General features: G+C 63.9%; 108 protein-coding genes (2 of these 108 only partly in view). 19 read left to right on the forward strand and 89 right to left on the reverse strand.

Features of this window, described 5'->3' with window-relative positions; translation table 11 throughout:
• Positions 1-1,700, reverse strand: the 5' portion of a protein-coding gene (locus tag AC07VH_RS25505) for an alpha/beta hydrolase family protein (protein ID WP_494788827.1). The gene continues 796 nt to the left of window position 1, outside the view; the window shows 1,700 of its 2,496 coding nt (coding positions 1-1,700); the start codon lies at positions 1,698-1,700; its stop codon lies off the left edge, out of view.
• Between the two features lie 189 nt (positions 1,701-1,889).
• On the opposite strand from AC07VH_RS25505, the gene AC07VH_RS25510 reads away from it, so the two are divergent.
• The gene (locus tag AC07VH_RS25510) at positions 1,890-2,408 is read left to right on the forward strand and encodes a CcdC protein domain-containing protein (protein WP_475417177.1); all 519 of its coding nucleotides are present in this window, start codon (positions 1,890-1,892) and stop codon (positions 2,406-2,408) included.
• A 6-nt stretch (positions 2,409-2,414) separates the two neighbouring features.
• Here AC07VH_RS25510 and AC07VH_RS25515 read toward each other — a convergent pair whose 3' ends face one another.
• From AC07VH_RS25515 to AC07VH_RS25550, 8 genes are all read right to left on the reverse strand, one after another.
• Entirely contained in the window at positions 2,415-3,224 is an 810-nt protein-coding gene (locus AC07VH_RS25515; RefSeq protein WP_494788826.1) for a hypothetical protein, read from the reverse strand.
• A 65-nt stretch (positions 3,225-3,289) separates the two neighbouring features.
• On the reverse strand, positions 3,290-3,868 hold the full coding sequence (locus AC07VH_RS25520) for a nucleotidyltransferase family protein (protein WP_494788825.1): 579 nt from the start codon (positions 3,866-3,868) through the stop codon (positions 3,290-3,292).
• Positions 3,865-4,863, reverse strand: a complete 999-nt coding sequence (locus AC07VH_RS25525; protein WP_494788824.1) for a DUF4424 family protein — start codon at positions 4,861-4,863, stop codon at positions 3,865-3,867. Before AC07VH_RS25525 ends, AC07VH_RS25520 begins: the two co-directional genes overlap by 4 nt.
• 5 nt (positions 4,864-4,868) lie before the next feature.
• On the reverse strand, positions 4,869-7,700 hold the full coding sequence (locus AC07VH_RS25530; RefSeq protein WP_494788823.1) for an ATP-binding protein: 2,832 nt from the start codon (positions 7,698-7,700) through the stop codon (positions 4,869-4,871).
• 8 nt (positions 7,701-7,708) lie between these two features.
• Complete coding sequence (locus AC07VH_RS25535; RefSeq protein WP_494788822.1) at positions 7,709-8,455, reverse strand: hypothetical protein; 747 nt, start codon at positions 8,453-8,455, stop codon at positions 7,709-7,711.
• Entirely contained in the window at positions 8,448-9,818 is a 1,371-nt protein-coding gene (locus tag AC07VH_RS25540) for a hypothetical protein (protein WP_139143209.1), read from the reverse strand. The genes AC07VH_RS25535 and AC07VH_RS25540 overlap by 8 nt, the downstream gene beginning before the upstream one ends.
• A 205-nt stretch (positions 9,819-10,023) precedes the next feature.
• Entirely contained in the window at positions 10,024-10,779 is a 756-nt protein-coding gene (locus AC07VH_RS25545; RefSeq protein ID WP_494788821.1) for a DUF3108 domain-containing protein, read from the reverse strand.
• Positions 10,780-11,898, reverse strand: coding sequence for a DUF3108 domain-containing protein (locus tag AC07VH_RS25550; RefSeq protein ID WP_494788820.1), 1,119 nt, complete (start codon positions 11,896-11,898; stop codon positions 10,780-10,782).
• A gap of 149 nt (positions 11,899-12,047) precedes the next feature.
• On the opposite strand from AC07VH_RS25550, the gene AC07VH_RS25555 reads away from it, so the two are divergent.
• Positions 12,048-12,761, forward strand: a complete 714-nt coding sequence (locus AC07VH_RS25555; protein ID WP_494788819.1) for a PhaM family polyhydroxyalkanoate granule multifunctional regulatory protein — start codon at positions 12,048-12,050, stop codon at positions 12,759-12,761.
• 21 nt (positions 12,762-12,782) lie between these two features.
• Here the strand turns inward: AC07VH_RS25555 and AC07VH_RS25560 are convergent, their stop codons facing one another.
• The 11 genes from AC07VH_RS25560 to pdxR all read right to left on the reverse strand — a co-directional run bounded on the left by AC07VH_RS25560 (position 12,783) and on the right by pdxR (position 24,182).
• On the reverse strand, positions 12,783-12,998 hold the full coding sequence (locus tag AC07VH_RS25560; RefSeq protein WP_034753454.1) for a hypothetical protein: 216 nt from the start codon (positions 12,996-12,998) through the stop codon (positions 12,783-12,785).
• Positions 12,999-13,062: 64 nt separating this feature from the next.
• Complete coding sequence (locus AC07VH_RS25565; protein WP_494788818.1) at positions 13,063-14,793, reverse strand: response regulator; 1,731 nt, start codon at positions 14,791-14,793, stop codon at positions 13,063-13,065.
• Between the two features lie 11 nt (positions 14,794-14,804).
• Positions 14,805-15,524, reverse strand: a complete 720-nt coding sequence (locus tag AC07VH_RS25570) for a sensor histidine kinase (RefSeq protein ID WP_494788817.1) — start codon at positions 15,522-15,524, stop codon at positions 14,805-14,807.
• A gap of 157 nt (positions 15,525-15,681) precedes the next feature.
• On the reverse strand, positions 15,682-17,472 hold the full coding sequence (locus AC07VH_RS25575; RefSeq protein WP_494788816.1) for a family 2A encapsulin nanocompartment cargo protein cysteine desulfurase: 1,791 nt from the start codon (positions 17,470-17,472) through the stop codon (positions 15,682-15,684).
• Positions 17,447-18,376 carry a family 2A encapsulin nanocompartment shell protein gene (locus AC07VH_RS25580; protein ID WP_070221598.1) on the reverse strand — a complete coding sequence of 310 codons (930 nt, stop codon included), beginning with the start codon at positions 18,374-18,376 and terminating at the stop codon, positions 17,447-17,449. Before AC07VH_RS25580 ends, AC07VH_RS25575 begins: the two co-directional genes overlap by 26 nt.
• Positions 18,377-18,506: 130 nt before the next feature.
• On the reverse strand, positions 18,507-18,731 hold the full coding sequence (locus tag AC07VH_RS25585; protein ID WP_086147172.1) for a helix-turn-helix domain-containing protein: 225 nt from the start codon (positions 18,729-18,731) through the stop codon (positions 18,507-18,509).
• Between the two features lie 7 nt (positions 18,732-18,738).
• Complete coding sequence (gene epsC, locus AC07VH_RS25590; protein ID WP_494788815.1) at positions 18,739-19,725, reverse strand: serine O-acetyltransferase EpsC; 987 nt, start codon at positions 19,723-19,725, stop codon at positions 18,739-18,741.
• A 19-nt stretch (positions 19,726-19,744) separates the two neighbouring features.
• Entirely contained in the window at positions 19,745-20,242 is a 498-nt protein-coding gene (locus tag AC07VH_RS25595; RefSeq protein ID WP_494788814.1) for a rhodanese-like domain-containing protein, read from the reverse strand.
• 228 nt (positions 20,243-20,470) lie between these two features.
• Positions 20,471-22,102, reverse strand: a complete 1,632-nt coding sequence (mnmC1, locus tag AC07VH_RS25600) for an FAD-dependent 5-carboxymethylaminomethyl-2-thiouridine(34) oxidoreductase MnmC1 (protein WP_494788813.1) — start codon at positions 22,100-22,102, stop codon at positions 20,471-20,473.
• Positions 22,102-22,665 carry a DNA-3-methyladenine glycosylase I gene (locus tag AC07VH_RS25605; protein ID WP_475417162.1) on the reverse strand — a complete coding sequence of 188 codons (564 nt, stop codon included), beginning with the start codon at positions 22,663-22,665 and terminating at the stop codon, positions 22,102-22,104. Before AC07VH_RS25605 ends, mnmC1 begins: the two co-directional genes overlap by 1 nt.
• 38 nt (positions 22,666-22,703) lie before the next feature.
• The gene (gene pdxR / locus AC07VH_RS25610) at positions 22,704-24,182 is read right to left on the reverse strand and encodes a MocR-like pyridoxine biosynthesis transcription factor PdxR (RefSeq protein ID WP_494788812.1); all 1,479 of its coding nucleotides are present in this window, start codon (positions 24,180-24,182) and stop codon (positions 22,704-22,706) included.
• A gap of 111 nt (positions 24,183-24,293) precedes the next feature.
• Between pdxR and AC07VH_RS25615 the strand changes: the two genes are divergently transcribed.
• Both AC07VH_RS25615 and AC07VH_RS25620 read left to right on the forward strand, forming a co-directional pair.
• Positions 24,294-24,755 (forward strand): OsmC family protein, encoded by a 462-nt coding sequence (locus tag AC07VH_RS25615; protein ID WP_494788811.1) that lies wholly within the window; start codon positions 24,294-24,296, stop codon positions 24,753-24,755.
• Positions 24,756-25,409: an FMN-binding negative transcriptional regulator gene (locus AC07VH_RS25620; RefSeq protein WP_494788809.1), complete on the forward strand. Its 654-nt coding sequence runs from the start codon at positions 24,756-24,758 to the stop codon at positions 25,407-25,409.
• On the opposite strand, the gene AC07VH_RS25625 is transcribed toward AC07VH_RS25620, so the two are convergent.
• The 3 genes from AC07VH_RS25625 to AC07VH_RS25635 all read right to left on the reverse strand — a co-directional run bounded on the left by AC07VH_RS25625 (position 25,393) and on the right by AC07VH_RS25635 (position 27,613).
• Entirely contained in the window at positions 25,393-26,346 is a 954-nt protein-coding gene (locus AC07VH_RS25625; protein ID WP_494788808.1) for an AEC family transporter, read from the reverse strand. The genes AC07VH_RS25620 and AC07VH_RS25625 overlap by 17 nt on opposite strands.
• Before the next feature lie 99 nt (positions 26,347-26,445).
• Entirely contained in the window at positions 26,446-26,883 is a 438-nt protein-coding gene (locus AC07VH_RS25630) for a CHRD domain-containing protein (protein WP_475417157.1), read from the reverse strand.
• A gap of 172 nt (positions 26,884-27,055) precedes the next feature.
• Positions 27,056-27,613 carry a winged helix-turn-helix transcriptional regulator gene (locus tag AC07VH_RS25635; protein WP_326457457.1) on the reverse strand — a complete coding sequence of 186 codons (558 nt, stop codon included), beginning with the start codon at positions 27,611-27,613 and terminating at the stop codon, positions 27,056-27,058.
• Positions 27,614-27,875: 262 nt separating this feature from the next.
• Here AC07VH_RS25635 and AC07VH_RS25640 point away from each other — a divergent pair, with 262 nt between their 5' ends.
• Positions 27,876-28,103, forward strand: a complete 228-nt coding sequence (locus AC07VH_RS25640) for a hypothetical protein (RefSeq protein ID WP_494788807.1) — start codon at positions 27,876-27,878, stop codon at positions 28,101-28,103.
• On the opposite strand, the gene AC07VH_RS25645 is transcribed toward AC07VH_RS25640, so the two are convergent.
• From AC07VH_RS25645 to AC07VH_RS25660, 4 genes are all read right to left on the reverse strand, one after another.
• Entirely contained in the window at positions 28,100-29,107 is a 1,008-nt protein-coding gene (locus tag AC07VH_RS25645; RefSeq protein WP_475417155.1) for a Csu type fimbrial protein, read from the reverse strand. The genes AC07VH_RS25640 and AC07VH_RS25645 overlap by 4 nt on opposite strands.
• Positions 29,107-31,464 (reverse strand): fimbria/pilus outer membrane usher protein, encoded by a 2,358-nt coding sequence (locus tag AC07VH_RS25650; protein ID WP_494788806.1) that lies wholly within the window; start codon positions 31,462-31,464, stop codon positions 29,107-29,109. The genes AC07VH_RS25645 and AC07VH_RS25650 overlap by 1 nt, the downstream gene beginning before the upstream one ends.
• Positions 31,465-31,528: 64 nt before the next feature.
• Positions 31,529-32,257 carry a fimbrial biogenesis chaperone gene (locus AC07VH_RS25655; RefSeq protein ID WP_475417153.1) on the reverse strand — a complete coding sequence of 243 codons (729 nt, stop codon included), beginning with the start codon at positions 32,255-32,257 and terminating at the stop codon, positions 31,529-31,531.
• A 12-nt stretch (positions 32,258-32,269) separates the two neighbouring features.
• Positions 32,270-32,800 carry a Csu type fimbrial protein gene (locus AC07VH_RS25660; protein ID WP_475417152.1) on the reverse strand — a complete coding sequence of 177 codons (531 nt, stop codon included), beginning with the start codon at positions 32,798-32,800 and terminating at the stop codon, positions 32,270-32,272.
• Between the two features lie 349 nt (positions 32,801-33,149).
• On the opposite strand from AC07VH_RS25660, the gene AC07VH_RS25665 reads away from it, so the two are divergent.
• Positions 33,150-33,953, forward strand: a complete 804-nt coding sequence (locus AC07VH_RS25665) for a response regulator transcription factor (RefSeq protein WP_494788804.1) — start codon at positions 33,150-33,152, stop codon at positions 33,951-33,953.
• On the opposite strand, the gene AC07VH_RS25670 is transcribed toward AC07VH_RS25665, so the two are convergent.
• Positions 33,950-36,508, reverse strand: coding sequence for a TonB-dependent receptor (locus AC07VH_RS25670; protein ID WP_475417150.1), 2,559 nt, complete (start codon positions 36,506-36,508; stop codon positions 33,950-33,952). The genes AC07VH_RS25665 and AC07VH_RS25670 overlap by 4 nt on opposite strands.
• 330 nt (positions 36,509-36,838) lie before the next feature.
• Positions 36,839-37,429, reverse strand: coding sequence for a nicotinamide riboside transporter PnuC (gene pnuC, locus AC07VH_RS25675; RefSeq protein ID WP_475417149.1), 591 nt, complete (start codon positions 37,427-37,429; stop codon positions 36,839-36,841).
• A 137-nt stretch (positions 37,430-37,566) separates the two neighbouring features.
• Between pnuC and AC07VH_RS25680 the strand changes: the two genes are divergently transcribed.
• Positions 37,567-38,328 (forward strand): substrate-binding periplasmic protein, encoded by a 762-nt coding sequence (locus AC07VH_RS25680; protein WP_475417148.1) that lies wholly within the window; start codon positions 37,567-37,569, stop codon positions 38,326-38,328.
• A gap of 5 nt (positions 38,329-38,333) precedes the next feature.
• Here the strand turns inward: AC07VH_RS25680 and AC07VH_RS25685 are convergent, their stop codons facing one another.
• Entirely contained in the window at positions 38,334-39,035 is a 702-nt protein-coding gene (locus tag AC07VH_RS25685; protein WP_494788802.1) for an isochorismatase family protein, read from the reverse strand.
• A gap of 65 nt (positions 39,036-39,100) precedes the next feature.
• A complete protein-coding gene (locus tag AC07VH_RS25690; RefSeq protein ID WP_494788801.1) occupies positions 39,101-39,967 on the reverse strand; it encodes a pirin family protein in 867 nt (288 codons plus the stop codon).
• A gap of 119 nt (positions 39,968-40,086) precedes the next feature.
• Between AC07VH_RS25690 and AC07VH_RS25695 the strand changes: the two genes are divergently transcribed.
• Positions 40,087-40,992, forward strand: coding sequence for a LysR family transcriptional regulator (locus tag AC07VH_RS25695; RefSeq protein ID WP_494788800.1), 906 nt, complete (start codon positions 40,087-40,089; stop codon positions 40,990-40,992).
• Positions 40,993-41,038: 46 nt separating this feature from the next.
• A complete protein-coding gene (locus AC07VH_RS25700) occupies positions 41,039-41,842 on the forward strand; it encodes a metallophosphoesterase (RefSeq protein WP_494788799.1) in 804 nt (267 codons plus the stop codon).
• Here AC07VH_RS25700 and AC07VH_RS25705 read toward each other — a convergent pair.
• The 3 genes from AC07VH_RS25705 to bla all read right to left on the reverse strand — a co-directional run bounded on the left by AC07VH_RS25705 (position 41,839) and on the right by bla (position 44,453).
• A complete protein-coding gene (locus AC07VH_RS25705) occupies positions 41,839-42,012 on the reverse strand; it encodes a hypothetical protein (protein ID WP_475417143.1) in 174 nt (57 codons plus the stop codon). The genes AC07VH_RS25700 and AC07VH_RS25705 overlap by 4 nt on opposite strands.
• 11 nt (positions 42,013-42,023) lie before the next feature.
• Positions 42,024-43,232, reverse strand: coding sequence for an RtcB family protein (locus AC07VH_RS25710; RefSeq protein WP_494788798.1), 1,209 nt, complete (start codon positions 43,230-43,232; stop codon positions 42,024-42,026).
• A gap of 276 nt (positions 43,233-43,508) precedes the next feature.
• Positions 43,509-44,453 carry a subclass B3 metallo-beta-lactamase gene (gene bla / locus AC07VH_RS25715; RefSeq protein ID WP_494788797.1) on the reverse strand — a complete coding sequence of 315 codons (945 nt, stop codon included), beginning with the start codon at positions 44,451-44,453 and terminating at the stop codon, positions 43,509-43,511.
• A gap of 138 nt (positions 44,454-44,591) precedes the next feature.
• Between bla and AC07VH_RS25720 the strand changes: the two genes are divergently transcribed.
• Positions 44,592-45,395 carry a metallophosphoesterase family protein gene (locus tag AC07VH_RS25720; RefSeq protein WP_494788796.1) on the forward strand — a complete coding sequence of 268 codons (804 nt, stop codon included), beginning with the start codon at positions 44,592-44,594 and terminating at the stop codon, positions 45,393-45,395.
• Here the strand turns inward: AC07VH_RS25720 and AC07VH_RS25725 are convergent.
• The gene (locus tag AC07VH_RS25725) at positions 45,392-45,919 is read right to left on the reverse strand and encodes a dihydrofolate reductase family protein (protein ID WP_494788794.1); all 528 of its coding nucleotides are present in this window, start codon (positions 45,917-45,919) and stop codon (positions 45,392-45,394) included. The two genes, AC07VH_RS25720 and AC07VH_RS25725, sit on opposite strands and share 4 nt — an antisense overlap.
• A gap of 41 nt (positions 45,920-45,960) precedes the next feature.
• Between AC07VH_RS25725 and AC07VH_RS25730 the strand changes: the two genes are divergently transcribed.
• A complete protein-coding gene (locus AC07VH_RS25730) occupies positions 45,961-46,548 on the forward strand; it encodes a TetR/AcrR family transcriptional regulator (protein WP_494788793.1) in 588 nt (195 codons plus the stop codon).
• Positions 46,549-46,555: 7 nt separating this feature from the next.
• Here the strand turns inward: AC07VH_RS25730 and AC07VH_RS25735 are convergent, their stop codons facing one another.
• The 27 genes from AC07VH_RS25735 to AC07VH_RS25865 form a co-directional block, all read right to left on the reverse strand.
• Positions 46,556-48,034: a serine hydrolase domain-containing protein gene (locus tag AC07VH_RS25735; protein ID WP_494788792.1), complete on the reverse strand. Its 1,479-nt coding sequence runs from the start codon at positions 48,032-48,034 to the stop codon at positions 46,556-46,558.
• Positions 48,035-48,201: 167 nt separating this feature from the next.
• The gene (locus tag AC07VH_RS25740; protein WP_494788791.1) at positions 48,202-48,981 is read right to left on the reverse strand and encodes an enoyl-CoA hydratase; all 780 of its coding nucleotides are present in this window, start codon (positions 48,979-48,981) and stop codon (positions 48,202-48,204) included.
• Positions 48,982-49,183: 202 nt separating this feature from the next.
• Complete coding sequence (locus AC07VH_RS25745) at positions 49,184-50,380, reverse strand: acetyl-CoA C-acyltransferase (protein ID WP_099378511.1); 1,197 nt, start codon at positions 50,378-50,380, stop codon at positions 49,184-49,186.
• 60 nt (positions 50,381-50,440) lie between these two features.
• Positions 50,441-50,887: a PaaI family thioesterase gene (locus tag AC07VH_RS25750; RefSeq protein ID WP_092802187.1), complete on the reverse strand. Its 447-nt coding sequence runs from the start codon at positions 50,885-50,887 to the stop codon at positions 50,441-50,443.
• A gap of 62 nt (positions 50,888-50,949) precedes the next feature.
• Positions 50,950-53,349 (reverse strand): 3-hydroxyacyl-CoA dehydrogenase/enoyl-CoA hydratase family protein, encoded by a 2,400-nt coding sequence (locus tag AC07VH_RS25755; protein ID WP_494788790.1) that lies wholly within the window; start codon positions 53,347-53,349, stop codon positions 50,950-50,952.
• 14 nt (positions 53,350-53,363) lie between these two features.
• A complete protein-coding gene (locus AC07VH_RS25760) occupies positions 53,364-55,154 on the reverse strand; it encodes an acyl-CoA dehydrogenase C-terminal domain-containing protein (RefSeq protein ID WP_489629066.1) in 1,791 nt (596 codons plus the stop codon).
• 77 nt (positions 55,155-55,231) lie between these two features.
• A complete protein-coding gene (locus tag AC07VH_RS25765) occupies positions 55,232-55,834 on the reverse strand; it encodes a TetR/AcrR family transcriptional regulator (protein ID WP_086140281.1) in 603 nt (200 codons plus the stop codon).
• 258 nt (positions 55,835-56,092) lie between these two features.
• Complete coding sequence (locus AC07VH_RS25770; RefSeq protein ID WP_494788789.1) at positions 56,093-56,482, reverse strand: RNA-binding S4 domain-containing protein; 390 nt, start codon at positions 56,480-56,482, stop codon at positions 56,093-56,095.
• Complete coding sequence (gene clsB, locus AC07VH_RS25775; protein WP_475417131.1) at positions 56,479-57,642, reverse strand: cardiolipin synthase ClsB; 1,164 nt, start codon at positions 57,640-57,642, stop codon at positions 56,479-56,481. Before clsB ends, AC07VH_RS25770 begins: the two co-directional genes overlap by 4 nt.
• Positions 57,643-57,651: 9 nt before the next feature.
• On the reverse strand, positions 57,652-58,473 hold the full coding sequence (locus AC07VH_RS25780) for an endonuclease/exonuclease/phosphatase family protein (protein ID WP_475417130.1): 822 nt from the start codon (positions 58,471-58,473) through the stop codon (positions 57,652-57,654).
• Positions 58,474-58,544: 71 nt separating this feature from the next.
• On the reverse strand, positions 58,545-58,847 hold the full coding sequence (locus tag AC07VH_RS25785; protein ID WP_494788788.1) for a hypothetical protein: 303 nt from the start codon (positions 58,845-58,847) through the stop codon (positions 58,545-58,547).
• A gap of 73 nt (positions 58,848-58,920) precedes the next feature.
• On the reverse strand, positions 58,921-59,214 hold the full coding sequence (locus AC07VH_RS25790) for a hypothetical protein (RefSeq protein WP_494788787.1): 294 nt from the start codon (positions 59,212-59,214) through the stop codon (positions 58,921-58,923).
• A 19-nt stretch (positions 59,215-59,233) separates the two neighbouring features.
• Entirely contained in the window at positions 59,234-59,698 is a 465-nt protein-coding gene (gene nudB / locus AC07VH_RS25795; RefSeq protein WP_494788786.1) for a dihydroneopterin triphosphate diphosphatase, read from the reverse strand.
• A gap of 84 nt (positions 59,699-59,782) precedes the next feature.
• Positions 59,783-61,579 carry an aspartate--tRNA ligase gene (aspS, locus tag AC07VH_RS25800; RefSeq protein WP_070221635.1) on the reverse strand — a complete coding sequence of 599 codons (1,797 nt, stop codon included), beginning with the start codon at positions 61,577-61,579 and terminating at the stop codon, positions 59,783-59,785.
• Between the two features lie 69 nt (positions 61,580-61,648).
• The gene (locus AC07VH_RS25805; protein ID WP_077398981.1) at positions 61,649-62,290 is read right to left on the reverse strand and encodes a DUF502 domain-containing protein; all 642 of its coding nucleotides are present in this window, start codon (positions 62,288-62,290) and stop codon (positions 61,649-61,651) included.
• 40 nt (positions 62,291-62,330) lie between these two features.
• Entirely contained in the window at positions 62,331-62,639 is a 309-nt protein-coding gene (locus AC07VH_RS25810) for an FmdB family zinc ribbon protein (protein ID WP_077398979.1), read from the reverse strand.
• A gap of 91 nt (positions 62,640-62,730) precedes the next feature.
• The gene (locus tag AC07VH_RS25815; RefSeq protein ID WP_494788785.1) at positions 62,731-63,333 is read right to left on the reverse strand and encodes a methyltransferase; all 603 of its coding nucleotides are present in this window, start codon (positions 63,331-63,333) and stop codon (positions 62,731-62,733) included.
• 19 nt (positions 63,334-63,352) lie between these two features.
• Positions 63,353-64,924 carry a ubiquinone biosynthesis regulatory protein kinase UbiB gene (gene ubiB, locus AC07VH_RS25820; RefSeq protein ID WP_475417126.1) on the reverse strand — a complete coding sequence of 524 codons (1,572 nt, stop codon included), beginning with the start codon at positions 64,922-64,924 and terminating at the stop codon, positions 63,353-63,355.
• On the reverse strand, positions 64,921-65,559 hold the full coding sequence (locus AC07VH_RS25825) for a ubiquinone biosynthesis accessory factor UbiJ (protein ID WP_475417125.1): 639 nt from the start codon (positions 65,557-65,559) through the stop codon (positions 64,921-64,923). Before AC07VH_RS25825 ends, ubiB begins: the two co-directional genes overlap by 4 nt.
• Before the next feature lie 152 nt (positions 65,560-65,711).
• The gene (locus tag AC07VH_RS25830) at positions 65,712-66,650 is read right to left on the reverse strand and encodes a Tim44 domain-containing protein (protein ID WP_494788784.1); all 939 of its coding nucleotides are present in this window, start codon (positions 66,648-66,650) and stop codon (positions 65,712-65,714) included.
• Positions 66,651-66,681: 31 nt separating this feature from the next.
• Positions 66,682-67,416 carry a bifunctional demethylmenaquinone methyltransferase/2-methoxy-6-polyprenyl-1,4-benzoquinol methylase UbiE gene (gene ubiE / locus AC07VH_RS25835; RefSeq protein WP_034753359.1) on the reverse strand — a complete coding sequence of 245 codons (735 nt, stop codon included), beginning with the start codon at positions 67,414-67,416 and terminating at the stop codon, positions 66,682-66,684.
• Positions 67,417-67,445: 29 nt separating this feature from the next.
• Positions 67,446-68,687 carry an RNA polymerase sigma factor gene (locus AC07VH_RS25840; RefSeq protein ID WP_494788783.1) on the reverse strand — a complete coding sequence of 414 codons (1,242 nt, stop codon included), beginning with the start codon at positions 68,685-68,687 and terminating at the stop codon, positions 67,446-67,448.
• A gap of 2 nt (positions 68,688-68,689) precedes the next feature.
• Positions 68,690-69,034, reverse strand: a complete 345-nt coding sequence (locus tag AC07VH_RS25845) for a YciI family protein (protein WP_494788782.1) — start codon at positions 69,032-69,034, stop codon at positions 68,690-68,692.
• Between the two features lie 98 nt (positions 69,035-69,132).
• On the reverse strand, positions 69,133-69,582 hold the full coding sequence (locus AC07VH_RS25850; RefSeq protein WP_494788781.1) for a gamma-butyrobetaine hydroxylase family protein: 450 nt from the start codon (positions 69,580-69,582) through the stop codon (positions 69,133-69,135).
• A gap of 9 nt (positions 69,583-69,591) precedes the next feature.
• Positions 69,592-70,044, reverse strand: a complete 453-nt coding sequence (locus AC07VH_RS25855) for an HIT family protein (protein ID WP_494788780.1) — start codon at positions 70,042-70,044, stop codon at positions 69,592-69,594.
• On the reverse strand, positions 70,041-74,081 hold the full coding sequence (locus tag AC07VH_RS25860) for a DUF3683 domain-containing protein (protein ID WP_475417119.1): 4,041 nt from the start codon (positions 74,079-74,081) through the stop codon (positions 70,041-70,043). The genes AC07VH_RS25855 and AC07VH_RS25860 overlap by 4 nt, the downstream gene beginning before the upstream one ends.
• Before the next feature lie 258 nt (positions 74,082-74,339).
• Positions 74,340-74,831, reverse strand: a complete 492-nt coding sequence (locus tag AC07VH_RS25865; RefSeq protein WP_046682119.1) for a YqaA family protein — start codon at positions 74,829-74,831, stop codon at positions 74,340-74,342.
• Positions 74,832-75,032: 201 nt separating this feature from the next.
• Here AC07VH_RS25865 and ilvA point away from each other — a divergent pair, with 201 nt between their 5' ends.
• The 5 genes from ilvA (at position 75,033) to rapZ (ending at position 80,358) form a co-directional block, all read left to right on the forward strand.
• Positions 75,033-76,568, forward strand: a complete 1,536-nt coding sequence (gene ilvA / locus AC07VH_RS25870) for a threonine ammonia-lyase, biosynthetic (RefSeq protein WP_034753344.1) — start codon at positions 75,033-75,035, stop codon at positions 76,566-76,568.
• A gap of 120 nt (positions 76,569-76,688) precedes the next feature.
• Positions 76,689-77,531, forward strand: a complete 843-nt coding sequence (gene queF / locus AC07VH_RS25875; protein WP_494788779.1) for an NADPH-dependent 7-cyano-7-deazaguanine reductase QueF — start codon at positions 76,689-76,691, stop codon at positions 77,529-77,531.
• A 342-nt stretch (positions 77,532-77,873) separates the two neighbouring features.
• A complete protein-coding gene (locus AC07VH_RS25880; protein WP_034753339.1) occupies positions 77,874-78,356 on the forward strand; it encodes a PTS sugar transporter subunit IIA in 483 nt (160 codons plus the stop codon).
• A 36-nt stretch (positions 78,357-78,392) separates the two neighbouring features.
• On the forward strand, positions 78,393-79,328 hold the full coding sequence (gene hprK, locus AC07VH_RS25885) for an HPr(Ser) kinase/phosphatase (RefSeq protein ID WP_034753337.1): 936 nt from the start codon (positions 78,393-78,395) through the stop codon (positions 79,326-79,328).
• A gap of 166 nt (positions 79,329-79,494) precedes the next feature.
• Positions 79,495-80,358, forward strand: coding sequence for an RNase adapter RapZ (gene rapZ / locus AC07VH_RS25890; protein WP_139092210.1), 864 nt, complete (start codon positions 79,495-79,497; stop codon positions 80,356-80,358).
• Here the strand turns inward: rapZ and AC07VH_RS25895 are convergent, their stop codons facing one another.
• The 8 genes from AC07VH_RS25895 to AC07VH_RS25930 form a co-directional block, all read right to left on the reverse strand.
• Positions 80,359-81,444 carry an enoyl-CoA hydratase/isomerase family protein gene (locus AC07VH_RS25895; RefSeq protein ID WP_494788778.1) on the reverse strand — a complete coding sequence of 362 codons (1,086 nt, stop codon included), beginning with the start codon at positions 81,442-81,444 and terminating at the stop codon, positions 80,359-80,361.
• Positions 81,445-81,580: 136 nt separating this feature from the next.
• Positions 81,581-81,940, reverse strand: coding sequence for a ribosome hibernation-promoting factor, HPF/YfiA family (gene hpf / locus AC07VH_RS25900; RefSeq protein ID WP_436497672.1), 360 nt, complete (start codon positions 81,938-81,940; stop codon positions 81,581-81,583).
• 69 nt (positions 81,941-82,009) lie between these two features.
• Positions 82,010-83,488 carry an RNA polymerase factor sigma-54 gene (locus tag AC07VH_RS25905; RefSeq protein ID WP_475417116.1) on the reverse strand — a complete coding sequence of 493 codons (1,479 nt, stop codon included), beginning with the start codon at positions 83,486-83,488 and terminating at the stop codon, positions 82,010-82,012.
• A 4-nt stretch (positions 83,489-83,492) separates the two neighbouring features.
• The gene (lptB, locus tag AC07VH_RS25910; RefSeq protein ID WP_034753325.1) at positions 83,493-84,248 is read right to left on the reverse strand and encodes an LPS export ABC transporter ATP-binding protein; all 756 of its coding nucleotides are present in this window, start codon (positions 84,246-84,248) and stop codon (positions 83,493-83,495) included.
• Entirely contained in the window at positions 84,248-84,829 is a 582-nt protein-coding gene (gene lptA / locus AC07VH_RS25915) for a lipopolysaccharide transport periplasmic protein LptA (RefSeq protein ID WP_475417115.1), read from the reverse strand. Before lptA ends, lptB begins: the two co-directional genes overlap by 1 nt.
• A 25-nt stretch (positions 84,830-84,854) precedes the next feature.
• A complete protein-coding gene (gene lptC / locus AC07VH_RS25920; protein WP_475417114.1) occupies positions 84,855-85,466 on the reverse strand; it encodes an LPS export ABC transporter periplasmic protein LptC in 612 nt (203 codons plus the stop codon).
• A 42-nt stretch (positions 85,467-85,508) separates the two neighbouring features.
• Positions 85,509-86,042: a KdsC family phosphatase gene (locus tag AC07VH_RS25925; RefSeq protein ID WP_475417113.1), complete on the reverse strand. Its 534-nt coding sequence runs from the start codon at positions 86,040-86,042 to the stop codon at positions 85,509-85,511.
• Entirely contained in the window at positions 86,042-87,052 is a 1,011-nt protein-coding gene (locus AC07VH_RS25930) for a KpsF/GutQ family sugar-phosphate isomerase (protein WP_494788776.1), read from the reverse strand. The genes AC07VH_RS25925 and AC07VH_RS25930 overlap by 1 nt, the downstream gene beginning before the upstream one ends.
• Before the next feature lie 108 nt (positions 87,053-87,160).
• Here AC07VH_RS25930 and AC07VH_RS25935 point away from each other — a divergent pair, with 108 nt between their 5' ends.
• Positions 87,161-89,140 (forward strand): cation:proton antiporter domain-containing protein, encoded by a 1,980-nt coding sequence (locus tag AC07VH_RS25935; protein WP_475417111.1) that lies wholly within the window; start codon positions 87,161-87,163, stop codon positions 89,138-89,140.
• Here AC07VH_RS25935 and AC07VH_RS25940 read toward each other — a convergent pair whose 3' ends face one another.
• The 3 genes from AC07VH_RS25940 to AC07VH_RS25950 form a co-directional block, all read right to left on the reverse strand.
• A complete protein-coding gene (locus AC07VH_RS25940) occupies positions 89,141-90,301 on the reverse strand; it encodes a GGDEF domain-containing protein (protein WP_475417110.1) in 1,161 nt (386 codons plus the stop codon). It abuts the gene before it with no gap.
• Between the two features lie 34 nt (positions 90,302-90,335).
• Positions 90,336-91,187, reverse strand: a complete 852-nt coding sequence (locus AC07VH_RS25945; protein ID WP_494788774.1) for an MOSC domain-containing protein — start codon at positions 91,185-91,187, stop codon at positions 90,336-90,338.
• A 128-nt stretch (positions 91,188-91,315) separates the two neighbouring features.
• Positions 91,316-92,410, reverse strand: coding sequence for a type II asparaginase (locus AC07VH_RS25950; protein WP_475417108.1), 1,095 nt, complete (start codon positions 92,408-92,410; stop codon positions 91,316-91,318).
• A gap of 133 nt (positions 92,411-92,543) precedes the next feature.
• Between AC07VH_RS25950 and AC07VH_RS25955 the strand changes: the two genes are divergently transcribed.
• Positions 92,544-92,936 (forward strand): hypothetical protein, encoded by a 393-nt coding sequence (locus tag AC07VH_RS25955; RefSeq protein WP_475417107.1) that lies wholly within the window; start codon positions 92,544-92,546, stop codon positions 92,934-92,936.
• Entirely contained in the window at positions 92,933-93,769 is an 837-nt protein-coding gene (locus AC07VH_RS25960) for a MipA/OmpV family protein (protein ID WP_475417106.1), read from the forward strand. The genes AC07VH_RS25955 and AC07VH_RS25960 overlap by 4 nt, the downstream gene beginning before the upstream one ends.
• Before the next feature lie 12 nt (positions 93,770-93,781).
• On the opposite strand, the gene AC07VH_RS25965 is transcribed toward AC07VH_RS25960, so the two are convergent.
• The 16 genes from AC07VH_RS25965 to AC07VH_RS26040 form a co-directional block, all read right to left on the reverse strand.
• Positions 93,782-96,223 (reverse strand): TonB-dependent siderophore receptor, encoded by a 2,442-nt coding sequence (locus AC07VH_RS25965; protein ID WP_494788773.1) that lies wholly within the window; start codon positions 96,221-96,223, stop codon positions 93,782-93,784.
• A gap of 117 nt (positions 96,224-96,340) precedes the next feature.
• Positions 96,341-97,318 (reverse strand): siderophore ABC transporter substrate-binding protein, encoded by a 978-nt coding sequence (locus AC07VH_RS25970; protein ID WP_494788772.1) that lies wholly within the window; start codon positions 97,316-97,318, stop codon positions 96,341-96,343.
• Between the two features lies 1 nt (position 97,319).
• Positions 97,320-98,090, reverse strand: coding sequence for an iron ABC transporter ATP-binding protein (locus AC07VH_RS25975; protein WP_494788771.1), 771 nt, complete (start codon positions 98,088-98,090; stop codon positions 97,320-97,322).
• Positions 98,087-99,037, reverse strand: a complete 951-nt coding sequence (locus AC07VH_RS25980) for an iron chelate uptake ABC transporter family permease subunit (protein WP_494788770.1) — start codon at positions 99,035-99,037, stop codon at positions 98,087-98,089. Before AC07VH_RS25980 ends, AC07VH_RS25975 begins: the two co-directional genes overlap by 4 nt.
• On the reverse strand, positions 99,034-100,005 hold the full coding sequence (locus tag AC07VH_RS25985) for an ABC transporter permease (protein WP_494788881.1): 972 nt from the start codon (positions 100,003-100,005) through the stop codon (positions 99,034-99,036). Before AC07VH_RS25985 ends, AC07VH_RS25980 begins: the two co-directional genes overlap by 4 nt.
• A 16-nt stretch (positions 100,006-100,021) precedes the next feature.
• Positions 100,022-101,788: an ABC transporter ATP-binding protein gene (locus tag AC07VH_RS25990; RefSeq protein WP_494788769.1), complete on the reverse strand. Its 1,767-nt coding sequence runs from the start codon at positions 101,786-101,788 to the stop codon at positions 100,022-100,024.
• On the reverse strand, positions 101,782-103,548 hold the full coding sequence (locus tag AC07VH_RS25995) for an ABC transporter ATP-binding protein (protein ID WP_494788767.1): 1,767 nt from the start codon (positions 103,546-103,548) through the stop codon (positions 101,782-101,784). Before AC07VH_RS25995 ends, AC07VH_RS25990 begins: the two co-directional genes overlap by 7 nt.
• 94 nt (positions 103,549-103,642) lie before the next feature.
• A complete protein-coding gene (locus AC07VH_RS26000) occupies positions 103,643-104,617 on the reverse strand; it encodes a FecR domain-containing protein (protein WP_494788766.1) in 975 nt (324 codons plus the stop codon).
• Between the two features lie 3 nt (positions 104,618-104,620).
• The gene (locus AC07VH_RS26005; protein ID WP_494788765.1) at positions 104,621-105,139 is read right to left on the reverse strand and encodes a sigma-70 family RNA polymerase sigma factor; all 519 of its coding nucleotides are present in this window, start codon (positions 105,137-105,139) and stop codon (positions 104,621-104,623) included.
• Positions 105,140-105,260: 121 nt separating this feature from the next.
• Entirely contained in the window at positions 105,261-106,673 is a 1,413-nt protein-coding gene (locus AC07VH_RS26010; RefSeq protein ID WP_494788764.1) for a lipopolysaccharide biosynthesis protein, read from the reverse strand.
• Between the two features lie 21 nt (positions 106,674-106,694).
• Positions 106,695-107,243: a dTDP-4-dehydrorhamnose 3,5-epimerase family protein gene (locus AC07VH_RS26015; protein ID WP_475417096.1), complete on the reverse strand. Its 549-nt coding sequence runs from the start codon at positions 107,241-107,243 to the stop codon at positions 106,695-106,697.
• Between the two features lie 57 nt (positions 107,244-107,300).
• Positions 107,301-108,188: a glycosyltransferase family 2 protein gene (locus tag AC07VH_RS26020; RefSeq protein WP_489629090.1), complete on the reverse strand. Its 888-nt coding sequence runs from the start codon at positions 108,186-108,188 to the stop codon at positions 107,301-107,303.
• 444 nt (positions 108,189-108,632) lie between these two features.
• The gene (locus tag AC07VH_RS26025) at positions 108,633-109,385 is read right to left on the reverse strand and encodes a 4'-phosphopantetheinyl transferase family protein (protein WP_494788762.1); all 753 of its coding nucleotides are present in this window, start codon (positions 109,383-109,385) and stop codon (positions 108,633-108,635) included.
• Entirely contained in the window at positions 109,366-110,670 is a 1,305-nt protein-coding gene (gene ccrA / locus AC07VH_RS26030; protein ID WP_494788761.1) for a crotonyl-CoA carboxylase/reductase, read from the reverse strand. Before ccrA ends, AC07VH_RS26025 begins: the two co-directional genes overlap by 20 nt.
• A 35-nt stretch (positions 110,671-110,705) precedes the next feature.
• Positions 110,706-113,063, reverse strand: a complete 2,358-nt coding sequence (locus tag AC07VH_RS26035) for a M28 family peptidase (RefSeq protein WP_494788760.1) — start codon at positions 113,061-113,063, stop codon at positions 110,706-110,708.
• 18 nt (positions 113,064-113,081) lie between these two features.
• A protein-coding gene (locus AC07VH_RS26040) for an ABC transporter permease subunit (RefSeq protein ID WP_494788759.1) crosses the window boundary here: on the reverse strand, positions 113,082-113,365 show its end. The gene runs 1,279 nt beyond the window's last position; 284 of the gene's 1,563 nt are visible here — the last part of the coding sequence; the start codon falls outside the window, past its right edge; it ends in the stop codon at positions 113,082-113,084.

Below are 113,365 nucleotides of genomic sequence, written 5' to 3' on the forward strand. Positions count from 1 at the left end.
TCGGCGCGCTTGTAGCGGATCAGCTCTTTCTGCACGTCCTTCAGTTGCGGCAGCGGATGGGGGAAATGCGTGAGGGCCGTCAATTGCGCCGCGCCCTGCTGTTTCAGGTTGCGCACATAGTAATTCGGCTGCTCGGTCGGCGATTCGCGCGTCGACAGCAGACGGCTGCCATCCTCGTCCAGCACGGCCACCACGTTTTCATAGTAGGGCGCGGCGCTCTGGAACAGGCGTTCCTTCTGTTTCGTCGCCAGGTTCAGGCGGTCGATGAACGGGCGGTCGCCCTCCTTCGATGCGCCTTGGCCGTCGAGCAGGATGGAACCGTCAGCGGCGATGAGCAGGCGCGGCAAGCCGGCAGCGTCCGCGCGCATGACGGGCTGGCCCGGATCGTTGTAGCGATCCTCGAACGATCCAGCGTACACGAGGTCGGCCGGGGCGGCGGGTTGATCTGGCGCAATGCGCCATTGCTTGACGGCGCGCGTCTTGTACCACGCTTCGCTGAGCAGGGCCAGGTCGCCGCGGCCCCAGGCCACGCCCGCGTAGCGCGAAGCCAGCTTGGCCAGCACGGCCGGCTTGGCAGTGAACGGTGCCGCCTGCGTGTAGACGATGTCGCGGATCTCGGCCGCCTTGGCCGGATCGCCGCCGTCCTGCGCTTCGGCCCACACCAAGGTGGCGGGCGCATCGACGCGCCAGCTGACGGAGCGCACGCCGGCGGACACGGCATCATTACCTGGCGGCAGCCCTTCCTCCAGCGGCAGGGCCGCCACCGCGTGTTCCACCTTGCCATTCAGGTCGCGCACGTCGATCTTGTGAGCGAAATCATGCGCCGGCACGATGTAGGAATACGGACGCACGATGCTGGTCGTCAGCAGGTGCTTGCCATCGGGCGAAGCCGACACGCGCGAGAACTGGCCCGGCTGGCCGACCAGGCGCTGCTTGCCAGCCACGTCCAGCAAGGCCAGCTGCACGGTGATGTAGTGTTCGAACAGCTGCGCATCCTGTTCGTTTTTCAGCAAGTCGGGATAGGTGCGCAATTGCTTGACGCCGCCGCCCGGCACGCTGTCCTGGATGGACGGGCCCGTCGGGATGCCGCTGGCAACGGGCGCCGCGCCCAGCTTGGCCGGCTTCAGCTGCACCAGCAAGGTCTTGCTGTCCGGCATCCAGGAAAAGCCGCGGCCATACACGGCCGACAGGGGGGTGCTGGACAGCTTGCGCGCCGCTTTCGTCTGCACGTCGAGCAGCCACAGTTCCACGCCCGACTCCTTCACGCCCCTGGCGGGATCGGCAAAGGCGATGTGCGTAAAGGCCAGGTAGCGCTGGTCGGGCGACCAGGCCAGGTCGGCGATGCGGGGTGCCGCCGGCAAGCCGCTGACCTTGATTTCCTTCTGCGTATCGATGTCGAGCAAGCCCAGTCCCGTGTGGAAACTGAAGCGGCTGGCCGAATACGTGCGCGGATTGATGCGCAAGCCCGCCAGCTTCAGTTCCGGCTGCGCCACTTCGCTTATGCTGGGCAAGGAGGGCGTGGGCAGCACGGCGGCCAGGTTGCGTTTCGGGCTCAGGCTCAGTGTCGGCGCGCGCGGCGCATCGACGATGGCTTGCAGGGGCGCGGGCGGGGCTTGATAAGCGCCATCTTGCGCCATGGCCAGGGAAGACGAGGCCATCAGGCCGACAGTGAGGGGAAGCAAAGGCAAACGAGTAGACATGGAACTCCAGTGTATGAAGGTGATGACAGCAAGCGAGCGCACCGCACCGCTCATGGCGGCGCTTTGTGACAGGGCATAGTGCGTTCATGCCAAGTAAATGTCAACCAACAACTTTTGCTGTTTGACAAGCATCGCCGCCCGCCCCCATCTGGCTTACAATCGCTGTTTTACCCGCACCCGATTGCCTACATGGAAACCACTACCCTCGCCCTGCTGTTCCTGGTCCCGCTGCTGGTCTGGCGCATCTATTCGCGCCTGAAGAAACTGGTGGCGCGCCAGAAGTCGCAGCTGTGGCGGCACTGGAGCGTGGCGATCGCCTTTCCCGCACTGCTGCTGTTCCTGGCGACGACGACGAAATTCGAGCTGCTGCCCCTGTCCAGCCTGGGCGCGGCCGCGCTGGCCGGCGGCTGGCTCGGTGTGCTGGGCTTAAAGCTGACGCGCTTCGAGCAAGTCGGCAAGGATTTCTTTTTTACCCAGCACCGCTACCTGGGCCTGGCCATCACGATGCTGTTCATCGCCCGCTTGCTGTACCGCGGCATGGAAATCTACCTGAACACGCGCCTGGACGTGCCCGTGCCGCCGCCGCCGTTCGGCCAGAGCCCGCTGACCATGGCCGCCTACGGCCTCGTCATCGGCTACTACGCCGTGTATGCGTGGGGCCTGGTGCGCTGGCGCCAGCGCAACAAACCCCTGCAAACCGCAGAGTAAGCCGGGTCAGTAGTACTGGCACAGGCCTTCGCAACTGGTCGCCGACAGCGCCTGGCGTATCGTCGCCAGCGCCGGCGCCAGGGCCGGATCGAGGTCCTTGTCCGCATCGGCCAGGCTGGTCAGCAGGCGCTCGCGCAAGGGCGGCGCCATCAGATTCGCGTTCGCCGTGGCGTGCTGCGCCGCCGCTTCCAGCATCCGCTTCTTTTGCGCCACGCTCCAGAACGGCACCTGCACGAACTGCACCACGCTCGTGTAAACAACGGCCGTGTTCTTGCTGAACACCCGCGCGCGCAGACGCTCGGGCCCGCTCACCGCATCGGCCGGCTGGGCGCTGAATTCCCGCTCCATCAGCCCGATCAAATGGCCATGGCAATGCATGCTGAAAGCAAACAAGGTACTCATTTCATCGCCATAATTGGCCAGGTTCCGCGTCACTTGTTCCTTGCGCGCCTGCTGCAGTTCGGCGCCGGACAGCGGCAACGGCCATGCGAGGCCAAACGCATAGTATGTTTTGCCCAGCCGCATGGCCTGCTCGCACACGGCCACGCTCTCGTTCACGTCCTGCAGCGCCGCGACGGGCGCCTGGAACAGGCGCGGACCGTCGGCGATCTGCGCAAACAGTTGTGCCACGGCAGGTTCGCCCAGGCGCGGCAAGCCGCTGTGCGGCGTCGCCTTGGCCATCCGCGCTTCCAGCTGGCCGCTGGCTTGCTGGAAATCGCTGTAGCTGTCGGCCCAGGCGGCGGGCGCCACGAGGGCGGAGGAAAGGCAGAACAAGCGGGCGATGCGGCGCAGCGGCGGGGAAATCGACAGGGACATGGGATCAGGCGAACACTATTGAATAAGCGGCAATTATAGGCAATCTGTATCCATACTGCATCCAATCAGGCGATGATGGTGACGCGCGGCCAGCGCGCCGCATAATCCTTGCCGGCCAGGCGCTGCGCATAGCCGTCCGGACTGATGCGCGCCGGGTTGCGCCGCACCACCATATTGAACAGGTCGTCGAGGCCGTGCGGCGCGATGATGCCGATCTCGCCGTCGCGCTGCAGATGGATGCCGACCGAGGTGGCGAACTCGGGCCAGGAAGCGATGGCGTCATCGAGCGACAGCAGGGGCGGCACGGCGTAGCCGAACTCTTCTTCGAACCACAGGTGCACCCTGGCCTGGTTGCACACTTCCCACGGCACGCCGAGCAGCGCCGTTTCCAGGCGCTGGCGCAGCCGCACCTCGCTTTCCGCAAGCACATCGTGCGCATCGAAATACGCCACGTCGACGTCGCTCAATGCCGACGGTTGCGCGTAGCCGTGCAAGGCATCCCACACGAGATTGCGCACGGCGCCGGCGCCGATGCAGCAGTGGGGCAAGCCCAGCTGCGCCACGGCTTGCAGCGCCTGCCGGCACCACGGCGTGGCGCCGGCGATGGCGCGCAGACGCGCGGCCAGCGCTTCCTGCGCACTCACGGCCGGATCTGCGGCGCCACCCCGTCGTTGCTCACCGTGCCTTCGACATTGCCGAAGTACACGTCCAGATCCTGCTTCGGACGGAAGTTGCGCAGCTTGACTTGCAAGGTGGTGGGATTGATTTTGGTGAACGTGCCGGGGAAGCACAGGCTGATCAGCTCGTCCGGTTTGCCTTTGATCAAGTTCAAGGTGAAATCCTCGATGCCATTCTTCCAGGTGTTGCCCGTCGTCAAAATGTACGAGACCCACACGGCGTTGACGAAACCGCTTTCGCCCTGCCGGGCCGCCAGGCGGTTCCACGTCTTGTAGAAGGCCTTGTCGCCGCAGTATTTCTTTTCGAACTCGTTGCCATCGCCCAGGTAGGAAGCGCCGGGGCCGGCCGCGACGAACGGCGCATATTGATGGCGCACGCGCACGACTTTACCGGCGGGAAATTTCTGCTGCCACAAGTAGATGACTTTCACGGTCCAGGCCGGCACCCATTCCTCGTCGTAGAGCTGGGCCAGCAAACCTTCGCGTATCATGATCTTGCTCTGCGCGGCCGTCAGCGGCGCCACCTTCTTGTCGAACGGCGTGTGCGACGGGAAATAGGCGATCTGCGCGTCGGACAGCCCCAGCTGGCGCAGCCGCGCCGTCACGTCCTCGGCGTCGAGCTTGGCCACGAACGTGGTTGTATAGTCCTTGCGCTTGCCATCCACGTCGACGGTAAACTGCTGCGGCTGGCCGTAATACGTGGGCGAGCCATGGTAGCCGGCAGAGTATTCGGGCAGCGGAAAGAAGATCGTCTCTTCCACGTCCTTCGCCGATTCATTGAGGAATTCGTACTCGACCTTGATCAAGTCCGTGCTCACGCTGAGCACTTCCTTTTTCATGGCGACGGCATCCGTCTTGCCGAACAGGATTCCCCCCGCGCCGACGGAACCGATGCCGTCGTTGGCCCGGGCTGGCGCCGAACACGCCAGCGCCAGGGCCGCGGCCAGAACGAGCTTGCGCACGGCCATCACGCCACCTTGCCCGGTACGGGTTCGATGCGCCGCTGCAGCACGAAAATCGGTTGCGCCCATTGCGTATCCTTCTTTTTCTTGCTGGTGATCAAGGTCAGCTCCGAGGGATCGTAGACATCCGTGTTGTGCGTCAACGGCGTCGTCATCAGGTACTGCGCTTCCGTGTTTTTCAGGAATTCGCCGACCAGTTGAATATTGCGGATATCCAAATGGGCAAACGGTTCGTCGATGAAGACGAAGCCGCCGGAACCGTCTTCCGATTTCAGCAAGCCGATCAGCAGCACCAGCGACTTCATGACCTGCTGGCCGCCCGACGCTTCGCCATCGTTCATGCCGATGACGCCCTTGCCGTCGAATTTGAAGCGCACGTGCAAGCCCGCCTGCGACAGCTGCACGTCGTCGTTTTCCAGACGCACGGGGTCGGCATGGACTTCGATGCCGGCCAGCTCGCCCAGCTCCTTGATGTTCTTGCTGTAGGTCTTGATGGTGTAGCGCAAGCGCTCCATGTAGGCGCCGCGGGCATTGCCCGTCGCTTCGATGGCGCGGTTGTTCTGGTAGCGGCGCTCGTCCGTTTCCGACTGGCGGCCATGCAGCTGGTCCGACAGGCGGTGGTGCTGGTCGATGACGGTGGCGTCGAGTTCCCAGTCGTCGCGCGCCAGGCTGTTTTGCAGGCTGGCCACGCGCAAGTCGACCTGGTGCGCATTCTGGTGCTCGGCCACGAGCGCGGCGCGGCGGGCGGGACGGCGCCAGCTTTTCGGCAGGTGGCGCCACGCATGGCGCAAGGCCAGCAAGGCGCGCGCATGCTCGGCGCGCTGTTCAATCTGCTTCTTGTAGCCAAGGCGCGAACCCGCTTCCGCCTCGGACAGGGCCAGGCGCGCGTTTTGCCATACGGTATCGGCACGCGTGCGCGCCACAGTGGCGTTCTTGGTGAGATTCTGCAACTCGCCCAGGCGGCCGCCCACTTCCAGGCGCTCTTCCTTCAAGGGCTTGGAATTGCGCAGCGCTTCGGCGAACTCTTCCTGGCGCGCACTGAGCTCCTTGGCCGCGTCGACGCCGGCGATGCGCGCTTTCAGGGCGCCCACTTCGGCCGCCAGCTTCGAAATCGCCAGGGTCAAGGTATCTTCCTGGCCTTCCAGGCCCGGCAGCGAGCGCAGCAGCGCTTCCAGACGGCCGCTGCGGCCGGCCTGGCCGAAGCGGTAGCGCGACGCTTCCACGAACAGCGAGCGCCCCCCGCGGCGTTCGCGGTGGTACGCCTCGGGCGTGATCCATTCCTCGTGGTTGCCCAGCTTGAAGCCCGCTTCGACGGAATCGACGCGGGCAATGCGCGACAGCTGCTCGATCAGCCAGCTGGGCACGGGCGCGGAAAATTTCACCACCGCCAGCAAACTCTCGTCCTTCGCCACCGGCGCCGTGACCAGGTCGGGCACGATGAAGTGGCGGTAGCGTTCCTTCTCGGCCAGGCGGTAGGCAGCGGCCGCATCCTTGGCCTTGTCCAGCAAGACGACCGAGGCGTAACCGCCCAGTACGCCTTCGACGGCGCCCTGCCAGCGGCTGTCCGTCACTTCGACGATATCCGACAGCATGGCGTGCGAAATCCCCGCGTCGCGCAGCGCACGGCGCATGCCGCGCACATTGTCCGGCTCCGGCATGGCCGTCTTGCCTTGCAGCGCGGCAATCGTTGCCTGTTCGCCCGCGATGCGCGCCGACAGGGCGTCGCGCTGCTGGCGCTGCTGCAGCAATTGCGCTTCCTTCTGCTCCAGCTGGGCCGCCACTTCGGCGATGTCGCTGCCCGAATCGGCCGCCAGCTTGTGCAAGCGGTCCTTCTGTTCCAGCAAGCTGTCCAGCGGTTTCAGTTTTGCATTGATCAGGGACAAACGGCTCTGCAAGCCGATCGATTCCTGCTCCAGCAGGGTTTCATTCATCTGCGCGTCGGACAGGGCTTTCGCCTGCGCGGCCAGCGCATTGCGTTTATCCGTCAGCTGCTGGTCCGCCTGCGCCATTGGTTTACGCGCGTCGCGCAATTGCCGGCTGGCGATGGCCGCCTTTTCGCGCGCCTCGTGGTACTGCAGGCTGGGCAGCACTTCTTCCAGCAGGTTGCGGCGTTCCTTATGTAAACCTTCCCACTGGTGGTAATTGGCCACGCGCAGGCGCAGGCCTTCCAGATTGGTTTTCGACGCCTCGAGTTCCGTCTCGAAGCGTTTCAGCTCCACCTCCGTGTCGCGCTGGTGGCGCTTGGCTTCGTCGTAGGCGTCCAGCACTTCCTTGTCGCCGAAGACCTGGAACACCAGGTCGAGCAGCTGGCGCGGCGCGTATTCGCACAGTTTGTCCGTCTCGCCCTGCTCCAGCGCCAGCACTTTCGACATGGCCGGCGACAGGCCCGCATTGGCCAGGCGCTTGCGGTAGTTTTCCACGCCGAGCCAGTCGTTGGCGTCCGTGATGTCCTCGATCTGTACATTGCCTGGACGCATCAGATACTGGCGCTTCCAGTCGCCGCCATTCTTCTGGATCTGGCAAAACAGGGTCACTTCATCGTCGCTGAAGAAGCCGGAACTGCGGAACGGGCGGTTCGACAGCTGCTTGCCCACGTTCTTGTTGTCGACCACGGCGCGCAGCCAGGCCGTCTGCTGGCCCGAGTGGCGCGCGTAGTGTTTATAGGTGCGGCCCATCGAGCAGTCGAGGCCGAACAGGGTGCGCAAGGCGTCGAGCAAGGTGGTCTTGCCGGAGCCGTTCTGCCCCGCGATGGTGATGATCTTTGCGTCGAGCGGAATATTCTTGATGCGCTGCCAGTAATCCCAGTGCACCAGTTCAAGTGATTTGATATGAAACATGGGCGCTTTCAGTGAGGGAGGTCGGACGCGGGCTCATCGCCGTCGTCAGGCAGGTCGCCGATGTCGGCGGACAGGTCGTCCGCCAGGTCGGCGTCGGGCAGTGTATCGCCGCTGACGGCCACCAGGCGCGCCGGCGCCCGCTTGAAGACGTCGGCCAGGGCGCCGTTGATGATGCGTTCCTTGAGCACGTCCGTGTCCATCATCAGGTCCAGCAGCGGGCCTTCCAGGATGACATCGCCGCGCCGCTCGATGAAGCCCAGCTTGGCCAGGGTGCCCAGATTCATGTCCATGCGCGTCTTCTTGCCCAGCTTGTCGCCGAAGTCGGACAGCAGCGCCTTGTAGGAAATGCCGATCGACGCGTCTTCCGCGCGCGGCAGCGGTTTTTCCGTGCCAAACATATCATTTTGATCGTCATCCGCGTGCTGGTGCGTTTCCTGGCGTTCGCGCTTGGGCAGGATGATCTGCGCCCACAGCACCACCAGCAAGGCCACGCCATCGCGCGCCAGACCGAAATTATTGTTTTGCCACACGTCGCGCGCGCCGAAGATCTTCGGCTCGATGGTGCGCGTCAGGGCCAAAGTGACATGGTCGGCATATACGTTGTCGAGCAGTTTCAGGCCGCAGGCCAGCAGGCGCGCATCGATTTCGGCGCGGAACAGCTCGTCGGACAGCACGCGCTTGACGAGCTTGTCGTCGCGGCGCAGGGTTTGATGCGTGAGCAGGCGCGCAATCAGGATTTGGGAATCGTCATTCATCGGCTGTGCCGCTATCTAAATCAAGTGAAACATTCAGTGAAAGCGAGGCGATCGACATGGCCGCCACGTGGGGGTCGGACAGTTGGACCATCTCGTCGGTCGGTGTAAAGGTGATCGGCAAGCGGGCCAGTTCGGCCGTCGAGCCTTGCAAGCTCGCTTCGGACACGTCGCCGAGCAGCGGCAGCATCGAGGCGCGGTAGGACGCCACGGCAAAGCTGGCCGGCAGCAGCGAATCCTGCACGGGTACCGATTTCGGCCCTTCTTCACCGATGCTGGGGAAATTGCCCAGGCTGGCGAAGTTCGACAGGCGTTCGAGCAAATCGTCGAGTTCAAGCTGCATGGCGGGACCGTCGCTGATGGTGGTGGGCGCGTCCTCTCCGCTGGGCAGGCCCGTGTTGATGACGCCTGCCGCCCGTTCGGACAGCAGTTCCGTTTCCGCCACGTCGATCATTTCGGCCGGCGTGGAGAACAAGGGGACGACGGGCTGGTCGATGGCGCCTTCGGCCAGGCTGGCCAGGTCGTCGTGCAGCAGGAGCCAGCGCTTGATGTCGGTGGTCGACAGACCCGACTGGCCCAGGTGCACGCGCTGGCGCTCGATCTGGTTCAGGGCGCGCGAAAACATGCCTTGCATGTTGAGCAATTTACTTTGCGCGCGGCCGATCGCCTGCGCCGCCTTGTGCGTGGCGCTGTCCGCGTTTTCATCGGAGGTGATGGCCACGAGGATTTCCGAGCCTTTTTCCACCCAGTCGCAAGCCATGTTCCACTTCGCCTGCGCCGTGCGCAGCCGGAATTCGGAACCGGAAGCGATGGCGTCGGAAAACTCTTCCGTCAAGTCGACCAGCCGGCCCAGCAAATGCTGGAGTTGTTCGACCGACACGCCGCCCACGGCTTGCGCGCCCGCCACCTGCGACAGCAGGAAGCCCATTTCCGCCTCGTCTTCCGTCTGGCCCAGGCCCAGCAGGCTGTCGATGGCCGACAGCACGTTGCGCGCCATGGGCGTGACGCGGTACACGCCCTGCTGCGCATCCCAGGCCAGCAACTGGTTCGAGCGCAGGCGCAGCAAGACCGTTTCCAGGCTTTCCGGCAACAGATAGGCCAGTTTCGTGTTGATATCGGCGCGCGTATAGGCGGACGTGGCGGCATCGGACGCCAGCTCGCGCAGCACCAGCAGACGCACCAGCACGCCATCGAAACCGCCGTGAAACAGGGCCGTAAACACTTGCAGCAAGGGCTGCGCCCGCTTCAAGTGAAAGACTTGCTCAATTTCATCGGCCGAAATATTGGGCTGGAAATGCGCCTGCAAGGAATCGTGATGCTCCTGCTCTGTCTGATTTGCATCCGTAGCCACGGCTGCACTTGCCATTATATCAATCATTCTTTTCCGGATGAGTGTTCAGCGGGCGGCGCGGCGGGCTAACGCAGCGCTGCGGGGCGGGGGCGTCAGTATATCAGTTCTGACATGCAATTCGACTTGTGGCCAGAGGCGCCAAGCCGGGGTCAGACCCGCCGGGTCTGACCCCAGCACTTGCTTTGGGGTAAGAAAATCGAGTACAGCCAAGCGCAAGCGCTTACTTCTTGACGATCTTCTGCAGGGTTTGCTCGACGTAATCGCCGCCGTCCGCGTCGGCGAATGTCACCTTCACGGGATACCATTCCAGCGACGGCGCCAGCCACAGGTCCACTTGCTGGCCCTTCTTGTCCGGCGGCGGCGCCTTGACCAGGTGGATGGCGGCGACCTCGCCCAGGCCCGTGGCGACCGTCTCTTCCTTGACCACCTTGAAGGTCCACGGCTCGGCATCGTGCGCGCCGGCGACAAAGAACGCCCATTCCGAGCCGGGGACGAACTTCTCGGGCGCGGCGCGCGCCACGCTGGCCAGTTGCCAGACGGCGCTGTTGCGGTCCTGTTCGCCGCCTTTCAGCGGATACGTTTCATCGCCTTCGCCAAAGACGATGGTCTTGCTGTCGCGCTTGAAGGTGGTCGTCACGGCATCCTTGCGAAAGCGCTTTTCCACGAACTGGGCTGGCGCCAGGCCGAAATCGTCGACCGTGCCTTCGCTGCGCTGCTCGAGGATCTTGCCGAACAGGGCAGCCTTGGTTTCGGCCAGCAGCGAATACTTGCCGTCGCCCACGCGCCAGTTGCTGACCGATTCGCCGGACAGCCCGATGCCGCGCTGTTTGGCCTTGATCGAATACACGAGGTCGGCCGACGGCACCAGCTTGTACGGGCGCTTGATGGCGGGATGCTCCAGGGGGGCGTCGGCCATGGCAGGCGTGAGGGTGGCGGCCAGCAGGCTGGCGAGCAAAATGCGTTTCAAAGTAGTCATTTATTTTCCTGTAGCGTCATTGACGCGAATTTGGGTCACGGTTTGCGTGGTCAGCGCCCCGTTCGCTTCGGTATTGCGTATTTGTACCGGATACCACTGCATGGACGGCGCCAGCCAGATATCGAGCTGCGACGAATACGTGCCCGGCTTGGGCGGCCGGCGCAAGTGCCAGGTCACCAGGCGGCCCATCTTGGTATCGAGTTCTTCCTCGCCCACCAGCTGGAAGCGGAACACGGTCGCTTCCTTTTCCTCGCCGACGAGGATGTCGATATTGCCGGCCAGCTGGTTGACGTCGGCGCGGCCGATGGCGGCCAGCTGGAACGGCACCGTGGCCTTGTCCTGCGTCCCCTCCTGCCACGGCGCCGTCGCCGTCGTGGCCGAAAACGTGATGGCCTTGGCGTCGCGGTTGAAATGCGTGGCCGTTTGCGCGCGGCCCTTGCGTTTTTCCGTGGCCGTGACGGGCACGATGCCGCCGCCGTCGATCAGGCCCTCGCTGGTCAGCACCAGCAGGTTGATGCGCGTGATCAGCATGCTCAAGCCCACCTCCAGCTTCAACTGGTAGGTATCGCCCTTGTTGTCCCACGCCATGGCGGCCACGCCCTGCCACTTGGTGCCGTCCGCATCGCGCCGGTCCACGTGCAGGTCGAACTGGGCCGAGGCTGGCGCATTCGTCTTGTAGCGCCGCGCCTGCTCGACGGCCGGTGGCGGCGGCGCGGGAGCCGGCGCGGGAACTTCCGCCACGGCCGGGACCGGCGCCGTGATGGCTGGCGCGCTGGCCGCCGGTGCCGCGGGCGTCACCGGGCCATCCGGCGCGTCGCTGGCGGGCGCCGTCAACTGCGCCGACTCGCTCGACGGCAGCTCCGTCGGCGGCGGTGGCGGCGGCAGGCGGGGCTCGGGCAAGGGCCGCAGCTTGGGCGGCGGTGGCGGCGTCACCGGCACGGGCCTGGGCGGCTCGGCGATCAGTGCCATGCTGACCACCTGCGCATGATCCTGCCCCAGCGGCACCATGCTGGCACGCGAGGTGAGCCACTCCAGCGCCACGTAATGCAGTGCGCCGATGACCGCGACAAACATGACGGTGCGGCGGCGCGGTGGCGAAAAGAAGGAGTCAGGCATCATAGGCCGTAGTGTACCGCTTTCACGCCGCTTCCCGCTTCTTGCCCGTGCTCAACTCCTGCTGTTTTATGTAAGAAAATGTTGGCGGCTTTGCGTCAGTTGCAAGCTGATATCTGCTACGCTAGGCACATCCACCTACCAGGAGATTTCGCATGGCAAACCCGCAAATGCCCCAAATGCCGGGCGCAGCAGTTGTGACCGACACCCTCGACTTCGTCAAGAACCTGTGGGGCAGCATGAGCGTGCCCGGCATGGGCGTGCCCGGCATTACGGCGCCCACCATGTCGGTGGAAGAGCTGGACAAGAAAATCAACGACTTGAAAGCCGTCGAAGCCTGGCTGAACCTCAATACCAGCATGCTGCGCGGCAGTATCCAGGCATTGGAAGTGCAGCGCGGCACCATCGCCACCCTGAAATCGATGGGCGCTTCCCTGGCGGCGGCCATCACCCAGCCCGGCGCCAGCGAGAAAACCGTGTTTGAATCCGTGCCCTACGCTTCCGCGTTTTTCCAACAGGCCGCACCTGTACCTGAACCGAAACCGGCTCCCGCACCTGTGCCCGCGCCGGAACCGGCTGCGGCCGCGCCCGGCGATGCCGGCAGCCACGCGGCAGCCCAGCTGGCCAATCCAAGCGCTTGGTGGAATTTGTTACAAGATCAGTTCAAGCAGGCCGTGTCGACAGCCATGTCGCCCGATGCCGCCAGCGCGGCAGCTGCCAGCTTTGGCGGTGGAGCGGCGGCCAAGCCGGCGGCCGGCAAATCCGCCAAGCCGGCAGAAGCAGGTACGGCAGCCAAGGCCAAAGCCCCGCTGCGCAAGGCGCCGGCAAAGCGCGCGGCACCCAAGTCCAAGGCGCCAGGCAAGTCCTGACGTCCCGGAGAGACGACATGATCAGGCGATACGATGAATGCGGATCGCCTCGATCTGATTGTCGGCCTGGCGTTTTACGTCACCGATCGTGATCAGGCCTTCGTCGGCCAGCGCCTTGGCGTGCTCGTACGAAGACTGGAATGTTTCCAGCGTGTCTCCCTTGGCGGCGACCGGGCGTACCCAGGCAACGGCGCCAACTTTCATTTTTTTGTATACTTCATTGACCACATCACGCATAGTTTCTTCCTTATTGTTGTAGAGCAACTCAAGCACGGGCGAAACCGCGCTGGCCCCTAGTTTATCATCCGGCACGCTCGCGCACGGATTTTCCCCCTTTTTCCGCTACCGGCGGCGTTTTTTCCGCCACGTCGACGGCCGCTTCCGGCCCTGGCGGCGGCGTCAGCTGCACCAGCTGCTCCATCAATTGCGCAAAGCGCTGCTGCCCTGGTGCAATTTTGTCTACATACAACAACACTTCCATGGCTTCGGCCGCCAGGTCCGCCTGATAGCCGCGCTGTTCCAGGAAGGACACGATGATTTGCGCGGAATTGAACAGGATGCGCAGGTTGTTCGGCAGTTTTTCGCGCGCCGCGCGCATCCAGGCGACGGCTTCGTTGAGCTTGTCCGTCTTCCACAGCAGCACGCCCTTGTTCATCAAGTCCGACGCTTCCTTGCGCGAGGCGATGATCAGGCTGGTGCCCTCATCGCCCATCTTCGCCTTGTCGAAGATTTTCTGCACTTCGTCCTGCACCACCTGGTTGTCGTGGTTGTTCTTGACCACATAGCACAGCAGGCCGGCCGGCGCATCCTTGACGCCGACGGCGAACAGCAGGGTCGCCAGTTCCATGCAGATGCTTTTCTCGGGCCGCGCCGGGTCCTCGGCCAGCATGGCTTCCAATTCGTCGCCGCACTTGCGCGCGCGCCGGTAATCGCCCGTTTCGTGATGCACCATGCCTTCCGTGATCTTCGCGCGCAAGCCGATCTGCTCGGGCGAGAATTCGCGCTGCGCCAGCAGCAGCCACTGCAGCGCTTCCTTGGCATCCTTCTTCAGGCCGCACACGCGCGCCAATCCCAGATAGGCGTCCGGCGTCTTCATGACGGAGAACTCGCCGATGGCAATACACTTGCGGAAGGCCTTTTCCGCCATGCTGACATTGCCTATTTTTAAGGCAGCGAGCCCCAGGTTGCGCTGGCGCGGCACGGAATTGGGCGACAGGCGCGCCGCCTTTTCCAGCACGCCGCACGCTTCCTCGTGCTGGCCCATCAGTTGGTAGGCGACGGCCATCTGGTCGTAGGCGTCGATGTAATATTTGTTTTCGACGATCACGCCCTGGAAGATCTGCCGCGCCGCCTCGTGTTCGCCGTTGTTCATGCGGATCTTGCCCAGGCCCGCCCTGGCCCAGCTGTAATCGCGCTCGGCCAGCACTCTTTCGTACACGGCGCGGGCCTTTTCCGGCTCGCCGCTTTTCAGCAGCAACGACGCCTTCATGCGCAGCAATTCCAGCTCGTGCAGCTTGTTGACTTCGATCTGCGCATCGCACAGCCTGGCGGCGCGCAGATAATCCTTTTCCATGCAGGCCTGGTCGATTTCGCGGAACACCTGCTTCTTGTGCCACACGCGGTTCAGCCGCGTCAGCAGCACGCCTTCCGTGATCGGCTTGATCAAATAGGCGTCGGGCTGGTGCTCGGCCGCGCCCATCACCGATTCCACGCTTTTCTCGGCCGATACCATCAGCCACACGCTCGACGGCGCCGTCAGGTTGCGCACGCGCGTCTCTTCCAGCACCTGCTGGCCATTCTTGCCTTCGCCCAAGTTGTAATCGCACAGCACCACGTCGTAGCGCGTCTTGGCCAGCAGCTTCATGGCTTCGCCGCCGCTGGCCGCCTGGTCGATATGGCGCGCGCCCAGGTTGCGCAAGGATTCGCGCAGCAGGATGCGGATGCCGATGAAGTCGTCGACCAGCAGATAATGTTTGTCGGCCCAGTCGGTGCTGCCCGCTTCGGCGGCGGTGGCGTGGCTGTCTGTCGTCATGGCGTCCTCGTTCAGGGCAGGCGCAGGATGAAACAGCCGCCGCCCAGGGCACCGCCGTTTTCCAGGGCGATGCTGCCGCTGCTGCCCCGGTGCTTGTGCATCTTCGCCACTTCGCTGGAAAAATACAGCCCCAGTCCCGTACTGTTGGTGGAAAAGTTCACGCCGGCCGCCATGCCATCCATGGCCGCGCTGCCCGCGTCGAGCAGCGCCTGCGTATAGCCGTCGCCATTGTCTTCCACGCGCAGCTCCAGCATGCCCTCGTGCTCCCGCACCGACAGGCGGATCGTATCCTTCGTGTAGCGGATGGCATTGTTGATGGCATGCGCCAGCACGCCGATGACCAGGTCTTCATCGAGGGTCCAGATCAGCTCCGGCGGGCAGGACGTCTGCAGATGGATGCCTTTCGAGGCCAGCAGGATCTTTTCCTGGTCCACCACCTGGTCGATGACCTGGCTCACCAATTGCGGCTGCACGTCGAAGGGGTAGCCGGGCTTGCCCACTTCCTTGTACAGGGCCAGCAGCTGGATCAGGTTATCGTTGAGGCGCTTGGTCTGGTACAGCATCTGCGCCATCTGCAGATAGGCGGGGTCGGCTTGCGGCGCGTCTTTCGCCTGCTCGGCCGCCAGCAAGGATTCCAGCGTACCGCTGACGACGCTGATCGAATTTTTCATGTCGTGCACGGTCGACGCCAGGAACAGGAAAAGCTCGGGCGAGCTGTGTTGATCTTCCACCGGATATCTCCTTGGGGCCGCTGCTTGAATATTGCCAAGGATAAATTATACCGCCAGCCCGCGGGCGCCAGCCAGCCGCGCGCAAAGTCCGTGATCTGACGCAACAATGCCGCCCCCGCTGGCGCAGGGGCGGCATCAGCTTGACAAGCAGGCCAGATCAGCGGCGCGCGCCCGCCAGCCGTTTCACCACGACGATCATGCGGTCGATTTCCTCATACGTGTTGTAGAAGGCGAACGACGGCCGCACGGTCGCTTCCACGCCGAAGCGGCGCAAAATCGGCTGGGCGCAATGGTGGCCCGAACGCACGGCGATGCCCTCGTCGTTCAGGGCGCGCCCCACTTCCGCCGGCTCATAGCCGGCCAGCACGAACGACGCCACGCTGGCCTTCTCCAGCGCCGTGCCGATCAGGCGCACGCCGGGAATCGCTTGCAAGTGGTGCGTGGCGTATTCCAGCAGCGCGTGCTCGTAGGCGGCGATGTTTTCCAGGCCGATGCGCTGGACGTAATCGATGGCCGCGCCCAGACCGACGGCATCGGCGATATTGCCCGTGCCCGCCTCGAAACGGTTCGGCACGCCCTGATAGACGGTGCGCTCGAACGTGACGTCGGCAATCATGTTGCCGCCGCCCTGCCACGGCGGCAGCTGCTCAAGCAAGTCCGCCTTGCCATACACGGCGCCGATGCCCGTCGGACCGAACACTTTATGCCCCGAAAACACATAGAAATCCGCACCGAGCGCCTGCACGTCCACGCGCAAATGCGACACGGCCTGCGCCCCGTCGACCAGCACGCGCACGCCGGCCGCATGCGCCAGCGCGATGATCTGCGCCACGGGCGTGACGGTGCCCAGCGCATTCGACACCTGCGTCACGGACACCAGCTTGGTGCGCCCGTTGAGCAGCTTGCGGAATTCGTCGAGCAGGATTTGCCCGCTGTCGTCGACGGGAATCACGCGCAGGGTCGCGCCCTTTTCCGCCGCCAGCTGCTGCCACGGCACGATGTTGGCGTGGTGCTCGAGCTGCGAGACGATGATCTCGTCGCCGCTGCCGATGTACTTGCGCCCGAACGTGTTGGCGATCAGATTGATGCCCTCGGTGGCGCCGCGCACGAAAATGATTTCATTGGCCGAGGCGGCGCCAAGAAAATTGGCCACCTTGGCGCGTGCGGCCTCGTACGCATCGCTGGCGCGCGCCGCCAGCGCGTGGGCGGCACGGTGGATGTTCGAATTCTCGTGCGCATAGAAATACGACACGCGGTCGATCACCGACTGCGGCTTGTGCGTGGTGGCCGCATTGTCGAACCAGGCCAGCGGCTTGCCGTTGACCCGTTCGGCCAGCACAGGAAAATCGCGCCGCACGGCGTGCACGTCGAATGGCGCGGGGGTTTGGCCATGCCCTTGCGGCCGCGCAGGCAGCTCGGTCTGGAAATAGAACGCGGGCTGGCTGTCAGATGGCGATACGGGCAGCTGGCGCGTGGGTGCGCGCTGCGGCGTCGCAAACGCGTCGGGCGCGGCCTGCCCCAGCCCCTGGCCCGCCAGGCCGTCGAGATTATGGTTCGAGGCGGGATAGCCATGCGCGCCGCCGACAAAATAGTAGGGCGACGGCGCGCCGATGGCGGACAGCCGCGGCGTGGGAATCGATGCCGGCGCCGGCGCGATCGGTGCTTCCAGTGGCGCCGTCACGGGCGGCACTTGCGCCGTCGCCACGCCGGGCGCGATGGCGGCGAACGAAGGACCGGGCTGCGGCGGCGGACGGTTCACATAGCGGGGCGCCGCATCGAGCACGCTGCCGGAACCGCCAAGGCTGGGCGGCTTGTCCAACGCGGGGGCCAACCCGGGCAAGCGGGCAAAGAATTCGCCGGCCAGGCGGTTCAGGGTCGCTTCGTCGGGTAAAAATGGGACGGCAGGCAAGCCCGCCGCGCCATCACTTGTAGGTGTCTGGGTAGTCATGGTATTTACCGATCTCCACGTCTTCCAGTACGGCCAGCGCATCGTCGGTCAGCACGGCCAGCGAGCAATACAGCGAAATCAGATAGGACGAAATCGCGTGGCGGTTGATGCCCATGAAGCGCACGGACAGGCCCGGGCTTTGTTCGCCCGCCAGGCCAGGCTGGAACAGGCCGATCACGCCTTGGCGCTGTTCGCCCGCGCGCAGCAGGATGATTTTCGTCTTGCCGTCTTCGATCGGCAGTTTGTCGGACGGCACCAGCGGCACGCCGCGCCACGTCAAGAACTGCGAACCGAACAGGCTGACGGTGGGCGGCGGCACGCCGCGGCGCGTGCATTCGCGGCCAAAGGCGGCGATGGCCAGCGGGTGGGCGAGGAAGAAGCCCGGCTCCTTCCATACCTTCGTCAGCAGTTCGTCGAGGTCGTCCGGCGTGGGCGCGCCCGTCAACGTAAAGATGCGCTGGTCGTCGTGCACGCTGGCCAGCAGGCCGTAATCGGGATTGTTGATCAATTCGCTTTCCTGGCGCTCCTTGATCGTCTCGATGGTCAGGCGCAGCTGCTCCTTGATCTGGTCGTGCGGGCTGCTGTACAGGTCCGAGACGCGCGTGTGCACGTCGAGCACCGTGCTGACGGCATTGAGAAAATACTCGCGCGGCTGGTCGTCGTAATCGACGAAGGTTTGCGGCAGTTCCGACTCGTCGCGCTGCGAGCAGGCCACGCGCACGTCCTTCGGGTTTTTCACGCGGTTGAGGCGGTAGATGCCCGCTTCCACGGGCAGCCATTGCAGCAGGTGCACCAGCCAGCGCGGCGTGATCGTGGATAACTGGGGGACGCTCTTGCTTGCATTGGCCAGCTGGCGCGCGGCGTTGTCGCCCAACGCAAACTGGCTCTCTGTTGCTACTGTCATGACTACTCCTGATGAGAAAAGTGAATATGCTTATCTGAAAAACAAATAAAGTATCGGACGTCTCCCCTCTTCTCTCAACATGCTATCGCCATCATCGTGACGCGATTGATCCACGCTTCATCCACCCGCTTTAATCCACCAGTTCCGGTTCGCAGCGCGCCATCAGTCCCGCCAGGCCGACGCCCAGCGCGATGGCCAGTTTTTCCACCGTCAGCAGCGATGGCGTGGCGGCGCCCCGTTCGATTTCGCCGATGAATGAGCGGTTCAAGTCGGCCGCTTCGGCCAGCCGCTCCTGCGACCAGCCATGCCCTTCGCGCAACTGGCGCACGGCCAGTCCAAACTGTTTGATCAACATGCTGTCCTCATGGGTGGTGGGCAAAGGCGGGGTGGGATGGCGCCGGCGATTCCGGCGCCTCCTGCTGGTTATGCGCTTGCGTGACGTGGCTGCCGGGCGCCACGCTGCGGGTCAGCCAGACATTGCCGCCGATGACGGAGCCCTGGCCGATGGTCACCCGTCCCAGGATCGTCGCGCCCGCATAGATGACCACGTCGTCCTGCACGATGGGGTGGCGCGCCAGTCCCTTTTGCAGCACGCCGCCGGCGCCGGCTGGAAAGCGCTTGGCGCCCAGGGTGACGGCCTGGTAGATGCGCACCCGGTCGCCGATGATGGCCGTCTCGCCGATCACCACGCCCGTGCCATGGTCGATGAAAAAGCTGCTGCCGATGACGGCGCCCGGGTGGATGTCGATGCCCGTCTGCGAATGGGCCACTTCGGCGATGATGCGCGCCACCAGCGGCGCGCCGAGCGCATACAAGGTGTGCGCCAGGCGGTAATGGATGATGGCCAGGATGCCCGGATAGCACAGCAGCACTTCATCGACGCTGTGCGCGGCCGGGTCGCCCTGGAAGGCGGCCGCCACGTCCGTGTCGAGCTGGGCGCGGATGCGCGGCAGCGCGCGGGCGAAGCGTTGCACGATGGCCAGCGCCTGCTGTTCGATGGAGACCGTCTGCTGCAAGCCGTGCTGACGCGCGTGGTAACTGAGTTCGCGCCGCACCTGTTCGTGCAGGCTTGTCAAGGTCGTGTCGAGCGTGTGACCGACAAAAAAATCCTCGCTCTCCTGCTGCAGGTCGAGGGGGCCCAGGCGCATGGGGAACAGGGCCGCGCACAGGGCGCCAACGATGTCGCGCAAATGCTGGCGCGACGGGAATTCGCGCGCGCCGCACTCCTGGCTGCTGGCCAGCCCCTCGCGCCACTGCGCGCGCACGGCGCGCAATTCATCGACGATCTGGCGCAGTTCCCATTGCGGCTGCGCGGCAAGGGAGGCCGGGGGAATGGCTTGCTGGTTCATGGTGGTCCCGGGAAGAGGTTTAATCTTGCAGCCAGGGCAGCGCATGCCAGCGCCAGCCGCCGCTGTGGCCGCGCTGCTGCTGCGCGTCGAGGTCGCCTTCGAAGCCTTGCGCAATATTGAAGACGTGCTTGAAACCGGCCTTGGCCGCCGCTTCGGCGGCTGCGGCCGAGCGCTTGCCGCTGCGGCACAGCAGCACCACGACGGCATCCTTGCCGCCCGCCTTCGCTTCCAGCTCGCGCACAAAGCGGGGGTTGCGGTTCATGGCCGTGCCGGTCGCCCACGCCACGTGCAGCGAGGCGGGCACGTAGCCGACGAAAGTACGTTCTTCGTTGGTGCGCACGTCGACCAGCACGGCTTTGCCGGCCTGCACCAGCTGCCACGCATCCTGCGCGCTGACGATGCCCGCATACAGCAAGCCCTGCGCCTGCGCCTGGGCGCGCGCGTTATTCAGTACTTCGTCAAACGCCGCCTCGCCGTGCGCGGCGCGGGGATCGAAAATCAGTTCTGCAGCAGCCATCGTTCCACCTCTTTATTCCGTCGTCAAAAACCAGCACGAGTCCACTGTAGCGAACTTATGTTGTTCGGAAAACAAATTAAAAAGAGTTTAGAAAGCTGAAAAACAGATATGGGGACTACGCGCGGAGCGTCCGCATAGGGGGTCAGACCCTCACGCGCGTTGGCGCCAGGCTTTGCGTCAGCTGTGTTGGGGGTCTGACCCCAGCCCTCGCCTGCTCTGCGCCAACGCTCAACCAGCGCGGCGGCGTTCGCGAAGTAAAAAACGGGCTGGATCAAGCGCCTCTGCCAACTGACGTTCCAGCGGCAACGGCTCCCCCTCCAGCTGACACGCCAGCAGCTCGGCCGCCAGCGGTGCCCAGATCAGGCCGCGCGAGGCGTAACCGAGCAGACCAAACAGGCCGGGCCAGCGCGGTACGTCGCGCAGGCGCTCGCAGCGGCCCGGTATGCCGGGGTCGGGCAAGGCGCCGGCCAGCGGCAGGCGATCCGCTGCCATGCAGCGAAAGCCCGTGCGCCCGGCCAGCGGCGCCTCGAAGGGAGCAACGCCCAGGATGTCGGCGATCTTCGCGATATTTTCTTCCTGGTTCGATGGGCGCAGCTTGGCGTCCGCGTCCGCGTCGTAGCTGGCGCCCACGCACACGACGCCCTGGTGCGCCGGCGTCATGTAGGCTTCGCGGCAGACGACGAAGGGCAGCGAGGGCAAGCTGCCTGCGGCCAGGTGCGTGACCTGGCCGCGCACGGCGTCGAGCGGCAGGCCGGCCGCCTGTTCAAAGGCTACGGCGCCCGTGCCGGCCGCCAGGATGACGGTGGGTGCCGCCGCGATCAGGGCACCGTCCGCATCGCGCACCAGCCATTCGCCGTCGCCACGTTCCAGGCGCAGCGCGCTGCTGGAAAAGCACCGCGTAAGCAAGGCGCCGCAGGCGTCCAGCATGGCCGCGCACACGGAAGACGGGCGCGCCCAGCCGCCCTGCTCGAACCACCAGGCGCCATCGGGCGCCGGCGCGCCCAGCATGGCGCTCGCCTCGGGCGCTTCCAGCCAGCGGGCGAATTCACGCGGATACAGGCCGCTGGCGGCGATCTGCCGCTGCACCTGCGCATGCGCGCCGTCGCGCGCCAGGTGCAGCACGCCGCTTTGCGCCCCCTCGATGGCGGTGCCGATACCGCCCAGGTCTTTCCAGCGGCTCAGCGAGTACAGGTAGGCGGCGCGCACCAGGCGCGTGGCGATATTGTCGTCCTTCGACATCAGCGGCATGAAGATGCCGGCCAGGTTGCCCGACGCTTCGCTGGCCGGCTGCGCGTGGCGTTCGATCAAGGTCACCTTCCAGCCGCGCGCGGCCAGCCGTTCGCAGGCGGCCGCGCCGGCCACGCCCGCGCCGATGACGATGGCGCGCCGCTCGGGCGCCACGGTGGCTACGCTGTCACTGCGCCGGGCATAAAACACGGCGCGCAAACGGCTCTCGTCAAATACAAAACCATGCTGTTGCAGGGCCGCGCGCTGCGCCTCGTCCAGGTGCACGGCTTGCAGGCGGGCGCCATCGGCCATCAGGCGCGCCAGCACCGGCGTGGCCGCCGGCACCCAGGCCAGGTGCACTTCATCGACACGCGCCGACAATTGCGCCAGACAGGCATCGGGCTCGCCGATCAGCACGTCGAGTATGACGAGGCCGTCGCGCGCGACCATGCGGTGCAGGCCAGGCACGCAGGGCGGCCATTGCGTGCGCCACTCCTCGGGCAAGTGGCTGGCATCGACGGGCCGCGGCGCCAGCGCGATGTAGTGCAGGCGGCGACCGCCATGCGCGGCGCAGGCGGCGCGCAGGCGGGCGCCGTCAAAATCCGTGTCGAGCAGGACCAGCGCGCGGCGCATCAGCGCCCCGCGCGGCAAAAACAGGCGGGCGCATGGTCGTTGACCATGCCGATGCCCTGCATGTAGGCGTAGATGATGGTCGAGCCGACGAACTTGAAGCCCCGCTTGAGCAAGTCTTTCGACAGTGTGTCGGACAGGGCCGTCTTGGCGGGAAACTCGCCCGGCTGCCAGCTGTTGACGATGGGCTGGCCATCGACGTATGCCCACAAAAAGCTGTCCAGGGTCTGGCCCTCCGCGCGCAGGCGCAAATAGGCTTGCGCATTCGTGATGGCGGCCGCCACCTTCAGGCGGTTGCGCACGATGCCGGGGTCCGCCAGCAGCTGCGCCACCTTGTCAGGGCCATACGCGGCGATCTTTTCCGCATCCCAGTCATCGAAAGCGGCGCGGTAGGTGTCGCGCTTGTTGAGGATGGTTTCCCAGCTCAGGCCCGCCTGCGCCCCTTCCAGGTTCAGCATCTCGAACAGCCGGCGCTCGTCGTGGCAGGGCACGCCCCACTCCGTGTCGTGATACGCAAGGTAGCGGGGATTGGCCGGATTGGCCCAGGAGCAGCGGGTAATGGTCATGGTCGTCGTCTTCATGTGCAGGCAAGTCCCAGTATAGATTATCGGCCGCGCAGGATGCGTCCCAGTTCCTGCAAGCCGTGCGCCATCTCGGCCGGGGGGATGGCGGCAAAGCCCAGCAGCAGCCCGCGCGGCGTGGCGCACTCGGGCCCCGCCGCCGGATCGGCATAGTGGCCCAGCGGGCGCAGTTCGATGCCCCGCGCCAGGCCCGCGCGCGACACCGCTTCTTCATCGTGATCGCCGCGAAAATATGCGCACAGTTCCAGACCGCTGTCGGCCGGACCGCACGCGAGCTGGTCGCCCAGTTCGTTTGCCAGGCCGCGCACCAGCAGGTCGCGCCGCTCGGCATTGCTGTCGCGCGTGCGGCGGATATGCCGGCCGAAGTGGCCCTCGGCGATGAAGTCCGCCAGCGCCATCTGCGGCACGATGGCCGTGTGGCGGTCCATCACGGCCTTGGCCTGCACCAGCGCCTCGGCCAGCGCGGGCGGCGCCACCATGTAACCGAGGCGCAGGCCGGGAAACAGCACTTTCGACAGGGTGCCCACGTACACCACGCAGCCGGCCCGGTCCAGGCTTTGCAGCGACGCCAGCGGCGCGCCCGAGTAGCGGTATTCGCTGTCGTAATCGTCTTCCACCAGCCACGCTTTATTGTGCGCGGCCCAGGCCAGCAAGGCCAGGCGGCGGGGCAAGCTCATGCTCACGCCCAGCGGCATCTGGTGCGACGGCGTCACGTAGGCCAGCTTCGCCTGCGGACAGTGCGCCACGCCGTAGGCCACGTCCAGCCCCTGCGCATCGACGGGGACGGGAAACACGCGCGCGCCGGCCGCGCGCAGGGGGCCGCTGGCGCCCCGGTAGCCGGGCGACTCCATCCAGGCGGCATCGCCGGGCGCCAGCAAAATAGTCGACAGCATGAACAGCGCCTGCTGCGAACCGGACGTGATGACGATCTGCTGTGGCGTGCACTGGACGCCGCGCGAGGCCTTCAGGTACACGCACAGCAGTTCGCGCAGCGGCAGGTAGCCGGCCGGGTCGCTGTAGCCGAACTGGTGGTCGGGGCGGCGCCAGCGGCGCGCTTCCAGGCGGTTCCACACGTCAAATGGAAAATGGTCGATGCGCGGCATGCCGACGCGGAAAGCGCGCAGCGGCCCCCGGTGGAACGCCACCTGGCGCATGGCCGCCACCACGCCCTGCCCGCGCGCCGACAGGGGCCGCAGCAGGCCGGGCGTAGTGGCCGGCGGCACAGGCAGCGGCACCTCGCGGCTGACAAAGGTGCCGCGCCCGACGGCGCCATCAAGGTAGCCTTCGGCCGTCAGCAGCGCATACGCATTGAGCACCGTCTGGCGCGACACGGCCAGCAGGCGGCAAAAATCGCGCGTGGGCGGCAGCTGCATGCCGGGATGCATGCGGCCGTCGAGAATGGCCGCCTTGATGGCCGCATACAGCTGGCGGAACAGCGGTTCGACGGCGCCGCGCTGCAGCGGCAAGGTGGCGATGATCGGGTTCAGGTGGGAAGCTGGCATGGTGGGGTGGGGCTCATGAATTGGTAGCTTCAAGATAGCACTTATTGGCTGTTTTAAATAGCCAAGACTGGCGCTAAGATGGCGCATCCCTTCTACTCTTGCGGAGCACCCATGCATCAGTTTTTCGCCACCGTGGCCTGGCAGCGCGACGGCCAGGATTTCGCCGGCCAGCGCTACAGCCGCGGCCATGAATGGCAGTTCGACGGCGGCCTGACGGTGCCCGCCTCGTCGTCGCCCCTGTCCGTGCCGCTGCCGATGTCGGTGGCGGCAAATATCGACCCGGAAGAGGCGCTGGTGGCCGCCACATCGAGCTGCCACATGCTGTTCTTCCTGTCGCTGGCGGCCCAGCGCGGCTACGTCATCGACGATTACCGCGACGCCGCCGTCGGCGAACTGGGCAAGAATGCACAAGGCCGCCTGGCCATGACGCGCATCGTGCTGCGTCCGCGCATCGCCTTCGCGGGAACGCCGCCCTCGTCCGAGGCGCTGGCCGCCCTGCACCACGATGCGCACGAACGCTGCTACATCGCCAATTCGCTGACGGCCGACGTGGTCGTGCAAGGAGCCCACTGAATGTACACGCCCGCCACCTTCCGCGAAGAGCGCCTCGACGTGCTGCATGGCCTGATCGACAGTCACCCGCTGGGCGCGCTCGTGCGCCACGGTGCCGATGGCCTGTGCGCCGACCATCTGCCGTTCGAGATCGCCGCGCCCACGCCCGAGGCGCCGTTCGGCATCCTGCGCGCCCACGTGGCGCGCGCCAACCCGCTGTGGCGCGCTGCCGGCGGGAGCGACGACGCACTGGTGATCTTCCAGGGGCCGCACGCCTACATCACGCCCGCCTGGTATGCGGAAAAGCAGCGCAGCGGCAAGGAGGTGCCGACCTTTAACTATGCGGTGGTGCACGCGCATGGCCCCCTGCGCGCCATCGACGACGCGGCATGGCTGCTGGGACTGGTGGAGCGGCTGACGGCGCGCCATGAGGCGGATCAAGCCGCGCCGTGGAAGGTGGGCGACGCACCGGCCGGCTACATCGACAAGCTATTGAAAGCCATCGTCGGCATCGAGATTCCCCTCACCCGCATCACGGGAAAATGGAAGCTGGGCCAGAACCGCAGCATGCAGGACCAGGCCAGCATGGCGCATGGCCTGGCGCTGGGCCATCAACCCGGCGCGGCGCAGGCGCTGGGCGCGCTGATCGCCGCCAACGTCACGCCAGCCAGCTGACGGCCGCCGAAAACGTCAGGAACGACAGCGCCGTCGAGACTAAAATGATGCGGGCGATGCGCGCCGTGTTCGCACCGAAGCGTTCCGACAGCAGCGAGACGTTGCTGGCGCTGGGCAGGCACGCCACCAGCACCATGCAGGTCAGCGCGAACGGCTCGAGCGGCGCGCCGAGCGCGATGGCCGCGTGGCCGATGCTCCACACCAGCAGCGGATGCAGCAGCAGTTTTTTCAGCGCCACGGGCACATACTCTCCCAACGGCGCCGGGTCGCTCGTGCTCATCTGCGAACGGGCCAGCACGGCGCCGATGGTAAACAGGGCAACGGGAGAGGCGGCGTCGGCCAGCAAGCCCACCGTCTGCATCAATGGCTTGGGCAAGGCCAGCTCCAGCCATGACGACAGGGCGCCGAGCACGATCGCCCACGGCATCGGGTTGCCCGCCATGCCCTTTATCGCGTTGACGACGGCGGCGCGGCTGCCGTGTGCGCCGCCGCTGCCGATGCGCGACAGGGCGATGCACAGCGAACTGGTGATGAGCATGTCGACGATGATGGTGACGATGACGGGCCCCGAGGAACGGGGGCCGAGCAGGGTCAATAGCAGCGGCACGCCCATGAAGCCCGTGTTCGGGAAGGCCGCCACCAGCGCGCCGAAGGCCGCATTGTTCCAGTCGATGCGGTGGCTCAGGGTCATGGCGGTGGTGACGCCCACCATGATCAGGGCGCACAGCAGGTAGACGCCGAAGACGCTGGCGTCGAGCAGTTGCGCGATGGGCGTGGCGGCGCCGAAGCGGTACAGCATGCACGGCAGCGCGAAGTACAGGACAAAACTGTTCAAGCCGCCGATGGCGGCCAGCGGCAGCAGCGTGCGCCGCACGGCCAGGTAGCCGCACAGCACCAGGGCGAAGAAGGGAAAGGTGATGGCGAGGATGGTCAGCATGCAGCGCCATTGTAGCGCGCCGCACTGGCTGGCCGCCTGGCGCAAAAAAAGGCCGCTCGCGCGGCCCAAGGAGGTTTCGGAGAAAACGCCGGCGGCAGGCTAGGGCTTGAGCTGGGCGCGGATCTCGCCGGCCGGATAGGCGGCGCTGTGCACGTTCACGTACAGGTTGCCGGCCTGGTAGCTCGCATACTGGGGCGGCGTGAGCATGGTGCCGTCCGGCACGGCAAACATGCCGGCGCTGGTCTGCATCAGGGGCACGATGACGGGGCCGTTGGCGCCAGCGGGCGCTTCATGGATATGCGCGACGGTGGCCACCATGCCCGTGTAGCGCACGACGCCGCTGACGCTGCGGTCGTGGCCGACGCGGATATTGCTGCTGCCGCTGGCCATGCTGGTATTGGCCGGCACTTCCTGCGCGCCCGTCAGGGTCACGTCATGGCCGCCCGGGTGATGCGGGCCATGGGAACAGGCGCCCAGCAGGGCGGCCAGCGCCAGCACGCTGGCGGCGCGGCGTACGTGTTGTGGCAATGTGGTCATGGCAGTACTCCTTCAACGGACATCGGGTCACGGATGGCGTCCTGCCCCGCACAACCGGGCCTGCGCCGCACTGGTGTCACGCAAAAAAACTTGCTGTAGCGTGACAATAACGCCATACCGCCGTGCCCGCTTTGCTTTGCGCCAAACTTGCTGCGCGCCTGCCGTCGCGCCCTCAGGCCAGATGCCCTTCCGCCACCCAGCCCCGGTTGGCGGGCGCGGCCTTGGGCTTGGGCGCGATGCCGCTGCTTTTTTCCGCATCGAGGATGATGCTGCGCATGCTGTCGCTGGCGGCAGGCCCGGGCGCGAACGCGTAATACTCGTCATTGATGGGCAAGCCCGTCGTGGCATCGACCAGCACCGGATCGGCGGCCAGGCCCGTGTCGCGGCTGGCGATGACGAGGCTGGCGCCTTCGGGCGCGAAGTTCTCGTTGCCCCAGGCGATAAACGCCAGCAGGACGGGCTTGAAGGCGCGCCCGGACTTGGTCAGCACATAGTCGTAGCGGGGCGGCTTGGCGCAATACAGGCGGCGCGTCATCAAGCCCCCTTCCACCAGGTCGGCGAGGCGGCGCGTCAGGATGGTGGGCGCGATCTTGAGGCTTTTTTCAAATTCGTCGAAACGCGTCTTGCCATAAAACGCTTCGCGCAGGATGAGGATGCTCCACCATTCGCCCACCTTGCCCAGGCTGCGAGCGATCGGGCAAGGCAAATTATTAAAGTTGGTATGTTTCATGACCATCTCCTCACATTGATTCAACACAACAATCGAAAAGTCTTTCAGTTGCAACACGGAAACTTAGTTACTATCACTTTGCAAGCGACCTGCGCACCCCGGCAGCGGCGTGAAAATACGCAAAAACTCACACTTTCCTGTTTCAAGTACAATCATGGCTGGTTCTGCTCTCCCAATCCCGGTGCGAAAAACGGTGTCAGCCGCGCCTTCCAGCGCTGCTGCCCACGCCCGTTTTTCACTCACTGCGTTCACGATGCCCCCTTTGAAGCTTGCCGTACTGCCTGCCCTGTTCGCCCTGTCCCTGTGCCAGACCACCACCGCCGGTACCGTCTCTTCCGCCACGCTCCAGGCCACCTTCGTCGTCCACGAAGCGTGCACGGTCGTCTCGCAGCGCGGCGGCACCCAGGTGCGCTGCCAGCACAACACACCCTATCTGCTGCTCCAGCAGACAACGCCATCGGGCGCCGGCCTCGTCACCGTCACGTTCTAGAAATAAATCGTTGCCGTCACCGTGTCCTTGTAGTCGCCGGGACGCGGCGACACCTGCGCCGGCACGCGGCCGTAAATCGTCAGCGGCACGCTGGCGCCCGTGCCCGTACCCGTCACCATGCTGGTGCCTGCCGTGCCATCGCCCCACAGCGGGCCATCGAGCGTGGCGGACAGCAGGTAGCTGACCTTGTCCGTCGTTACAATGTTTTTCATTTGCCGGTTCGCCACATTGGCCGCCACGCTGCCGCCGTTCAGGGCAATCTGGTACGCATTGTTGTTCACGCAGCGCACGGACAAGGTACTGGTGCTGCGCAAGTTGCCCGTCAGGATGGAAGCGTTCGCGAACGCCATCGGACTGGCCGCGATGGTGCAGTCGTTGACGGCCGTGGCATTCACCGTGAAACCGAAGCTACCGCTGCTGGCCGAGCAACCCTGCAGGTTGATCAGGCCATAGGTCGTGTAGGTGTACGTGCCCACGCCGGCAAAGCTCGACGTATAGACGGTATTCGCGTTGGCGACCGTCGGCACGGCGGCCAGGGCCGTGCCGGCGGGGATCTTGGCGTACACGGTAAAGGTGGTGGAATACGTGCCGGGCGGGGCCAGCAAGCCGGCCGACAGGATCATGCCGAAGGTCGACGGCGCGCCCGCCACGCCGGCGCCGCCCCAGATCTTCGCCGTGGCATACGAATTGTCCACGTACACGTTGTACTCCATGCGATTGGTGCCGTTGCCCAGCTTGCGCGGCAGGGCCGAGGTGGAATTCGTGCCCAGCCCCAGCGAGATGCACACTTGCGCGTTGGGCGTGAGCAACTGTCCCAGGTTCAGCGATGAAAACAGGCAGCTGAAGGTGCCCGTGGCCTGCGCCACGTAATCGGTGCCGGAAATCGGGCTGACGGCGCCGAAATCGATATTCGTCATGCTGACCGTGCAGGTGTCGGCCGCCTGCGCCACGCTGCCCCAGGCGCAGCCCAGCAGCAGGGTCAGCCATAGCAGCAGGCGGCGCATCAGCGGCCCGCCCCGGCGCTGGCGGCGGCTGCGCAACGCAGCGGCCCGATCACGGGCAAGCCGCCCGCCGCCGGGCGCACATAGGCAAACCGCACCGTGCACGCACTGTCGCCCTCGCCGACTTGCAGCTGATTCTGCTCGCGCAGATCGTCGACGAACACCATGCCGTCAAATCCCACCACCGTCTGCTTGCCGCTTTGCACATGCAGCACGGGCAAGCCCGTGGCCAGCGGCTTGCCATCGGCGCCTTGCACGATGACGGTGGCGGCGCTGTAGCGTTCGACGGGAAAGGCCGCCAGCACGCCGGCCAGGTGTTGCGGCACGACATTGATATTGGTCACGGGCACGCGCGCATCGACGTCGAGGTCCTCCGTGGCGATGCTGATCTGGTTATTGCCGTAGGGATTCAAATTCGGCACCAGCAGATAGCCGCTCCCGCCCGTCACGCCGATCTGGCGGTTTTCATGCAGCACAGGAATATTGCCCACGCCGCCAGTGGAGACCAGCGCAAAACCGTTGCCCACCTGGCGCGCCGCCTCGATATGCCCATCCATCAGCACCAGCGCGCCGGCCGCGCCCAGCGAGGAGGCATTGCCCATGCTGCTGCTTTGCGTGCGCGCATTCACGCGGCCGTCATTGCCCAGGTATTCCACTTGCGCCTGCCGGTAGGCATTGCGGCCCACCGTGCCAGCCTGCAAGTTCCAGCCGAAGCCGCCGCCAAAGTCCGCCGCGCGCTGCGCGCTGACGCTGCGGCCGCTTTCGCCGTTTTGCCGGCTGCCGCTCGTGCTGATGGCCAGATTGTTGTCGAAGGCCATGCTCAGGCCGACATAAAAGCCCCGCTTCTCGCGTTGCCGCAAATCCTGGAACAGGCTGGCGTTCAGGAACAGGCCGTGGAACAGGGTCGCCGAATAGCCCAAGGTGGCCAGCTTCGATGGCGGCGCGCCGGGGGTGCGGTAGCCGATATAACTGCTGCTGATGCTGCTTCCCGCCGGCAAAGGCAGGCTCACGGTGACGCGGTCCGCCGCGCGCACGATGGGACTGCCGTCGCGCGAGGCGAGGTCGCCAAACCCGGCGCTGGCGCGCACGCTTTGCACATCGACGCTGAAGCGCGGCCCCACATATTGATACCCGGCGCCCAGCTGCACACCACGGCTGCGGCCGGCGCTGGCCGACAACGAACCGCTGAGCACGCCCGCCTGGCCCAGCCGCACCAGCGCGCCCGCCCCCGCCTGGTACAGGCCGGCAGCCAGTTCCGCATGGCCTTCGATGGTGAAGCTGTCGCTGACGCCATGGCGGCCGGACGCGCTGGCAACCAGTTGCCGCGCGTAGCCGAACAGGCGGCGGCCATAGTCGCGCCGCACGGCGCCCGCCTCGACCGAGTAATCGCTCAAGCCGCCGGCCAGCATGCGCGTATCGACATACAGGGGCAGCACGGTCGTCACGCTGCGCCCCAGGGCATCGCGCGTGATGAGGGTGGCTTGCCCCGCGCCATTGATGCCGGCCACCTGGTTCAGCACGAACGGACCGCTGGGCACGCTGGCCGCATATTGCTGCACGCCATTGACGTACAGGCTCAGCGACGAAGGCACGAGCGCCGTGCCATCGACGGAGGCGACGGGAAACGTCAGCAGGTCGGGGCGCAGCTGGAAATTCTTGCGCCACTGCACGCCGCCCACGCGCACGGCGCGGCTCCAGCTGAGCGACGAGGAAATCAGGTCGCCCACCTGCCACGTTTGCAAGGTTTCGGGGTCGGCATGGCTCCAGAAGGTGTCGAAGCGCATGTACTTGCGCTGGTCCGACCCCAGGTTCACGGTGCCGGTATTGCTGAACACGCCGCTGTCATTGAAATAACGCAAGTCGTTGAAGATGGCGGCGCGCCGCGTGCGGCCCAGTTCCGCATAGGCTTCGTAATTGAGGACGGCACCGGGCGTGACGCGCGATGGCGGCGTCTGCGCCGCCGGGCGCGCGCTGATGCGGTACGGCGCGCGCAAATCGTCCGCCACCTGCAGCGACACGCTCTGGCGCGCCGCATCATAGTCATAGCTGAGTCCGGGAATCGCGTCGAGCGCCACGTCGGCCTGACCGGGTGCGCCCAGGCGCGCGGGGTCCAGCCCCAGCTGCTGCAAGTTCGCCACACTGCTGCGCAAGCCTTTGCCCACCTGGGTAAAGCGCAAGATCAGCCCGGTTGATTCAGCATTCACAGTTACCTCCAGATACAGTTCATTCGGCGCCATCGGATCGCTGGGCAAGCTGGCAGGTCCCGGATCGGCGCCCGTCCCGGCGGCCGCTCCGTCGGCCCTGGCCACCGGTGCCATGGCCAGCAACAGCAACAGCAAGGATGCCCGTGCGCGTCTCATGGTTTAACCCGGTAGCGCCCATGCCCACGACGCGCGGCAAGCCCGCCTGCCATGGCGGCCCGTTTCAAGGTGTCGAATTCGTGGCAACGAGCGCCTTTGCGTTCACGTTGACCGCAATACTCAACGGTCCATCCAGTTCGGCCTCCCTGGCGACGGGCAGGCGCCAGACGCGCATGCGTGCCGCCAGAACATAGCCAAACAGCCCCTTGCTGATGACAAACTCCTTGCCCGCCTGGTTCGTCAACGTCATCGCCCCGATCTGCGCATGGAAATTGCCGCTGTTCTTGACACGCAACATCCACTCGCCCCGCTCGCGAAAGACTTGCCAGTCGAGTATTTCCTTGCCCGGCGCACCGGCCGGCAGCACGAACACGGGCACCGAGTAGCGCAGGCGGATATCGACGCCGCTGCGGCCCGCATCATCCTCGCGGCTGACTTCATCGATGAGCACGCGGTACGTCTTTTCCTGCGCCACGGGGCCCGCCTGGGCGCGCACGAGGCGGATGGTCTGGCGGCTGTTGGCGGCGATTTCGACGATCGGCGGACTGGCCACCAGCTCCTGCGTGGGCGCCAAGGTTTCCTCGCCATCGCGCTGCTCCCAGGCAAACACCCGCACCTGCCCGTAGATGGGCTGGTCGCCGAGGTTTTGCAGATTGATGCCCGCGGCATTCTGTGCGGCGCGCAAATTGAGCGTCACCGGCGAAATCTGCAGATTGGCGCCGTTCGCGCCTGCGGCACAGCAAGCCAGCAGCGCCAGCACGCTTTTCATCAGGGAGGCGGCACGGGCCTTCACGCAGCGCCTGGCTTAAAAGTACACGGTGGCCGTGATGGTCGACTTGTAGGTATCGGGTGCCGGTGTCGCTTGCGGCGGAATATTGCCGTACACCGTGATCGGCTGCGATGAGCCGTTGCCGGTGCCGCCGACGGTATTCGTGCCCTGGGTATCGCCCCACAAGGTGCTGCCGGCCGTCTGGTACAGATTGAATTGCACCGTCCCCAGGTTGCCGCCCGTGCCGCTCATGTAGCGCGTGGTGCCGGTCGAGCCGGTGCCCGAGCCGGCCGTCAAGCCCACGTTATACAGCGTGGTGTTGGTGCAGGTGACATTCACGGTCGTATTGACGTTCACGGCAGTAGCCAGTACACCCTGACTTTGGCCAAAGTCGAGATTGGCCGCCGCGATGGTGCAATTGGCGATGATCTTCAGGGTGACGTCAAAGGTGGTGCTGGCGCTGCCATTCAGATACACGGCGGCGTCGGCGCTACGCGGCAGCAGCGCCGTGGCGGCAACGGCCACGCTGGCAGCGACGATAAGGCGGGGGAAGATAACTCGCAACATGATACCTCCTGATGACGGAACATCATTAATGAGCCCGCCAATATGAGGGGCGTCGAGGATAGTCACGGTATTGCCGGCGTTTTCTCGGGCACGCAAACCAGGACGACAAAATACTTGTGCCGAGAGTCAGGAACCCGGGGACTCCGGCATTTTTTGCGGCATTGGCAAAACAGATTTTTTGGCAATCGACATTGCTTAAAATCAATGCATGAGCGAATTATTGGCGATCTGGGAAATCCGCGCTTCTTCTCGCGGAGAAACATCTTTTGAAATACGCGAAAAGCAGAAAAAAAAGAAAAAGCGAGGCATAATAAGCCACAACTTGCTATTTGGTTAAGTCATCCATGCCATGCCATTGACCAGCGAAACCATCAAAAAGAACATCTTGATCGTGGACGATTCCGCGTTCGAGCAGCGCATGCTGATGGAGCTGCTCAGCGAGCAGCCCTACCGCTTCAGCATCGCCTTCAATGGCTACCAGGGCTACCAGCTGGCATTGGCCACGCATCCCGACCTGATCCTGCTTGACGTGCGCATGCCCGAGATGGATGGCTACACGGCGTGCCGTTTGCTCAAGGCCAATCCCGAGACGGAACAGATTCCCGTGATCTTTCTCAGCGGCGCCGACGCCGCCAAGGAGCGCGTCATGGGCTTGCAGGTGGGCGGCGTCGATTACATTTCGAAGCCGTTCCAGCCGGAAGAACTGGCCGCACGCATCCATATCCACCTGGGATTGATGCGTAAAAGCAACAGTACCTTACCGGCGGCGACCCCGATCGGCGACCGGCAGCAGCATCCGGACCTGGTATTCGTCAATGCCGTCAAACAACTCATCCTCGACAATCTGGGCAGCCTGCCCAACCTGTCCGAAATCGCCCGCAGCGTGGGAACCTACCGCGAAAAGCTCACCCTGATGTTCCGCGAGCAGACGGGCATGACGGTCTTCGCCTTCATCCGCGAAGCGCGCATCGCCCGCGGCGTGGAACTGCTGCAGCAAACGGACATCGACGTGCAGGATATCGCCCTGCTGATCGGCTTTCACAACGCCGGCAATTTCGCCACCGCCTTCCGCGAACGCATGGGCGTCACGCCCAGCGCCTACCGCCAGCGCCTGCATGAGCAGACGGGACAGCGGCAGGCGGCGGGCGGTTAGAACTTGTAGTTGAGCTTGAGCGAGGCAAAGCGGCCGCGCGGATCGGCTTGCGTATAGTCGAAGCCCGAGGCCGAGTAATCCCACGGCGCGCGCTTGTTGGCCAGATTCTGCACGATGAAGGTGACGTTCGCCGCCGGCGTGACTTGCCAGCTGGTGGTCACGTCGAACGTGCTGAAGGCGGCCACCGATTCATCGAGATGCGTATTTTGCGCATAGCTGCCCACGTAGTTCCAGGTGAGCGTGGACGACCATTTTCCCTGTTCCCAGGTGGCCGAGGTGACGCCGCGCCATTTCGGGATGGAGCCGAAATAATTGGTGCCGGCGCCATCGGTGAGCGGCGCGCCGTCCGACAGCGGTTCGGCAAAGCGCAGCACGCGGCTCAGCTGGCCGGCCAGGGTCAGCTTGCCCCAGTCCTTGCCGACGAAGCGCTGGCGCAGGTCCAGGTCGATGCCGGACACTTCGCGCTGACCCTGGTTGCGGTACTGGCGGTACAGGGTCGTGATGCGGCCATCGGCGTCGCGCGTGATCTTCTGCGGCGCCGACGCTTCGTTGGCGAGCGTGGTGGTGGCACTCTCCGTGCCGATCACGCCATCCTGCCTGATGCGGTAGTAATCGAGGCCGATGCTCGAACTGCTGGTGGGCGAGACCACCACGCCCAGGTTCAGGTTGTTCGAGCGTTCCGGACGCAGCGCCGGGTTGGCGATGGTGATGGCCGTCACGCCGCGCGTCTGCGTGGGTGTGACGGGGTCCTTCGGATCGAGCACGCTGACATAGCTGACAGCCGTGCTTTGCGTGATTTCCGGCAAGGATGGCGCGCGGAAGCCGCGCGACACGGTGCCGCGCACCAGCAGCCACGGCGCCGCCTGATAGCGGGCGCTGGCTTTCGGCGAAAACGCATTGCCGAAATCGCTGTAATGGTCGGCGCGGCCCGCCAGGTTGACGGACAGGTCTTTCACCACCGGAACGTTAAATTCGGCAAACAGGGCCGACACGCTGCGCGAGCCGTTGATGATGTTGATCGCCGGGCGCAGCTCGGTGCCGGACAGCACGGCCGTCGAGGTTTGCGAATCCATCTTTTCGCGGCGCCATTGCGCGCCGGCGGCAAAGCCCAGCGGACCGGCCGGCAGCTGCCACAGGTCTTTCGCGGCCGAGAAATCGACGGTGTCGAGCGTCGACTCGGCCGGACGCAGGGTCGACAGGCGCAGGCGGTTGCGTACCGCTTCGCTGTTTTGCGACTGGTCAAAGAAGTTATAGCTGCCGTCGGCCAGCACCTCCTGGAATGCGTAGCGGTTGACGAAATTCTGCACGGTTTCTTCCAGCTTGCTGCTCGAGTGGCCTACGGCCGCATCCCAGTCCCAGCCCGCCAAGGTGCCCTTGACGCCCGCCAGCGCGCGGTAGAACGTCACTTTATCCTGCTTCAGGCGCGGCCCCAGGTCGAACAGGGTGGCCGTGAACGGCAGGGGCGTGGCGCCCGGATTGTTCGGATGGCCGACAGGCAGCACGACGGGAATCGTGTCGAGCGCCTGGGTAGCGTTGTTCCACACGCGCGTGGCATTGTTCACCGTCAATGGCGCACTGAAGGTCTGGTCGGCGCGCGAGTAACTGTGCAGCAGGTCGACATACGCTTCCGTGTCCGCGTTCAATTTAAAGGTGGCGCGCGCGGCCGTGTGCACGCGCTGGATGCCGGGAATCAGGGTTTTATATGGCGACGGGTTATACGCCAGCACTTGTCCCGTCTTGCCGGGCGTGATGTCGCCATAATTAACCAGCTGCAATGGTCCGCGCACGCCGCCCAAGGTCTTCGTCGGGTCCGTGCCCGCATAGTTGGTGATGGCCCAGCCCAGGCTGCCACGCTGCTGGTTGCGGAAGTCCGCATCGCGCATCCACGCCACGTCGCTTTGCTGCAGCTTGTCGCGCTGCTGCGCATCGACCGAGAAGACCAGGCTGTAGCCATCTTCCTCGAGCTTGCCGAAACCCGTCTGCAGCGCCGCGCTCTTTTCATGCTGGCCCGTGCCTTCGGTCGAGCCGCCCCACTGCGCCGTGATGTCCGTGCCCGTGAATTCCTTGTACAGGATGATGTTGACCACGCCGGCCACGGCGTCGGAACCATAGACGGACGAGGCGCCGTCCTTGAGCACCTCGATGCGCTGCACGGCCGCCATCGGCAGGCTGTTCAGGTCGACAAAGGTTTCCTGCAGGTTTTGCGCCGTCGCATAGCTGGCCACGCGCTTGCCATTGACCAGGATCAAGGTATTTTTCTGGCCGATGCCGCGCAACGACAGGCCCGAGGTGCCGGCCGAGAAACTGCCCGTGTATTGTTCGTTGTAGCTGTTGCCGCTGTTGGCGGAGATGGCGCGCAGCACATCCGACACGCTGGTCTTGCCGCCGGCTTTCAATTCCTTGGCCGTGATGACTTGCACGGCGCTGGCGCCCTCCTTTTCGCTGACGCGGATATTCGATCCGGTGACGTTAACGCGCAGCATTTCCTCCTCCGCATGGGCGAAGGCAGGAAAGGCGGCGGCGATGGCAAGACTGATGGCGAGTGGTTTGAACATGGTTTCCTCTTATTGGGATTGCAGCCTTTTCCAGATAAAAAAGGCCGAGCAGGGGCACGCGGGCCGGGTGGGCCTGCGGGCAAAACGACGACGGGGGCGTGAAGGAGTTACAGGATGCGTGGACGGGCACGCACCGGCATCCACTGCGCCATGCATTGCATGGTCAGCTGGTGCCGGGCGGCATAAAAACAGGAAGAAAGACTAAAACGCAACATAAAAGACACCGGTAAGCGGGGAAAGGCCACTATATCCCGGCGTCTTTATGGCGTGAACGAATTAAAAATTGATTGTATATACGATTTGAATCTAAGGACTTGGTCTTTGGCAATATCAAGCGTCGGCCATCGCCTGCGGCGCGGCCGCCGCGCGGCGCGCCTGCACGCCCCACCAGTACCAGGAAATGACGGCATTGACCCAGTACGCCGCATACAGCACGGCGGTCAGGTGCAGGCCGCGGCTGTAGTAGAGGGGCACGGCCACGGTATTGACGAGTAGCCAGAAAGCCCAGGTCTCGATGCGCCGGCTCATCAGCAGAAATTGCGCGATGATGCTAAATACCAACACCGCCGAATCGATGAAGGGCGCGTAGGCATTCGTAAAGCGGTGCAGCAGCATGCCGTAGATCGCCACGGAGGCGATGCCGGCCGGTACCACCCAGGCCAGGCTGCGCCAGCCCGTGCGCGTGATCGGCAACGGCTTGCCGCCCGCGCCGCGCCGCCATTGCAGCCAGCCGATGACGCAGGTGACGATGAAAAACAGCTGCAGCATCACGTCGGCGTACAGATTAACCTGGAAAAACAGCACGGCGAACAGCACGCAGCCGACGATGCCGATCCACCAGGAATGGATATTGTTGCGTCCGGCCAGGATGATGGAAGCGGTCATCAAGACATTGGCGGCGATCTCGAGCGGGGGAGTCAAGCGGATTTCCTTTGAATGAAGGCAGGCCGCCACTATAGCCCATTTGATATCCGCAACCGGCCATGCACTGCTTGACTTTCGTGGCCATTCTGGCAAATTGGCAAACACTACCCCTAGAACCACTGCGGAGATGTTCCATGCGCTTGCGCCACGTGCTGCTTGCGGCCACGCTGCTCGGCAGCGTCCTGCCCGCCCTGGCCTGCCGCATGACGATGGCGCTCGAGCAATGGCCGCCATACCTGTATCGCGACGCCCAAGGCAACTATACGGGGCTGGACCTGGAATTGCTGCGCGCCATCTTCAAGGAAGCGCGCTGCACCTTGCTGACCGTGCCGGAACTGCCCACGGCGCGGCGCCAGCTGCTGTTCCAGAAAGGGGGACTGGACCTGATGCCCGCCGCGTCCGAAACGCCGGAACGCCAGTCCTATGCCCGCTTCTCCCTCTCGTACCGCGATGAAGCCGTCGGCGTCTTCGGCAAGGCCGGCACACCCGCCGCGCAGCGCCATGTCGGCAGCTTCGGCCAGCTGGCGCGCGGCAAGGCCACCCTGCTGGCGCCCAAGGTGGGCTGGTATGGGGCAGACTACGCGGCGGCCCGTCCGGCAATGGAAAAAGACGGCCGCCTGAATACCTTCGGCAGCTTCCAGCAGGGGTTGCGCATGCTCGACGCGGGCCGCGCCGACCTGCTGCTGGGCGACGTGCTGGCCGTGCGCCACGAAGCGCGCCTGCAGGGCGTCGCCCTGACCGCCCTGCCCTTCCTCGCCCTGCGCGCGCCCGTGCACCTGATGCTCAATGCGCACAGCACCAGCACGGCCGACCTGGCGCGCCTGAACGCCGCCATCACGCGCCTGGAACAGCGCGGCGTGCTGGCGGCGATACGCGCCCGCTACGACGCGCCGTAAGGCGCTCAGCCCTTGCTGGCCGCTTCCAGGATTTCCAGCTTCGTCTCGCGGCCATTCTTTTGCACGCCCTGCGCCTTGTCATAGCTTTCGATCAGGGCGCGGTAGGGCGGCACGATGTGGTCCGTCATGATGGCGGCGAAATCCATCGCGTCGGCGCGGTTCCAGGTGCTCATCACTTCAGCCAGCACGGCATACGTGTCGATCGGCACGGCGCCGGCCTGCGCGACGCGCGCCATGGTGATGTCGGTGGCCATCTTCGACCAGTTGCCGGAGGCATCGATGATGGCGAACACCTTGTAGCCGGCCGCCAGCGCGCTGATGGTGGGGAAAGCCATGCACACGCTGGTGAGCGTGCCGGCGATCAGCAGGGTCTTGCGGCCCGTCTTTTCGATGGCCTCGACCCAGGCCGGATTGTCCCAGGCGTTGATCTGGCCCGTGCGCGGGATGTAGACGGCGTCCGGGTTGAAATGGTGGATCTCCGGGATCAAGGGGCCGTTCGGGCCGTCGGGCACGGAAGCGGTGGTGAACGTCGGCATGTTGGCCAGGCGCGACAGCTTGGCCAGCGCCGTCACGTGGCCGCGCAGCACGTGCTGCTCGATGTCGCGCACCAGCTGGAACAAGCCGCTCTGGTGGTCGATCAGCAGCATGACGGCGTCGTCGGGATCGATCATCGGTGGCAAACCTTGGAAATTGGCGGGGGTGCTCATGGTGGTCTCCTGAAAAGCCGTGCCGCGGGATGCGACACGGGTACTGCACAAATTAATGACACAAACTACGTCGCGATACGGGCGAAGCGGCCGCTGTTGAAATCCTCGAACGCCTGCGCGATTTCCGCTTCGGTGTTCATGACGAAGGGACCATGGCCGACGATGGGCTCATCGATCGGCTCGCCGCTCAGCAGCAGCACCACGGCGTCGCTGTTCGCCTCGACGGTGATGCTGTCGCCGTCGCGCCCGAACAGCGCCATCTGCGCTTCGCGCACCACGCTCTCGCCATTCACCAGCACCGTGCCATGCAAAACGATCAGCGCCGTGCTCCAGCCGGCGTGCACCGGCAGCGCCGTCAGCTTGCCCTGGGCCAGGCGCACATCCCACACCCGCATTGGCGAGAACGTGCGGGCCGGGCCATGCTGGCCGGCGAAGTCGCCGGCGATCACGCGCACGGAACCTGCGCCGTCGGGCAGCGCCACCGTGGGAATCGTGTCGCTGGTGATGGCCTGGTAGCCGGGCGCCGTCATCTTGTTTTTCGCCGGCAGGTTCACCCACAGCTGCACCATTTCCAGCGTGCCGCCCGACTGCGTGAAGGCAGGCGAGTGAAACTCTTCATGCAGGATGCCGGCGCCGGCCGTCATCCACTGCACGTCGCCGGGACCGATCACGCCGCCCTGGCCCGTCGAATCGCGGTGCGCCACTTCGCCCTTGTAGACGATGGTCACCGTCTCGAAGCCGCGGTGCGGGTGCGAACCGACGCCGGGCGGACGCGTGCCGGGCGCAAATTCGGCGGGGCCGGCATAGTCGAGCAGCAGGAATGGGCTCAGCTGCCTGCCATGGCCGCTGTACGAAAACATCGAGCGCACGGGAAAACCATCGCCGACCCAGTGCTGGCGCGGTGCGCTGTAGATACCTGTGACTGTGTTCATCTCGATCTCCTGTTCGGGTTTGCATTACGATGGAGACAGGTTACGCTTGCAACGATGAAGGCGGTAGACGGTAAAATATGCCATCAGCGTTCCAAAAATAGAACGATAAAGGAGGCGGCATGCAGGATTTGAACGATTTGTATTACTTTGTGCAGGTGGTCGACCATGGCGGCTTCGCGCCGGCCGGGCGCGCGCTGGGCATGCCGAAGTCCAAACTGAGCCGGCGCATCGCGCTGCTGGAAGAGCGCCTGGGCGCGCGCCTGCTGCAGCGCACGACGCGGCATTTTTCCGTCACCGACGTGGGGCAGACGTTTTACGAGCATTGCAAGGCGATGCTGGTGGAAGCGGAAGCGGCGCAGGAAGCGATCGACCTGACGCGGGCCGCGCCGCGCGGCACGGTGCGCCTGTCCTGCCCCATCGCCCTGCTGCATTCCCTGGTCGCGCCCATGCTGGCCGGCTTCATGCGCGACCATCCGCAGGTGACCCTGCTGCTGGAAGCGAGCAACCGCCGCGTCGACCTGGTGGCCGAAGGCATCGACGTGGCCATCCGCGTGCGCCCGCCGCCGCTGCCCGACAGCGATCTGGTGCTGCGCGTGCTGGCCGAACGCAGCCAGTGCATGGTGGGCAGCCCCCTGCTGTTCGGCGACGCCCCCAGGCCAACCGCGCCAGCCGACCTGGCCGACTGGCCCAGCCTGGCCCTGGGCATGCCGCAACAGCACTACCAGTGGGATTTATACGGCCCCGATGGCGCGCGCGCCCAGCTGCGCCACGTGCCGCGCTTCGTCACGGGCGACATGCTGACCCTGCGCGACGCGGCCGTGGCCGGCGTGGGCGTGGTGCAGCTGCCGACCATGATGATCACCGAACAGGTGGCCAACGGCAGCCTGCTGCCGCTGATGGGACAATGGCGGCCGCAGCGCGAAATCATCCACGCCGTCTTCCCGTCGCGGCGCGGCCTGCTGCCGGCCGTGCGTGCGCTGATCGACTACCTGGCGCACAGCTTCGCCGCGCTGGGGGAGGAGTGACGGTTTTCAGGTACGATGGCGTACTCCCGAATCGTCTGGATACCGCATGCGTTTATTGATTCTGTCGGACCTGCACCATGAGTTATGGCGCGACGAAGCGCCGCAGGGCGACCTCGCGCTCAGCCGCCCCGACGCCGTGATTCTGGCCGGCGACATCGATACGGGTTCACGCGCCGTCGCCTGGGCCGCCACCGCGTTTGCGGGCCTGCCCGTGCTGTACGTGCATGGCAACCACGAAGGCTATGGCCACCACCTCGACAAGGTGCGCCAGGAGCTGCGCGCGGCCTGCGCCGCCACGCCGAACGTGCATTTTCTCGACGCCGATACCCATGTCGTCACCGACCCGGCAGGCAACAGGGTGCGCTTCCTGGGCGCCACCCTGTGGACGGATTTCCGCCTGCTGGGCGACGACACGCGGCAAGCGGCCATGCGCGACGCGGAAGCCGTCATGAACGACTACAAGCGCATCCGCCTGGCCAACATGGGCTTTCGCAAGCTGCGCGCGGCCGACACGGCCATGTTCCACGCGCAGCAAAAAGCCTGGCTGGCGCGCGAACTGGCGCAGCCCTTCGATGGCGAGACCGTCGTCATCAGCCACATGGCGCCGTCGCTGCGCTCGGTCGACGATGCCTACGGCAGCGAGGGCTGCTCGCCCGCCTACGCTTCGCGCCTGGACGACCTGGCCGCGCAGGCGGACCTGTGGGTGCATGGCCACCTCCACGTCTCGCGCGACTACCGCATCGGCCAGTGCCGCGTCGTGGCCAACCCCTGCGGCTACAGGACGCGCAGCGGCACGCCGCAAAATCCCCAGTTCAACCCGAACTTCATCGTCGAACTGGGCACAAACTAATCGTCCGGCTTCAGACGCCCCGCCAGCCATTGCTGCAGGCGGTGCTTGCCGGCCCGCCGCGCCGCGCGCGGCGAGGCCTCCGACTGGTGCGCGCCGGCGCCGCCGCGCAGCCTGGCGGCCGCCGCCAACGGATTACGCGGCTTGGGCGTGGCTTTCACTTTGATCTTCATGGTTGCTCCTTTCAGCCCTTGATGCAGACGACCTGGCGCAAGGTATGCACCACTTCCACCAGGTCGCTCTGGTGCGCCATGACGGCGTCGATATTTTTATAGGCGGCCGGGATCTCGTCGACCACGCCGCCATCCTTGCGGCACTCGATGCCGGCCGTCTGCTCGGCCAGGTCGAAGCGGTTGAAACGGCGCTTCGCCTCGCTGCGGCTCATGCTTCGCCCCGCCCCATGCGAACAAGAACAGAACGATTCCGGCTTGCCCTTGCCGCGCACGATGAAGCTGCGCGCCCCCATGCTGCCGGGGATGATGCCCAGCTCGCCCTGCCGCGCCGAAATGGCGCCCTTGCGCGTCACATACAAATCCTCATTGCCATGCGTTTCGCGCGCGATGTAGTTGTGATGGCAGTTGATCGCTTCGCCCTCCAGCCGGAACGGCGGAGCAAACTTCGCCAGCACGTCGAGCACGCGGCGCATCATTTCACTGCGGTTGAGCAGCGCATAATCCTGCGCCCAGTCCACCGCCTCCACGTAGTCGTCGAAGACCGTGGAACCTTCGCTGAAGTACGCCAGGTCGGCGTCCGGCAGCTGCAGCTGGTGGCGCCGCATGTCCTTCTGCGCGGCAGCGATAAAGTAACGGCCGATCACGTTGCCGATGCCGCGCGAACCCGAATGCAGCATGATCCACACGCGCTGTTCCTCGTCAAGGCAGATTTCGATGAAGTGATTGCCGCCGCCCAGGGTGCCTGCCTGGCAGATCCACGTACGCTCGAACTGGCGCAGCATCTTGGCGATGCCGCGGTGGCGCTCGACGATGCGCGCCAGGCGGTCGCCGAGGGGCCGCACGGCGCGCGCCTGGCGCGAGCCTTGCACGCGGCTCCATTCGTGCTGCTCGAAGCCGACGGGTACTTCCGCTTCGATGGCACTGCGCAGGCGCGCCAGGTTGTCGGGCAGGTCGCTGGCCGTCAGGGTCGTGCGCACTGCATTCATGCCGCAGCCGATGTCGACGCCGACGGCGGCCGGGATGATGGCGCCGCGCGTGGGAATCACGCTGCCGACGGTGGCGCCGATGCCGGCATGCACGTCGGGCATGGCCGCCACATGCGGATGGACGATGGGCAGGCTGGCGATATTGTGCAGCTGGCGCAGCGCCTGCGCGTCGATATCGTCGGTAAAAATATGCACGGGCACCTGGGCGCCGTGCAATGTCTGATGGATGGGCATAACGTCTTCCTTGGTCTTGTCGTTATGCCGGGGCCCCTATGAAACAAAAAACCCCGGCGAGTTTCCTCACCGGGGTTTTGAAGGACACCGGCTCGGGATCGGCAATATGCCGATGGCCCCGAGCGTCATGCACGGGGCTAGTGGTCGTACTTGCTGCCAGCCTGCTCGAACATGGGTTTCCTTTCTTTTGTCTGGTTAATCTGAACTGCGGACGATGATTCTGCATCTTATGCTGCAGTGCGTCAATCCCTTTTCATGGCGAAGACGCCAACGTTGTTATTTTGTCGCAGCCGCTTTTTCCTTCGCGATGCGGGCATCGAGCTTGACTTCATTTTTGGCCGCGTAATTGCGGCACGCCTGCGCATCGATGAAGGGATTCGGCGTGACGCCTTCCAGCAATTGCGTCAGCTTCTGGTCGCCGCCGGAGTGGTCGGGGTGGGCCGAGATCAAAATGTCGCACGGCAGTCTGGCGAAGTCCTGCATGACGCGGCGGAAGGCCGGCGTCAGGTCCGCATGGCGTTCATCGCCCAGGTAATGAAAATCGTCGGCCGCCACCGGCGTGAGGCTGGCGCCGAACACCACGTTCAGGCAGTCCTGACGCTCTGCATCCTCGCACGACACCCAGGTCCAGCTGGTGCTGCCCGGCGTATGCCCGGGCGTGTAGCGCGCCGTGATGGTCACCTCGCCCAGTTGCAGGGTTTCGCCATCGGCGATTTCGCGCACGTTCTCCACGGCCGGCATGGGATCGATTTCACCCGCTTGCGGATCCATGGCGAGCACCGAGCCCGCGCGCAGCGCCTGCGCACCGAGCGGACTGGCGACCACTTGCGCGCCGCTGTCGCGCGCCAGCGCGGCGATGCCGCCCGAATGGTCGAAATGCGCTTCCGTATTCAGGATGAACTTGATGTCTTCCAGGCGAAAGCCCAGCTCGAGGATATGTTCCTTGATGGCGGCCACCGATTGCGGCAGCGCGCCATCGATGAGGATCAAGCCTTCGCGCGTGTCGATCAGCACCACGCTCAAGCCGCCCACGCCCACGTAATACGTGTCGCCGTGGATGCGCGCCGGCTGCTGCGGGCGGTTCCACTGCGCCGCGTAGGGCGAGGCGATCGGCTGTGTCAGGGGATCGATGGCGGGCGCGGCGGCATGCGCGGAAAATGGCAGCGCCAGGGCGGCCAGCACGATGCTGAGCAGGGACTTGGGAAGGAAGAAAGGCGGCATGCGGCTCCAGTAATGAGTGTGCGGTAATAGATGCCACAGGGTAACGTCGCTCCCCCCGCGCGGTCAAGCGGACGGGCGCAGCGACTTGCGCTACGATAGAGGCCCATTCACTGCCGCGCACCCTGCCGCCTTCTTGCCATGCGTTTGCTGATCCTGTCCGACCTGCACCTGGAAGTCTGGGGTGATGACACACCCGCCATCAACCTTGCCGCCAGCCGCCCCGACGTGGTGATCCTGGCCGGCGACATCGACACGGGCAGCCATGCCATCGCTTGGGCCGCGCGCACCTTCGGCGCCCTGCCCGTGCTGTACGTGCACGGCAATCATGAGGGTTATGGCCACCAGCTCGAACACATGCAGGACGCCGTGCGCGACGCCTGCGCCAGCGCCAATGCGCACGGTGCCGATATCCGCCTGCTCGACGGCGATGCCGTGACGCTCGATGGCGTGCGCTTCCTCGGCGTCACGCTGTGGACGGATTTTTTACTCTTCGGCGCGGAGCGCCGGGAAGAAGCGCTCAACGCGGCGCAAGCCTACATGCCCGACTACAAGCGCATCAGCACGGGCGGCGATGCGCCGCGCCTGCTGTGCGCCAGCGACACGGCGCAGCTGCACGCGCAGCACCGCTCGTGGCTGGAACGGCAGCTGGCGCAGCCGTTCGATGGCAAGACGGTCGTCATCACGCACATGGCGCCATCGATGCTGTCGGTGGAGGAACAGTACGCAACGAACCTCGGCTCGCCCGCCTTCGCCTCGCAGCTGGACGAGCTGGTGGCGCAGGCGGATCTGTGGGTGCATGGCCACATGCACGCCTCGCTCGACTATCGGATAGGCGCGTGCCGCGTCGTCTGCAACCCCTGCGGCTACAAGCGCCCCGATGGCACGCCGGAAAACGAGCGTTTTGACACAGGCTTCATCGTCGAAATCGCCAGCGCGGTTTAATTTTTTCGATAGCGCAGCTGCACCACGCCGCTGGGCAGCTGGCGCGTGTCGTCCAGGCGCCAGCCGCTGCGCGGCAAGCCGTCCTCGAACAGGCGCACGCCCTTGCCCAGCACCACGGGCAGCATGGACAGGGTCAGGCTGTCGACGACGCCCTCGCGCAAGCCGGCGCGGATGACGGCGCCGCCATCGAGATACACGTGGCGGCAGCCCTCCCCGGCCAGCGCCTCCAGTACCGCCCCTACGCTGCCTTCGCGGCGCTGCTCGCCATGGCGCGGCGCGAAATCGCGGTGGCTCAATACCACCACGCGCTTGCCCGCATACGGCCACGGCTCGAACCCCAGCACGGCGTCATACGTGGTGCGGCCGATCAGCAGCGTATCGACCTGCGCCATCAAGGCCGTGTAGCCGGTGGCCTCGGGCGAGTCGGGCGCCAGCTCGGCCAGCCAGGACAGGTCGCCGTTTTCTCCCGCGATGCAGCCATCGATGCTGATGCCGAGAAAAACGCTGACGAAAGGTTTTTGCATGGATGTTCCTTCAATTAATTCTACGGTGTAGAATTATGCCCATGAAATCCCAAAAACTTCAAGCTGTACCCGATCTGGCACGCCGCCCTGGCCGTCCGCGCCGCGCCGCGCCCGCGCTGGACAACGCCGCCATCCTGCAGGCGGCCCTGGCCCTGCTGGAAGAGCAAGGCGAAGCGTTTTCCATGCGCGCGCTGGCGCAGCGGCTGGGCGTCGATGCCATGGCCCTGTATCACTATTACGCGGGAAAAGAGGAATTATTGCTGGCCTTGATGGCGCAGCGTTTTGCCGCGCTCGATCCGCGCCAGCCGCCGTTTACACGGCGCCAAACGCCCCAGCGCCGCCTGTTCGCGCTGTGCGCGCTGTACCTGGAACTGGTCAGCGCCACGCCGTATTTCGTGCGCCTGATGGCGCGCGGCCTGGTCACGCAAGCCGACGTGGCCGAGCGCTTTGCGGCGCTGTTCGAGCTGGCCCTGGAGGGCCTTGAGCTGGACAAAAAAACCCGGCTGCGCGGGCGCGACGCCATCGTCGATTTCCTGCACGGCTATGCGCTGGCGGGCAGGCCGGCCGGCGAGACGCAATGGCACGCGTCGGTCGGCCTGCTGCTGGCGGGCATGCGCGCAGGATGCTGATCGCGCCTCAGGGCGCCTGCAGCACGCGCAGCCGTTCGCTGGCATGGCTATTGTCGGCATTGAGCGCCAGCGATTTACCGTAATTGAGGATCGCACCTTGCCTGTCGCCGGCCTGCTCGAGGATTTCCGCCAGGCTGTCGTAGGCATTCCAGCTCGACGGGTGCAGGCTGGCATTCAGGCGCAGGACGGCCTCGGCTTGCGGCAGCTGCTGCTGGCCGCTTAGCTTGTAGCCCCACACGTTCAGCGCATCCTCGTCCGGCAGCGCTTGCGCATCGCGCGCCCGGAGTTCGGCCCACGCCTGCGGCGCTTGTGCGTAGCCGCGCTGCAGCAGCATCTTGCGCAAAGGCAAAACTGCCGGTGGCAGGCCAAAGCCCGTCGACGGATGCATGGCCGGCACGTAGAAGCCGGCGATTTCATCGATGAACAGTTCCGGATTGACGCCTTGCAAATTAGTTAACACCACCACCGACAGATCGTCTTCGGGATACACGAAGAACGCGGAGCGCATGCCGCCGATGGGGCCAGCCGCGCGGTGTTCGCCGCGCACCGTCACAGGCCAGCCCAGCGCTGAACCGTTCAACAGCGCATTCGGCCCCTGTGTCTTGCCGTTGTTCAGCACATACGGGTTCCACATGGCTTGCAGGCTGGACTTGTCCTTCAGAAGCTTGCCGCCTTGCAGGGCGAGCAGCCACTGCGCGATATCGCCCGAGGTAGAGAGGATGCCGGCGGCTGGGCGGAAATACGCGGGGAAGGTGACGTAGGCGGTAGCCAGCCGAGTACCCGCCAGCCACTTGCCGCCCTCGTTACGCGAATAGGTGTAGGAGCCGGCGGAATGCGCGACCACATCGCTGGAATCGCCGAAACGCGTGTGCTTCAGGCCAGCCGGCCTGAACTGGTGGTTTTCCACGAACTGCACGAAGGACTCACCGCTGAGCTTTTCGATGATCTTGCCAACCAGAACATAGCCAGTCTGGTTGTAGCTGTAGCGCTCTCCCGGCACGAATTCGAACGGCAGCATCTTGACCTTGCTCCAGGACAGCGCTTCATTCTCGCCACCCAGCAGGTTTTCCTGCTCGTCGATAATGTTGGGCAAACCCGAAGTGTGCGTCATCAACTGGCGTATGGTCAGCGCGCGCCAGGACGGCGGCAAGTCGTCCAGGTACAGCGAGATGGGGTCGGCAAGCCTGAGCTTGCCCGCCTCGACCAGCTGCATGACAGCCACGCCAGTAAACGCCTTGGTACAGGAATTGATCGAGAAAACGCTCTCGTTAGTGGCCGGCACGCCGTGTTCCACATTGGCCGTCCCCAGGGCGGCCAGTTCGACAACCTTGCCGCGCTGGATGACTGCCACTTGCAGGGCAGGAATCCGCTGCAGTGCCATCTGTTGCCGGAGATAGTCCATCACCTGGGCCGACGTCCCTTGCGCAGCTTGCGCCCAAGTGGGCAAGGCCAGGCACAGTCCGCTGATCAGCGCTACCAGTTTCATGTTGTCTCCGTTCGCATTGGCGGGCGCCAGGCATGCAAGGGGGAGCGTGGAACGCCTCGGCACCTACCTTAGCGGATTATGCAATTTTGCGAAACAGAAATATCAATCTGCTTTCAAGTAAAAACAGGCGCCCCGCAGGACGCCTGTTGCGCTGACCATACCCAGGTTCAGGCAAACTTCTTGAAATCCGGCTTCCTCTTTTCAAAGAAGGCCGTAAACGCTTCCTTCGCTTCCGCGCCGCCCAGCATGGCGCTGAACAGCTTGTTTTCGTCGGCGATGGCCGCCTTCATCGGTTCCATGCGGCTTTGCTTCATCAGGCGCTTGGTGGCGCGGATCGACGCGGCTGGCAATGCCACCAGCTTGGCGGCCTGGCCTTGCGCGAAGGTCATCAGGTCATACAGGGGCACGACTTTCGACACGAGACCCATTTCCAGCGCTTCGCTGGCGGGGAAGGACTCGCCCAGCATCAGCTTTTCCGCCGCGCGCGGGTAGCCGGCCAGTTGCGTGAGCAGCAGGCTGGAACCGAATTCCGGGCACAGGCCCAGCTGCGTGAACGGCATCGAGAAGCCGGCGTTGTCGGCCGCATACACGAGGTCGCAGTGCATCAGCAAGGTCGTGCCGATGCCGATGGCGGGGCCGGAGACGGCCGCCACCACGGGCTTGCTGCTGCCATACAGGGCGCGCATGAACTGGAATACGGGACGGTCATGGTCGAGCGAGCCATCCTTCGGGCGCGCCGTCTTCATGAAGTCGTCGAGGTCGTTTCCGGCCGTGAAAATCTCGCGCTTGCCGCAGATCAGGATGGCGCGTACTGCATCGTCCGTCTCGGCCGCCACCAGCGCGTCGGCCAGGGTCTGGTACATGGCGCCCGTGATCGCATTCTTGCGTTCCAGGCGGTTGAATTCCAGGGTCAGGATGCCCTCGCTCTTGCTGCACAAAATATCCATGTCGTCTCCAAAAAGATAAAGGGCGCCGAGGTATCCCCAGCGCCCAAGTTTTGACTAATCTTATCTGACCACTGACGTCACGACGCCTGGCAGAAGCGTAGCGAGCGGCAGCGAGTTGTGGCCGGGACGCGCAACTGTGCGAAGGCACAGTGAGCATCGCAGGCCGCGAATCGCAACGCGCAGTAGCTTATGCCAGGTGTCATCAGACGCGCTCGAAGATGCCTGCTGCACCCATGCCGGCGCCCACGCACATCGTCACCATGCCGTACTTCTGCTTGGTGCGCTGCAGCGCGTGGATCACGGTGGCGGCGCGGATGGCGCCGGTGGCGCCCAGCGGGTGGCCCAGGGCGATCGCGCCGCCCATCGGGTTGACCTTCGATGGATCCAGGCCCAGGTCGCCGATCACGGCCAATGCTTGTGCGGCAAACGCTTCGTTCAGCTCGATCCAGTCCAGCTGGTCTTGCGTGATGCCGGCGGCGGCGCAGGCGGCTGGAATGGCGAATTTCGGACCGATGCCCATGATTTCCGGCGGCACGCCGCGCACGGCGAACGAGGAGAATTTCGCCAGCGGGGTCAGGTTATGCTCACGCAGGATTTTTTCGCTGACGATCAGCAGCGCGCCGGCGCCGTCGGACATCTGCGAGCTGTTGGCGGCCGTGACGCTGCCCTTGGCGGCGAACACGGGCTTCAGTTTTGCCAGCGACTCCATCGACGAATCGGCGCGCGCGCCTTCGTCGGTGTCGACGGTGCGGCGCGATACGTCCACCTGGCCGGTGGCCAGGTTCGGCGTGCGCGTGATGATTTCCACGGGTGTCGTTTCCGCCTTGAAGAAACCGGCTTGCTGCGCGGCGATGGCGCGGCGGTGCGATTCGACGGAGAACGCGTCCTGCTGTTCGCGCGACACTTTCCATTGCTGCGCCACTTTCTCGGCCGTCAGGCCCATGCCGTAGGCCATGCCGATGTTCTCGTCGCTGAACATGTCCAAGTTCATCGATGGATGGTGGCCCATCATCGGCACCATCGACATCGACTCGATGCCGCCGGCGATCATCACGTCGGCTTCGCCCACGCGGATGCGGTCAGCCGCCATGGCGATGGCCGTGATGCCCGAGGCGCAGTAGCGGTTGACGGTGACGCCACCGACGGTTTTCGGCAAGCCGGCCAGCAGCACCGAGTTACGCGCGATATTGAAGCCCTGCTCCGCTTCCGGGAACGAGCAGCCGATGATGGCGTCGGTGATCAATGCCGGGTCCAGGCCAGGCGCTTGCGCCAGGGCCGATTGCAGCACGCGCACCAGCAGGTCGTCCGGGCGGGTGTTTCTGAACATGCCGCGCGGCGCCTTGCCGATCGGGGTGCGGGTTGCAGAGACGATGTACGCGTCTTGAAGTTGTTTGCTCATTTTGTTCTTTCAAAGATGTTGAACGAGGTTCGTGTTCTGTCGAATGTCCTGGGTGGCGGTCTATCGCTTCTGCGACAGATACCAGTCCACCGTCACCTGTGCCGCCAGCGTGCCTTCGGCATCGAAAATATCGACCGCCACGGGAAACGCCACCTTGCCGTCCTGCGCCAGCTGCGCCTTCAAGGCAGCCAGGTCGCCCGGTACCCGGCCTTCGGCGCGCGTCGCGCCCCGGGCCACCTTCTGGTACTGAATGCGCGACTCCTTGGCCACCGGGCGCAAGCCCAGTATCAGCTCGGCGAAGCCGCCAGCCATGGCCGCGCCGGAAGCCGTTTCGGCCAGGGTAAACAAGGCGCCCGCATGCTGCGTGCCCAGGTGATTATGCAGTTTGGGATCGTCCGGCAGCGACACCTTCGAGGTGCCGGCGCCGATCTCGTCGATGCTGATCCCCAGCAGCCGCACGAAGGGCAAGGTGTCCATCATCTGTTGTTTGATACGGTCATACACCATGCTTGGCCTCACGCGCAGCAGTACTTTAAAAACAAGGGACAGGATCGTCATCGACGTTGTGCTTAGTTGCGTACCGGCTTACCGGTCTGCATCATGCCCATGATCCGTTCCTGGGTTTTCGGATGATTCAACAGCTCCAGGAATGCCTTGCGTTCCATATCCAGCAGCCACTGTTCGCTGACGAAACTGCCCTGGTCCACGTCGCCGCCCGATACGATCTCGGCGATCATCTCGCCCAGCTTGAAATCGTGCGCCGAAATGAAGCCGCCGTCGCGCATGTTGACCAGCTGCGCCTTGATGGTGCCCCAGCCGTAACGGCCCGTCACCTGGATCAGCGAAGGCAGTTGCGGACGGAAGCCCGCGTCGAACATGGCGCGCGCTTCGACCTTGGCCACGTGCAGCAGCTCGTAGGCGTTGAACACGATCACGTCGTCTTCCTTCAGGTAGCCCATTTTTTTCGCTTCCAGCGCCGATTTCGACACGTTGGCGGTGGCTGCGTTGGTGAAGCCCGTCTTCAGGAATTGCAGGATGTCGTTGCCCTTGGCTTCCTTGTAGGCGCGCTGCGCCGCTTCCTTCAAGCCGCCGCCGGCTGGAATCAGGCCCACGCCCACTTCCACCAGGCCGATATACGACTCGATCGAGGCCACGCGCTTCGATGCGTGCAGCGCCAGCTCGCAACCGCCGCCCAGTGCCAGGCCGGCGACCGCGGCGATCACCGGCACGTTCGCGTATTTCAGCGACATGAAGGTGTTCTGCAGTTCGGCGATGATCGGATCGACGGCTTTCACGCCGCCTTGCATGAAGGCCGGCAGGGCCGATTGCAGGTCGGCGCCGGCCGAGAAGGCGCCGCCTTCGGCCGCGTCGGCGTGCCAGATCACCAGGCCCTTGAAGTTTTTCTCCGCTTCGGCCAATGCCAGTTTCAGGCCGTTGATCACGCCTTCGCCGATCACGTGCATCTTGGTCTTGAACGAGATGATCAGCACATCGTCGCCCGTATGCCAGACGCGCACAGATTCGTCTTCGAAGACGGTGGTGCCGGCGGTCTTGCCGTCGATGGCGCCGCTGCCCAGCACGGGCGCGCGGAACTGCTGGCGGTCGTAGACGGACAGGTTAGAGCGTGGCACGAAGCTGTTCGACACGGCGGAATACGAACCTTCCGGCGTGTGCACGCCGCCTTTTTCAGCGACCGGGCCTTCGAATACCCAGGCAGGCAATGGCGCGTTGCACAGCGCGTGGCCGGCGTCGATGTCTTCCTTGACCCAGTTGGCCACTTGCAGCCAGTTCGATGCCTGCCACGTTTCAAACGGACCCACGTTCCAGCCGAAGCCCCAGCGCATGGCGAAGTCGATGTCACGCGCATTGTCGGCCACGGTGTCGAGGTGAATGGCGATGTAGTGGAAGGCGTCGCGGAAGATCGCCCACAGGAACTGGCCTTGCGGATTCGTCGATTCGCGCAGCGCCTTCATCTTCTTGACCGGATCCTTTTCTTTCAGGATGCGGGCGATGATGTCGGCCGCCTTGGCGCCGCCAGCGACGTATTCACCGGTGGCGAAGTCCAGGCGTTGGATTTCCTTGCCGACCTTCTTGTAGAAGCCCGCGCCGCTCTTCTGGCCCAGCGCGCCTTTTTCCACCAGCTGCGCCAGCACGGCCGGCGTCTTGTAGACGGCGGCGAACGGATCGTTCGGCAGGTAGTCCTGCATGGTCTTGATCACATGGCCCATGGTGTCCAGGCCGACCACGTCCGCCGTGCGGAAGGTACCCGACTTGGCGCGGCCCAGCTTGGAACCCGTCAGGTCATCGACGACGTCCACGGACAGGCCGAATTTTTCCGCTTCATGCACGATGGCCAGGATGCCGAACACGCCAACGCGGTTGGCGATGAAGTTCGGCGTATCCTTGGCGCGCACCACGCCCTTGCCCAGGGTGGTGGTCAGGAAGCCTTCCAGCTGGTCGGCGATTTCAGGCTTGGTGAACGCGGTCGGGATGATTTCGACCAGGTGCATATAGCGCGGCGGGTTGAAGAAGTGCACGCCGCAATAGCGCGATTTCAGGTCGGCGTCGAAGCCCTCGGCCAGCTTGGTGATCGACAGGCCCGAGGTGTTCGAGGCGAAGATCGCGTTCGGGCCGATGTGCGGGGCCACCTTCTGATACAGGTCGTGTTTCCAGTCCATGCGCTCGGCGATGGCTTCGATGATCAGGTCGCAACCGGCCAGCAGGTCCAGGTTGTCTTCGTAGTTGGCTACCTGGATCAGCGCGGCGTCATCCTTGTTGCCCAACGGCGCAGGCGACAGTTTTTTCAGGTTCTCGATGGCGCGCAGCACGATGCCATTCTTCGGGCCTTCCTTTGCCGGCAGGTCGAACAGCACGACCGGCACTTTCGCGTTGATGCAGTGGGCGGCGATCTGCGCGCCCATCACGCCGGCGCCGAGGACGGCTACTTTTTTAACGATGAAATTGGTCATATTTTCCTCAAGTCTTAGAACAGGTCTGCGTCGAGTGCCATCAGGTTGGCCGAACCGGAACGCGCCTGACGGATCAGGGTTGCCGTCTCAGGCTGCAAGCGGGCGAAGTAGAAACGTGCGGTAGCCAGTTTGGCGGTGTAGAACTTGTCGCCGCTGGATTCTTTTTCGAGGGCGATCTTGGCCATCTGCGCGAACAGATAGCTGTAGATCATGTGGCCGACGACGCGCAGGTAAGGCACGCAGGCCGCGCCCACTTCGTCCGGATTCTGGAAGGCCTTCATGCCGATTTCCATGGTCAGCTTGGTGACTTTGTCGCCCAGGTCGCCCAGTGGGGTGACGAATTCGCTCATCGCCTCATCGGTGCCGTTGTCTTCGACGAAGGCCTTGATCTTTTCGCCGAACTTGCGCAGCTTGGCGCCGTTGTCGCCCAGGATCTTGCGGCCCAACAGGTCCAGCGACTGGATCGTGTTCGTGCCTTCGTAGATCATGTTGATGCGCGCGTCGCGCACATACTGCTCCATGCCCCATTCCGAGATGTAGCCGTGGCCGCCGAACACTTGCATCGCGTCCGAGGTGGCGATCCAGGCGTTATCGGTGATGAAAGCCTTGATGACGGGCGTCAGCAGCGCCACTTCGTCGGCCGCGTCCTTGCGCACGTCGGCGTCCGGGTGGTGCAGTTCGCGGTCGATCTGCAGCGCCACGTACGAAGTGAAGGCGCGCGCGCCTTCGGCGTAGGCTTTGCCCGTCAACAGCATGCGGCGCACGTCAGGGTGCACGATGATGCGGTCGGCCGGCAGTTCCGGGTTCTTGATGCCGGACAGCGAACGCATTTGCGTGCGGTCCTTGGCATAGATCAGCGCGTTCTGGTAGGCGATTTCCGTCAGGCCCAGCGACTGCATGCCCACGCCCAGGCGGGCCGCGTTCATGAAGACGAACATGGCGTTGAGGCCCTTGTTCGGCTGGCCGATGATCCAGCCTTTCGCGCCGTCCAGGTTCATCTGGCAGGTCGAGTTGCCGTGGATGCCCATCTTTTCTTCGATGGCGCCGCAGGTGATCGGGTTGCGCTCGCCGACCGTGCCGTCCGCGTTCGGCAGGAATTTCGGTACCAGGAACAGCGAGATGCCTTTCGAGCCTTCCGGCGCGTCCGGCACGCGGGCCAGCACCAGGTGCAGGATGTTTTCCGCCATGTCGTGCTCGCCGGCCGAGATGAAGATCTTGTTGCCGGTGATGGTCCAGGAACCGTCCGCCTCAGGCAGCGCTTTCGAGCGCAGCAGGCCCAGGTCGGTGCCGCAGTGCGGCTCGGTCAGGCACATGGTGCCCGTCCATTCGCCCGACACCAGCTTCGGCAGGTAGACTTCCTTCTGGTGGTCGGTGCCGTGTTCCTTCAGGCACTCGTAGGCGCCGTGCGACAGGCCAGGGTACATGGACCAGGCCTGGTTAGACGAGTTCAGCATTTCATAGAACGAATTGTTCAGCACGACAGGCAAGCCCTGGCCGCCGTATTCCGGATCGCAAGCCAAGGCCGCCCAGCCGCCTTCGACGTACTGCTTGTAGGCTTCCTTGAAACCTTTCGGCGTGGTCACGCTTTTCGTGACGGGGTCGTGGTGGCAGCCTTCGCGGTCGCCGGAGTGGTTCAGCGGGAACAATACTTCGGAAGTGAATTTGCCGCCCTCTTCCAGCACCTGGTTGATGATGTCGGCGTCGACGTCGGCGTACGACGGCATTTGCTTCAGTTCTTCTTCCACTTGCAGGAACTCATGCAGGACGAATTGCATATCCCGGATTGGCGCGACGTATTGACCCATAATTTTCTCCTGAAGGCGATTAGCTAAAGTGTTGTACTTGTAGTGCGTGTGCGTTGTTGCGGATACTGCCTGACGGCTTATTTGCTTGTGACGCAATTCTGGTACGACGCCAGCAGGCGGATAAAGCCTGCTTGCGCCCGTTCGATGCTGCCCGGCACGCGCAGGAAGCGCGCGTCGTGATGCAGGGCCAGGATCAGGCCATACATCTCATACACCAGCTGCTGGGCGTCCGTGTCCGCTTTCAGGTCGCCCGTGGCGATCGATTGCTCGACACAGCGCAGCAGCGCGCCCTGCCAGGCCCGCACCATGGCCACCAGGGCCTCGCGGATGGGACCGGGACGGTCGTCATACTCGACGGCGCCGCTGATATAGATGCAGCCGGAAGCGATTTCCACGCTGACCCGCTTGACCCAGCGCGCAAACATCGATTGCAGGCGCTGGATGCCGCGCGGCTCTTTCATGCTTGGAAAAAAGACTTCTTGCTCGAAACGATAGTGGTAGAGCTTCAGCACTTCCATCTGCAAGTCTTCGCGCGAGCCGAAGTGGGCAAACACGCCCGACTTGCTCATGTTCATTTTGTCCGCAAGCAGCCCAATGGTCAGGCCTTCCAGGCCGTCGCGGCTGGACAGGTCCAGCGCCACGTCGAGGATGGCTGCACGGGTCAGTTCGCCCTTGCGCATGAATTTGACTGAAGTATTCAAGATGTCCGTTCTAAAAATGATGTTGCCGATTTGGCGGACTGAAGCGAGGGTAAAAAAAAAGCACGCCTCGAAAAAATCCGAACGCTCGTACTATTATCCACTACCACGTAAAAGTCAAACGGGAACTTTAGAGCCGGCGTTCTATTGGTGCAGCGCAGCATTTTTTGGCCGCGTGTTTGGATCGGTTTCAGGCGGCAAAAGCGCCGCGCGCCTTTGCCTTGCAGCAACAAGCACGCCTCAGGAAAGGTCGCCTGCCTTGCTCAATTGACGGCGGTCGCGCTTGGTCGGCCGCCCCTTGATGGTGGTGCCCGGCTCGCGGAACAGCTTGCGCTCCTCGGCCAGCTGCTCGCGGCGGGCGATGCTGGCCGGCGTTTCGCCGTACAGCAGGCGCGCCACGCTTGCCGCGCCGCGCTTGTCGGACAGGCGCAGCACGGCCACTTCCCACGTTTCCGCGCCATTGTCGATGGCCAGCTCGTCGCCCACGCGCAGACTGCGCGCCGGTTTCACGCGCTCGCCGCCCACCTTGACCTTGCCCGTGTCGACCGCTTCGCTGGCCAGCGAGCGCGTCTTGAAGAAGCGCGCCGCCCACAGCCATTTGTCCAGCCTGACCGTTGTCATATCACTCATGCGTACTTGCCTACTGAAAAAATGCGCATCACCAGCCGGTACGCGAGGAACGCGGCTTCGTAGCCGATGCGCCGGAAGCGGCCGATGTGCTTGAAATCGTCCTGGTGGATCACGATGCCGTCGGCCACGCCCTGCTCGATGTGCTGGCGCAGGCTTTGTGCGAAGGCCACGTCCTTGATCACCACGTTCGCTTCCTGGTTCAAAAACAGGCTCAGCGCGTCAATATTGCTCGACCCCACCGTCGCCCAGTCATCGTCGACGACGGCCACCTTGGCGTGCAGCTGCGTCTTGCGGTATTCGACGATTTTGACGCCGGCGGCCAGCAGCTTCGGATAAAACGAGTGCGCCACGGCATCCTGCATGCGGAATTCGCCCACGCCGATCAGCAACACCACGTCGACGCCCCGCTGGGCCGCCTGGGCCAGGGCGTGGCGCAGCTTGTGCCCGGGCGCGAAATACGGGTTGGCCAGCATCACGCTTTTCCTCGCCTGGCCCAGCGCCTGCAGGTAGGCGCGCTGGATGGTGCGGCGGTTGCGCAGGTTGTCGCGCACGACAAAGCCGGCCACGACAGGGTTCTTCGCCAGCTCCTTGCTGACGACGCGCATCTTGCGGTACAGCTTGATACGCCGCACCAGGTTCATCTTGCCCAGACGCGCCCACTGCGCCTGCACCTCTTCATGGATGGCGTCCACCAGCGGGCCCTTCACCTGCACGGCGAAATCCCAGCGCGGCGCTTCCAGGCTGATGTTGTGGTCGTAGTCGCAAAACATGTCGTCGTTGATATTGATGCCGCCCACCAGGGCGATCTCGCCATCGGCCACGCAGATCTTGCGGTGCGTGCGCGTGATGCCGCGCCGGAACCACGGGTTAAAGATACGGTGGTGCACGCCGGCCGCTTCCAGCTGCGCATGCATGGCATTGACCCGGCGGTTGCCCGTGCCGAACCAGTCCGTGATCATGCACACCAGCACGCCGCGCGCGGCCGCCCGCTTCAGGGCGTCGAGCACCAGGGTGCCCGTGGCGTCGTCGGCAAAGATATACGTCTCGAAATACACTTCCGAGCGCGCGCCATCGATGGCCGCAATCAGGGCAGGAAAGTAATCGGTGCCGCAATACAGCAGCTGGATGTCGTTGTGGGCGATGAAGTTGACTGTGCGCATGCCGGCAGTCTACGCGAGTTTCAAAGCGGCAACTATCGGCGCGTGGTCCGATAATTTGGCCCACAAGGTGCCATGCATCACTTGCGCGCCTTCCACGTGGAAACCGCGCACATAGATGCGATCCAGGCGGAACCACGGCAAGGCGGCGGGAAAGGTGCGCGCCGGCACGGGTGTCGGCGTTTTCGTCTGCCGCCGCGCCAGGGTGCGCACGAGGTCGCCCAGGGCCGAGTTCGACGCCCGCTGGTCGAACACTTCCACCACGCCCAGCGCATTGCGCAGCTTGTCGCTGAGCGTATTGCGCCAGTCGTTGAAATCGCCGGCAATGATGACGGGCTCGCCGTTTGGCGCCGATTCCATGACGGCGTCGATCAGCGCCTGCGTCTGCCGGCCCCGTCCCGACTCGAACAGGCCCAGGTGGACCACGTAGCAGTGCACGTCGGCCTGCGGCGTCTTGAGCACGCAATGCAGGATACCGCGCTGCTCGTAGGCATGGTCGGAGACGTCGTGGTTGGTTTGCGAGGCGATGGGGAATTTGCTGAGCAAGGCGTTGCCATGGTGGCCATGGTCGTACACGGCATTCATGCCGTAGGCGGAATGGTGTTCGGCGCCGGCAAAGAACTCGTGCTGCGACGCTTCCGGCCAATGCTTGTGACCGTTTTTCTCGGCGCCATAGCGGGCCGCATTGCGGTCGTGCTTGCCTTGCACCTCTTGCAGGAACACGACATCGGCATGGAACAGGGCGATCGCCTGCTTCAATGCGTGGACTCTGGGCAAGCCCCGCACGGAAGAGACGCCCTTGTGGATATTATAAGTTGCTACGCGGATTTTCATGCATGGATTCTACTCCCAGACGGGCCCCGCGCGGCGCCAGCGTAGGTGCGCGTGCGCACCCAAGTCCCACTTTATCTGCCTGCAGCCGACAGCAGCAGACTACTTGCGGCACTGATGCTGCCGACGACGGAGCCTGTCACCCACAAGCCCTTCACGAGGCTGGGCGCGCTGCTCCAGCTGAACGGCCCGCGTCCGCCAGCAAAGAAACGCGGATGCAGCAAGAATCCCAGCATCAGCAAGGGCAAGCCCGCCTGCGGAAAACTGACAAGCGGCTGCTCGGAAAAACAGACGGCATACAGGCTGCCACAGACCCAAGACAGGAACAGCACGCTGATCATGCGCTGCCGTAAAGAAAGTTGAGACCAATTCAGCATGCCATCCTTTCGTCATCGCTGACTTTGTTATTCATCGCGAAATGTTGCTGGGCAATCGTTCACTATCGGGCGCTCAAGCCAGCATGCGTCCCACGCCCGCCGTCACGCTGACGATCAGCGCGGTAATGCCGGCCGCCCAGACGATCTTGACCAGCAACGGCGCGCCGCGCCAGGCCACGGTGCGCTTGCCCTTGGCAAACGCGCCCGGATGCAGCAGCCAGCCGATCGCCATCAGCGGCATGCCGATGGGCGGCGTGCGGCCGGGCACGGTGGAGCTAAACAGCAGGAAGATAAAGCACAGGCAAAAAACGATGCCCAGGGTGCCCAGCAGTTTTTGCTGCGCAGTCAATTGTAACCAGTTCAACATGGAATGCTCTCTAGAAAAATCAGGTGGGGCGCGCCAGGCCCGTCATGGCCGGCAATTGCAGAATCGCTTCCGCGTTGGAAGAGGAGAAACAGCGGTCGGCCGCCGCCAGATAAGGCAGCCACGCGTACTGCAAGTGTTCGCGGGGGCTCAGAGTGATGGCGATGTCGCGCGGCACTTGCACGCTGAACACGTGTTCCGTATTGCGCGTCACACCGGGCGCATAGCGGTGGCGCCAGATCGGATAGATCTCGTACACATTCGACAAGTTCCAGTCGCGCAGCACGATATCGTGCCCATCGGCAACGATGCCCGTTTCCTCGCACAATTCGCGCGCGGCCGTCTGCAGCAGCGGCTCATCGACGGCGTCGACGGAACCCGTCACCGATTGCCAGAAGCCGGGCTGGCCCGCGCGTTCGATCAGCAAGACCTCAAGGTCAGCCGTATGAATGACGACCAGCACGGAAACAGGAATTTTATGAGTCATATCAACAATGAAAAAGGCGCCACGACAGCGCCTTTTTTTGCATAGTGGATCAAACAGCGGCCGCCGGGGCAGCCGCATGCTTCATTACACTACTTTAGGCTCGGCGCTGCGCAAACGGATGTGCAGTTCACGCAATTGCTTCTCGTCCACTTCCGACGGCGCATGGGTCAGCAAGTCTTGCGCGCGCTGGGTTTTCGGGAAGGCGATCACGTCGCGGATCGATTCGGAACCCGTCATCATGGTCACGATACGGTCCAGGCCGAATGCCAGGCCGCCATGCGGTGGCGCGCCGTATTGCAGGGCGTCGAGCAGGAAGCCGAACTTCAGCTGCGCTTCTTCGGCGTCGATCTTCAACGCGCGGAAAACCTTCGACTGCACTTCTTCGCGGTGGATACGGATCGAACCGCCGCCCAGTTCCCAGCCGTTCAAGACCATGTCGTAGGCCTTGGCGATGCAGGCGCCCGGATCGCTTTCCAGCATGTCTTCATGGCCGTCTTTCGGCGCCGTGAATGGATGGTGGGTCGCCGTCCAGCGGTCCGCTTCTTCGTCGTGCTCGAACATCGGGAAGTCGACCACCCACAATGGCTTCCACACGTCTTCGAACAGGCCGGCTTTCTTGCCGAACTCGCTGTGACCGATCTTCACGCGCAGCGCGCCGATGGCGTCGTTGACGACCTTGGCCTTGTCGGCGCCGAAGAAGATCAGGTCGCCGTCTTGCGCGCCCGTCTGCTCGAGGATCGTGGCCAGCACGTCGGCAGGCAGGAACTTGACGATCGGCGACTGCAAGCCTTCAGGACCCTTGGCTTTCTCGTTGACCTTGATGTAAGCGAGGCCCTTGGCGCCGTAGATGGCGACGAATTGCGTGTAGGCATCGATTTCCGAACGGGGCATGCTGCCGCCTTGCGGTACGCGAAGGGCCACCACGCGGCCGCCTTTCATGTTGGCGGCGCCGTTGAAGACCTTGAACTCGACCGACTTCATGACTTCGGTCAAGTCCGTGAAGGCCAGCTTGACGCGCATGTCCGGCTTGTCGGAACCGTACAGGCCCATCGCCTCGGCGAAATCCATCACCGGGAACGGGTTCGGCAGGTCGATGTTCAGGGTGTTCTTGAAGACGACGCGGATCATGTCTTCGAACAGGTCGCGGATTTCCTGTTCCGTCAGGAATGAGGTTTCGCAATCGATCTGCGTGAATTCAGGCTGGCGGTCGGCGCGCAAGTCTTCGTCGCGGAAGCACTTGGTGATCTGGTAGTAACGGTCGAAGTTAGCGACCATCAACAGTTGCTTGAACAACTGTGGCGATTGCGGCAAGGCGAAGAAGCTGCCCGCGTTCACGCGCGACGGCACCAGGTAGTCGCGCGCGCCTTCAGGCGTCGACTTGGTCAGCATCGGCGTTTCGATGTCGATGAAGCCCAGCGCGTCGAGGTACTTGCGCACTTCCATCGTCACCTTGTAGCGCAGGCGCAGGTTGTTCTGCATTTGCGGGCGGCGCAGGTCCAGCACGCGGTGCGTCAGACGCGTCGTTTCCGACAGGTTGTCGTCGTCCAGCTGGAACGGCACGGGCACGGACGGGTTCAGCACTTCCAGCTCCGAGCAGACCACTTCGATCTTGCCCGACTTCAGGTTGTTGTTGATCGTGCCTTCGATACGGTTGGTGACGACGCCCGTCACGCGCAGGCAGAATTCGTTGCGCACGGCTTCGGCGACCTTGAACATCTCCGCTTGTTCCGGGTTGCAGACGATTTGCACCAGGCCTTCACGGTCGCGCAAGTCGATGAAAATCAGGCTGCCGTGGTCGCGGCGGCGATGTACCCAGCCGCACAGGCTGACGGTTTGTCCCAGCATGGCTTCGGTAACGAGGCCGCAGTATTCAGTACGCATAGACATAAAATTCTCAGTTCAGGTTAGTGAGTGTTCAATCCGGCCACGTCCCGCATGGGACGCCTGCCTTTATTCTTTGGCTGCCGGGGCCGGTACAGCAACAACTTCCGCAGGCGCCACCACGCCCATCGAGACGATATATTTGAGCGCCGCATCGACGCTCATGTCGAGTTCAACGACATCGCTGCGCTTCATCATCAGGAAAAAGCCTGACGTCGGGTTCGGCGTCGTCGGCACGTACACGCTGACATAGTCGCCCACCAGGTGGTTCGCCGCATCGCCGCCCGGCACGCCCGTCAGGAAAGCGATGGTCCAGGAGTTCTGGTGCGGATACGGCACCAGCACGGCCTTGCGGAAGGCATTGCCCGACGGGGAAAACAGGGTATCCGACACTTGCTTGACGCTCGAATACAGGGAATTGACGATGGGTATGCGTTGAAGCAATTTTTCCCACAGTTTCACCACGTAATTGCCGACCAGGTTATTCGTCAGCAAGCCCGTGAAGAACACGATCAGCACCGTCAATACCGTGCCCAGGCCGGGAATGGTGCTCAGCGCGGGAATCTGGCGGCCGAACCAGACGCTGGGCTGCGTACTGCCGGGCACCAGCAACAGCGACTGGTCCATCGTGCTGATCACCAGATTCAGGACCCAGGCGGTAATGGCCAGGGGCACCAAAATCAGTAATCCGGTAATAAAATATTTACGCATCGGTTTCTCGGTAATGGATCGTATCGGCGCGGCGCGCTTTTCAGTCCGCTTTCGGCGCAGCGGCAGCCGGGGCGGGCGCAGGCGCAGCAGCAGGCGCGCTCTCGGCGGCCGGGGCGGGCTTGGCGTTATCGGCCGGGCCCGTCGGAATGGCCGTGGTGGGCGCCGTGCCGCCACGGAAATCGGTCGCGTACCAGCCGGTGCCCTTCAATTGGAAACCGGCGGCCGTCAATTGTTTCTTGAAACTGGGCTTGCCGCACGACAGGCACACCGTCAGTACTGGATCGGAGATCTTTTGCAAGACATCCTTGGCAAAACCACACTCGTCACAACGGTAAGCGTAAATCGGCATCTCTACTCCGAGAAAATCATCAAAAACCCTGAATTATAAAGCTTTTCCGCCATTCCCAGCGGAAAATGCCCGCCCGCCCGGCCTGTCAGGCTCAGTCCGCCCGGCGGCGCCAGCTCATCCAGCGCTCCTTGCCGGCGAAGACGGCGATGGAATCATCGACGGCTTCGTCGGCCAGGCAGTCGAAATGCGGCGCCAGCAATTCCTGTAGTTTCTCCCGCGAAATGCCGAACGGCGGCCCCTTGACATTGTCGTCAAAGAAAAAGTAGCCGGCCAGCATGGCGCCCGGCGCCAGCAGCTGCGCCCAGCGGGCCGCCACCTGCGGCCACATGGCGCGCGGCATGGCGCACAAAAACGCCCGTTCATAGATCAGGTCCAAGGGCGCGGCTGGCTGCCAGGCAAAGAAATCCGCTTCCACCACCTGCCCTGCCCGCTCGCCCAGCTGGCCGCGCGCGGCGGCCACGGCGGCCGGCGAAAAGTCGATGGCCGTGGCATCCCAGCCCTGGTCGAGCATGAAAACCAGTTCATACGCGGAGCCGCAGCCGGGAATCAGGCAGCGCAGCGGCGCCGGACTGCCGGCCACGAAGCTGCGCAGGCGGGACGGCACGCCGCCATGGTCCCAGGGCGTGAATTGCTTCTCGAAACGCTCGTCCCAGAAGGCGGGCGAGAGCGGGTCGCGGTTGTGGAAGTCAGCCATCACTTACGTCCTGATCCAGTTAAAACGGCAGTTGATGCCAGCGCATGAACACTTGCAAGCCCAGCGCGCCGAGGGCGAAGGCGCCGACAAAGTACACGATAAAGCTCAGCAAGCGGTTCGTCTGGCGTTGTTCCGCCAGCAAGGTTTTCATCAATTCCACGTCGTTTTCACGCGGTTCGCCATGCACGGTCAAGGCCTGGTGCAACAAGCGCGGCAGTTGCGGGAAGATGTGCGCGTAACGGGGCGCCTCGGCGCGCAAACGCTCCATGAAGCCTTGCGGCCCCACCTGGTTGCTCATCCATTTTTCCAGGTAGGGCTTGGCCGTTTGCCACAGGTCCAGTTCCGGGTCCAGCTGGCGGCCCAGGCCTTCGATATTGAGCAGGGTCTTTTGCAGCAGCACCAGTTGCGGCTGCACTTCCACGTTGAAGCGGCGCGAGGTCTGGAACAGCCGCAGCAACACTTGCCCAAAAGAAATATCTTTCAGCGGACGGTCGAAGATCGGCTCGCAGCAGGCGCGCACGGCCGCTTCCAATTCATCGACACGCGTATCTTTCGGCGCCCAGCCCGATTCGATGTGCGCCTCGGCCACGCGCTTGTAGTCGCGGCGGAAGAAGGCGAGGAAGTTTTGCGACAGATAATCCTTGTCGTAGTCATTCAACGTTCCCACGATGCCGAAGTCGAGCGCGATGTAGCGGCCGAACGAGTCGGGCGCGATCGACACGAGGATATTACCCGGGTGCATGTCTGCATGGAAAAAGCCATCGCGGAACACTTGCGTGAAGAAAATTTCCACGCCATCGCTGGACAGTTTGCGCAAATCCACGCCGGCCGCCACCAGGCGGTCCGTCTGCGACACGGGAATACCAACCATGCGCTCCATGACGATGACGCTGCTGGAACAGTAATCCCAGTGCATTTCCGGCACCAGCAGCAAGTCCGAGTTGGCGAAATTGCGGCGCAACTGGCTGGCGTTGGCCGCCTCGCGCATCAGGTCCAGCTCGTCGTGCAGGTATTTGTCGAACTCGCCCACCACTTCCTTGGGTTTCAAGCGTTTGCTGTCGGCCCACAGCCGGCTGATCCAGTCGGCGGCGATGTGCATCAGGGCCACGTCTTCGTCGATCAGCTTTTTCATGCCTGGACGCAAGACCTTCACGGCCACCGCGCGGCCATCTTTCAGGGTGGCGAAGTGCACCTGCGCAATCGAGGCGGACGCCACCGGTTCGCGCTCGAAGCTGGCAAACAATTGATCCGGGTGCGCACCGAGCGACTTGGTGATTTGCGCAATGGCCAGGTCGGAATCGAAGGGCGGCACGCGGTCTTGCAGGCGCGCCAGTTCTTCGGCGATATCGGGCGGCATCAGGTCGCGCCGGGTCGACAGCACCTGGCCGAACTTGACGAAGATCGGGCCCAGCTCTTCCAGTGCCAGGCGCAGGCGCAAGCCCCGTGGCGACGACAGGTCGCGCCAGAAAATCAGGGTGTCGATCAATTTGGCGGTGCGGGGAACTTGCAGACCAGAAATCGCTATCTCATCCAGGCCGTACTTGATGGAAACACGGATGATTTTAAACAGGCGCAGGAATTTCAATATCATGTAGACAAATCCGGTGAGGAGGACTGCGGCTGAACGGCGGCGGCCGCCTTTTCCAGCCGGGCAAGACGCTTGGCCAGGCGTTCGACGTCATCGCGCACGCGCGTCACGCCAGCGGAATACTCTTGCAGGGTAGCAGGACGGATCAGCATGGGCTGTTCGTCGAGAAAATATTCGGCCACGTTTTCCGCCAGCTTTTGCTGGCCCGTGCGCACGAAGGCGGCGGCATCTTTCGCACCGGCAACGAGACGCGTGGCCAGCATGGGGCCGACGATCTTTTCCAGGTCGTGCTCGGCTTCCCAGCGCAAGCCCTGGCTCAATTGCGAAATCGCATTGGCAAACTCGGCATCGCCTTCGATCTTGACGTAGGAAAACGCCCGCTCGCGGTTTTGCAGGATCAGCGGCACATCGGACAATTTGACGCGAATGGTCACATTGGCAACTACGTCCGCCGGTGCCGCCTCCAGCATGCCGGCGCTGTCGACGCGCAGGCGCAGGGTTACGGCGCCCGTGTCGATGCAGGCCAGCTTGCCGGCGTGCACGGCCAGCTGCTGGCGCGCCCACGGCTCCTGCGCCAGTAAATGGTTGATAGTCGCGATGACGGGCGTCATCAGGGAGAGATCGGAAAGTGGTGCCATCGTGTGCCTGCGCGCCAAACGCGCCCCTAAAAATGAAAAACCGCCCGTACAACAACGCGGGCGGTTTCGATCTTACCAGTTCAGCAGGAAATATCTGTCAAGCATCATGCATTCCGCATGGACTTAAGCCATTATTCAGCAAGTTTTTACAATTAATTCAATTGCTGGATGCCTGCCAGGACCCAGCCGCTGTTGCCGCTGACGGGTTTCGACATATTCCACACTTCCGAAAACGGCTCGGCCGCGGCGCCCGGCGCCGAACGGATCAGGCCCGTAAACTTGACGCTGGCCAGGTAATCGTTGACGCTCGTCTCGATACCGAGCAGTTCGGCATCGATGGTAACGACGTCCGTAAAGTCCGGCTGCGCGCCCCGTTCCTGGATTTGCATGCGCAGTTCCGCATACACTTCCGGCGACGTGAATTCGCGGATATCGTTGACGTCAGCCTTGTCCCAGGCCGCCTGCAGGCGAATGAAATTGCTTTTCGCGTGGCGCAGGAAGGCATCCTTGTCGAAGTCGCCTGGCACGCCCCATGGCGCGGCAGCCGGTGCCGGCTTGTCCAGGCCGACGCCGGACGAGACGGGTTGCAGCGGCGGCAGCGGCGGGATGCGCGAACCGATGTCGGGCACGTTGCCGGCCGGCGCAGGCTGGTTGCCGAAGCCGGCGAACGGCGCATTGCCGGCGTTGCTGTCGCGCTTGCCGCGCACCATGCGGTAGATGAAGAAGGCCACGCCGGCCAGCAAGGCCACCATCAGCAGGGTGCTGATCATGCTGGCCAGGGCGCCGCCCAGGCCAAAATGCGACAGCAGCGCGCCCAGACCCAGGCCCAGCAGTGCGCCGCCCAGCAAGCCTTTCCAGCGGCTCGGCGCCTTGGCGGCCGGTGCCGGTGCGGGAGCCGGCGCAGGTTGTGCCTGGCGCGGCGCGGCGGCCGGCGCCGGGGCGGGTGCCGGTGCGGGCGCCTGGCGACCCACGTTTTGCGACTGGCGGCCAAACGAACGGCCACCGCCCATGGGACGGGCCAGCGCCTCGCCCAGCATGGATACCGTGGTCGCGGCCAGCATCATGCCGACCATAAATTTCTTCAATTTCATTCCATCTCCTAAAATCACCAACGTTGATGCATTACATCTTGATACCGGTGTGCAAAGCGGCAATGCCTGCCGTCAAATTGTAGTACTGCACGCGCTCCAGGCCCGCCGTTTCCATCATGGTCTTCAAGGTTTCCTGGTCAGGGTGCATACGGATCGATTCGGCCAGGTAGCGATAGCTTTCCGCGTCGCCGGCGATTTTCTGTCCAAACCACGGCAAGACGGAGAACGAATACAGGTCGTACGGCTTTTGCAGGGGCGCCGCCACCTTGGAAAACTCCAGCACCAGCAGCTTGCCGCCCGGCTTCAGCACGCGGCGCATTTCCGCCAGCGCCACATCCTTGTGCGTCATGTTGCGCAGGCCAAAGGCCACGCTGACGCGGTCGAAATAGTTATCGGGGAATGGCAGTTTTTCCGCGTCACACAATAAGGTGGGGGTGAGCAAGCCGCGATTCAAGAGGCGGTCGCGGCCCACGCGCAACATCGATTCATTGATATCGGTCAACCAGACTTCGCCGGTAGGGCCCGCCTGCTTGGCGAATGCCTTCGACAGGTCGCCCGTGCCGCCGGCGATGTCGAGCACCTTGAAACCGGGGCGCACGCCCGCGTTGGCGATGGTGAACGTCTTCCACAGACGGTGCAGCCCGCCCGACATCAAGTCGTTCATCACGTCGTATTTGGCAGCGACGGAATGGAACACCTTGGCGACTTCGCGCACTTTGTCGTCTTCTGCAACTGTTTTGTATCCGAAATGGGTCGTATTGGTCATGGTAGGCAGTCTGTTTGAACTTGCATGCATTATACAAGCGGCAGGCGCATTTCCCCGTGACGCCGGAGAAGGTATTGCCTTTCCACCGCATTCGAAGCCAGCATTGCTGCCCGCGCATACGCGGCCAGCGCCCCGGGCCGGTCGCCCTGGCGGCGCAGCAGGTCGGCCCTGGCCGCGTGCAGATAATGCGAGTTGGCCAGGCTGGGCACGGTTTCCAGCCGCGCCAGCCACGCCAGCCCGTGTTCGGCGCCGTGCGCCATGGCACAGGCGATCACGGCATTGAGCAAGATCATGGGTTCCGGCTTATGCCGCAGCAAGGCGCCGTACAGGACGTGGATCTGGCGCCAGTCCGTCTGGCTGGCCGTGACGGCCTTGGCGTGCAAGGCGGCAATCGCCGCCTGCAGCTGGTATGGCCCCGGCGCGCGCGCCGGCAGGGCCAGTTCCAGCATGGCCAGTCCCTCGGCAATCAAGTCCGCCTGCCACAGGCCGCGGTCCTGCTCTTCCAGGGTCAGCAACTGGCCTGCGGGCGAGAGGCGTGCCGGGCCGCGCGACGCCTGCAACAGCAGCAAGGCCAATAAGCCCTGCACTTCCGGCTGGCCAGGCTGCAGGCTGTCGAGCAGCCGTCCCAGGCGCAGCGCTTCCACCCACAGGTCGGCGCGCAGCAAGCTATCGCCGCCGCTGGCGCAATAGCCTTCGCTGAACACCAGATAGATGACATGCTGCACTTGCGCCAGCCGTTGCGGCCAATCCTGGGCCGGCGGCAATTCGAAAGGGATGCGCGCTTCGGCAATCTTGCGCCTGGCGCGCAAGAGCCGCTGCGACAGGGCCGCTTCCGCCACGCCGAAGGCGCGCGCGATCTCAGCAGTGGACAGGCCACACAGGGTGCGCAAAGCCAGCGCCACCTGCGCCTCGGGCGCCAGCGCGGGATGGCAGCAGATGAACAGCAGGCGCAGGCGGTCGTCCTCGATGGCTTGCGTTTCATCAAGCATGGCGGCCGGCAGGCAGGACAGCACGGCCTCGGCCTCGCTGACGCTCTTGCCCGCGCGGCGCACATGGTCGAGGCCCGCATTGCGCGCCACCGAGCTGAGCCAGGCGGCGGGATTGGACGGGATGCCCGCCTGCGGCCATAGTTCCAGCGCCTTGCGGCACGCTTCCTGCAACACATCTTCCGCCAGGCCCAGGTCGCCGAAGCGCCGCATCAGGCCGGCCAACACCCTGCCCTTTTCCTGGCGAAAGACATGCTCGACGGCCGCAATGGCGTCGCCGCCCATGCTCACGCCATGACGGGCCGCACTTCGATGGTGCCCAGGGATGCCACTGGGCAACGCCCGGCCCAGGCCAGCGCCTCGTCCAGATTGGCGCAGTCCAGCAGATAGTAGCCGCCCAGCTGCTCCTTGGTTTCCGCGAACGGCCCATCCGTGACGACAGGCTTGCCATTGCGCACACGCACGCTGGCGGCGCTGCGCACGGGCGCCAGCTCGGCGCCGCCGCGCAGCACGCCGGCCGCGTCCAGTGCCTGCGTGTAACTTGCGAACTCGGCCATCAGGCTGGCCATCTGCCCTTCCTCCATCGCTTCAAAACGCGCCTCGTCGGCGTAGAGCAGGATCATGTATTCCATAGTCTGTTCTCCAAAAGAAAAATGCCCGCAAGCGCGGGCATCCATACGACGAACGGGGCAGCGGCAATCCGACAAGATTACAGCATTATTTTTTTAGCTTAATGTTTATGCCCGCAGCTGGGGCCATGGACGTGGCCGGAAGATTGCTTGACCGTCATGTCGGCCTTGGCGTCGCGGCCGCTGTCGCCCGGGTAGCCGGCCGCCGCCAGGCGGTCCAGGTAGTCCTGCCACAGGGTCGCTTGCTCCGCGCCCAGCTTGTACAGATAGGCCCAGGTGTACAGGCCGGAATTGTGGCCATCGCTGAAAGTGGGCTGCACGGCGTAGTTGCCGACCGGCTCCAGACCCGTGATACCGACCAGGCGTTTTCCTAACTGCAAGGTTTCCTGGCCCTTGCCATGGCCCTGCACTTCGGCCGACGGCGAATACACCCGCAGGTATTCGAACGGCAGCGCAAATGTGCTGCCGTCGTCGAAAGCCACGTCGAGCACGCGCGACTGGTTGTGCACGGTCAAGCCGGTCGGTTGGGGTGTTGCTGCTTTTTCAGTCATGACAATACTTTATGCGGATAAACGTTGAAGGATGGCGGTGCGCAAGGCCGGCAACAGGGCGCGGCGCGCGGCCAGCACCTCGGGCGCCGTCTCGCGCTGCACCACGGCCCAGCTGGGGTTCGGGAAATGCGCGTCGTCGCGGTAGCGGGGAATCACGTGCCAGTGCACGTGCGGCGTCATGTTGCCGAAACTGGCTACGTTGACCTTTTCCGGCGCCATCACTTCACGCACGGCCAGCTCGACCTGCCACACGACTTCCATCACGTAATTGCGCTCGCCCGGCGTGAGATCCGTCATTTCCTTCACGTGCTTGTTCCAGATCACGCGGCAAAAGCCGGGATAGGCAGCGTCATCGACAGCCACCACGGACAAGCGTTCGCTGCGCCACAGCAAGGCCTCACAGCCCTGCTTGTTGGCAAAGCCATCGAGCAAGTTGCACAGATCACAGGTCGAGGACGTCACACCAGCACCCGTTCGATGCCGCCGTCATTGGCGCGTTTCACGTAATCCGGCATCCAGTTTTCTCCCAGCAAGTGTTTGGCGATCTCGACGACGATGTAATCGGCCGTCGTACCCGAATCATCATTGTAGCGCGACAAGCCTTGCAGGCACGACGGGCAGCTGGTGAGGATCTTCACGTCGCCCGTGAAACCGTCGCCGCGCAGCTTGTCGGCGCCCTTGACCATCTCCTCTTCCTTGCGGAAACGCACTTGCGTGGAAATGTCGGGGCGCGTGACGGCCAGCGAGCCCGATTCGCCGCAGCAACGGTCATTCTTCTCGATCTTCACGTTGTCCACCGTGCTGATCAGGGAATTGATGGTTTTGCCCGATTCCTGCAGCTTCATCGGATTGTGGCATGGCTCATGGTACATATAGCGCGTGCCGTTGACGCCTTCCAGCTTGACGTTTTTCTCCAGCAAATACTCATGGATATCCATAATGCGGCAGCCAGGGAAAATCTTTTCAAACTGGTAGGTAGCCAGCTGGTCGTAACAGGTGCCGCAGGACACCAGCACCGTCTTGATGTCCAGGTAATTGAGCGTGTTGGCCATGCGGTGGAACAGGACGCGGTTATCCGTCATCATCTTCTCGGCCTTGTCGAACTCGCCCGCACCCCGCTGCGGATAACCGCAGCACAAATAGCCCGGCGGCAAGACCGTCTGCACGCCCACTTCCCACAGCATCGCTTGCGTGGCCAGGCCCACTTGCGAGAACAAACGTTCCGAACCGCAACCGGGGAAGTAGAACACGGCTTCCGTATCGGCCGTGGTCGTCTTCGGGTTGCGGATGATCGGAATGACCTTGTCGTCTTCGATGTCGAGCAGCGCGCGCGCCGATTTCTTCGGCAGGTTGCCCGGCATTTTCTTGTTGATGAAGTGGATCACCTGCGCCTTGACGGGCGGCTTGCCCGTCGACGGCGGCGGCGCCTTGGTTTGCTTCTTGGCAAATTTCTTCAGCAAGTCATGGCCCAGGCGCTGCGCCTTGTAACCCCAGCCGATCATGACCTGGCGCGTGGCGTTGATGGTCACGGGATCGGTAGCGTTGAGGAACATCATCGTCGCCTTGGTGCCCGGATTGAAGCTCTTCTTCTCCATCTTGCGCAGCAAATTGCGCATGTTCATCGACACGTCGCCGAAGTCGATATTCACGGGGCAAGGCGTGACGCATTTATGGCAGACCGTGCAGTGGTCGGCCACGTCCTCGAACTCTTCCCAATGCTTGATGGAAATACCGCGGCGCGTCTGCTCTTCGTACAGGAACGCTTCGATCAGGGACGAGGTGGCCAGGATCTTGTCGCGCGGCGAGTACAGCAAGTTGGCGCGCGGCACGTGGGTCGAGCATACGGGTTTGCACTTGCCGCAACGCAAGCAGTCCTTGACGCTGTCGGCGATGGCGCCGATATCGCTTTGCTGCATGATCAGCGATTCATGGCCCATCAGACCGAACGATGGCGTGTAGGCATTGCGCAAGTCGGCGCCCATGCCTGGCAGGTTCAGCAATTTACCCTTGTTGAAACGGCCTTCCGGATCGATGCGCTGCTTGTAGCTGCGGAAGTCGCCGATCTCTTCTTCCGTCAGGAATTCCAGCTTGGTGATGCCGATACCGTGTTCGCCGGAAATGACGCCATTCAGCGAGCGGGCCAGGATCATGATGCGGCCCACGGCTTGGTGGGCGTCCTGCAGCATTTCGTAATTGTCCGAGTTGACGGGCAAGTTCGTGTGCACGTTGCCGTCGCCCGCATGCATGTGCAGCGCGACAAACACGCGACTACGCAGGATGCGCGCGTGGATGGCCGTGGCCTCGTCGAGGATCAGCTTGAAGGCGGCGCCATTGAAGATCTGGCGCAGCTGGGCGCGGATTTCCTGCTTCCACGTGATGCGCACGGTGCGGTCCTGCACCACGTCGAACAGGGTGGCGTTCGGCTGCGTTTCCAGGCGCACATCGAACACGGGCAGCAAGCGCTCCATACCCAGTTCAGCCAGTTCGCCTTTCACATCGACCAGCGGACGGTCCAGCTGGGCCAGCAGATAGGTCCAGCGTGCCGTCACTTGCGCCAGCAACTGCTGCGCCTGCTCGGCGCGGTCGCCCAGCATTTCCGCATCGTCGACGCGGTCATCCGATGCATCGTCGCTCTTGCCTACTGGCAAATTCCCCTTGGCAAAGAATTCGCTGAGGGCCTCCGCCAATTGCAGTTTATTCTTGATCGACAGCTCGATATTGATGCGTTCGATGCCATCCGTGTATTCGCCCATGCGGTTGAGCGGGATCACGACGTCTTCATTGATCTTGAACGCATTGGTATGCTTGGCGATCGCCGCCGTGCGGGCACGGTCGAGCCAGAATTTCTTGCGCGCTTCCGGGCTGACGGCCACAAAACCTTCACCCACGCGGGTATTGGCGATGCGCACCACTTCCGAGGCCGCTTGCGCGACGGCGTTTTCATCGTCGCCGACGATGTCGCCAAACAGGGCCATCTTCGGCAACACGCCCCGCTTCGACTTGGTGGCGTAGCCGACGGCGCGCAGGTAGCGCTCGTCCAGGTGTTCGAGACCCGCCAGGCGGATGCTCGTGTATTGCTCGCCTTTCGCCGGCAAGCCGTCCAGGTAATCCTTGATTTCCACGATCGACGGGATCGCGTCGCGCGCCTGGCCGAAGAACTCCAGGCAGACGGTGCGGGCGAACTTCGGCATCTTGTGCAAGATCCAGCGCGCCGACGTGATCAGGCCGTCGCAGCCTTCTTTCTGGATGCCCGGCAAGCCGGCGAGGAATTTATCGGTGACGTCCTTGCCCAGGCCCTCCTTGCGGAACTTGCGGCCAGGAATTTCCAAAATTTCCGTCTTGAACGGCGCGCTCGGTTTCGTCGCGTCGCGCGTGCTCGGGTGGCGCCATTCCAGCTGGAAGCGCGCCAGCGCGATATCGTGGATCTTGCCCAGGTTGTGGTCGAGGCGCGTGACCTCGAGCCAGTCGCCGTTCGGGTCGACCATGCGCCACGAGGCCAGGTTGTCGAGCGCCGTGCCCCACAGCACGGCTTTCTTGCCGCCCGCATTCATGGCAACGTTGCCGCCGATGCAAGATGCATGCGCCGAGGTGGGGTCGACGGCAAACACGAAACCGGCCTTCTCCGCCGCTTCCGACACCTTGTTCGTGATCACGCCCGCGCCCGAATGGATCGTCGCGTATTCGTGCGTGAGGCCCGGCAAGACCGTCATTTCCACGGCGCCCAGGGTGATCAGTTTTTCCGTGTTGATGACGGCCGACATCGGCGTCAATGGAATCGCGCCGCCCGTGTAGCCGGTGCCGCCGCCGCGCGGGATGATGGTCAGCCCCAACTCGATACAGCCTTTGACCAGGCCAGCCATTTCCTCTTCCGTGTCGGGCGTGAGCACGACGAACGGGTATTCCACGCGCCAGTCGGTGGCATCCGTCACGTGCGACACGCGCGTCATGCCGTCGAAGCGCACATTGTGTTTTTCCGTGTAGCGGCCCAGCACCTTGACCGTGCGCTTGCGCAAATCGTAGGTCTTGCGGAATTCGTCGCCAAAATCGGCCACGGCCTTGCTGGCAGCCTTGAGCAGCAGCTCCACGTTATGGCTGCGCGCCTGCGCCACCTCCGGCGTTTCGCCGCTGGCGGCCACGTCGCCGCCGGCCGCATCGATGGACAGGCGGCGCTTGTCGACTTCGGCCAGGCGGTGATGCAAGGCGTCGATCAAGCCCTGGCGACGCTTCGGATTGTCGAGCAAGTCATCCTGCAGGTAGGGATTGCGGCGCACGACCCAGATGTCGCCCAGCACCTCGTACAGCATGCGGGCCGAACGACCCGTCTGGCGGGCGCCGCGCAGCTCGTCGAGCAGGCGCCAGGAGTCCTCCCCCAACAGGCGTATGACGATCTCGCGATCGGAAAACGACGTGTAGTTATACGGGATTTCGCGCAGGCGGCTTGCTGCGGGACCATTCGGCGTTTCTGCCAGTAAAGCTTGGATTTGTGCGGGAGCGTTCATGGAGTGTGGTGACGATGTGGACTGGACCCTAAAGACCCATTTTATCTTATTGCGCCGCACCATGCGGGAACAGCCTTAGGCAGCCTAAGGTTTAAGCACCTCATCCAGTACCATAGCAAATATGGAAAAGTCTTCTTTTGCATGAATAAAAAACCAGTCCCCTGGATTTTTTGACGCAAAAATACCAATAATCTCACTTTGCCGCAAACTATCGAACTGCCCGAAAACGGGGTGAATTGGCGTTGCAAGCCGTCCCATTCAAGCCAGCATCTGACCAATCCGGTGCCATACGCCATCGGGGACGTAGAGCAGCAAGCCCGTCATGGTCAGGTAGCGCGCGCATTTGCCGATGGCCATGTAGGCCACGCTGGGCCAGAACGGCAGCTTGAGCCAGCCGGCCAGGGTGCACAGGGGGTCGCCCACGAGGGGCAGCCAGGCCAGCAGCATGGTCTTGGCGCCATAGCGGGCCAGCCAGCGGAACCAGCGCGTGTCGCGCTCCTTGGCGAACGCCTGCTTGGCCCGGTAGCCCAGCCAGTAGTCGACGATGCCGCCCAGGGTATTGCCCAGGGTGGCGACGCCGATGGCGGCCCAGAACAGCGCGGGATTGGCCTTGATGACGGCAAACACGGCCGGCTCCGAGCCGAGCGGCAAGAGGGTGGCGGAAATAAAGCTGATCAGAAAGACCGATGTCAGCCCGACTTCCGGTGCTGCGATCAGCTGCAGCAGCCAGGCGATTGCGGATTCGATCATGGAACACTTCGCGATGCGGTAAGGCTCTCCATTATAATGAAGAGCAGCCTGGGCGCCGCACACATCGCGCCGGCTGGCAAAGGCAGACCCGCCCGCAGTTCCACAGAGCATTATTGTCGCCAGGCTATCCGCCGCCGCGCCGCCGCTATCGACCGACACGCTCCAGACCCTTTCTGGCCCAGAATCACTTGCTTGCAGACTATGAACATCGACTACCTCAAGAAAATCCTGACCGCCCGCGTCTATGACGTCGCCACCGAAACGCCGCTGGAACTGGCACCTGCCCTGTCGCAGCGCCTGAACAACCAGATTTACTTCAAGCGCGAAGACATGCAAAGCGTGTTCAGCTTCAAGATTCGCGGCGCCTACAACAAGATGTCCAAGCTCAGCGAAGCGGAACGCAAGCGCGGCGTGATCTGCGCCTCGGCCGGCAACCATGCCCAGGGCGTGGCCCTGTCGGCCGCCCGCATGGGTTGCCGCGCCGTCATCGTCATGCCCACCACCACGCCGCTGGTGAAGGTCGAGGCGGTCAAGGGGCGCGGCGGCGTGAACGTGGAAGTGGTGCTGCACGGCGAGTCGTACACGGATGCCTACAACCACGCGCTGACCCTGGAAAAGGAACAGAAGCTGACCTTCGTGCACCCGTTCGACGACCCGGACGTGATCGCGGGCCAGGGCACGATCGGCATGGAAATCCTGCGCCAGCACGCCGGGCCCATCCACGCCATCTTCGCCCCCATCGGCGGCGGCGGCTTGATCGCCGGCATTGCCGCCTACGTGAAACAGATTCGCCCCGACATCAAGATCATCGGCGTGCAAAGCGTCGATTCGAACGCCATGGCCCGCTCGCTGAAGGCGGGCGAACGCGTGACCCTGAACGACGTGGGCCTGTTCGCCGACGGCACGGCCGTGCGCCTGGCCGGCGAGGAAACCTTCCGCCTGGTGCAGGCGTATGTCGATGAAATCATCACGGTCGACACGGACGCCATCTGCGCCGCCATCAAGGATGTGTTTACGGACACGCGCAGCATTCTGGAGCCATCCGGCGCGCTGGCCATCGCCGGCGCCAAGGCCTACGTGGAACGGGCCAGCCTGACCAAACACCCCGTCAACAATGAAACCCTGGTCACCATCGCCAGCGGCGCGAACATGAATTTCGACCGTTTGCGTTTTGTGGCGGAACGGGCCGAGCTGGGGGAATTCCGCGAAGCCGTGTTTGCCGTCACCATGCGCGAACAGCGGGGCAGCTTCAAGCGCTTCTGTTCGCTGATCGGCGCGCGCAACGTGACGGAATTCAATTACCGCATCAGCGATGAAAAAGCCGCGCACGTGTTCGTCGGCATCCAGATTGCCGACCGGCATGAATCAAGCGTGCTGGCGAAGACCTTCGAGGAACACGAATTCAAGACCCTGGACCTGACCCACGACGAGCTGGCCAAGTCGCACATCCGCCACCTGGTGGGCGGCAAGAGCCGCCTGGCGCAGGACGAGCTGCTGTACCGCTTCGAATTCCCCGAACGCCCGGGCGCGCTGATGCGCTTCCTCGACAGCATGGCGCCGAACTGGAATATTTCCCTGTGCCATTACCGCAGCCAGGGCGGCGACGTGGGCCGCATCCTGATCGGCCTGCAAGTGCCGCCCGATGAAATGGGAGAATTCGCCCGCTTCCTCGATACCCTGGGCTACCGTTACTGGGATGAAAGCAGCAATCCCGTGTATAAGCTGTTCCTGGGTTAAATTGGCAAGTAACCCTACTGCAAATGCTGGGGTCAGACCCGTCGGGTCTGACCCCGGTCCTTGCCCTTGGGTTGAAATAAGCTACCATTCACCCTTCACAGAATTTGTAGCCACGCCACCATGACCACCACCAACGACCTCGCCGAACAATCTCCCCTGGGCAAAAGCTCCGCCTACCGCACCGATTACGCGCCGGAATTGCTGTTTCCGATTCCGCGCCAGGGCAAGCGCGACGAGCTGGAACTGCACGGTACATTACCGTTCTTCGGCCTCGATATCTGGAACGCGTATGAATTGTCGTGGCTGAACCAGCGCGGCAAGCCGCAGGTGGCGATTGCCAAGGTCAGCGCGCCGGCCGATTCGCCCAACATCATCGAATCGAAATCGTTCAAGCTGTACCTGAACTCGTTCAACCAGACCAAGCTGGACAGCCCGGAAGCCCTGTTGATCTTGCTCAAGCAGGATTTATCGAACGGCTTCGGCGCGCCCGTGCAAGTGGAACTGACCTTGCAGGAAGATTTCGGCAAACTGAAAATGGGCGAATTCGACGGCGTGCTGCTCGACCGCCTGGACCTGGAAATCACGCAATACACACCCTCGCCGCAGCTCTTGAAGGCGGCGTTCGATGATGCGCCGGTGGAAGAAAAACTCGTCTCGCACTTGCTCAAATCGAATTGCCTGGTGACGGGCCAGCCCGACTGGGGCAGCGTGCAGATCGAATATGCGGGACCGCAGATCGACCAGGAAAGCCTGTTGCGCTACCTGATCGGTTTCCGCGAGCACAATGAATTCCACGAGCAATGCGTGGAGCGCATCTTTGTCGATATCTTGCGTCAGTGCAAGCCGCAAAAACTGTCCGTGTATGCGCGCTATACGCGCCGCGGCGGCCTCGACATCAATCCCTGGCGCAGCAACTTCAGCACGGGAGCGATGCCGGGCAATCTGCGCAATGCGCGCCAGTAACGCTAGGCAACACCGCGCCCCCCCCAAAACCATGCCAACAGGAATGTTGGCTGTGTTTTAAAACAACGTTGCAGTAGTGCCGCAGAGCATGTCAAAGACGCTGAAAAATCGGAAAATCGGCATTCGGCGGCGGAAAAACCGGCGCGCGGCGTGTTTTTAATCAAGAAATAGCCGATGCGCGCCGATGTTATTTTTTTGCCAAAATGATGGCCACATAGGCTATAGCGCCCACTGCGCCCGCGGCGGGCGTATACTGTTGAGAATTGGCGTTACAGGCCGCGAAAACAGGCCTATAATTCGGCTCGCAAGCCCTCTGCGCATTGCACCATTTCATTGAGTGTCATGACTAATCTTAGCAAAATATTATCTCTCGAAAACGTCCTTCTGGACCTGGAAGTCTCCAGCAAGAAGCGCGCTTTCGAGCAAGCCGGCCTGATCTTCGAAAACAATTACGGCATCGCCCGCTCTACCGTCTCGGACAATCTGTTTGCCCGCGAACGCCTGGGCTCAACGGGTCTGGGCCATGGCGTGGCCGTGCCGCATGGCAGGGTCAAGGGCAGCAAGACCTTGAAATCGCCGCTGGGCGCCTTCGTGCGCCTGGCCGAGCCGATTCCGTTCGAATCGCCCGATGGCAAACCCGTCAATCTGCTGTTTTTCCTGCTGATTCCCGATCATGTCACCCAGCAACATCTGGAAATCCTGTCGGAAATCGCCGAAATGTTTTCCGATGACGCCTTCCGCACGGCATTGGCCACGGATCCGGAACCGAAATCCGTGCATTCGCGCATCGTCAATTGGCAACCCAGTCTGCAAGCGGCGGGTTAAACTTCAGGTATTCCTCCACTCCTGAAGAAGACTGCCATGTTGCAAACGCCGCTGACGATACAACGCCTGTACGACGATAATCGTGAAAGTCTGCAACTGGGCTGGTTCGCCGGCTTCCCCGGCGGCGAACGCCTGATCTCGGGCGACGTCTCGTCGGCCGCCGACCAGGTGGGCCACTTGAACCTGATCCATCCGGGCCGCATCCAGGTCTTTGGCCACCAGGAAATCAATTACTACCAGCGCCTGAAGGTCAACACGCGCACCCACGTGATCGGCGAACTGATCGCCGGCGGTCCGCCCGCGCTGATCATCGCGCAAGGGCTGGAAACGCCGCCCGACATCCTCGCCATCTGCGACGAGCAAAACATCCCCCTGTTCTCGACCCCGCTGCCGGCTGCGCAAGTGATCGACTTCCTGCGCGTCTACCTGTCGAAAAAATTGGCGCAGCGCATCATCATGCATGGCGTATTCATGGACGTGCTGGGCGTGGGCGTGCTGATCACGGGCGATTCGGGCCTGGGCAAGAGCGAGCTGGGGCTGGAGCTGATTTCGCGCAGCCACGGCCTGGTGGCCGACGACGCCGTCGAATTCTCGCGCATCGCGCCGAACATGATCGAAGGCCGCTGCCCGCCCCTGCTGCAAAACCTGCTGGAAGTGCGGGGCCTGGGTTTACTCGACATCAAGGCCATCTTTGGCGAAACGGCCGTGCGCCGTAAGATGCGCCTGAAACTGATCGTGCACCTGGTGCGCCGCAACGCGCTGGAGGAAGAAGTCGAGCGCCTGCCCTTCCTGTTCCCCACGGAAGACGTGCTGGGCTTGCCCGTGCGCAAGGTCGTCATCCCCGTCGCCGCCGGCCGCAACATCGCCGTGCTGCTGGAAGCGGCCGTGCGCAACACGATTCTGCAGCTGCGCGGCATCGATACCTTGCAGGAGTTCATGGAGCGGCAACGCCTCGCCATGAGTGGCGATTAACAACGTAGGTCGGATTAGCGGGGCCGCCGAGGTGGGGCAAGGCCCCGCGTAATCCGACGACAATGTTGGCGCGTGCAGCAAAGAAATACCACAGTCCAAATTGCAATAATTTGTAAAGATAATTGCCTCGGGAGCGCAGTGCCGTCCTTTATTGTATGATCGGGCTATGCATATCGTCCTTATCACCGGAATATCCGGCTCCGGTAAATCCGTCGCGCTCAATGTGCTGGAAGATACCGGCTACTATTGTGTCGACAACCTGCCACCGGCCTTGCTGCCGAGCCTGGTGCAAACCCTGCTTGACGAGGGCACGCCGCAGCTGGCCGTGGCCGTCGATGCGCGCAGCGCCGAGTCGCTCGTCAGCTTGCCGCACAATGTAGCCCTGTTGCGCGACCAGGGGCATGACGTCAAGGTCATGTTCCTGACAGCCACCACGCATTCGCTGGTGGCGCGCTTCTCGGAAACGCGGCGCAGCCATCCCCTGTCGCACGAATTGCGCCCGAACCAGAATCCGGCCAGCCGCCGCACCCTGATCGAGTGCATCTCGGAAGAACGCGAACGCCTGTCGGCCATCGAGCAGCTGGGCCATGTGATCGATACCTCGGAACTGAGCGCCAACAAGCTGCGTGCCTGGATCAAGGATATCGTCGCCTCCGAACGCGCGCCGCTGACCCTGTTCTTCGAATCGTTCGCCTTCAAGCTGGGCGTGCCGCTGGATGCCGATTTCGTCTTCGATGTGCGGGCCTTGCCCAATCCCTATTACGACCTGGCGCTGCGCCCGCTCGACGGCCGCGACGCGCCCGTGATCGCCTTCCTCGACGCGCAGCCGAGCGCGCTGGAACTGCTGGCCGACATCCGCGCCTTCATCGAGAAATGGTTGCCGTCATTCAAGTCCGACAACCGCAGCTACCTGACGGTGGCCCTGGGCTGCACGGGCGGCCAGCACCGCTCCGTGTACATGGCGGAGCGGCTGGCGCAATACTTCGGCCCCAACGAGCGGGTCGTACTGCGCCACCGCGAGCGTTCTTAATCAGTCGAGGTGGCGCAGCGGATGCGCTTGCGCCGGCCACACGGGGGCGAAGAAGCGCGCCACCATGGCTGCATCGACCTCGCCCAGGCTGGCAGGCTGCCAGCGCGGCGCATTGTCCTTGTCGACCACCAGCGCGCGCACGCCTTCGAGCACTTCGCCATGTTCGAAATTGTGGCGCACCAGCGTGCGCTCCATGCGCAGGCAATCGGCCACGCCCAGATGGGCGCCCCGCTGCAGCAATTCCAGGGTCACGCACATCATCAAGGGCGAGCGCAAGCGCATGGCCGCCAGGGCCTTCGCGGCAAACGCGCTGTCGTCCTGCGCCAGCGAGGCCATGATGGCGGCCACCGAACCCGCGCTGAAATGGCGGTCCAGCGCCGCGCGCGCCGCGGCCAGGGGGGAAGTGCCCGCCTCGGCCTGGAAGGGCGCCGCCAGCGCCTTGATGGCGACCGGCAAGGCCTCGCCCGGCGTCGACTCGAACAGGGCCAGCAACGCCCCCATCTGCGCCTCGGGCAGATACACATCGGCCAGGCCCGTGTACAGGGCGTCGGCCGCGTTGATCGTCAAGCCCGTCAAGCCCAGGTACAGGCCCAGCCGGCCCGCCAGGCGGGAAAGAAAGTAACTGCCGCCCACGTCGGGGAACAGGCCGATATTGACTTCCGGCATGGCCATGCGCGTGCGGCCCGTGACGATGCGCAGGCGGTTGCCGGGCCCGGCTTGCGCCACGCCCATGCCGCCGCCCATCACCACGCCGTCCATCACGGCGATATACGGTTTCGGGTAGAAGTGAATCAGATGATTTAAAGCATATTCTTCCGTAAAGAAATCTTCCAGCTGGGCGCTGCCGCCTTGCGGCGTGGCCAGGCCCGCATCGTAAAAGAAACGGATGTCGCCGCCGGCGCACAGGGCTTTCTCGCTGCTGGAGCGGATCACGACGGCATCCACCTGCGGGTCGTCGCGCCAGGCCAGCAAGGCCGCGTTCAGGGCGCGCACCATCTCCAGCGACAGGGAATTCAAGGCTTTCGGGCGGTCGAGCACGATGTGCCCCGTGCGGTGGCGGATGGAAGTCTGGACGAAGTCGCTCATGGCAGGATGGAAAGAAGTGAAAGTGCCAACATTCTAGCGCCTGCGCGGGGAACATTGCGTTCGACAGGGACGGGCGCAAAAAAGGGCGCAATGTGCGCCCTTAGTTGATCACAACCGGTTGAAAGTCGCAGGCCGCTTAGGCGGCGGCGAATTCTTCTTCCGAGTTGTCTGGCAGATGCTTGATCGCCTCTTTACCGTGCCCTTGCACTTTGGTTTTGTATTTCATCACTTGCCTATCGAGCTTGTCGATCAGGGCATCGATCGCGGCATACAGGTCTTGCGCCAGGCTTTCCACATAGACGGTTTTGCCACTCAGACGCAGGTTGACTTCGGCCTTTTGACGTTTTTCTTTCTCTTTGAGGTTATCCACGGTCAGAATCACGGCGATATCGATGACTTGATCGAAATGACGTTTCACGCGCTCCAGCTTCGTTTGTACGTATTCACGGATGGCTGGTGTCACTTCGAGATGATGTCCGCTGATGGTGAGATTCATACACACTCCTAAAGATGATCGGGTTCGTGCGGTCCATCCTATCCGGCCCGCAGAGGAACCGAAAAAAACTTACAAACACTTACGCAGGCTCACTGGCGGAATTTTCAATGCTTCCCGGTATTTGGCAACAGTACGTCGCGCAATCACCATGCCTTGTTCCCCCAGCATGTCCGCAATCTTACTGTCGGATAAAGGATTTTTAGGGTCTTCTGCTCCTGTCAGTTGCACGATCAATGCCCGTATCGCCGTCGATGACGCTTCGCCCCCCGCTTCGGTGGCGACGTGGCTACCAAAGAAATATTTCAACTCGAACATGCCGTGCGGGGTCAGCATGTACTTTTGAGTTGTTACCCGCGAGATAGTACTCTCGTGTAAACCCAGTGTATCAGCTATTTCACGGAGCACAAGGGGGCGCATGGCAACGGCCCCATGCGAGAAAAAGTTCTTTTGCCTTTCTACTATCGCCTGCGCCACGCGCAGGATCGTGTCGAAGCGCTGGCGCATATTCTTGATCAGCCACTTGGCTTCCTGCAACTGTGCGCCCATGGCGCCCTCGCCCTTGCCCTGCTTGAGCAGGTTGGCGTACATGGCGTTGACGCGCAGGCGCGGCATGACGTCGTTGTTCAGGGTGACTTGCCAGCCATTGCGCGCGCGCTTGACGACGACGTCGGGCACCACATAGTCGGACACATCCGAGGCGAACACGGCGCCCGGGTGCGGATTGCACTGGCGAATCACCGTCTGCGCCTCGCGCAAGTCTTCCTCGTCGCAATCGAGGGCTTTCTTCAGCTTGTTGAAATCGCGCTGGGCAAACCAGGCCAGGTGCTTTTCCACGATGACGAGGGCCATGCGCCGCGTCACCATGGCGACGTGCGGCAAGCGCTTGATCTGCAGCGCCAGGCATTCGGACGCATTGCGCGCGCCCACGCCCGGCGGATCGAAACTTTGCAGCAGCGACAAGGCCGTGCGCATCTCGTCGGCGTCGATTTCCAGCTCTTCCGGCAGGCGCGCCAGGATGTCGTCGAGCGACTCTTCCAGATAGCCATTGTCGTCGAGCGCGTCGATGATCAGCTCGACCAGCGCGCGGTCGCGCAACTCGAGCACCGTCACGCGCATCTGCTCCATCAGGTGCTCGCGCAGGGTGCAGTGGTGGGCCTCCAATTGCGGACGGGAATCTTCGTCGTCGGGCGCCTTGCCCCGGCTCGCCTCGCTCCAGTCGCTGTCGCCGCCATCCGCGGCGGCCGCACCGTCGCCCCCCTCGCCGTCAAACGTTTCCGCTTCGGCCGGCGCTGCGGGCGCCTCCTGGCCTGGCGGCTGGGGCGGCGCTTCGGCCGGCGCGGCCGTGGAACTCAAGGCCCCGTCGGACAGCAGGCGCAGCGAACGGTCGAGCGGATCGTCGAGGCGCTCGAGCAAGGGATTGTCCGTCAGCAGCTGCTCGAGTTCCTGGTGCAATTCCAGGGTAGACAATTGCAACAGGCGTATCGATTGCTGCAACTGCGGCGTCAGTGCCAGATGCTGCGAAGTGCGCAGCTGCAATGATTGTTTCATTGGCTCACATGCGGAAGTGTTCGCCCAGATAGACCCGGCGTACCGACTCGTTGGCGATGATGTCGTCGGGGCGTCCCGACGCCAGCACCGAGCCCTGGTTGATGATGTAGGCACGGTCGCAAATACCCAGCGTCTCGCGCACATTATGATCGGTGATCAGCACGCCGATATTGCGCTCCTTCAAGAAGCGCACGATGCGCTGGATCTCGATGACGGCGATCGGATCGACGCCGGCGAAGGGCTCGTCGAGCAGCACGAAACGGGGATCGGTGGCCAGCGCGCGGGCGATTTCCACGCGGCGGCGCTCGCCGCCCGACAGGGACAGGGCCTGGTTCTCGCGCAGCTTTTCAATCTGCAGGTCGGCCAGCAGTTTATCCAGCCGTTCCTCGATCTCGGCCTTCTTCAGGGGGCGGCCTTCGACGGTCTGGATTTCCAGCACGGCACGGATATTGTCTTCCACCGTCAGCTTGCGGAACACGGACGCTTCCTGCGGCAGGTACGACAGGCCCATCTGCGCGCGGCGGTGGATGGGCAGGCTGGAAATGTCCACGCCGCTGATATCGATGCTGCCGCCATCGGACGGCACCAGGCCGACGATCATGTAGAACGACGTGGTCTTGCCGGCGCCGTTCGGACCCAGCAGCCCCACCACTTCGCCGCATTCGACTTGCAGCGACACGTCATGCACGACTTGCCGCTTGCCATAGGTTTTCTGCAGCCCGCGAACGATCAGGGTACTGCCGCAACGAGTATTGTCCATTATTTCGTTCCTGGCGCAGGCGTGGCCGGCGCTTTCTCCGCCGCGGGCGCCTTGGTCTTCGGCTGGATCACCATGCGCACGCTGCCGCCATCGGGGGTGCTGGTGCCGCTGTTGGAATTTTCCATCGCAAACACTTCCTTGCGGCTGTCATACGAGATGAAGGCGCCATTGGCCACGTCGGTCACTTTCGTGCCCTCCAGGCGCGTCAGCTTGGCCCTGGAAAACAGTTTCACCACTTCCGTCTTGTTGTCGTATTCCACGCGCTCCGCTTCGCCTTCGACCCACAGGTCGCCCGCGCCATCGCGCTTCTGGCGGAAGGTGGCCAGCTTGCCGGGATCGGCCCAGAAGGTAATGAACTGGTAGCCTTGCGGGTCTTCCGTGATCAGGGCCCGGCCCGCCTTCATGGTCAGGGTGCCCTTGACCAGCACGACGTCGCCCGTCAGGGTACGGATCTGCTTGACGTCATCGACGTGGCCGCTACGCGCCGTGATGACGGCTTCCTTCTCGGAATCGGCCTTCTCGGCATGCGCCACGCCCATCATGGCCAGAGAAAATACGCTCAACAGCAAGATGTTCTTCATAGTATGGTTTCCTTGTTTCATTCTGTCATTTTGCCGCCGCGGCCGGGCGCGGTTTCGGCGGGAGGACCATGCGCAGCGCATTTTGCACTTCCACCACGCCGGTGGCGTTATTGGCCTTCATGCCGATGCCATTGAGGCGCGAAGTACCCGTCAGGATATCGACCGGCACGTCCGTTTCCATTCTTTCCTCGTCCGGAAACACCGTCAGCGCTTCCGTCCTCACGGTCAGGTTCTGCGCCTTCGGACTGGCCGCGCGATCGATCACGACCTTGCGGTGCAGTTGCAGCCGGGTATTATCCTGGTCGATATGCGCCAGTTCCGCATTCATGTTCAGCGGCGGCATGCCGGGCGTCAGCTTGCGCACGAAGGGCTGGTCGATATCGGACGAATCGTCGAGCGGATAATGCGTGAGCTTGGTGCCCGACACGATATAGCTGGGTTTACCCGTCAAATCCATGCGCACCAGGCTGAAATTGGTGATGAAATAGTCGGGCTCGTCCAGATGCTTGCTGGCCCTGATGTCCTGGCCATTCTTGTTCATCACTTCGAGCAGCCAGAAGCTGCCCAGCGCGACGACGACCGCGCCCAGCACGGTAAAAATCATGCGCCAGCGATGGGCGCCTCCTGGCTTACGCATAGGGCTTCACTCTTTCAAAGGTCACTGGCGGCAAGGCGCGCCTCACTCCAGGAACGGCGCCATGACGCGCGCATAGTTGTCCTGGGCGCGCAGCAGGAATTCGCAGATCTCGCGCACCGCGCCGCGGCCGCCGCCGGCCTGCGTCACATGGTGCGCCAGGCCCTGCGCTTCCGGACGCCCGCCCGGCACGCTGACGGCAAAGCCCACGCGGCGCAGGATGGGCGCATCGATGACGTCGTCGCCGATATAGCCGCATTGTTCTTCCGTCAAGCCCGTCAGCGCCAGCAGCTCGCGAAACGGCGTCAGCTTGTCGTGACCGCCCTGGTGCACATGGGTAATGCCCAGGTCTTGCGCCCGGCGCGCCGTGATGGCCGAGCGGCGCGCGCTGATGATGGCCGTCTGCACGCCCGATTCCTGCAGCAGCTTGATGCCCAGGCCATCATACACATTAAACGTTTTCATCATCTCGCCATCGGGGCCGAAATGCAGGCTGCCGTCAGTCAGCACGCCATCGACGTCAAAGATCATCAGTCTGACCTTGGCCGCGCGCGCCAGATTGTCCGCTACGCTCTCCATCAGATCACCTTCGCTTGCGTCAGATCATGGATATGCAGCGCGCCCACGAGCTTGCCGTCGGCATCGACGACCAGCATCTGGTTGATGCGGAACTGCTCCATCACGGCCACGGCGTCGACGGCCAGGCGCTCGGGCGCGATGCTGCGCGGCTGCGCATGCATGACGTCGCGGATCGCCACTTGCGTGAAATCCTGCACGCGCTCGAACATGCGGCGCAAGTCGCCATCCGTAAACACGCCCACGGGGCGGTTGTCCGCATCGACGACGGCCGTCATGCCCATGCCCTTCTTCGTCATCTCTTCCAGCGCCTGCAGCAGCGAGGCTTCCACCGGCACCTGCGGCACCCGTTCACCGCTGCGCATGACGTCATGCACGTGCGTGAGCAGGCGGCGGCCCAGGGCGCCGCCCGGGTGCGAGCGGGCGAAATCTTCTTCCTTGAAGCCGCGCAAGTCGAGCAAGGCCACGGCGATCGCATCGCCCAGGGCCAGGGTGACGGTGGTGCTGGCCGTCGGCGCCAGGTTCAGCGGACAGGCTTCTTTCTCAACAGAAATATCCAGGTGCACATCGGCCAGCTGCGCCAGGCTGGAGTTCGGCTTGCCCGTCATGGAAATGAGCACGCCGCCCATGCGCTTGACGACGGGCATGATGGCCATCAGCTCGGACGATTCGCCCGAGTACGAGATGGCAATAAAAGCATCGTCCGAGGTGACCATGCCCAGGTCGCCATGGGCCGCTTCGGCCGGATGCACGAACAGGGCCGGCGTGCCGGTGGAAGCGAGGGTGGCGGCAATCTTGCGCGCGATATGGCCGGACTTGCCGATGCCGGAAACGACGACACGCCCCGTGCACTGCAGCAACAGCGCCACGGCGCGGCCCACGCTGTCGTCCGTGGCCAGGCGCGCGTGCAGCGCAACGATGGCGTCGGACTCGATCTGCAAGGTGGTGCGGGCCAGCGCGACGGCGCGCTCGGTCGTCGCTTGCATGTCAATTCGATCAAAAGCTTTCAGCATTGTTTTTTCATGGGTTACACTCATGCCCAAAGTATAAACGAATTAGGAAAGCAAAAAACTTGCCAGTCACAACAAACAACGATTTCCATTGACCGCACCGGGCAACCCATGTTTTCCTCGCTTGAACTGACCCTGATGTTACTCGGCAGCGCCGTGCTGGGCGTGGTCGCTTTCAGAATGTTGCATTTGCCGCCCATGCTGGGCTACCTGGCCGTCGGCATCGTCATCGGCCCCCATGCGCTGGGCCTGGCGGCGGAAAACGAGGCCAGCCATACCCTGGCCGAGTTCGGCGTCGTCTTCCTGATGTTTTCCATCGGGCTCGAGTTTTCTTTGCCCAAGTTCCTCGCCATGCGGCGCATCGTTTTCGGCCTTGGCATGGCGCAGGTGGTCACCACCATCATCGCCACCGTCGTCTTCGGCTGGTTCGTCGGGCGCTACCTGTCCGCCTACATCCACCTGAGCTGGCAAGCCGCGTTCGCCCTGGGCGGCGCGCTGGCCATGTCGTCGACGGCCATCGTCTCGAAAATGCTCACGGAGCGGCTGGAACTGGAAAGCGAACACGGCCGCAAGATCATCGGCATTCTGCTGTTCCAGGACCTGGCCGTGGTGCCCCTGCTGATCCTCATTCCCGCCCTCACGCGCGATTCCGACAACCTGGCCGAAACCCTGGCCTGGGCCGGCGGCAAGGCCCTGGTCGTACTCATCTTGCTGCTGTTCATCGGCCAGAAGATGGTGCGGGGCTGGCTGACCATCGTCGCCAAGCGCCGCTCGCAGGAGTTGTTCATGCTCAACCTGCTGCTGATCACCCTGGGCGCGGCCTGGATCACGGAGCGGGCCGGGCTGTCGCTGGCCCTGGGGGCGTTTGTTGCCGGCATGCTCATTTCCGAGACGGAATTCAAGCACCAGGTGGAAGAGGATATCAAACCCTTCCGCGACGTGCTGCTGGGCCTGTTCTTCATCACCGTCGGCATGCTGCTCAATATCCGCGTCGTGCTGGACAACTGGTGGCTGGTCCTGCTGCTGCTGTGCGGCCCCGTGCTGCTGAAGTTCGCCCTGATCGCGGGCCTGGCCCGGCTGTTCGGGTCCAGCAACGGCGTGGCCTTGCGCACGGGGCTGGGACTGGCGCAGGCGGGCGAGTTCGGCTTCGTGCTGCTGAACCTGGCCGGCGGCATCAAGCTGATGGACCCGTTCGTCGTGCAGGTGGTGCTGGCCTCGATGGTGCTGTCGATGCTGGCGGCGCCCTTTCTCATCGCCAAATCCGACGCCATCGTCATGAAACTGGCGGCCAACGACTGGATGATGCAATCCCTGGCCCTGACGAAAATCGCCACGCGCACGATGGCTTCGCAGAAACACGTGCTGATCGCCGGCTTCGGGCGCAGCGGGCAAAGCCTGGCCACCCTGCTGGCGGAAGAAAAGATCGAATACCACGCGCTGGACCTGGACCCGGAACGGGTGCAGGAAGCGCAACTGGCCGGCGCCCACGTCTCGTATGGCGACGCGGGCCGGCGCGAAAGCCTGGTGGCGGCCGGCATCTACCGGGCCAGCGCCGTGGTGATCACGTATGCGAATACCCCCTCGGCACTGAAGTTATTGCATTTGCTCAAAGAAATGGCGCCGACCTTGCCCGTCATCGTGCGCAGCCACGACGATACCGATCTCGACCAGTTGAAGAAGGCGGGCGCGGCCGAGGTGGTGCCGGAATTGATGGAAGGCAGCCTGATGCTCGCTTCGCATGCGCTGATCATGATGGGCGTGCCCCTGCGCCGCGTCGTGCACCGGGTGCAGGCGGCGCGCGAGGAGCGCTACGCCTCCCTGCGCGGCTATTTCCACGGTTCCAGCGATGCGGGCGACGACGCGGAACTGGAACGCCTGCATACGGTCACCGTCAGCGAGGATGCGCACTGCGTGGGTTTACCGTTGAGTACGATCGACGTGGCCGGCTGCGGCGCGTTCGTGACGGCCATCCGCCGCGGCCGCGGCAGCCTCGACGTCACCCCCGAGACACAGCTGGCCAGCGGCGACGTGGTGGTGCTGCGCGGCACGGCCGACGCCGTGGCCAAAGCGGAAACGTTACTATTGAAATAATCAGCCGGCCTGCGGCTGCCAGCTGACGACCTTGTTGCGGCCATCGGCCTTGGCCTGGTACAGGGCCTGGTCGGCATGCGCCACCAGTTGCTGCGCCACCGATTCGATGGGTAGCAGCGCCGCGTCCGCTTCCAGGCTGGCCACGCCGATCGACACGCTGACCCACGCCTGCGCGCTGCCCGGCAAGTCGAACATGGTGCCGGCGATGCTGGCGCGGATGCGTTCGGCAACGAAGGTCGCGCTGTCGAGATCGGCGTCGATCAGCAGGACGACGAATTCCTCGCCGCCGAAGCGGCCCAGCGCGTCCGAACGGCGCAATTCCGTGCGGATGCGCGTGGCCACTTCGCGCAACACCTCGTCGCCGCCCTGGTGGCCATGCGTGTCATTGACCGATTTAAAATGGTCGATATCGATATACATGCATGAAATGCAATAATTCTGGCGCCGCGCGCGGGCGATTTCTTCCAGCAGCCGGCGGTCGATATAGCGGCGGTTGTAGACGCCCGTCAGGGAATCGGTCAGGCCGATATATTTGAGCATTTCATTGCTGATCACGTTTTCCAGGCAGATGGCGATGATGGACGCCATGTGCTTGATGAAATCCGTGCCCAGCGCGGGCGTAAAGCGCGTCGCGTCGCCGCTGGCCAGGTTCAGGCTGCCAATCAGGCGCTTGTTGCGCAGCAAGGGCACCAGCGCCACGCTGCGCAGGGGAACGTCGATCTGCGGAAAACGCGGGCCGTGCACGGCCGCATCGAAGGCGTCGAGCAGCGGCAGCGGCGGCAAGGCCGCTTCCCCCTCGGCCACGGGCCTTGGTGCGGCAAAACCCAGCTCCGCCACGGCATGCACGAACAGCAACTGCGGAAAAGCGCTGAAATCGACGCCCAGCTTTTCCATCACCAGCACGATATCGTCATCCTCGTCGAGCAGGCTCAGGGTGACGCCGTCGAGGTCGGAAATCACGGGCAAGGTGCGGAAGATGGTGCCGATCAACTCGGGAAACGTGGACGCGCTGACGATTTCCAGGTCGAACGCCTGGTGGCGGCACATGATGTCGTGGTTGCGCTCGACCTGTTCCAGCAGGAAAGCCATGCGCGCGCGCAAGGCCTGGTTTTCGGCTTCGAGGCTGGCAATGCGCGGGTCCGGCGGTATTGCTTGATTCATAGAAACCTTAAACCCTTATGTACGGGCGCCATGCTCAAAATGCCAGTTCGAAACCGATGTCCTGTCCCACCACGATACGCTCATCGCCACCTTCCGTGACGATGGCGTTCATGCCGAAGCAGATGGCGCCGTCGAGCTCGGGCTTGGCGCGATAGCCATGCATGACGTCGAGCGGGTCCGGTCCGGGCACGCCCGTGGCCTGGTCCACCGACGGGATCGGGCAACGCGAACACGGCTTGACGGGTTTCAAGGTTGTCGCGCCGAATTGCAGGAATTCGGCGTAGTCTTCCTCGAAGGCGCCGATGTCGCCGATGACCAGGTTGGGGCGGAAGCGGTTCATCGGCAGAGGTTCACGGCCGGCGGCGCGCAGCTTGTCATTGACGTCGGCCAGCGAGGCACTGCCCGCGATCAGCACCGGGTAGCCATCGGCAAACATGGTCGAAGCGGCAACGCCATCCGTCCATTTGGTGCTGGTGGCGCGCACCACGTCCGGGTGAAAGCGCACCAGGCGGCACGGCACGCCGATGGCCTGGCTGAACCAGGTGGCCGTGACCTCGTCGCAATCGTAGGCGCGCATGGTATCGTCCCACACCTGCACTTCCAGCATCGGTGCCAGCTGCGGATGCGGCAAGCCCAGCTCGATTTCCAGGCGCAGCATGCCCGGCGCGCGCAATTCCAGCGTGGTGGCCTTGATGGACGGCACGATCAGCGCCATGCGCGGATGTTCGCGCTGGGTCAAAAAGCGGCCCTGCGGGTCCACCACCATCCATTCGCGGTCGAACACGTGCTCGCTCATCAGCCCTGAGCGCGTCAGGACCGCCTCGCGCAAATGGATGCCGGCGCAGGATTTGATCGGATACAGGATGATGTCGGACAGGATAGCCATGGACAGGGGAGAAGGAACAGTGTTGCTGCTTCTGCCAGGAAATTATTCAGAAACGAAGTATGGCAGCAAAGCGGGCAAGCGTAAATCGGCCAGGCCCAGCCGAAGCGGCTGGGCCTGCATGACAAGGATCAATACGTATAGAAAATACGCTGGATTTCTTGCGTGCTGTTGGTTTTGGTCAAGGCCAGCATCAGCAGGATGCGGGCTTTTTGCGGGTTCAGGGTGTCGGACACGACACTGTCGAGTTCATCGTCGTTGGCTTCGCCATTGCGCGCCACGATGCCCTGGCCGACCCGGCTCGAACGCACGATCAGCACGCCCTTCTGGCGCGCTTCCACCAGGGCTGGCTTCATTTGCGCGGCCACGCTGCCATCGCCCACGCCCGCGTGGATGATGCCCTTGGCGCCGGCGGCAATGAAGGCGTCCATGCCGACACGGTTCATATTGGCGTAGCCGTAGACGATGTCCACTTGGGGCAAAGCGTCGAGCTTGCTGATGTCAAATTCCGATTCCAGGGTGTGCTTGCGCGTCGACTGGCGGTAAAAGAAGGCCTTGCTGCCCTGGATGTAGCCGAGCATGCCCAGTTCCGGCGACTTGAAGGTGTCCGTCGTCGACGTATTCGTCTTGGTCACTTCGCGCGCCGCGTTGATCTGGTCGTTCAAGGCCACCAGCACGCCCTTGCCCACGGCTTCCTTGCTGCCTGCCAGCATCACGGCGTTGTACAGGTTGATGGGGCCGTCCGCGGAGATGGCGGTCGAGGGACGCATGGCGCCCACCACCACGACCGGCTTGTGGCTTTTCACGGTCAGGTTCAGGAAATACGCCGTTTCTTCGATAGTGTCGGTGCCGTGCGTGACGACCACGCCGTCCACGTCAGCGGAGGCCAGCAGCACGTTGATGCGCTTGGCCAGGGCCAGCCAGTGGCTGTTGCCCATGCTTTCGCTGGCGATCTGGAACACTTGCTCGCCTTTCACATTCGCCACTTTTTTCAGTTCCGGCACGGCCGCGATCAGGCGCTCGACGCCCACGGTGGCCGAGGTGTAGCCGACGGTGGTGGTGCTGTCGGCGCCGCTGCCGGCGATGGTGCCGCCCGTGGCCAGGATCACCACATTCGGCAATTTGACGGCCGCCTGCTGCGCGCGTGCGGGGGACGCGGCAACAAAGCCCATCAGCAAGGTGGCCAGCATCAGCTGTGCACAAGAATGGAATTTGCGTGAAAACATGGTGCTCCTGTTCGGTGATGTGTCAAAGATAACAAAGTCGTGTGCAAATTATATGTCATCAGTGCGGCAAAAAAGTCCCGATTGACGCGTTCTGCGCAAACGTGCGCGCCTTCCCATGCGCTACAGTGGCGCCATGTCCACACTCCTGTCCTTCCGCTCTTGCCTCGTCCTGCCGTTCGTCCTGATGGCGCTGGGCGCCTGCTCCACACAGGTCGAACTGCGCGCGGCGGCGCAGCAGGAGCAGTGGGGACGTGAAGCCGCTGGCCAGGGCGACTGGGCGCAAGCCATGCGCAGCTACGCGGCCGCGGCCGAGAATGCCGAACTGGGCCATGGCGATGCAGCTTGGCAGGCGCGGCTGCACCACGAAGCGGGTCGCGCCGCCAGCGCCGCCTGCCGCTACGATGCGGCCGCATTTCATTTCCGCCAGGCGATCGCGCTGGCAAAGCAGGCCGGTACATCGAGCGCCCCCAGCGACAAGGCGCTGGAATCGCTACAGGCCGGCAAGCCTTGCGCAGTTCCCCCATGAACGTCGCGCGCACCTTGCTGGCAGCATCCACCCTCTTTACCGGCATGGCGTCCGCGTGCGCCGCCGAGCCGGCGCTCCCCCTATGGGAAGCGGGCGTCTTCGGCGGCACGGCCGTCACGCCCGCCTATCCGGGCGCCAGCGAGCGCTCGACGCGCAGCCTGGCCCTGCCCTATCTGATTTATCGCGGGAAAGTCTTGCGCGCCGACCGTTCCGGCGTGGGCGCGCGCCTGCTCGACACGGATCGCCTCGATTTCGATATCGGTTTTGCCCTGTCCTTGCCGGCCCGTTCCAGCGACGTGCCCGCCCGGCGCGGCATGCCGGACCTGGGCACCCTGGTGGAATTTGGCCCGCGCCTGAAAATCAAGCTGGCCGCACCGACGCAGCACAGCCGCCTGGGCCTGGAACTGCCCCTGCGCGCCGTCCTCGAAGCGCGCGGCGGCCTGCGCCGCCAGGGCGCCACGTTCGAGCCGCGCCTCGTGTATGCGCTGCAAGGCGAGCAGCAGGCATGGCACCTCGACGCCAGCCTCGGCGCCGTGCTGGGCAATGCCGCCATCAACGATTACTTGTATGGCGTCAGCCCCGCGTTTGCCGCCGATGGGCGCCCCGCGTATGTGGCCAAAAGCGGGCTGATGCTCACGCGCCTGGGCCTGGGCGGTTCGTACCGGCTGCATCAGGACTGGCGCGCCTTTGCCTTTTTGCGCTATGACAACTACACAGGCGCCGCCAACCGCGCCAGTCCCCTGTTGCGCCAGAACAGCGGCACCGCGGCCGGCATCGGCCTGATGTGGACATGGCAACGCTCGGAGAGCCTGGCACGGGGACCGGAAGACTAGCGGCAAGGCGGCTTAAAACTCCGTCGTGGCCGACAGCATGACCGTGCGCGGCGCGCCCAGGCCCAGGCTGGTCCATTGCGGCAGCGCCCAGTACGCCCGGTTGCCGACGTTCGTCACGCTGGCGCGCACGGTCAGGGGCCGGCCGGCCGCACGGGTGGCATAGCGGGCGCCCAGGTCAAACACGGTGCGGCCCGGCACGGACAGCGAATTGTCGGCATTGATGTATTGCTTCGATGCCGCCGTCGCATTCGCCGTCAGGGTCACGCCGGGGATGGCGGGCGCATCCCACTCGACGCCCAGCTTCGCTTGCAGCCTGGGCACGCCCGTTGCCTGCTTGCCCTGGTTGGCGCCGCCCACCGTCTTGCTCAAGACCGGATCGACATACGCGACACCGCCCATCAGGCGCACGTCGCGCACGGGCGAACCGAAAAAGCCCCAATCGCCGCCGCGGTTGCGCTGCTCGCCGCCGAAAGAGAAGACATTGCTGACCGGATCGACATAGCTGCTGGGCCGTTTGATTTCATACACGCTGACCGTGTGCGCGAACTCGCCCAGGTCGGCCTTGAAGCCAAGCTCCGCCTGCTTCGACTTGTATGGCGCAAAGACTTCGCCCGAATTGGCCGCCGTCAGCGGCGCCGTGGCGCCCTGGCTCAAGCCTTCGATGTAATTGCCGTACAGAGAAACCGTGTTGCTCGCCTTGAGCAGCAGGGCGACGGCTGGCGTGGTGGCGCCTTGGTCGTAACGCGAGGTGCGCGCGCCCGTCTTGATGTTGAAGCTATCGCTGAGCACTTCCTGGCGGCGCAAGCCCACCGTCAGCTGCACCTTGTCTTGCGCAAAGGAAAGCGTATCGACCAGGCCGACGCTAGCCAGGCGCAGCTCCGCCTTGGAAATTTGCGGCGCCTCGAAGCGCGTCGCCGGTCCCCAGACGGGGCGATAGATATTCGTGATCCAATCTTTCGCCAAGGTATTGCGGCGTCCGTACTGCTTGTCCGTGTGGTGATAATACGTGGCGTTGACGGCCCATTGATGGCCGATATCGCCCGTGCGCAGCTTGCCCCGCAAGCCCGCTTCCGCCGACTGTTTCTCCACATCAAAACCCAGGTCCGCAAGATTGGTACGGTAATCGCCGGCCGTGTTGAACACCTGGATCAGATAGGCGCCCGTCGACCGGTAGTCGGCCCGGCTGGCGCCAACGGCGGCATACGCCAACACCTGCCCGCTCACGTCCAGTTCGCCGCGCAGCATGGCGCCCTTGTCCCTGGTGTCGTAAAAAGCCCAGCTGGGATTGAGCAGGGTCTCCGGTTTTGGCGGACGCGGCACGGGCAAGCCGGCGGCCAGGTTGACGCCCCGGTTCAAGCCGTCGGCGCGGTCCTCGCTGCGATACAGGTCGGCGGACAGGCGCGCGCCGTTGCCACGCCAGTCCAGGCCCACGGACACGAGCCGGGTCTTCTTTTGCTGGTGGTCGATGGCACCGTCGCCATCGCGGTAGACGCCGTTGACGCGGATGCCGAACTGTTTATTCTCGCCAAAACGCTGCCCCAGATCAATATGTCCTCCCCATTGCGAGTCCGACATGTACGACGCCGTCACGCGCGCCAGCGGCGTGTCGCCCGCGCGCTTGGGCACGAGGTTGATGCTGCCGCCCACCGAGCCGCCCGGTGGCATGCCATTGAGCAAGGCCGATGGCCCTTTCAGCACTTCGATGCGCTCGAACATTTCCGGCGAGGTGCGGTAGTACGGCGATATACCGTACAGCCCGCCAAACGCGACGTCGCCGATATTCGAGCTGAAGCCCCGTATCGAGTAGTTTTCGCCGATGATGCCCGTCATGCCGCTGCTGAAGACGGTGGGATCCGTCGCGGCAATCACATCGGTGATGTCGCGCGCCTGCCGGTCTTCGATGAATTTGTCCGTATAGCTGATGGTGTTGAACGGGGTTTCCATGAAATCCTTATCGCCCAGGAAACCCACGCGGCCGCCGGACGCCACCTGCCCGCCGGCATAGGCCTCCGTCACGGTGTTACCTTTGCCCCACACCGTCACGGCCGGCATGGTCGCGGCGGCCTCGGCGGCGACGCTGTGCGCCGGCTCGCGGCGCACCGTGTAGCTGCCATTGCCCTCGCGCACGGCTTGCAAGCCGTGGCCGCGCAGCAATTCGTAAAAACCCTCGGGCACGCTGTAGCTGCCGGACAGGCCGGCGCTGTTTTTCCCCTGCAGCAGGCCCGCATCCACCGTCAATTCGATGCCCGCCGCCGCCGCGAAGGTGTTGAGCGCCAGGCCCAGCGTTCCCGCCGGCACGCTGAACGCTTGCCGGGCCTGGCCCGCCCCCGCTTGCGCATAGGCCGGCGGGGCTGCCACGCCCAGCGCCCCCACGGTCAAGCCCGTGATGAGCGCCAGTTGCACGGCGGTGGCGATACGGCTCAGGTTCAAGGCGGGAAGGTGGCGTGTCGCCATGCGTGTTGCCATAATTAAGTCCTTTTCAGATGGGATGATTGCTTGTTCTCACCTATCTCCCGAACGAAAAGGCAAAATCCTCAATGCAAATACGAATCATTACCAAAATAACTTACATCACTGGTAACCCTTGAGCACGTCATCGATCACCCGTTTCAGCGACGTCACGCTGGCCGCCGTGATGTACCAGGCATCCGCATCGACGAAGACCACGCGGCCGTTTTTCCAGGCATTGGTCTGGCGCAACAACGGATTGGCCATCTGCTCGGCCGTCATGACGGGACGGTGTTCCATCACGGCAGTGCGGTCCACGACATAGATGATGTCGGGATTGGCTTGCTGGATGAACTCGCTGGATATGGGCTGGCCATGCAAGCCCGCCTCGACGGCCGTGCTGGCCGGTTTGACGCCCAGCGCGTCGAAGACAAAACCGTAGCGCGACTGCACGCCGAACGCGCTGAAGGCGCCGTTGTTGTGCAGCACGATCAGCGCCTTCTCGGGACGGTCCTGCGTCACCTTGCGCGCGGCCGCCACCTGGTCGTCCAGCTCCTGCGCTTTATGACGAGCAATATCCTCCTTGCCGAAGATGCGCCCCAGGGTCAGCAAGTGCTGCTTGACCACGTCGATGTGCTTGCTCTCGCTGTTCTGGTAATCCACGTCGAAATGCAAGGTGGGCGCGATCTGGCTCAGTTCCTTGTAGTGGTTGGCCTGGATCGAGGTCATCAGCACCAGATCGGGCTGGAGCGCGTGGATATGCTCGAGATTGGGCTGCACGATGGCGCCCAGGTCGCGGATGGCCTCGTCATCCTTGTAGCGGGTAAGAAAGTGCGGCACGTAATCCTTCACCATGCCGGCCACGGGCACGCCCAGCTGGTCGAGAAAATCGACTTCGTTCATGTCGAGCACGGCCACCCTCTGCGGACGATGTGTGACCACCGTCGTGCCCAGCTTGTGCACGATGGTGATGGGCGCGAACGCCTGCGGTGGCGCAGAGGCGGCGGGCGCTGGCGTGGCTGGCTTGTCGGTACAGCCTTGCAGGACGGCCGCGGCGGCAAGCAGCACGGCCAGCACACGGCGGGATTTGTTGCAGATCATGTCAAGCTCCTGTGGGGGTAAAGTAATTGCAGAGGCAGCCGCGTTCATTGCGCACGATATGGAAATCGATGTCGTACAGCGCGCGCAAGCGTTCCTCGGTGACGACCTCGTGGGCGGGACCGGAAAAGCGCACGGCGCCGTCCTGCATGGCGACGATGTGGTCCGAATAATTGGCGGCGAAATTGATGTCGTGGATCACCAGGATCACGGTGCGGCCCTGCTCGTCGCACAGGCGGCGCAGCGCGCGCATGATCTGCACGGCGTGCTTCATGTCGAGGTTGTTGAGCGGCTCGTCGAGCAGCAGAATATCCGTCTGCTGGGCAATCGTCATGGCCAGGAAGGCCATCTGGCGCTGGCCGCCGCTCAGCTCGTCGACGTAGGCGGTGCGCAGCGCGTCGAGCGACAGAAAGGCGATGGCGTCGGTGATCGCCTGCCGGTCCTGCGCCGTCAGCGCGCCGCGGCTGTAGGGGAAGCGGCCGAAGGCAACCAGCTCTTCCACCGTCAGGCGCAGATGGAAATCGGGAGCCTGGCGCAGGGTGGCCACCTGGCGCGCATACTCCGGGATCTTGATTGAGGCGATATCGCGCCCGCCTATCGTGATCTCGCCACTATTCGCTTCCTGCAGGCGCGCGATAAGCATCAGCAAGGTCGTCTTGCCGGCACCGTTGGGGCCGATCAAGGACGTCACTTTCCCCTTGGGAAACTGCACGCTGACCTTGGCCAGCACGCGCCTGGCGCCGTAGCTTTTTTCGATATGGTTGACGTGGATCATGCTGTGCCTCGGGTGCGGACCATGAGCGTGAGGAAATACGCGCCACACACCAGGTTGACGAGGATGCCGACCGTGGTCCGGTAATTGAAAACGTGCTCGACCAGCAGCTGGGCGGCAAGGAAGATGGCGATGGCGATGCCGCAGCCCAGCGGCAAGGTCACGCGGTGGCGCGCCGTGCGGGCCAGGGCGTAAGTCGTGTTCGCCACAAAGATGCCCATGAAGGCCGTGGGCCCCAGCAAGCTCGTCGACACGGCCACCAGCACGGCGATCAGCGCCAGCTGCAGCTGCACCATGCGCCGGTAATCGATGCCGAGCGAGATGGCCTGCTCGCGCCCCAGCGCCAGCACGTCGAGCGCCGGCAGGGTCTTCGCCACGGCCACGCAGGCGGCGCCCGCCAGCAGGGCCGAGTACAGCAGTTGCACCGGCTGCGCCTTGTTGAACGAGGCCTGGCTGAATCCTTGCAAGATGGCAAATTCGCCCGGACTGATGCGCAGCTGGATGAACTGGGTGAACGTGCCGATCACCATCGTCAGCACAAAGCCCAGCAACAGCAAAAAATATACGTCGTTCCTGCCATCATGAAACAGCCAGGAATGGATGGCCCAGGAATACGCGAGCATCAGCGCGATGGACACGACGAAATTGCCGTTCTGCCCCAGCAGCACCACGCTGTGCATGCCCATCGCGAGGATCAGCAGCGACTGCAGCAGCACATACACGGCCTCGTAACCCATGACGGCCGGCGTCAGGATGCGGTTGCCGGCGATGGTCTGGAAAACGATCGACGACACGGCCACGCAGACGCCGCCGATGGCGATGGCGGCCAGGCGCGCCAGGCGCTTCGGGATGATGTACTCGAGGTCGAAATTGGCGCCGAGGAAGAGGAAAGCCAGCGCCAGGACAAACACGGCCAGCCAGAGCGTGCGCTGCCTGAGGATGCTGATCATCGCCGCCCCCGGATGATCAGCATGAGGAACAGCACCCCGCCCACGCCGCCCGCCGTCAGGCCGATCGGCACTTCGAACGGGTAGATCAGCAGGCGCCCGGCGATGTCGCAGGCCAGCAGCAGCGAGGCGCCGCACAGGGCGACGATGGGCAGGGTGCGGTCCAGCTTGTCGCCGTAGTGCAAGGCCACCAGATTGGGGATGGCCAGCCCGACAAACGGGATGGCCCCTACCGTGATCACCGTGGCCGCCACCGTGACGGCCACCAGCATCAGGCCCAGCGCCACCGTGGCCGCATAGTTCAGGCCCAGGCTGGTCGCGAGCCCCTCGCCCATGCCCAGCACCGTAAAGCGCTGCGCGTACAGATACGCGAGGGCAACGATGGGCAGGACCAGGTAGATGATTTCATAGTTGCCCTGGACAATTTTCGAGAAATCGCCGAGCAGCCAGCCCTGCATGCTTTGCAGGATGTTGTGGCGGTAGGCATAGAACTCGGCCACGGCGCTGAGCACGCCGCCATACACGAGGCCGATGACGGGGACCAGAATCGTGTTCTTGAAACGGATGCGGCGGATCAAGGCCACATACACGAGGCTGGCGACAAGGCAGAAGACCAGCGCGAACGCCATCTTGCCCGCCGTGCCCGCCGTGCCCGCCGTTGGCGCCACGGTCAGCGCGACGAGGATGCCCAGCTTGGCAGCGTCGAGGCCGCCCGACGTGGCCGGCTCGACGAATTTGTTGCGCACGATGTGCTGCAGGATGACGCCGCAGACGGACAGGCCCACGCCCGTCAGCACCAGCGCCGCCAGGCGGGGCAGGCGGCTGGCCGTCAGGGTCAGCCACGTATCACCTGACAGCGCGCCGGAAGACAACGATGGCGACAGCAGCTGCGCCCACTCCATCTGCCGCGCACCCACCAGCAGCGAGGCGGCGCACAGCAGCAGGAAGACGAAAAACAGACGCGCCTGTATCAAATCGTCATCCCGTTCATGGCTGCTGTGCGGCGGAGGCGATGCGCCAGCCCTTGGCCGCCCGGCGCTGGGCCAGGAAATGCGCATACAGGCCGCCCTGTGCACACAAGGCGGCTGGCGCGCCCTGCTCGCGGATCGTGCCACCATCGAGCACGACGATCCGGTCGGCCATGGCCACCGTCGACAGCTGGTGCGCGATGACGATCACCGTGCGCTTGCCGCGCAGCCGCGCCAGCGCCCCGGCGATGGCGGCCTGGTTTTCCGCATCGAGCGCGGCCGTCGCCTCGTCGACGAGCAGAATCGGCGCATCCTTGATCAGCGCGCGGGCGATCGCGATGCGCTGGCGTTCGCCGCCGGACAGGCGCGCGCCGCCCTCGCCCACTGGCGTAGCCAGCCCCTGCGGCAGGCGGGCGATGATTTCGGCCACGCCCGCCTGGCGCGCCGCGTCCAGCACCTCGGCATCGGTGGCGCCCGGCTTGCCGATGCGAATGTTATCGCCGATACTGCCCTGGAACAGATAGCTGTCCTGGAAGATCTGGCTGATCTGCCCTGCCAATTGTTCGCTGGACATGTGCCGCACGTCGACGCCGCCCACCAGCACCGCGCCCTGGCTGGCGTCAAAGAAGCGCGCAATCAGGCGCACCAGGCTCGTCTTGCCGGAGCCGGAAGCGCCGATCAGCGCCGTCATGCTGCCGGGCGCAATCTGCAGATTGATATCCGTCAGTACGTCGGGCTGGTCCTGTGCATAGCGGAAGTGCACCTTGCGCAGCTCGACCGCGCCATCGCGCGGCGCCTGCGGCCCGCCTGCTTCCGGCAGCGGCTGCACGGCGAAAATATCGCGCGCCGCATCGAGCGGGCCGCGCGCGCCGCGCAGCACTTCACCGTAGCTGGCCACTTCCTGCAGCGGGTCGACGAAGCGCACCAGCAGCAGCAAGGCCACGATGACGGCGATGGCGTCCGGCGCAGCGGCTGCACCGCCCAGCACGCTATCGAGCCATAGCGCGGCGGCGGCCAGCAAGGCGGCGAAGACGGCTTGCACGGCCCAGGCGTTGAGCACGGACGACAAGGCCGACAGATAGATCAGCCGCGTGCCTGCGAGGCGCTGCCCGTCGATCGCTTGCTGCAGGAGGCGCGTGCCGCCGCCATCGCCGTTACCATGGAAGGCGCGCAAGACGGATTGCGCTTGCGCAAACTCGACCAGGCGCTGGCTGGTTCGGGCAAAATGGCGGTGATAAGCGTCGTCGGCGCGCTGGCCCAGGTGCGCCGTGAGCCGCAAGGTACCCGCCAGGAGGGGCAGCGCCAGCAGCGCCATCACGCCCAGCTGCCAGTGCAGCGCAAACAGCGCGGCCAGCAATACCACGGGCGTGACGGCGCCGCAGATCACGGGCGTCAATACGTGGGCGGGCAGCTGCGCCACGTTCATCATGCCCTGCGTGATGACATGGCCCAGTTTTGCCGTGTTCTCCGGCGTGAACCAGCCGACGGGCAGGCGCGCCACGTGGTCGCCCAGGCGCTGGCGCGCCCCTTGCAGCACGGTCACGCCCACGCGCACACCGGCCTTTTCCACCTGGCGCCGCCAGGCCCAGCAAGCAAGCAGCCCGGCCAGCAGCACCAGCAGCCACAGGGCCGCGCCGCCGGCGTCGCCGCCCAGCAGGCGGCCCAGGGCCAGCACCAGCGCCGTGATCGTCAAGCCGCTGAGTACGCCATACGCGAGCGCCATGGCACAGTAGCGGCGGAACACGGGCGCATCGTCGCCCAGCAGTTGAATGAATGTCTTCAGCATGGGGACTCCACCTCGTCGGAGGATGGCTGATAGCCGCCCAGCGCCCACAATCGCGCATAGCGGCCCTGGTGGGCGAGCAGGCCGGCATGGCTGCCCTGCTCGGCGATGGCGCCGTTGTCCAACACGACGATATTGTCGGCATGCATGATGGTGTCGAGCCGGTGCGCGATCACCAGCAGGGTGCGGCCTTGGGCAAAGCGCGACAGCGCATCCTGGATCGCCACCTCGTTTTCCGCGTCGGCCGCAGCCGTCGCCTCATCGAGCACCAGCACGTTTGGATCGAGCAGCACGGCGCGGGCGATGCTCACGCGCTGCAGCTCGCCGCCGGACAGTAGCGCATCCTCGCCGATGACGGAATCGTAGCCGCGCGGCAAGGCCAGGATGCGCTCGTGGATGTTCGCCAGGCGCGCCGCGTCTTCGACCTCCCGCAAGCTGGCCGAAGGCCGGCCCAGCCCGATGTTCTCGCGCACGCTGGCGTGGATCAAGCGCACTTCCTGCAGCACGAAACCGATGCGCCGGTACAGCTCGGGCGTGGCGATGTGCCGCAGGTCGACGCCGCCGACGGTGATGCGCCCCTCGGTCGGGTCGAAAAAGCGCAGCAGTAGCCGCGCCAGCGTCGACTTGCCGGAACCGGAGGCGCCGACGATGGCCGTCACCGTGCCGGGGCGCAAGATCAGGTTGATGCCGGACAGCACCTTGTTCTGTCCGTCGTAGGCATAGCCCACGCCTTCCATGCGGATCTCGGTGCCGTTCGGCAACTGCTGCTGGCCGGGCGCCGGCTGCGCCAGCACGGGCGTATCGAGCAAGGCCAGTACGCGCTGGGCCGCGCCCGTGGCGTTATTGAGGTCGTGGGTCAGATAATGGAGCAGCAGCATGGGCGCGGAAATGCCCGGCGCCACCAGGGCGAACGGCAGGATATCCACGGGCGCCATCGCTCCCAGCGCCACGAACACGGTGCCGGCAAGCACCACCACGCCCAGCACGGCGACGGGCGCGATCAGCGCATTGGCATTGGCCATCGAACCGACCAGCGGCCGCGTAAACGCGGCAAACGCGTCGGCAAACGCATCGACGGCAGCGCGGTAGCTGCCATGCGCGCGTCCCGTGGCGCCGAAGGCCTTGACCACGGGAATACCGTTGACGAACTCCACCACGGCATTGTTGATGCGCCCCATGCCGGCGACGAATTGCGCCATATTGCCGCTGCTGGCCTGCATGGCGCGGCCGAAGAACAGGAAAAATCCGGGAAACGGCAGGATGGCGACGAGGGCCAGGCGCCAGTCCATGGCGAACAGATACATGACGGAAATGGCGATGGCGCCCACGGCGCGCCCCGTCGTCGTATAAAAATGCGCGGTGAGGCTGTGCAGGGTGTTGATGTCGTCCTGCATCGCCTGCTTGACCTCGCCCGAGGCCCGGCTGGTGAACCAGCCCAGCGGCACCTGCCCCAGGCGCTGCATGGCTTGCAGGCGCAGCTGATGGGTGAGGCGGTTGTCGGCCAGATGCGCGGCCAACTCGCCCAGCGACATCAGCGCCATGCCGAGGAACAGGCAAGCGACGCTGGCGATGACGATGGGCCAGATATCGCCGTGCGCCTGCGCAGGGGCAAAGGCGATGTGCGCGATCCGCGCGATGCCGGCCATCGGCACCAGGGTGAGCATGGAACCCGTGCCGGCCAGCACGGCGGCGACGATCAGGCGCCCGCGGATGGGGTGCAGTATCCGGCGGATCGGGCCGGCTTGGCTGCTTTGGCTACTCATGGGAAAGAACGTGCATAAGGTCGATGGATAAGGGTGGCTCTCACCCTATATCCCGAACGAGAATGCAAAACCCTCAATCGGCCCCGCGCAATTGTCAGGCAGCGGCCTGGGGAGTGGCTTGAAGCGTCACCCAGTAGCGCGTGCGCGCCACGATTTGCACGGGCAAGGCCAGCGCCAGGTTGTGCAGCGCGCGGTCCGTATCGCGCAGGGAAAACACGCCGTTGACGCTTAAGCCGGCCACGGCTGGATCGCAGCGCAGCAGGCCGGGGCGGTAGCGGGCCAGTTCCGCGACCAGGGCATCGAGGCGCATGTTGTCGGCCACCAGCACGCCCTTGCTCCAGGCCGCCGCGCTGGCCGGCACGGGAGCGGCAGACTGCACGATGTCGGCCGAAAAGATGGCGCCGTAGCCCGTGGCGACGCCCACGGCGTTGCCGGGCGCATGCGCGAGGCGTATCTCGACGGCGCCCTCGAACACGGCGACGCGCGACGTGTGCTCGTCTTGCCGCAAAGTAAAACGCGTGCCCAGCGCCCGTACCGTGCCGTGGCGGCCCTGCACGCGGAACGGCCGCTGCGCCGGATCGTGGGCCGTGGTGACGAGGATTTCGCCGCTGCGCAGGATCAGCCGGCGCTCGCTGGCGTCGAAGCGCACGTCGATGGCGGAAGCCGAGGCCAGCATGACGCGCGTGCCGTCAGGCAAGATAATCTCGCGGATCTCGCCGGTGGCCGTGCCGTGGCCGGCCGTGGCCACTTGCCAGGCATCCGTGCCGCGCGCCGCATACAGCACGCCGCCCACGGGCAGCAGCACGGCCAGCAGTTTCAGGGCACGGCGGCGGTTCAGGTAGGCGGCCGGTGCCGGTTCCCGCAGCGCGTGCCGGGCCGCATCGCGCGGCACGCTGTGCAGCTTGCCCTCGAACGCCTGCAAACGCTGCCAGGCGAGGTCGTGGTGCGGATGGGCGGCGCGCCAGCGGGCGCAATCGGCCCGGTCCTCGTCGCTGGCGTCGTCAGACCACAGGCGCGCCATCCACTGGGCCGCCTGCTGCACGATGGCGGGTGCAATCACCACTTCCACGGTTCAGCCGCCCTGCCCGTGCAGGGCCTGGTAGCAGGCCAGCAAGCCGGCGGCGATGTATTTTTCCACGGACGAGACGGATACCTGCAGTTCGGCGGCGATGTCGCGGTAGCTCAGGCCGTCCAGTTTGCACATCAGCAAGGCTTTGCGCGCCTTGGCGGGCAACTGGTGCAGCACCGCATCGATTTCCGTCAGCGCCTCGATCACCAGCGCGCGCTCTTCCTCGGACGGCGCCAGCGCTTCGGGCACCAGGGCCAGCACGTCCAGGTAGGCCGTCTCAATCTGGCGGCGCCTGTACAGGTCGATGACCATGCCGTTGGCAATCTGCGTCAAGTGGCGGCGCGATTCCCCGGCCGGCGGCACGCGCCCCGTCTTCATCAGGTGCAGGTACACGTCGTGCGCCAGGTCGGCCGCATCGCAGGCATTGCCCAGCTTACGGCGCAGCAAGCCACGCAGCCAGCGGTGGTGATCGGTGTACAGACTGCTGACTTGCTGCTGTAGCGCTAACTCGGCGGTGCTCACGATACCCTTCCTGTGGTCGATGGCCAGCGAGACGGCAGACACATCAATATAAATGAGAATTATTCTCATTGTAAGCGCAGTGATGAGGAAAGCGCAATACGGCAACGGGCGGCAAACGCTGTCAGCCCTGCCGCCGGACGGGCCTGATCAGCCTGAAGGCAGCCCACAGCGCAGGCCTGTAGACGTGCAATGCGGCAATGAGCAACACGCACCACGCGAGCGGTGCAAGCGGCCCCAGGCGCTGGGCAAAAAACGCGTGGCCCGCCGCCAGCAGCGACAAGAAGACGATGCCGGGATAGATGGGACGGCGCGGCAGCGGGCGCCAGACGCGCATGCCCAGTTCCGTCCTGGCGACAAAATACACGAGGAAACCCAGCAGCTGCGCCACGGCAGCCCCCGTGGCGCCGCAGCGCGGCACCAGCACGGCGCCGGCCAGCAGCGTGCCCAGCAAGCCTGCCGCGAAGGCCGCGATCGATAATGCAGGACGGCGGGCCAGATTGATGCCGACGCCGGTCACTTCCGCCAGGGCATACAACAGGGGCTGGCCCACGGTAGCCACCGCCAGGTACGCAACGCCATGGTAGTTGCGAGGCAAGACCCATCCGATCAGCCAGGCCAGGGCGCCGGCCAGGCAAAAACCCACTACCACGATGGCCTGTGCATGGCGGCAAATGGCCGCAATATTCGACAGGTCACCGCCGGCGGCGGCCCATTTGTGCACTTGCGGTACCCAGACTATCGTAAAAATCGATTGCACCAGCCAGGCACCGGCGGCCACGCGCATGGCCAGCGCATAAATGCCGAGCTCGTCAAAGCCGGCAAAGAAACGCAGCAAGCCCATGCCGGCCGACAGCATGGACAAGTAGCCAATGGCGCTCACCAGCAGGGGCCCCGCTTCGGCAAGCAGGCGCCGCAGCAGCACCCGGTCCACGGCGGCGCGCCAGGCCTGCGCCAGCGATATGCGCGCATGCCACAGCAGCCATAAGGTGACCATCCAGGTGGTGGCCACGACCAAGCTCGCCAGGTGCACGAAATTGCGCTGCGGGTCCCACCACAAAACAGGCAGCAGCACCAGCAGCGACATTTTCGGCAACACCTGCGCCAGGCCGAATACCCAGGCGCGCTCCTGCATGCGAAAGAGCTGCGCGATCAGGCGATTGGCCAGGGCGCTCAGCATGCCGGCTGCAAACAGAACAGCCAATGCAGGTTGCGCCACATCAAATAACAGTTGCGCTACCGGCGCCGCAAACACGAGTATCACGGCCAAGGCCACGGGCGCGAGCAGCACGGCCGGCAGCAAACATGCTTTCAGCAGGCCGCTCCGACTCGTGCTGTAGTGGTATTCATGCAGGAAGGCCTTGTCCAGCCCCAGCGACAGCAACAAACCGGCCACCGTGCACGCGGTCATGAAGAAATCCAGCCTGCCGATGTCGGCAGGCGGAAACAGCCAGGCCACGGCAGGCACGGTGGCAAGGCTGCACAGCAGCGACAAAATGGGGCCGGCTGAAAAACCCGCGAGACGAGTCAGGCGCATCGTTCAGCCGGCCCGGGCATCTCAGCCATGCCTGTCATTGGAGAAGCGATAGGGTACCGTGTCCGAATCGGCCGGCACGCGCCAGTGGTCCGGCGCATCATAGCGATACGCATGGTCCACCGCATTGACGAGGATGGCCGGCGTGCCGCAGTAATTCTGCACGCCATGCCAGACGCGCGGCGGCACGACGAGCAGGCCGGGACGCCTGGTGCCCAGCTTGAATTCGTTGAGCATGCCAAAGGTCGGCGAATCCGCACGCGCGTCGTACAGCACCACGCGCATCTGGCCCGCCGCCACGAACAGGCGGTCCGTCGTGATGGCATGCGCATGCCAGGCGCTCAGTCCGCCCGGCTCCAGGGTCGAGGCGAATATCTGGCCGATCTGCGCCGCATCGGGTACCCATTCAGTACGGAAAATCTCAGTCAGGCTGCCGTACGCCGTCAACACAGGCTTGATTTCCTGGAAGATCACGCCATCGATCAAGGACGGCGCCGTCGGCTTCCATTCCTTGGTAATGCTTTCGCCATCCTGTTTCGCGCCAGCCAACAACCAGTTATCTTTCTCAGCCACCAGATCTACCCCTAGAAATTTTTATAAAAATGCTCTTATGTATTACAACGGTATTATCTATCGCCGCGGCAGGTCCTTCAATCCCCGGCGGCGGCGCAATTCACGTAGAAATGCGCCTTTCCGCCAATACCTGAGCCAATAGATCGGTTGTGGTGGCCATAGCCCCAATAAATAAAAGATTCGTCGTAGCAAAGCTTTCGCGGCAAGCACTGCACACTGGATCGGAGAAATGTAGCGTTCACGACTCAGCTTGCCACAAATTGCTGCGACAGCTTGTAAAATATTCACGGGATTTTGCATGTGCTCCCACCAGAACGCGTGTTCACTGTGCTGCCGCTCAAGGTACGCATTGCTGCGTCTGCCAGACTGGATCAGGATGGCGCCGATACGGGGCTGGGCCAGCATCGGCCGCCCCGCACGATACACGCGGTGCAGCCACGCCTGCGATGGCCAGCAACGCAGCTCCCAAGATGGTTGCCATGGACCAATTTCCAAGGCCAGTTCACGCCGCATCACCCACAAGGTAGCCGGCACGTTCATCCACGGACGATAGGCACTCAGTTCGGCAGTTAGCGCCCCCTCGATGTGATCTCCCGACATGCCGATCCCCAGCCCTTGATCAAAGACCAGGTCGGCACCGGTGCGCTCGAGAAGATCGATACTGGTTTGCAAATGATCGGGCAGCCACAAATCATCGTGATTCAGGAATGCCAGATAGGTGCCACGCGCCAGGCTGACGCCCATATTATTTGGCCCCGTCTGCTCGCCGTAATTGGTCTGCAGATTCACAAAGCGGATACGTGCGTCGGCAAACGCGGCGACCACCTCGGCGGTATCGTCGGTGCAGCAATCGCCGACGACAATCAGTTCCCAATCCTGTACGGTGCCGGCGAGGGCCGACTGAATCGCATAGCCGAGGATATTGCTCCGGTTATACGTGGCCATGACAATGGAAACTAGCGGTTGTTTCTCTGACGCCATAACAGGCCTTTCACATCACAGACAAAAAAATGCCGCCCAAATACATTGAGCGGCATTTCATAATAGACAAATGCAATAGCTTGCTGGCGCTCGCCAGCAAGCATCTCCCCTTAGACGTTGAACAGGAACTATTACCTTAAACAGCGCATATTGATTGGAAAGTGAACGCATAGTCTACATTGCATAGTCACTTCCATATACATTTTTTTTTGTTCCGGCCCTCAAAACAACGCTATGCAATGCATTCACTTAAGCTCCGCTGACTAATGAATAGCACCCGACTTCAAGACCATCATTTTTCCATGCTCAAAGTAACTCAAGAACATCTTTCTACGCGCGTGCAGCCAGCTTACACAGCACGAATAGAGATGGGTTACCTCCTGCTGCTCGGCCGGGAGAACCGCGCCATCACGCCGGCATCGCTTCGGCGCAATCGTGCGGCGCCAGCCGCCGGGTCACGATGGCGCCGCCGTACAGCGGCAGGCACAGACTGGCGACGCCGGCGTCACGCTCGTACCAGGAGCGGACAAAATAGACACCGGCGTCAGGATGCGCCGCATCACGCACGCGCGCCACGCCAGCCGTCGTTGTTGGCTCGAAGCGCAAGCTGCGCAAGTCGGATTGCAATCCCGTTCCCAGCGCCTTGCAATAAGCCTCCTTCTGCACCCACAGACGGTAAAGAAAGCGCTGGCGCAGCGCTGGCGACAGCGCCGCCAGCGCTGCCTGCTCATCGGAATGACATATCAGGTGGACCAGTTCTTCCATCCGTATGTGCTCGCGCGCAGTGTTTTCGATATCGATCCCGACCGGATGCGGCGAGAGCGCGATCAGAGAACGGCCATCCGTGTGCGACACATTGAAGTGACCCGACATACCCACCGCCTCCGGCTTGCCCGCCCAGCCGTAACGCAACACGATCTGCGCCGGGTCCAGGCCGGCATGGCCGGCCAGGAGCAGCCGCAAGATGCTGCGGCAGCGCCGGTAGTGTGCGGCCAGCCGGGCGGTGCGGTAACGCTTGGCCTTGTCCTCCTCGTCCTGGCTTAGCACATGCTGGAAGCGATCCCAGCCTGTGTCGTCCAGGTCCGCCCACCAGATTTGCGCGACAGTGGCGGCGGCCGGGGCAAAGGTGTTGGGGACGGCCTCAGGCCGCTTGGGCGACATCGGCTTGCTCCGCTTCCGTCCAGCGAGCCACCGTATCCTGCGACACATGGCGGCCACTGTTGCGCTCCCTGGTACCGACGAGCACCGCCATATTTCCATAAGGATGCTTGTTCTCGAACATCAGTTGATGCGCGAGATGCGTCTCATCGAAATCGAAAGTGCGTCCCAGGCAAGGGTCTATCTTGCCGGCGAGGACCAGGTCGTTGAAACCGGCTGCCTGCAGATGGTTGGCAAAATGCGCGCCCTGGAAGCGTTTCTGGCGCATCCACAGGTAGCGCAGGTCGACCGAGGCGTTGTAGCCGCTAGTGCCGGCGCAGATCGTCACCATGCCGCCGGTATCGCACACGAACAGCGAGGTTGGAATGGTCGCCTCGCCCGGATGCTCGACCACCAGCGCTGGCGATCTCTTTTCGCCCACCACATCCCACACCGCCTGGCCAAAGGAGCGCGCGCCGTCCAGCCAGCGCTTGTAGCTATCCTTGTCGGTCCAGTGCGGCATGATGCCCCAGTGCGAAAAATCATTGCGGTTAATACAGCCGATGGCGCCCAGCTTCATGCAGTAGTCGAACTTGTCCGGGCTGGACACCACCGCCACAGGCAGCGCGCCGGCTTCGCGGCAAATCTGGATCGCCATCGAACCGACGCCGCCGGCGCCCCCCCAGATCAGCGCCACGTCGCCACGCCGGATGGTGTTGGGCATAAAGCCGTGCAGCATGCGGTAGGCCGTGGCACCGACCAGCATGTAGGCGGCCGATTCTTCCCACGACAAGTGCTGGGGCCGCGGCAGGCACTGCTGCGCCTGCACCTTGGTGAACTGGGCAAAACTGCCCCAGTTGAGCTCATAACCCCAGATCTTGAAGCTTGGCGAGTACATCGGATCGATCCCGGCCTGGACGCGCGGACAGTCGGCATTCCAGCTGCCGCAATGCAGCACCACTTCATCGCCCACGCGCGGCCAGGTCACATTGCGGCCGACCCGGTACACGATGCCGGCGCCGTCGCTGCCGCCGATATGGAAGTCGGCCACATCGCCCCCCTTCTGGTGGCCGCTGATCACGTCGACCGGCACGCCCTGGGCGGCCCAGACGTTGTTGTAGTTGACGCCGGCCGCCATCACATACACCAGCACCTCGTCATCGCCAATCTCGGGTACCGGCACCACTTCGGGACGCAGGCTATGCTTCGGTTCGGCAAACCGTTCGCGGCGGATGGTAAAGGCATGCATCATCGACGGCACTTCGCCCAGCGGCGGCTGCTCACCGATCGGATAGATCTGTTTCGACATTGCTATCTCCTTGTCTATTATGGATTGAACTGCACTCAAGTGAAACGCTGAACCCGCACGGCCCGCACGGTGTCGCTGTTCGTGCCGTGGATGCTCTGGATCAAGTCGGCTGGACGCGGCTTGGCCATGTGCTGCGGCAAGCCGAACGTTTCGTCGTTGACACGGATATCGAATGGCTTGCCGGCCTTGACCTGCACCGCCACTTCCACCGTTCTATGGCCCATGCCGTAGGCTTCCAGCAGCCATTTCGGATTGGCCTTCTGGCTGAACGGCTGGCCATCCACCCGCGAAGCGAGGACGTCGGTGCCTTCCACCCGCACGGAGAGGACCGGCGCCTGGCGCATGGTGCGAACCTTGAAAATTACCTCGCGTACCCCGCCTTTGACGGTATCGCTCAGGACGTCGATCTGCGGCGCCTGCAGGCCGGCCATCCGCGGCGCCGGACTGGCCCAGTACTTGCGCGAGCCGGCGCCGAACAGTTCCGGCACCTGCTGTTTCTCGCTTATATTGGGAAAGTAGGTCTTGCTCCAGTCGTCGAGCTGATCGTCGCGCGATATCCAGTAGGCCTTGCCGGAACCGCTGTCCCAGGCATAGAACAGGTTGGTCGTGTGCGGATGGTCCGCGTCTGTGCGGGCGGTCAGCGAACCGGCCACCAGGAAGAACACGCAGGCGGCCAGCGGTAGCGCCGGGAGTAAGAAACGGCGCGTCAGCATGCTCAGTAGCGGCGTCATGAGACCGGCCACCAGCGCCAGCATCAGTCCGCTCACCACCGATGCCTGCGGGCTCAGTCCGACATACAGATTGCGCACCGCCGGACCGCACAGCAGCACCGCCGGCATCAGGCCCAGCACCAGCAGCGCAATACGCGCGCCGGCGGTGATGTCCGCGCAGCGGCGCGAGAACAGCAGCCCCAGCACACCCAGCAGCGCCAGCAGCGGCCAGGCAAACATCGCGGTAATACCCGGCATGGCAAAGCTGCTGAGCACCAGCAAGCCCTGCCACAGCAACAGGGCGCCAAAGCCCAGTTCGAGTGGGCGCAGCCAGCGCTTGACGCCGCCCGCCATTGCGATATAGCCGGCGATCACCAGGCCGACGAAAGCCAGAAGATACCACTGGCTGTTGTACGGATCGCCCAGCACGCCGTATTCCGGATGCACCAGCGAGACCGCCCCCCACACCAGTTGGCAGGCGATGCCCAGCAAGATGGCCATCACCAGGAACACCGGCATGGCCAGCAGAATGCGGCCGGGGCGCAGGGCGCCGCGCTTGATGCCCATCACCGCAACCACGCACAGCAGCGCCGCCACTACCAGCGTCAGCGGGATCACTGCGGTCGAGGTGTAATGCACAAGGCCGATGCCGGGCAGGTCGAAGTACACGCTGTCGTGCGCCGTCAGTTCTCGCAGCGCGCCGTTGCCAAAGTGCCGCACCAGGGACAACATGGAGTCGCCCTGTTGCTGCAAGGTACGCTGGTCGAGGTTGGCGATGCTGTCGGTATGCAGGTGGTAAGCGGCAGGATTCTCGATGGCAGCGAAGTTCAACCCGGCTATGCCGGCCCGCTTGAACGAGGTCATATCGGTATCGTTCGGCATCTTCTTGTACAGCTCGTAAAGCATGGAGCTGCTCACCTGCTGCGGCACCGCCTGCGCCAAGCCGGCAATCAGCTTGCCGTTGCCGGGGCTGGTCTCGAACATCAGCATGGGACCGCTGTTGCCACGATACTCGAAGTTGAGTACCAGGCCGACGTCCTTGGTCCAGGGATGGCTCGAAACGAACAGCTCGGAACCAAGCAGCCCGGCCTCCTCGCCGTCGCTGAACAGGGCGATCAGATCATTCTGCAATGGCATGCCGGCCTTCACGGCGCGCAGCACTTCCATGATGGCTGCCACAGAAGCGCCGTCATCGGCCGCGCCCGGTCCCGTCGGCACGGAGTCATAGTGGGCCGCCAGCAGCAGCGCCTTGCGCGCAGCAACTCCGGCGCCGGCGCCGGGTATGCGCACCACGATGTTGTGGACCATGCCCACCGCGCCCCAGGGGCGGGTGTTCATCTTGCCGACGCCGGACTGGATCTCCGGTTGCAGGCCGAGCGCCTGCAGCTCGGCAACGATATAGGCGCGCACCTTGGCGTTCTCGGGCGTGCCGACCGCATGCGGTTCATGCGCGATATGCTGCAGATGGGCCATGGCGCGCGCCGCCGAAAACACGGTGGGCGCCACGGTTGCCGGCTGCGGCGCCGGCAGCCGCGTGCTGCCCAGACTCAGCGCGACGAGCAGCAGCAGGGCGAGGATGGCACCGATGCCGAGGCCCCAGCCCGCTTTGTCAGCGGCTATGGCTTCGCTTTTCTTGCCGGCCTCGCCGGCCTTGGGGAATAGCACGGAGTTAGATATAGACATGAATACACCTTCCTTGGTTCATTGGGCTGACTGCGTCCGGGCCAGCCGGGGCCACATCGTCCACAGGACGATAGCGGCCGCTGGCAGCGCCGCGAAGTGCAGGTATAGGGTGACGCGGGGATCGACGCCGGCATGCAGCACCGGCGCCCCATTGAGGCTCATATACGCCAGCACGCAGGCCAGCACTTCGAACGGCCGCGGGCTGCGCGAGGCCGCGCCCAGCGCCAGTCCCCAGGCAGCCAGCGAAACGCTGGCTGCCAGCAGCGCGGCCGCCACCGCCGGCGCGGTGGCGGCGAAGCGCA

It is taken from the genome of Janthinobacterium sp. GW821-FHT03C10 (assembly GCF_059420865.1).

Bases quoted from the DNA above. Each gene is read 5' to 3' on its own strand.
- AC07VH_RS25510 (WP_475417177.1), top strand. From the start codon at position 1,890: ATGGAAACCACTACCCTCGCCCTGCTGTTCCTGGTCCCGCTGCTGGTC.
- AC07VH_RS25515 (WP_494788826.1), bottom strand. From the start codon at position 3,224: ATGTCCCTGTCGATTTCCCCGCCGCTGCGCCGCATCGCCCGCTTGTTC.
- AC07VH_RS25530 (WP_494788823.1), bottom strand. From the start codon at position 7,700: ATGTTTCATATCAAATCACTTGAACTGGTGCACTGGGATTACTGGCAG.
- AC07VH_RS25535 (WP_494788822.1), bottom strand. From the start codon at position 8,455: ATGAATGACGATTCCCAAATCCTGATTGCGCGCCTGCTCACGCATCAA.
- AC07VH_RS25540 (WP_139143209.1), bottom strand. From the start codon at position 9,818: ATGGCAAGTGCAGCCGTGGCTACGGATGCAAATCAGACAGAGCAGGAG.
- AC07VH_RS25545 (WP_494788821.1), bottom strand. From the start codon at position 10,779: ATGACTACTTTGAAACGCATTTTGCTCGCCAGCCTGCTGGCCGCCACC.
- AC07VH_RS25550 (WP_494788820.1), bottom strand. From the start codon at position 11,898: ATGATGCCTGACTCCTTCTTTTCGCCACCGCGCCGCCGCACCGTCATG.
- AC07VH_RS25555 (WP_494788819.1), top strand. From the start codon at position 12,048: ATGGCAAACCCGCAAATGCCCCAAATGCCGGGCGCAGCAGTTGTGACC.
- AC07VH_RS25560 (WP_034753454.1), bottom strand. From the start codon at position 12,998: ATGCGTGATGTGGTCAATGAAGTATACAAAAAAATGAAAGTTGGCGCC.
- AC07VH_RS25565 (WP_494788818.1), bottom strand. From the start codon at position 14,793: ATGACGACAGACAGCCACGCCACCGCCGCCGAAGCGGGCAGCACCGAC.
- AC07VH_RS25575 (WP_494788816.1), bottom strand. From the start codon at position 17,472: ATGACTACCCAGACACCTACAAGTGATGGCGCGGCGGGCTTGCCTGCC.
- AC07VH_RS25580 (WP_070221598.1), bottom strand. From the start codon at position 18,376: ATGACAGTAGCAACAGAGAGCCAGTTTGCGTTGGGCGACAACGCCGCG.
- AC07VH_RS25585 (WP_086147172.1), bottom strand. From the start codon at position 18,731: ATGTTGATCAAACAGTTTGGACTGGCCGTGCGCCAGTTGCGCGAAGGG.
- epsC (WP_494788815.1), bottom strand. From the start codon at position 19,725: ATGAACCAGCAAGCCATTCCCCCGGCCTCCCTTGCCGCGCAGCCGCAA.
- AC07VH_RS25595 (WP_494788814.1), bottom strand. From the start codon at position 20,242: ATGGCTGCTGCAGAACTGATTTTCGATCCCCGCGCCGCGCACGGCGAG.
- mnmC1 (WP_494788813.1), bottom strand. From the start codon at position 22,102: ATGCGCCGCGCGCTGGTCCTGCTCGACACGGATTTTGACGGCGCCCGC.
- AC07VH_RS25605 (WP_475417162.1), bottom strand. From the start codon at position 22,665: ATGACCATTACCCGCTGCTCCTGGGCCAATCCGGCCAATCCCCGCTAC.
- pdxR (WP_494788812.1), bottom strand. From the start codon at position 24,182: ATGCCAGCTTCCCACCTGAACCCGATCATCGCCACCTTGCCGCTGCAG.
- AC07VH_RS25615 (WP_494788811.1), top strand. From the start codon at position 24,294: ATGCATCAGTTTTTCGCCACCGTGGCCTGGCAGCGCGACGGCCAGGAT.
- AC07VH_RS25620 (WP_494788809.1), top strand. From the start codon at position 24,756: ATGTACACGCCCGCCACCTTCCGCGAAGAGCGCCTCGACGTGCTGCAT.
- AC07VH_RS25625 (WP_494788808.1), bottom strand. From the start codon at position 26,346: ATGCTGACCATCCTCGCCATCACCTTTCCCTTCTTCGCCCTGGTGCTG.
- AC07VH_RS25630 (WP_475417157.1), bottom strand. From the start codon at position 26,883: ATGACCACATTGCCACAACACGTACGCCGCGCCGCCAGCGTGCTGGCG.
- AC07VH_RS25635 (WP_326457457.1), bottom strand. From the start codon at position 27,613: ATGAAACATACCAACTTTAATAATTTGCCTTGCCCGATCGCTCGCAGC.
- AC07VH_RS25645 (WP_475417155.1), bottom strand. From the start codon at position 29,107: ATGCGCCGCCTGCTGCTATGGCTGACCCTGCTGCTGGGCTGCGCCTGG.
- AC07VH_RS25650 (WP_494788806.1), bottom strand. From the start codon at position 31,464: ATGAGACGCGCACGGGCATCCTTGCTGTTGCTGTTGCTGGCCATGGCA.
- AC07VH_RS25660 (WP_475417152.1), bottom strand. From the start codon at position 32,800: ATGTTGCGAGTTATCTTCCCCCGCCTTATCGTCGCTGCCAGCGTGGCC.
- AC07VH_RS25665 (WP_494788804.1), top strand. From the start codon at position 33,150: ATGCCATTGACCAGCGAAACCATCAAAAAGAACATCTTGATCGTGGAC.
- AC07VH_RS25670 (WP_475417150.1), bottom strand. From the start codon at position 36,508: ATGTTCAAACCACTCGCCATCAGTCTTGCCATCGCCGCCGCCTTTCCT.
- AC07VH_RS25680 (WP_475417148.1), top strand. From the start codon at position 37,567: ATGCGCTTGCGCCACGTGCTGCTTGCGGCCACGCTGCTCGGCAGCGTC.
- AC07VH_RS25685 (WP_494788802.1), bottom strand. From the start codon at position 39,035: ATGAGCACCCCCGCCAATTTCCAAGGTTTGCCACCGATGATCGATCCC.
- AC07VH_RS25690 (WP_494788801.1), bottom strand. From the start codon at position 39,967: ATGAACACAGTCACAGGTATCTACAGCGCACCGCGCCAGCACTGGGTC.
- AC07VH_RS25695 (WP_494788800.1), top strand. From the start codon at position 40,087: ATGCAGGATTTGAACGATTTGTATTACTTTGTGCAGGTGGTCGACCAT.
- AC07VH_RS25700 (WP_494788799.1), top strand. From the start codon at position 41,039: ATGCGTTTATTGATTCTGTCGGACCTGCACCATGAGTTATGGCGCGAC.
- AC07VH_RS25705 (WP_475417143.1), bottom strand. From the start codon at position 42,012: ATGAAGATCAAAGTGAAAGCCACGCCCAAGCCGCGTAATCCGTTGGCG.
- AC07VH_RS25710 (WP_494788798.1), bottom strand. From the start codon at position 43,232: ATGCCCATCCATCAGACATTGCACGGCGCCCAGGTGCCCGTGCATATT.
- bla (WP_494788797.1), bottom strand. From the start codon at position 44,453: ATGCCGCCTTTCTTCCTTCCCAAGTCCCTGCTCAGCATCGTGCTGGCC.
- AC07VH_RS25720 (WP_494788796.1), top strand. From the start codon at position 44,592: ATGCGTTTGCTGATCCTGTCCGACCTGCACCTGGAAGTCTGGGGTGAT.
- AC07VH_RS25725 (WP_494788794.1), bottom strand. From the start codon at position 45,919: ATGCAAAAACCTTTCGTCAGCGTTTTTCTCGGCATCAGCATCGATGGC.
- AC07VH_RS25730 (WP_494788793.1), top strand. From the start codon at position 45,961: ATGAAATCCCAAAAACTTCAAGCTGTACCCGATCTGGCACGCCGCCCT.
- AC07VH_RS25735 (WP_494788792.1), bottom strand. From the start codon at position 48,034: ATGAAACTGGTAGCGCTGATCAGCGGACTGTGCCTGGCCTTGCCCACT.
- AC07VH_RS25740 (WP_494788791.1), bottom strand. From the start codon at position 48,981: ATGGATATTTTGTGCAGCAAGAGCGAGGGCATCCTGACCCTGGAATTC.
- AC07VH_RS25745 (WP_099378511.1), bottom strand. From the start codon at position 50,380: ATGAGCAAACAACTTCAAGACGCGTACATCGTCTCTGCAACCCGCACC.
- AC07VH_RS25750 (WP_092802187.1), bottom strand. From the start codon at position 50,887: ATGGTGTATGACCGTATCAAACAACAGATGATGGACACCTTGCCCTTC.
- AC07VH_RS25755 (WP_494788790.1), bottom strand. From the start codon at position 53,349: ATGACCAATTTCATCGTTAAAAAAGTAGCCGTCCTCGGCGCCGGCGTG.
- AC07VH_RS25760 (WP_489629066.1), bottom strand. From the start codon at position 55,154: ATGGGTCAATACGTCGCGCCAATCCGGGATATGCAATTCGTCCTGCAT.
- AC07VH_RS25765 (WP_086140281.1), bottom strand. From the start codon at position 55,834: ATGCGCAAGGGCGAACTGACCCGTGCAGCCATCCTCGACGTGGCGCTG.
- AC07VH_RS25770 (WP_494788789.1), bottom strand. From the start codon at position 56,482: ATGAGTGATATGACAACGGTCAGGCTGGACAAATGGCTGTGGGCGGCG.
- clsB (WP_475417131.1), bottom strand. From the start codon at position 57,642: ATGCGCACAGTCAACTTCATCGCCCACAACGACATCCAGCTGCTGTAT.
- AC07VH_RS25780 (WP_475417130.1), bottom strand. From the start codon at position 58,473: ATGAAAATCCGCGTAGCAACTTATAATATCCACAAGGGCGTCTCTTCC.
- AC07VH_RS25785 (WP_494788788.1), bottom strand. From the start codon at position 58,847: ATGCTGAATTGGTCTCAACTTTCTTTACGGCAGCGCATGATCAGCGTG.
- AC07VH_RS25790 (WP_494788787.1), bottom strand. From the start codon at position 59,214: ATGTTGAACTGGTTACAATTGACTGCGCAGCAAAAACTGCTGGGCACC.
- nudB (WP_494788786.1), bottom strand. From the start codon at position 59,698: ATGACTCATAAAATTCCTGTTTCCGTGCTGGTCGTCATTCATACGGCT.
- aspS (WP_070221635.1), bottom strand. From the start codon at position 61,579: ATGCGTACTGAATACTGCGGCCTCGTTACCGAAGCCATGCTGGGACAA.
- AC07VH_RS25805 (WP_077398981.1), bottom strand. From the start codon at position 62,290: ATGCGTAAATATTTTATTACCGGATTACTGATTTTGGTGCCCCTGGCC.
- AC07VH_RS25810 (WP_077398979.1), bottom strand. From the start codon at position 62,639: ATGCCGATTTACGCTTACCGTTGTGACGAGTGTGGTTTTGCCAAGGAT.
- AC07VH_RS25815 (WP_494788785.1), bottom strand. From the start codon at position 63,333: ATGGCTGACTTCCACAACCGCGACCCGCTCTCGCCCGCCTTCTGGGAC.
- ubiB (WP_475417126.1), bottom strand. From the start codon at position 64,924: ATGATATTGAAATTCCTGCGCCTGTTTAAAATCATCCGTGTTTCCATC.
- AC07VH_RS25825 (WP_475417125.1), bottom strand. From the start codon at position 65,559: ATGGCACCACTTTCCGATCTCTCCCTGATGACGCCCGTCATCGCGACT.
- AC07VH_RS25830 (WP_494788784.1), bottom strand. From the start codon at position 66,650: ATGAAATTGAAGAAATTTATGGTCGGCATGATGCTGGCCGCGACCACG.
- ubiE (WP_034753359.1), bottom strand. From the start codon at position 67,416: ATGACCAATACGACCCATTTCGGATACAAAACAGTTGCAGAAGACGAC.
- AC07VH_RS25840 (WP_494788783.1), bottom strand. From the start codon at position 68,687: ATGGGCGGCGACGCCATTGCGGCCGTCGAGCATGTCTTTCGCCAGGAA.
- AC07VH_RS25845 (WP_494788782.1), bottom strand. From the start codon at position 69,034: ATGGAATACATGATCCTGCTCTACGCCGACGAGGCGCGTTTTGAAGCG.
- AC07VH_RS25850 (WP_494788781.1), bottom strand. From the start codon at position 69,582: ATGACTGAAAAAGCAGCAACACCCCAACCGACCGGCTTGACCGTGCAC.
- AC07VH_RS25860 (WP_475417119.1), bottom strand. From the start codon at position 74,081: ATGAACGCTCCCGCACAAATCCAAGCTTTACTGGCAGAAACGCCGAAT.
- AC07VH_RS25865 (WP_046682119.1), bottom strand. From the start codon at position 74,831: ATGATCGAATCCGCAATCGCCTGGCTGCTGCAGCTGATCGCAGCACCG.
- ilvA (WP_034753344.1), top strand. From the start codon at position 75,033: ATGAACATCGACTACCTCAAGAAAATCCTGACCGCCCGCGTCTATGAC.
- queF (WP_494788779.1), top strand. From the start codon at position 76,689: ATGACCACCACCAACGACCTCGCCGAACAATCTCCCCTGGGCAAAAGC.
- AC07VH_RS25880 (WP_034753339.1), top strand. From the start codon at position 77,874: ATGACTAATCTTAGCAAAATATTATCTCTCGAAAACGTCCTTCTGGAC.
- hprK (WP_034753337.1), top strand. From the start codon at position 78,393: ATGTTGCAAACGCCGCTGACGATACAACGCCTGTACGACGATAATCGT.
- rapZ (WP_139092210.1), top strand. From the start codon at position 79,495: ATGCATATCGTCCTTATCACCGGAATATCCGGCTCCGGTAAATCCGTC.
- AC07VH_RS25895 (WP_494788778.1), bottom strand. From the start codon at position 81,444: ATGAGCGACTTCGTCCAGACTTCCATCCGCCACCGCACGGGGCACATC.
- hpf (WP_436497672.1), bottom strand. From the start codon at position 81,940: ATGAATCTCACCATCAGCGGACATCATCTCGAAGTGACACCAGCCATC.
- AC07VH_RS25905 (WP_475417116.1), bottom strand. From the start codon at position 83,488: ATGAAACAATCATTGCAGCTGCGCACTTCGCAGCATCTGGCACTGACG.
- lptB (WP_034753325.1), bottom strand. From the start codon at position 84,248: ATGGACAATACTCGTTGCGGCAGTACCCTGATCGTTCGCGGGCTGCAG.
- lptA (WP_475417115.1), bottom strand. From the start codon at position 84,829: ATGAAGAACATCTTGCTGTTGAGCGTATTTTCTCTGGCCATGATGGGC.
- lptC (WP_475417114.1), bottom strand. From the start codon at position 85,466: ATGCGTAAGCCAGGAGGCGCCCATCGCTGGCGCATGATTTTTACCGTG.
- AC07VH_RS25925 (WP_475417113.1), bottom strand. From the start codon at position 86,042: ATGGAGAGCGTAGCGGACAATCTGGCGCGCGCGGCCAAGGTCAGACTG.
- AC07VH_RS25930 (WP_494788776.1), bottom strand. From the start codon at position 87,052: ATGCTGAAAGCTTTTGATCGAATTGACATGCAAGCGACGACCGAGCGC.
- AC07VH_RS25935 (WP_475417111.1), top strand. From the start codon at position 87,161: ATGTTTTCCTCGCTTGAACTGACCCTGATGTTACTCGGCAGCGCCGTG.
- AC07VH_RS25940 (WP_475417110.1), bottom strand. From the start codon at position 90,301: ATGAATCAAGCAATACCGCCGGACCCGCGCATTGCCAGCCTCGAAGCC.
- AC07VH_RS25945 (WP_494788774.1), bottom strand. From the start codon at position 91,187: ATGGCTATCCTGTCCGACATCATCCTGTATCCGATCAAATCCTGCGCC.
- AC07VH_RS25950 (WP_475417108.1), bottom strand. From the start codon at position 92,410: ATGTTTTCACGCAAATTCCATTCTTGTGCACAGCTGATGCTGGCCACC.
- AC07VH_RS25955 (WP_475417107.1), top strand. From the start codon at position 92,544: ATGTCCACACTCCTGTCCTTCCGCTCTTGCCTCGTCCTGCCGTTCGTC.
- AC07VH_RS25960 (WP_475417106.1), top strand. From the start codon at position 92,933: ATGAACGTCGCGCGCACCTTGCTGGCAGCATCCACCCTCTTTACCGGC.
- AC07VH_RS25965 (WP_494788773.1), bottom strand. From the start codon at position 96,223: ATGGCGACACGCCACCTTCCCGCCTTGAACCTGAGCCGTATCGCCACC.
- AC07VH_RS25970 (WP_494788772.1), bottom strand. From the start codon at position 97,318: ATGATCTGCAACAAATCCCGCCGTGTGCTGGCCGTGCTGCTTGCCGCC.
- AC07VH_RS25975 (WP_494788771.1), bottom strand. From the start codon at position 98,090: ATGATCCACGTCAACCATATCGAAAAAAGCTACGGCGCCAGGCGCGTG.
- AC07VH_RS25980 (WP_494788770.1), bottom strand. From the start codon at position 99,037: ATGATCAGCATCCTCAGGCAGCGCACGCTCTGGCTGGCCGTGTTTGTC.
- AC07VH_RS25990 (WP_494788769.1), bottom strand. From the start codon at position 101,788: ATGCTGAAGACATTCATTCAACTGCTGGGCGACGATGCGCCCGTGTTC.
- AC07VH_RS25995 (WP_494788767.1), bottom strand. From the start codon at position 103,548: ATGAGTAGCCAAAGCAGCCAAGCCGGCCCGATCCGCCGGATACTGCAC.
- AC07VH_RS26010 (WP_494788764.1), bottom strand. From the start codon at position 106,673: ATGCGCCTGACTCGTCTCGCGGGTTTTTCAGCCGGCCCCATTTTGTCG.
- AC07VH_RS26020 (WP_489629090.1), bottom strand. From the start codon at position 108,188: ATGGCCACGTATAACCGGAGCAATATCCTCGGCTATGCGATTCAGTCG.
- AC07VH_RS26025 (WP_494788762.1), bottom strand. From the start codon at position 109,385: ATGTCGCCCAAGCGGCCTGAGGCCGTCCCCAACACCTTTGCCCCGGCC.
- ccrA (WP_494788761.1), bottom strand. From the start codon at position 110,670: ATGTCGAAACAGATCTATCCGATCGGTGAGCAGCCGCCGCTGGGCGAA.
- AC07VH_RS26035 (WP_494788760.1), bottom strand. From the start codon at position 113,063: ATGTCTATATCTAACTCCGTGCTATTCCCCAAGGCCGGCGAGGCCGGC.